The following is a 112,194-nucleotide window of genomic DNA, read 5'->3' as shown; positions in this document are numbered from 1 at the left end:
GTGCCCGCGGCGCATCCCCCGCTCTCTTGCAGCGGGTCGCCGGTTGCGCCACAACGGCGTCTCGGGGCCGCAGATCGCACGCGCCCAAAGCCAAGGGGTCGAACCACTGGTGGACTGGATCACATCCGACGGGCTGACCGATTATGACAGCGCCGTCGCCTTCATGGAGGCGCGCGCGGCCGCCATTGCGGCAGGCACGGAAGACGAGTGCATCTGGCTCATCGAGCATCCGCCGCTTTACACCGCGGGCACCTCGGCCCGGCCCGAGGATCTGACCGACCCGGACCGCTTTCCCGTGCATGCCAGCAAGCGCGGCGGCCAGTATACCTATCATGGGCCCGGCCAGCGCGTGGCCTATGTCATGCTGGATGTCGGCAATCGCGGACGCGACGTGCGCGGCTTTGTCCGCGATCTCGAGGCCTGGGTGATCGCCGCGCTGGCGGAATTCAACGTCACCGGCCACATCCGTGACGGCCGCGTCGGCGTCTGGGTGGAACGCCCAGACAAACCGCTGTCACCGCGCGGCACCGTGCAAGACGACAAGATCGCCGCCATCGGCATCCGCCTGCGCAAATGGGTCAGCTTTCACGGCATTTCGATCAACGTCGAACCGGATCTGGAGCATTTTTCGGGCATCGTGCCCTGTGGCATCACCGAACACGGCGTCACCAGCCTGGTCGACCTCGGCCTGCCGGTGACGATGGCGGATGTGGATGTGGCACTGCGGCGCGGCTTTGCGCAGGTCTTCGGCGACTGACCTGCGCCCCCCTCTTCTTCTTGGCAAAATACCTCCAGAGAGCACGAGAGACAGCGTCTCTCGTATCGCCCCGCGGGCGATCCGCCAACGCCCCCCGACCGCGTGCCCTCTACACGGTTCCTTGACTGTCACAAAACTCTTACCCTGCGGTCGCAGATTTGTTGCTGGCGCGGCCTAGCGAAGGCCCGACACGCTGTCATCTCGCCAGATATCACGGAGACCGAGCAATGAACGACAATGATACCCGCCACCTCAGCTGGGACGAATGGGACGAACTGAAAAGCCCGCGCCCCGAGGCCACCGATTTCGACGCGGTGGTCGACCGCGCCCTGTCGCGCCGCGGCTTTCTGAGCGGCGTGCTGGCCTTCGGGTCGGGTGCCGCCGTCATGGGCACCGCATCGCTGATGGGGGCGACCAGCGCCCGGGCGCAGACCGCCGCCAGCCGCATGGGCTTCACCCCGATCCCGGCCTTCACCGACGCAACCGTGCACGTGCCCGAGGGCTACGGCTGGGCGACGCTGGCGCGCTGGGGCGATCCGCTGTTTTCCGACGCGGCCCCGTTCGACCCCGCCACCGGCATCGATCTCGCCTCGTCCGACAAGGTCTTTGGCGAAAACACCGACGGGATGGAGCTTTTCACCGTCGGCGGCCGCCAGCTCATCGCGGTGAACCACGAATACGTCAATCCAGACATCAACCTGCCGCAGACCGGCGGTGACGTGACCTCGGCCGAGGATGCGCAGAAGCTGATGAACCTGCAGGGGGTCACGGTGATGGAAGTCGCCGAAGGCGACGACGGCTGGGCCATCGTCGTGGACAGCCCCATGAACCGCCGCATTCACCACAACACGCCGATGCGCCTGTCCGGGCCCGCCGCCGGGTCCGATCTGCTCAAGACCGAGGCCGATCCAACCGGCACGAAAAGCCTGGGCACCTTCAACAACTGCGGCGCGGGCAAGACGCCCTGGGGCACCTACCTGACCTGCGAGGAAAACTTCAACGGCTACTTCGGCTCCACCGACCCCGAGGCGACCCTGCCCGAGGGATACGCCCGCTACGGCATCGGGCACGATTCGCGCTACGATTACGAAAAATTCGATGCCCGTTTCGACGTCAGCAAGAACCCCAACGAACCCCACCGGGCCGGCTACGTGGTCGAAATCGATCCCGCCGATCCCGCGTCCACCCCGGTCAAGCGCACCGCCCTGGGCCGGTTCAAGCATGAAAACGCCGCCTGTGCCCTGGCCCCCGATGGCCGTGTCGTGGTCTACATGGGCGACGACGAACGCGGCGAGTTCCTTTATAAATTCGTCTCCACCGGCACCTACAGCGCAGGCGGCGACACCTCGACCCTGCTGGACGACGGCACGCTTTACGCGGCGATCTTCAACGACGACGGCACCGGCACCTGGGCCCCGCTGACCGAAGATGCCACGGGCATGAGCACGGCTGAAATCCACGTCTTCACCCGCATGGCCGCGTCCAAGGTCGGCGCCACCACCATGGACCGCCCCGAATGGGTCGCCGTGAACCCGGTGTCGGTCGAAGGCTACTGTGCCCTGACCAACAACAAGAACCGCGGACTCAAGCCCAATGCCGGTGGCGACGAAACGCCCGTGGGTGGCCCCAACCCGCGTGAGGCCAACAAATACGGCCAGATCGTGCGTTGGTACCCTGCCGGAGACAACCACGCCTCGGATGTCTTCGAATGGGACCTTTACGTGATGGCGGGCAACCCCGAGGTGCACGACGACGCCTATGCCGGATCGGAAAACGTGAACGCGGGCAACCTGTTCAATTCGCCCGACGGCATGATGTTCGACACCCGCGGCCTTCTGTGGATCCAGACCGACGGCGACGACAGCAACGAAGGCGACTTTGCCGGCATGGGCAACAACCAGATGCTGGTGGGCGACCCGGCCTCGGGCGTGATCGAACGCTTCATGACCGGGCCGAAAGGGTCCGAGGTCACAGGCATCACCTGGTCGTCGGACCTGCGTTCGCTCTTTGCCGGGATCCAGCACCCCGACGCGCCCTTCCCCGACGGCGAAGGCGTGCTGCCGCGGTCCTCGATCGTGGTGATCAAGCGCAGCGACAATGCGATGATCGGCTGACCGACAAGGATCAGGCGGCGCGCCCCGGGGGAGAGGCCGGGGCGCGCCGCGCACCACCCGCGGCCGCGTCGGCGGCAAGCGGGGGATGGACACTCCGGCACGGAACATCAGGACCGCGCCGGAAGACCCTGTTTCCAGACCATTTTTCAGCGCTGCCGACAGCCAAAGACGTGCAACGCGATTTCGTCCCGCGCAAGGCCGCGCTGCGCCAGTTCCGCATCGCTCAGGGCGCGTAGCGCGTCCAGCTGCCGGGCAATTTCGCGGCTCCGGCGATCAAAGGGGGTGTCGAACAGTCTGCGCAGAAATCGCAGGCCCGCGGCAGGCCCGGGTCTCCGGGCAGCAGCGTCGGACAGGTCGAAATAGGCCATGTCGCTTCTCCAAATACAAATATGCCTCCGTCCCCGCAGCGAGGAGGTCTTTTCAATACCCTCACCATACATCCGAAAACGGATGACGCGAAGTCCGGTTTTCCCGACTTCGACTCAAAGCCCCGGACCGCCGGGCGAATCGTCCGAATCGCAATGGACAGCCACGCAAGCCACCCGCATTGGGACCAAGGTCGCAGGCCGGCCCCGCAAACCGGCCCGCTGCGACAATTATGTTGGCTCTGCGTCAAAACCGATCATTGCCGCTGCGCGCACATCCCCCTAAAACCGGTATAGGGAACTTTATGGGCCCGCGGCATGCCTCGCGGTTCCACAAGACACACAACAGCTGGAGGCACATATGGCAGACGCCGCCATTCACGGCCACGAACACGAGGATCAGCGCGGTTTCTTCACCCGCTGGTTCATGTCCACCAACCACAAGGACATCGGGATCCTGTATCTCATTGTCTCGGCTTTCGTCGGCTTCGTGTCGGTGGCCTTTACAGTCTACATGCGGCTCGAACTGATGGAGCCGGGTGTGCAGTACATGTGCATGGAAGGCGCGCGCATGACCGCGGCAGCCGCCGGGGAATGCACGCCCAACGGCCATCTCTGGAACGTGCTGATCACCGGCCACGGCATCCTCATGATGTTCTTCGTGGTCATTCCGGCGCTCTTCGGCGGTTTCGGCAACTATTTCATGCCGCTGCAGATCGGCGCGCCCGACATGGCGTTCCCGCGGATGAACAACCTGTCGTTCTGGCTCTATGTCGCGGGCTCCACGCTCGCCATCTGTTCGGTCTTCTCGCCCGGCGGCAACGGCCAGTTGGGCTCCGGCGTGGGCTGGGTGCTTTACCCGCCGCTGTCGGTCCGCGAAGGCGGCATGTCGATGGACCTCGCGATCTTCGCGGTGCACGTCTCGGGCGCCTCGTCGATCCTGGGGGCGATCAACATGATCACCACCTTCCTCAACATGCGCGCACCGGGCATGACCCTCTTCAAGGTGCCGCTGTTCTCGTGGTCGATCTTCGTGACCTCGTGGCTCATCCTGCTGAGCCTGCCGGTTCTGGCGGGTGCCATCACCATGCTTCTGACCGACCGTAATTTCGGGACGACCTTCTTCGATCCCGCTGGCGGCGGCGATCCGGTGCTGTACCAGCACATCCTGTGGTTCTTCGGCCATCCGGAAGTGTACATCGTGATCCTGCCGGGCTTTGGCATCATCAGCCACGTCATCGCCACCTTCAGCCGCAAGCCGGTCTTCGGCTACCTGCCCATGGTCTGGGCGCTGATCGCCATCGGCGCGCTCGGCTTCGTCGTCTGGGCACACCACATGTACACCGTGGGCATGTCGCTGACGCAGCAGTCCTACTTCATGCTGGCGACAATGGTCATCGCGGTCCCGACGGGGGTGAAAATCTTCTCGTGGATCGCGACGATGTGGGGCGGCTCGATCGAGTTCAAGACGCCGATGCTCTGGGCCTTCGGCTTCCTGTTCCTCTTCACCGTGGGCGGCGTGACCGGCATCGTGCTCAGCCAGGCCGGCATCGACCGCGCCTACCATGACACCTACTATGTCGTGGCGCACTTCCACTACGTGATGAGCCTGGGGGCCGTGTTCGCGATCTTCGCGGGGATCTACTTCTACTTCCCCAAGATGACCGGCCGGATGTACCCGGAATGGGCGGGCAAGCTGCACTTCTGGGCCTTCTTCATCGGTGCCAACATCACCTTCTTCCCGCAGCACTTCCTGGGCCGCCAGGGCATGCCGCGCCGCTACATCGACTATCCGGAGGCCTTCGCCACCTGGAACTACGTGTCGAGCTGGGGCGCCTTCCTGTCCTTCGCGTCGTTCCTGTTCTTCTTCGGCGTGATGGTCTACGCGCTGCGCTCGGGCCCCCGGGTCACGCAGAACAACCCGTGGAACGAATATGCGGACACCCTGGAATGGACCCTGCCCTCGCCGCCGCCCGAGCACACGTTCGAGCAGCTGCCCAAGCGCGAGGACTGGGACAAGGGCCACGCGCACTAGGCGGGTGCTCCTGTAGAGAAATGCAAAAGACCCCGGCTTTGTCCGGGGTCTTTTTTTGGACGCACAGCGCCCGTCCGCGGGTGGGCGCAGCGACCATGGAACGGCGTACTTTATCCCCTCGTCCCCGAAGACCCTGCGAATGTTCATAGTACATCAGCAAAGCGCCCGCCCGGGGGGCGGACGGGCGCTGCGCGGCTGCGGCCGTTGGCCGCCTCTATTCCGCGCGGATCTGCTACAGAATCGTTTCGCTTCAGCCGTCAGATCGCCATGACAAATGGCGGGGTCATTTTTTTGCCGCGCAGCGCCCCCGCCAAGCCAGCGGGCCCAGGCGGCGGCCCGTCATCAGATCGCCACCACCAGAACCAGGATCGACAGGGTCAGGAACCCGATCCCCGCCAGTTCGCGCCGGGTAATGCGTTCACGGAAAAAAAATACGCTGGCCATCAGCGAAAAGATCAGCTCCACCTGCCCCAGCGCCTGCACATAGGCCGCGGTCTGCAGCGTGAAGGCGGTGAACCACGACAGGCTTCCCGCCATCGACGTCAGCCCCAGCCATACGGCCGTGCGCCTTGCCCCCCAGACCGCGCTCAGCTGCCCCGGCTCGCGCAGCCACAGCCACAGCGCCATGGCCAGCGTCTGGCTGGTCGTCACACAAACCAGCGTCACCCCCGCCCGCACCAGCGGGTCCGGATCGCCGATCTCAAGCGACGCGCCGCGATAGCCCACCGCCGAGATTGCGAAGAAAAAGCCCGAGGCCAGCCCCAGCGCAACCGCGCGGTTACCGATCCGCTGCCACCAGTGCCCGGTCAGGCCGGGTGTGTCGGACAGCAGCAACACCCCCACCAGCCCGATGGCAATCGCGCCCCAACCAGCGAGCGACACATGCTCGCCCAGCACCACAAGGCCCACCAGCGCGGTCTGGATGACCTCGGTCTTCTTGAAGGTGATGCCAACGGCAAAGTTGCGCTGCCGGAACAGCGCCACCACGCACAGCGTCGCCAGCACCTGCCCCAGCGCGCCGCTCCAGCCATAGGCCCAGAAGGCCCATGACAGCGACGGCACCGGCACATCGCCCAGCCACAGATAGCCGCCGATCAGCAGCCACGCGGCGGGCGCCGCATAGGCAAAGCGCGCAAAGGTCGACCCGGCGGTCGACAGCGTGCCCATGCTCAGCAGCTTGTGCAGCATGAACCGCAGCGTCTGAAAGAACGCCGCCGCGACCGAGACGATGATCCAAAGCTCCATCCGCCTCTAATGGCGCGCCGTCACGGCTTTGGCCAGAGCGGATGCGCCACCGGGTCCTTGGCCCGCCAGAAATGCCGTGCAAAGACCTGCGCATAGGACCGGTAGAGATAGCCGTCGTTGCGGCTCAGATACCGGTCGCGGTTGCCGAAATAGAGCGCCGGCAGACGATACCACGGCACCTTGGGATGCATGTGATGCACCACGTGCAGGTTGTTGTTGAGAAAGATCAGCGCCAGCGGGCCACGATCCTCGATCACCACGGTGCGGCCCCGGGCCCGCTCATGCGCCTGATGCTCCAGAAAGGTGCGGATCTTCAGGATCGACAGCGCCGCATAGACGCTCAAGCCCCAGGCCCAAAGCGGCATCTGCGCCACCGCCCCCATCCACCACAGCACCAGCGCCAACGCCGGGATGTGCCACAGCCATCCCGCCAGCACACGGTGATCGCCGCCCCGGATCCTCGCGAGATCGTCGCGCATGAAGGCCAGTTGCCCCAGCACCGGCCCGACCAGCAACCGCCCCGCAAGGCAGTTGTTGAAGCCCAGCACCCGCCGCTGCGAGCGCGGCAGGGCCGCCCAGTGTTTCGGGTCAAGATAGTTGCTTTCGGGGTCGTCATAGGGATCGGTCAGGATCGCATCGACGTGATGCGCCAGATGGGTGTCGCGGAACCGCAGGTAGGGCACCGTGACCGACAGCGCCGGAAACACCAGCGCCGCATTCAGCACCGGGTTCTGCGTCGGATGCCCGTGCAGCGCCTCGTGGCTCAGCGACGCGTGCAGTGCCGTGGCCAGCGTCACCGCGATCATGGCAAGCGGCAGTGACCAAGCGACCGCCCAGGTCGTGCCCAGCATCCATGTCGCATAGCAAAGCGTCAGCAGTCCCAGCGTCGGCCATTCCACCGCGCGCCACCGTTGCCAGCCAAGGCCAACCCGTTTCGTTCCCATCGCTGTCCCGTTTCTTGTGTCTTATGACATCGCTATAGCGGGGCTAGGACCCGGTCGGACATTCCGTATCTGATTAACAAATGTCAGCATCCGTGATAATAATCACCACATGATGGAAAATATCGACAAGCGCGCCCGCGCCACGCTCTTCCGCGACCGCCTTGCCCGCGCGATGGAGCAGACCGGCACCAGCCAAAGCGCCCTTGCGCGGCAGACGCAGGTGGATCGCTCCACCATCTCGCAACTGCTCAGCGGCGACGGCGCGCGACTGCCCAATGCGCATGTGGTGGGGGGCTGCGCCGCGGCGCTTGGCGTGTCGGCGGACTGGCTGCTGGGCCTGTCGGACCGGCCCGAAAGTGCGACCGATCTCTTGGCCAACTCCCTGTCGCTGACCGAAGCGCCCCGGGCGCTGGTCGACGAACAGATCTTCGCCTGGCACCGCGAGGCGGCGGGCTACAAGATCCGCCACGTGCCCGCGGGCCTGCCGGACATGCTCAAGACCCAAGAGATGCTGCGCTGGGAATACGCGCCGCATCTGGGGCGCACCGCCGAACAGGCGATCAACGCCTCTGCCGACCGGCTGGATTGGATGCGCCGTTCGACCTCGGACTATGAAATCGCCCTGCCGCTGTACGAGCTCAGCAGCTTTGTCGAGGCGACGGGATATTACGCCGATCTGCCCGCCGCGATCCGCGCGGGCCAGATCGACCACCTCTTGCGTCTCAACGACACGCTCTATCCCCGGCTGCGGTTCTATCTCTATGACGCGCGGCGGCTCTTTTCCGCGCCGGTCACGGTCTTCGGGCCGCTGCTCGCCGTGCTCTACCTGGGCCGCAACTACGTGGCCTTCCGCGATACCGTGCGGATCGCCGCCTTTACCGATCACTTCGATCACCTGGTGCGCGAGGCGGCGGTGTCGGCCCGCGACCTGCCCACGCATCTGCGCGCGCTGCGGCAGGCGCATATGCCGGGCTAGACCTTGCCGACCTCGATCACGCCCTCTTCGGTCACCACCATGTCCAGCGGCTGATCGGTCGGCTCCAGCGGCAGGTCCGGATCCTCCTGCGCGGCATAGGCAAAGCCGATGGCCAGCGTCGCGCGGCGCGCGCGCAGCTGCTCAAGCGTGCGGTCGTAAAACCCGCCGCCATAGCCCAGGCGCCCCCCCGCGCGGGAAAACGCCACCAGCGGCACGACCAGGATTTCAGGCTCCATCAGCGCCATCTCGGCGGGCACCTGCGCGCCGAAGGTGCCGTCGACCATCGCGCCGCCGGGCACCCAACGTGCGAAGGTCAGCGGCTGGCCCTTGCCGGTGATCACCGGCACGCCCACCGGGCCATGCGCCGCCGCCTCTTCCATCGCGGCCAGCGGGTCGATCTCGGTCCGCATCGCCATGTAGCCCGCCAGCGGCACCCCGCGATACCCGGCGAGGACGCCCGACAGGGCGGAAGAGCAGCATCCGTCGTCCAGCGCATGCGCGGCCTTGCGCCGCGCAAAGGCCGCCTGCCGCGCCTGCGCCTTGCGCGCCTCCAGGCTCACAAGAGCACCAGAACGGCCAGGCCCAGAAAGGCGAAAAAGCCCACCACATCCGTCACCGTCGTCACGAAGGCCCCCGACGCCAGCGCCGGATCGACGCCGATCTTTTCCAGTACCACCGGAATCGCCGTACCCGCCAGCCCCGCCACCACCAGGTTGATCACCATGGCCGCCGCGATCACGTAACCCAGGTAGGCCGATCCGAACCAGAGGATCCCGATGATCCCCATCACCAGCGCAAAGGCCAGCCCGTTGATCAGCCCCACCATCACCTCGCGCCGGATCACCCGCCAGACATTCGACCCGGTAAGGTCCTTGGTGGCCAGCGCCCGCACCGCCACGGTCAGGCTCTGCGTGCCCGCATTGCCGCCCATGGAGGCCACGATGGGCATCAGCACCGCCAGCGCCACGACCTGTGCGATCGCCGCCTCGAACTGTGAAATCACCAACGACGCCAGCACCGCCGTCACCAGGTTCACCGCGAGCCAGGGAAACCGCTGTTTCGTCGTCTCGAAGACCGAATCCGAGAGCGAGCTTTCCTCGCCCACCCCCGCCAGGCGCAGGATGTCCTCCTCATGCTCCTCGTCCAGCACTGCCATGGCGTCGTCGATGGTGATCACCCCCACCAGACGCTCGTTCTCGTCCACCACGGGGGCCGAGATCAGGTGGTACTGGTTGAAGGCATAGGCCACGTCGCCTTCGTAGCGCGTCACCGGGATGACGTGGAACGTGTCCGACACGATCGAGCTCAGCATCACCTCGCGCCGCGACGACATCAGCGTGCCCAGCGGCACGTTGCCGATGGGCCGCAGCCGCGGATCGACCAGCACGATGTGGTAGAACTGCTCCGGCAGATCGTCGGAATTACGCAGATAATCAATGGCTTCGCCCACGTTCCAGTGTTCGGGCGCCATCACCACCTCGCGCTGCATCAGGCGGCCGGCGGAATATTCCGGATAGGTCAGCGATTGCTGCACCGCGACACGGTCGCTGTCTTCCAGCACTTCGAGGATCGCATCCTGCCGGTCCTGCTCAAGGTCCTCGAGCAGGTCGACCACGTCGTCGCTGTCAAGCTCGCGCACAGCGTCGGCCAGCACCTCGGGGTTCAGAAGCCCGATGACCTCCTCTCGGATCGATTCGTCCAGCTCGGTCAGGATCTCGCCGTCGAATTCCTTGCCGTAAAGCTTGATCAGCCGCATCCGGTCAAAGGCGTTGATCTGTTCCAGAAGGTCGGCGATGTCGGCCGCGTGCAGCGGCTCCATCAGCTCGACGAGCTTTTCGCGATCCTCGATATCCACCGCATAGAGAATCGCCGCCACCGCCCGACGGTCGAGCGCATAGGCGTCGTCGTCTTCGCGTGTGTCTTCGGGGGCCAGCGTTTCGGTCTCTTCGGTCATGCCTGGCCCTCCATACGTCGCATCCTCGCGGACCATAGAAGAAGCCTGCGCCCGTGCAACCGCCTTCGCCCACAAAATCCCTTGATCCGCCGGGCCGGCAGGTGCATGCCTCCTTCGGCATCAGATGGGGACACCGCGCGGAATGACACACGCCACGCTGCTTTTGGGGCAGACCCTGCGCTTTGCCGCCTCGCCCTTCGCCGACGGGCCGGAAGCCGCAGTTCACGACAGCCGCGGCGGCGTGCTGATCCGCGACGGGATCATTGCCGAGGTGGGCCACGGCCCCGACCTGCGCGCCGCGCATCCGCAGGCCCGGGTGGTGGATTGCGGCAATGCCCTGCTCAGCGCCGGATTCGTCGATGCCCATGCGCATTACCCGCAGACCGCGATGATCGCGAGCTGGGGCAAGCGCCTGATCGACTGGCTCAACAGCTATACCTTCCCCGAGGAGATGCGCTTTGCCGATCCCGACTACGCCGCCCGCATCGCCGCGCGGTATTTCGATTTGGTCACCGCGCACGGCACCACCACCGTCTGCTCTTTCGCCACCATTCACCCCGCCAGCGTCGATGCCTTCTTTGCCGAGGCGCAGGCGCGCGGCCTGCGGATGCTGACCGGCAAGACCTGCATGGACCGCAACGCCCCGGACGGGCTGCGGGATACCGCGCAATCGGCCCATGACGACAGCCGCGCGCTGCTTGGCCGCTGGCACGGGGTCGACCGGCTGTCTTACGTGATCACGCCGCGATTCTCGCCCACCTCGACCCCCGAACAGCTCGAAGCGCTTGGCGCACTCTGGGCCGAACACCCCGACTGCCTGATGCAGACGCATCTGAGCGAACAGACCGACGAGATCGACTGGGTGAAATCGCTCTATCCCGGGGCGCGCGATTACCTCGACACTTACGAATCCCACGGCCTGCTGGGCGCGCGCGGTCTTTACGGCCACGCGATCCATCTGGAGCCGCGCGAAAAGGACCGCCTGGCCGAGGTCGGCGCCGCCCTGGTGCACTGCCCGACCTCGAACACCTTCATCGGCTCAGGTCTCTTTGACATGGCGGGGCTGATGGCCGCGGGGCAGCGGGTCGGGCTTGCCACCGACACCGGCGGCGGGTCGTCTTTTTCGATGCTGCGCACCATGGCCGCCGCCTACGAGATCGGCCAGCTGCGCGGCACCGCCCTGCATCCGGCGCAGTTGTGGTGGCTGGCCACGCAGGGGTCGGCCCGCGCGCTGCATCTGGGCGACCGGATCGGCAACCTGGCCCCGGGGATGGAGGCTGACATCATCGCGGTCGACCTCGCCTCCACTCCCGCCATCGCGCAGCGCCACGCCGAAGCCGAGGATATTTGGGAGTCGCTTTTTCCGACGATCATGATGGGGGATGACCGGGCGATCCGCGCGGTCTGGGTGGGCGGCGCTCCGAAGACCATGGTTAACGCCGCTTAACCCTTTGATCGTACGATCAGAAGTTTCGCGCGCGAAACCTCAGCACGACCGGCCCAGCACCATCACCCAGATATCGCCCGGCGCGCGTGCGAGGCCGAATTCCTTCACCCGGCGCAGCAGCATGTTGCGGCGGTGTCCCGTGGAACCGGCCCAGGCGTTCATCACCTCATCGACGCTGGTCTGCCCCATGGCGATGTTCTCGGCCAGCTTGCAATGCTTGTAGCCCACCCGCCGGGCACGCTGACGCAGGCCCGACCCGTCCTTGCCACGGTGCGAGAAATAGTTCTGCCGCGCCATATCGTCGGCATGGTTCTGCGCCATTTGCTGCAGCTTTGCCGACATCTGAAGCGCGGCGCGGCCCTGCCCCGCCCGGAACCCGTTCAGCATCTCGGTGGCGCCGGGAATCGGGTCTGCGCGCACCACCGACGCCAGCATCAGAATCACAATACACAACAACCGCATGGCAGGCTCCTGTCCTATCCGGGTCAGAAAATCTCGCGGTGACGGTACTCAATTTGCCAGACGATGCGCCAGCCTGTTTTGCGCGGATACGGTTTTGGGCAGATCGATGCTCAGGATCGCGCCGTCGCGGACGATCTGCCGCCCTTCGACCAGCAGGTGGCGCACCTTCATCGGACCCGCCAGCAGCATCGCCGCGGGGTCCCAGCTGCCTGCGCTGTCGATGCCGGTGACATCCCACAGCGCAAGGTCGGCGCGCTTTCCCACCGCCACCTGCCCGCAGTCGTCGCGGCCCAGCACCTGCGCCCCGCCGCGCGTCGCGATCCAAAGCGCCTCTCGCGCGCTCATGGCATCGGCCCCCCGGCTCACCCGTTGCAAGAGCATGGCCTGGCGCGCCTCGGCCACCAGGTTGCCGGTGTCGTTGCTGGCCGATCCGTCCACGCCCAGGCCCACCCGCACGCCCGCGTCGCGCATCGCGCGCACCGGGGCGATGCCCGACCCAAGGCGGCAGTTCGAACAGGGGCAATGCGCCACGCCGGTCCGGGTTCTGGCAAAAAGATCAATCTCTTGCGTGTCGAGCTTTACGCAATGCGCATGCCAGACATCGTCGCCGGTCCAGCCCAGATCCTCGGCATATTGTCCCGGGCGGCAGCCGAACTTTTCCAGGCTATAGGCGATATCCTCGTCGTTTTCGGCCAGATGGGTGTGCAGCATCACGCCCTTGTCGCGGGCCAGACGTGCCGCGTCGCGCATCAGCTCGCGGCTCACGGAAAACGGCGAACAGGGGGCAACCCCCACCCGCAGCATCGCGCCGTCCGAGGGGTCGTGGAAGGCGTCGATGACCCGGATGCAATCCTCGAGGATCGCGGCCTCTTTCTCGACCAGGCTGTCGGGCGGCAGGCCGCCGTCGCTTTCACCAATGCTCATCGCGCCGCGCGTCGGATGAAACCGCAGTCCGATGTCGCGCGCGGCGGCGATGCTGTCATCCAGCCGCGCGCCATTGGGATAAAGGTAAAGATGATCGGATGTCAGCGTGCAGCCCGACAGCGCCAGTTCCGCAAGGCCGGTCAGGGTCGAGGTATAGATTTCTTCGGGGCCGAAGCGCGCCCAGATCGGGTAGAGCGTCTGCAGCCAGCCGAAAAGCAGAGCGTCCTGCCCGCCCGGCACCGCGCGGGTCAGGCTTTGGTAAAGGTGGTGATGGGTGTTCACCAGCCCCGGCGTCACGACGCATCCCGACGCCTCGATCACCTCGGGCCCTGCGGGCAGGTCGCGGCCGATTTCGGCAATGACGCCGTCGCGGACGTGAATGTCCACATCGGTCAGTTCGCGGCTGTCGTCGTCCATGGTCAGGACGGTGCGCGCATTTCGGATCAGAAAGTCGGACATCGCAGTCTCCACACACCAGCTTGCGCCCTTTTCGGTGTGAAGTCTGCCGCCGGACGACAGAAAAGGGTCGAAGGACTCGTCCGGCGCGCCGTGTGTAGCGTGCTGGTGCCTGTTTGTCAGCCCCGAAGTCGCGCCAGTGCCGCCGCATGCAGCGCCGGGGTGGCGGCGGCAAGCGCGCGCCCGCCGTCATGCGCGGGCCCGCCCTGCCAGTCGGTGACGATGCCGCCTGCCGCCTCGATCACCGCGATGGGCGCCTGGATGTCGTAGGCGTTCAGCCCCGCCTCGATCACCAGATCGACCTGCCCCATCGCCAAGAGCGCATAGGCGTAACAATCCACGCCGTAACGAGTCAGCCGCACCTCGGCGGCCACCCGTTCAAAGGCGCGGCGGTCATCGGGGGTGCCAACCTCGGGGAAGGTGGTGAACAGCACCGCGTCCTCAAGGGTCTGCGTTTGACGGGTGCGCAGCGCGCCGCCACCCTGCGGCCCGGTCCAGGCCGCCTGCCCCACCCCGCCGACAAAGCGTTCACCGATATAGGGCTGGTCGACGATGCCCAGAAACGGCCCGTTCGCATCGGACAGCGCGATCAGCACGCCCCAGGTGGGCGTACCGCTGATGAAACCGCGCGTGCCGTCGATGGGGTCAAGCACCCAGGTCAGACCGCTGCTGCCGGGCTGGTGGCCGAATTCCTCGCCCAGGATACCATCGTCGGGGCGGTCGGCGGCAAGGATATCGCGCATCGCCTCTTCGGCGGCGCGGTCCGCGACCGTCACCGGATCAAAGCCATCGGCCAGCTTGTTGTCGGCGGAGAGCCCGATGGCACGGAAATGCGGCAGGATCGCCGCGCGTGCCGCATCGGCAAGGCGGTGCGCAGTGCGCAGCGCGTCGGCTGCATCGCTGTCCGAAAGGCGTGTCATCCCGGGCTCCTGCTGCTGGCACCTAAGGCCTGCTAGCGCGGACCGGGATCAGGCTCAAGCCACGTCCGACAGGACCCGGGCCAGTTCAAAGAGGCGGCGCCGCTGGTTTTCCGGAATGGCATAGTAGGACCGCACCAGATCCAGCGCTTCCTTGTCGCCCATGAGATCGGCGGGCACCGCCTCGTTCTGGGCCTCTTGCGCGACCTTTTCCTCGATCCCTTCGAAGAAGAAGCTGACCGGCACATCAAGCGCCTCGGCGATGTCCCAAAGCCGCGAGGCGCTGACGCGGTTCGCACCGGTTTCGTATTTCTGGATCTGCTGGAACTTGATGCCCACGCGTTCCGCCAGCTGCTGCTGGGTCATCGCAACCAGCCACCGGCGGTGGCGGATGCGCTTGCCGACGTGTACGTCTACATGGTGGGTCATCGCGTATATCCTTCAGATGCAACTGGTCATCGGGCACATCCACATTACCATAGCGACAACTTGCGTTGACCGGTCCCGTGCCCCGTGTGTGAGCGGAAGCTACATCGGATATGTCAAGGGACGCAAGAAAATACATACCCAGACGCTGAATCGGTCGCGACCGATTCCCCCATAAGGCGAGTTTTGCGGGCCGTTTGCACCAGCCCGGCTCGCGTCAAGGACGGCCTCTAACGATTTGACTCCATGTCGCTCTGCCGCCTTACTGCCGAAGTCCCAAGACGGAGAATGCCATGCGCGCCTTTCAGGTTTCCAACCACGACCAACCACCCGTTCTTGCTGACGTTCCGGTGCCTGAACCGGGCCCGGGACAGATTCGCGTGGCGATCAAGGCCTGCGGTCTGAACTTCGCCGACCTGCTGATGCAGTCGGGCACGTATCAGGACACGCCGCCCCTGCCCTTCACGCTTGGAATGGAGGTGGCGGGCACCGTCGATGCGCTTGGCGAGGGTGTCACAGATTATAGCAAAGGTGATCGGGTCGCGGTCTTTGGCGGCCAGGGCGGGCTGGCCGAGATGGGCTGTTTCGATGCGGTCCGCGCGGTGAAACTGCCCGACGGCATGGACATGACGGCCGCCGCAGCCTTTCAGATCGCCTATGGCACCAGCCACGTGGCGCTGGAGCATCGCGCGCGGCTGCAGCAGGGGGAAAACCTGCTGGTGCTGGGGGCCGCGGGCGGTGTCGGGCTGACGGCGGTCGAGATCGGCAAGCTGATGGGCGCCAAGGTCATCGCCTGCGCGCGCGGGATGGACAAGCTCGAGGCGGCCAAGGCGGCGGGGGCCGATCACCTGATCGACGCCCGTACCGAGGATATCCGCGAGGCGGTGCGCGCGCTTGGCGGCGCCGACGTGGTCTATGACCCGGTGGGGGGCGAACAGTTCACCGCCGCATTCCGCGCCTGCCGCCCCGAGGCACGCATCCTGCCCATCGGATTTGCCAGCGGCGAGGTGCCGCAGATCAAGGCCAATCACCTGCTGGTCAAGAACATCTCGGTCCTCGGTGTATACTGGGGCGGCTATCTGAGTTTCCGCCCCGAGGTGCTGACCGGCAGTCTGGCGACGCTGATGGACTGGCATCAGGCCGGACGGATCAAACCGCACGTGAGCCATGTGCTGCCGCTTGAGCAGGCGGCGGAGGGGATGGACCTGCTGCGGTCGCGCAAGTCCACCGGCAAGGTGGTGATCACGATCGACTGACCGCGGCCGCGTTAGAGCGCGGCGAACCCGCTGCGCACCATGTCGGCCAGCGCCCGCACCGGTTCGCCCTTGGCCTGATCTGCGTGCAGGTTGATCTTCATCGTGCCCAGATCGGGCAGCGCATCGCCGGTGTCGATGGCCACCAGCTGCGGCGGCGCGTGCCCTTCGAGCAGGGCCACGACGCCCAGATCGGCGCTCACCGTCGCCTCGATGCTGCGGTCGCTGTCGGAATCGATCACCTGGAACCACGGGATCGCCGCCGCATCCAGCCGCCGGATCACCGCCGGGCGGAAGGCGCAGATGCGGGCCTGCGCGTAGGGCAGCGGGCGCTGCTTCCAGGCGCTGCCGCCGGGTGCGCCATGCCAGCGCAGCGGCGTTTCATGCAGGGTCTCGCCGTGGCTTTCCTCTTCCGTCGTCAGGATGATGTCGACCTCGCCCCGGCCATAACGCTGGAGCAGTTGCAGCGTGTTCGACGTGGTCAGATGCACCTGCATGCGCGGAAAGCTGGCGTGAAAGGTCTGCAGGACCCGGGGCACGACGGGGTAAAGAATATCCTCGGGCACACCGAAGTGAATCTCTCCCTCAAAGGCCTGATCGGTCAGCCGGGCGTAGATTTCATCGTTGAGGCTGACCATCCGGCGGGCATAGGTCAACAGCTGCTCGCCCGCCGCGGTCAGCGCGACCCCACGGCCCGAGCGTTCCAGAAGTTGCAGGTCAAGCGCCTCTTCGAGCCGTTTGAGCTGCATCGACACCGCCGATTGGGTCAGATTCAGAAAGCCCGAGGCGCGGGTCACGCCGCCGGAATCGGCGACCGCGACGAAGGACCGCAGCGTGGTGACGTCGAGATTTCGCATTCATCACTCCCCGTGATGGCAGAGGTCAATAACATTCGTTTCACATATAGATCACAGGCAGCCATATTCATCAACAACGAAGATACCAAGCACTCTAAGCATCACGAAGCCTGAAGGAGATCATCCATGGCCTATATCCAGTCACATGCCCCCAGCCACAGCCCGCGCCGCCGTGGCGGTATTTTGGCGACCCTGCTGAACTTTGCCGCTCTGGCCCGCCAGCGGCGCCAGTTGGCAGCACTTGATCCACATCTGCGCCGCGACCTTGGCCTGAGCGATCACGACATCCGCCGCGAAACCGCGCGCGGCTTCTGGGATGCCCCGGCCACCTGGCACGACTGATCTCCGATACGCCTGCGCCACGCGGCGCCGGACAGCCCCGGCGTCGCGTGATTGGCAACAGTGTGTTCAGAGGCGGCGAAACACCGCAAAAAGCGTCGATTCCCGCGCAAATCCTGACGGAAAAGGTTGAAAATGCGCCCCCGTCTGCCAATATCTTGCCCATAGGTCGGTATTCCCGATACGCATGGTTATTTCGGAGGCTTCAATGGCTGAATACAATACGATCCGGACGGGTGCCGCAGGCGCGCGCACCGCCCAGATTGATGAGGGTCTGCGCACCCATATGAACAAGGTCTACAGCACCATGTCCATTGGCATGCTGCTGACATTCGCCGTGGCCTGGGCGGTGGGCACCAGCCCTGAACTGCTGTCCGTCTTCCGCGATCCCGCAACGCTGCAGCCCAACATCTTGGGCTGGATCGTCATGTTCGCACCGCTGATCATGGTTTTTGCCTTCGGCGCGATGATCAACAAGCTGTCCGCCGCCGGCGCGCAGACGTTCTTTTACGCCTTCGCCGCCGTCATGGGCCTGAGCCTGAGCTGGATCTTCGTGGCCTTCACCGGCTTCTCGATCGCGCAGGTGTTCCTGGTGACCTCGATCGCCTTCGCGGGCCTGTCGCTCTGGGGCTACACCACGAAAAAGGACATTTCCGGCTGGGGATCGTTCCTGATCATGGGCGTCATCGGCCTGATCGTGGCGTCGATCATCAACATCTTCCTCGGGTCGCCCGCGATTATGTTCGCGATCTCGATCCTCGGTGTGCTGATCTTTGCGGGCCTCACCGCCTATGACACGCAGAAGATCAAGAACACCTACCTGGAGCATGCCGCGCATGGTGACAGCGAATGGCTGGGCAAGGCCGCCATCATGGGCGCGCTGAACCTGTACCTCGACTTCATCAACATGTTCATGTTCCTGCTGCAATTGCTCGGCAACCGCGAATAAGCGGAACGCATGTTCAAAGCCAAAGGGCCGGTCCTCGTGACCGGCCCTTTTTCGTTGCGCAACGACGAACGCGCCCATAACGTCAGCAGGGCTGACCTTATGGAGGCACGAGATGGATGCCCTGGCTTTTGCCCGCGCTTGGGCGGCGGGATGGAACGCCCATGATCTGGACCGGATCATGGCCCACTACGCCGACGAGATCGTGTTCCGCTCCCGCAAGGCGGTGGCACTGACGGGGATGGGCGAAGTGATCGGAAAACCGGCGCTGCGCCGCTACTGGGCCGAGGCGCTGCGCCGCCAACCCGATCTGGCATTCGAGATCGAAGAGGTGTTCGAAGGCCACCGGATGCTGGTCATTCTTTACACCAACCAGCGCGGCGTGCGGACTACGGAAACACTGTGGTTCGATGCTGGCGGCCTTGTCACCCGCGCCGCCGCCTGCCACGGGGTCGCCGCGCCCTAGACGGCGCGCGCGGCGGGCAGGATCGCCTCTTCGATCAGCGCCATGATCTGGCCGAAATAACCGCCGCTTCGGGCCGGTTGCGTCGGGTTCGAGGTCAGCGCGATGGTCAGCCCCAGCCCGGGGACGATACAGATCACCTGCCCGCCATAGCCGCGGGCCAGCGCATATGCCTGGCCGCCACTGTCGCCCAGAAACCAGCCATAGCCATAGCTTAGGCCAGAGAACGGCGACCTTGTGCGCGGCTCGAGCGAGGCGGCCAGCCAGTCGGCACTCAGCACGCGGGTGCCGTCGATGGCCCCGCCCTGCCGGACCATTTCGCCAAACCGCACCATGGCGGGCAGGCTCAGCGCCATTTCATTGCCGCCCAGGTACCGGCCTTGCGGGTCGCGCGTCCAGGCGGGGATGTCGATGCCCAGGGGCGCGCCCAGGCGGCTGCGCGCCTGCTCCAGCAGGCTTTGCCCGGTGACCGACGCCAGCACCGCGCCCAGCACGTGAAACGACCCGGTGGAATAGAGCATGCGGCCCCCCGGCCGGGCCACCATGGGGCGCGACAGCGCATCGGCCACCCAGTTGGCGCTGCTGACCCAGGCGCCGTAGTTTCCCCCCGACGTGCGTTCCAGCCCGGCGCGCATGGTCACCAGATCCTCGACCGTGATCGCCGCCACGTCGTCCTCTGCATCCGCGGGGATCAGCCCGGGGGCCAGCGCGCCCAGCGTCGCCTGCACAGACGGGATTTCGCCGCGGTCGATGGCCACGCCCAGAAGCGACGCCACCAGCGTCTTGGAGACAGATTTGACCGGAACGGCACGGCCGAGGGCCGGGCCGCGAAACACCTCTTGCAGGACCGGCGCGCCCTGCTGATGCACCGCGAGCGCATGGCATTGCGGCAGCCCGCGGGCGCGGTCGGACACGGCGGTCCAGGGGGCTGTGGGCTGGGCAAGCGCCGGTGCGGCCAGAAGGGCCGTCGTTCCGGCCAGAAAGTCGCGGCGGGGCAGATGGGTCATGGAAACCTTCGTCGCTGGGAATATCTGCGAGGTCAGGTAGGCGGCGCCGCGCCGCGCGACAGTCAGAACTCCGTGATCAGAGTTGCGCCACCATGAAGACCGCCGGGAACCCGATGCCCCCGGGCAGCGCCACGGTGATGTCCCCGCGCACCGCGAATCCCATCGCGGTGTAGAACGGCACGGCGGTCAGGGTGCTTTGACAGTGCAGCTGCGCCATGCCGGATGCCTTGGCATGCATCATCACGTGGCGCATCAGCGCGCCGCCGATCCCCTGCCGGACCCGGGTGTGATCGGTGACCACGTGGCGCACGTGACCGACGCCGCGCTGACCTGCGCCGCCGCCCGGCGCCTCTTGCGTCCAGCCGCCGGCCCCCACGATGCCATACCGGTTCTCGGCCAGGAAAAAGCTGCCCGACCTCAGCAGCCCGGGCTGCGCCTTCGAGATCAGCGGCACGGCGGTGACCATGACGGACGGAGCATAATCCGCGGCCAGAAGGGCGGGATAGCTGCGGGCGAAAAGCGCATCCACCGCATCGAAATCCGCCATGCTGGCGGTGCGGACGATCAGGCTTTGGGCATCGCTCATGCAACGGGTCCTTTCCTGTGCCGCCGGGGCGGGCGACGGTCCGATAACGCAAAACGCCGTGCGGACCACTGGCACGCACGGCGTCTGCTGTCCCTCGACAGAAAGGCGATCTTACTTGATCTTGCCTTCCTTGTATTCGACATGCTTGCGCACGACGGGGTCGTATTTCTTGATCGACATTTTTTCCGTCATCGTGCGCGCATTTTTCTTGGTCACGTAGAAGTGGCCGGTGCCTGCGGTCGAATTCAGGCGGATCTTGATGGTGGTTGGCTTCGCCATGGGTCGTCTCCTGCACCGGGCGCGGATCGGCCCGTGAAATCACTGAACCCCGCCTTTTACGCATGCGCGAAGCTAAGTCAACCGGCTGGCAACGGGAATTTTGCGCGGAGGGCCTGTAAGCCGGATTCTGTTCCCCCCGAAAGGGGTGATGACCATTCCTCTGGGCGACACATCGCTGCGCCGCTCTAGCTGCCAACCCGGACCCCTCGGGCTGAAGCGGCCCTGCGGCGATATCCCCTGGGGGATCAGCCCCGCGCGGGGTCCCTATTTGGCATTGCTCCCGGTGGGGCTTGCCATGCGGGCGCTGTTGCCAGCCCCCCGGTGGGCTCTTACCCCACCGTTTCACCCTTACTCCGGCCAAAGCCGAAGCGGTCTCGTTCTCTGTGGCGCTGTCCGTCAGGTTGCCCTGCCCGGGCGTTACCCGGCACCGCTGCTTCAGGGAGTCCGGACTTTCCTCGACGTGGGCATACCCCCGCCGCGGCCATCCGGCCCTCCGCGCAGGCTGCGCATATGCCGACGGCGTGCCGCGGTCAATGCCCCGGCCTGCCGCGGCGCGTCACACCTGCCCCGTGCGCCCGAGGACGCAGGCCAAAGGTCAAGGACGAGACACCCCGTGCGCGCCCCTAGCGGGCGCGCCCCGCCGGATCAGCGCAGGACGTATGGCTGGCGCAGCCAGTCGCGCAGGGCGTCAGTGGTGGCCTCCGGTGCCTCGAGCGTGGGCAGGTGGCCCGCATCCTCGATCACCCGCAATTCGGCATGTGGGATGAGTTCGGCCATGAAGCTGTGGCGCTTGACCGGGTAAAGGCTGTCATGCGCGCCGCAGAGCACCAGCGCGGGCACCTTGCAGCGGCGCAAGGTGCCCTGCTGGTCGCGGCGCCGCTGCAGCGCGCGGCTTTGGTGGACAAAGCTCTCGGCCCCCAGGGCCCGGCCCATGTCGCCCACCAGATGCATGAGCGCGGCGCGCTGCGGCCCCGGCGCAAGGGCGGCAGAGGGCAGCGCCTCGCGCGCCACCTCGGCCAGGCGGCCCGCGCGCGCGCCGACGATCTGCGGTTCGCGGGCGCTGGCCTCCTGCGGGGTTTCGGCAAGCGGGCTGGTGTCCATCAGCGCGATCCGGGTGATGCGTTCAGGCGCGCGGCGCATCAGCTCCATCGCGACCATGCCACCCAGCCCGTGCCCGGCGAGCGCGCATTTCAGCGGCAGTTGCGGCAAAAGATTCGACGCGATCTCCTCCAGCCGTTCGCCGGGGGCCACGGGAGCGACCATGACGCCAATCTCACGCGACAGCGCCTCGACCTGCGGCGCGAAAAGGCGCGCGTCGCAAAGCAGCCCGGGCAGCAGCACCAGTGCCTCGGTCAGCCGGGCGGGCGCGCGGCGCGCGGGACCGGGGTGCGGAGTGTGGACGGTCGTCATTGCGTGTTCTGCCCCTCACGCGTGGCGGTTCTGGGCCGCCGTTTCGCACAGCCTACCAGATGGGGCCGGTTTGGAAAGACGCGATGGCCGGGGGCCGCGGTTTTTCGCGCGGCTCAGCGCGGCCGCCGCGCCAGCAGCAGCGAATGAAAGTGGCAGGTCGGATCCTCGGGCACGAAAGCCTCGACCGGGCTGCCTGCGCGGGCCAGCACGGCGCGATACTCGCGCGGGGCGAGCGAGGCGTGAAACACGGTCTGGCCGTCCACGGTGCCCGTCACCTTGCCCGCGTCGGGGCCGACCGTCAGCAGCAGCCGCCCGCCGGGGGCCAGATGGCCTGCGATCCGCGGCAGGGCGGCGCGCTGTTCCGCCTCGGTCAGGTGAAAGAACGAGTTCCAGCCGATGATCGCATCGAATCTGCGCCCCAGGTCGAGCGTCCGCATGTCCGCGAGCCGCCAGTCGGCGTCGGGAAAGCGGGCGCGGCAAAGGTCGAGCATCGCCGGTGCGAAATCCGCGCCGGTCACCGCAAAGCCGCGCCCGATCAGGTAGCGCGCCACCGGTTCACCCGCGCCGCAGCCCAGATCAAGCACGGCCCCGCCCGGCGGCACATCCGCCAGCGCCCGGTCGATCCAGCCCTGTTCAAAAAACGACCGGCCGCGCTGCCGGTCGAATCCCGCCGCGTGTCGGTCGTAGATGTCCTTCGTGCATTCTGAAAGCGGTCGGTCGTCCAACGCATTGCCCCCGGGCTCATCCCTGATGACGCAGGATCTGCATCCAGACGGCGGCTTCGTCAATCAGCGTCCATTCGCGGCGCACCCCGCCGGGGCCCAGTTCCGCATGGCTCATCCCCATCACATGTACCTCGGCCCCCGTGGGCGCGCCGAACGCGCCCCAGCCGTCGTGCCGCCCCTGCAGCGACCAGCGCAGCGCCGCGCGCGGCGGCATCAACGGCTCTTCCAGCCCCATGACGTGATGCACGCTGAAGCTGGCCGAGGGGAAGGCCGAGCGCAACCCCATCCAGAAGGTTTCCGCCGCGCCGTGCCCATGCCCGGTGACGCCACCGGGATAGGCCAGCTGGCAGGCGCGGTCGTATTGCCCGGCGATCACCGACACCTCTGCTGCGACGATGCGTTCGACGATGCCCGCAAAGGCATCGCCCCAGCGGCTGTCGTTGCCGCGCGCCGTGTAGGGCCCGGTGGCGTCGATCTCGGGGCGCAGCGGGCCGGTGTCGGGGTCGATATGCGCCAGCCGCGCGCGCGCCCAAACGGCGGGATCCTGCCCGGTCTGGCGCAGGATGGCCCCGGTGTCGCAGATCCGCCATTCGTCGCAGATGCGGTTGTCCTTGGCATAGCTGTCGACCATTTCGCGGAAAAGCACCGGCGCCTGCGACGGTGCACCGTAAAGGCCATGACCGCGGTGGCTGCCGCGCGACAGGATGCGCTGCGCGCCCAGGTATCCCGTTGCGGCGGTGCCGGTCCAGATCACATCCTCGGTCATCAGCATGCGGTCGGGGATCGCGGCGAGTTCCGCAAGGCCCGTGGCCGCCGCCTCGCCCGCGCCAAAGCCGATGCCGCCCGCGCGCCGCACGATCACGTCGGGATGGTAATACTCCGCCATCCGCGCGGTCAGCCCGCGCTGCTGCCAGACCTCGTCCGTGACTCCGTCCAGATAGTCGGGGAAATCGAGGAATTTCGGATCGAACCGTTTCATGCCGCACCCTGCCCTGCCGCGCCCCTGTCGCAGTTCGCGATAAACCGACCCGCCCAGCGCTGCCTGATCGCGTCGATTTCAACGCAGTGGGCGGCGCTGGATGTTTCAAGTTGATCGCGAAACGCCATGGGGTGATAGCGCGGACATGGTTAACAAGGTCTATAGCGTCATGCGATTGGCCTGAAACGGCCTTGAGCGGACGTAGGAGCCAAGTACCCGGCGCGGACTCAAGGCCGAAGGCCGCCGCGCCATCGCAGTCGCGCCCCCACGCGGCTGCGATGGCGCGGCTCCTCACCCGGTTGCGCAAGGTCCGCTTCAGCCCGGTCGCGCGCGTTTCAATCTGTCTGCATTCCGATCTCCGAACGGACCGTCACGGATGGAAGATGCCGCGAAAGGCCGGGAAATCGGCGTAGCGGTCCTGCCGCCGGGCCAGCGGTTCGGGCGGCGCGGCACCGGATTTCAGCAGCGTCCCCTTCGGCGCGATGTAGCTATCGATACGCCGCTGCGGCACCGGCCGCCAGCTGAGGTTGAAGGCGCAGAGCTTGGGAAAGAACCAGATCTCGGAATAGTCCAGGTGGTCGTGCAGCCACCAGGCCAGGTCGCGCCAGTCGCGCCCCGCGGCATGCCGGTCGGCGAACCACGGGATCACGATCGACGCGCCCGCCACCGGCACCTCGGGCAGGTCCCAGATGTGGCATTCCAGCGGATAATCGTTGCGCGCGCAGTTCAGGCGGTTGCGGTTGCCAAAGGCATTGAGCGCCGCAGACCTGTAGCCCGAGCGCACCGCGATCCGGCCGAAGGTCTCTTGCAGCGGGTCGAGCAGGATTTCGCAAAAGGCGCGGCCCCGGTCGATGGCCAGATCGGGCCGGTCGGGAATGTTCTGGTGCGCGTGGAAATTGCCGATCTCGGAATACAGGAACTCACGCATGAAGAAATGCCGCGACAGGCGGACGCGGCCCAGCGTCTCGAGGCTCCACATGCTGCGCGGGCGTTTCATCGTTCCCCTGCGGGGTCAGTCCGCGCCATAGCCGTTCCAGCGAAACGCCCCTTCGGCGGAGAGCGGCGCATGAGGATTCCAGGACAGTTCCCAGACATGCCCTTCGGGATCGGCGAAATAGGCGATGTGCCCGCCCCAGAACACGTCATGCGCGGGCTTGAGCACCCTGGCCCCCGCCGCCTCGGCCCGGGCCAGCACGGCGGCCACGTCGTCCTTGTCGCGCAGGTTGCAGGCATATGTGGCGGCACCCGTGCCAAGATCCGCCACATCCAACCCCATGTCCCGGGCGAGGTCCGCCAGCGGATAGAGGCCAAGGCTTTGCCCCAGCAGGTCGAAGACGGTCATGCCGTCGGGTGTCTCCACCTGCCGCCATCCCAGCGCTTCGTAAAACGCGGTGGCACGGTCCATGTCGCGCACCCCCAGCGTGATCAGGCTGACGCGTTGGTCAAGCGGCTTTCCGGTCATGGCAAGGTTCCTACCCAGTCGAGCACGCGCGCGGTCAGCGGTGCGGTGAGGCCGGGCGACAGGATGTCCCCGGCGATAACGTGATGCGCCGGATCGTTGCCGGGACCGACGGTGACGATGTGCTGCGTCGCCTCCGCCCGCCAGAGCGCCGCGACCTCGCGCGTGGTCCCTGGATCGACGACGGTATCCTCGGGCGAGAAGAGAAACAGCGCCGGGATCGTGTGCGCGGTGTGATCGAGCCCGCGCGCATGCGCCACCGCCGCCCCCATGGGAAAGAGCGCCCGCGTCGGATACCGCGTGGTCCAGTAACGCGCGTGCTGCGCGTTCTCGGGCTCGAAGCTGCGGGTCGCGCCGGCCACCAGCGGCCCCCACCATTCGACGGCGGGCCATGTCAGGATCGCCGCCGCCGGGTTCTGGATCCGGTAATTGGGCGAAAAGAACACCATGCCCGACACGCCGCGTGCCATGTCCGGATCCTGCGCCGCGATGGTGGCAAAGGTCGCGCCGGTCGAGGTGGCGATGACCAGCACCTTGTTCCCGATGGCGCGACCCACCGCCAGCGCCTCGGCCACGTCGGCCATCCAGTCTGCCACCTGCGGTTCGGCCATGGCCGCGCCGTCACGCCCGTGCCCGGCCATCCGGGTGAACATCAGGTTCGCCCCCAGCGCGCGCGCCACGTCATCGGGCAAGGGCCGGATTTCTTCGGACGTGGCCGAAAACCCGTGCAGATAGACCACGGCCCAATCGGTGCGCGCCCCGGCCGCGCCCGACCAGATCACGCGCTTTTCGGTGCCGGGGATGATGCCCGGCACCTGCGCCTCCTGCGCGGCGAGATAGGCATCGACCCCGCCCTCCAGCAGGCGTTCGTCAAAGGTGACGTCCACCATCACCGGCTCGCGCGGGCCAAAGGCCCAGAGCGCGCCAAAGGCCACCGCCAGCAGCACCAGCGCCCATAGCACGACCTTCACGCCGACACCTCGCGCACCGCCGCCTCGATCAGCGCAAGGCAGGCGGGATCGGAGAACCGGTGATCCGCGCCGCGCACCAGCGTCAGGCGCACATCCGGCCCGTCGATGTGATCCAGCAGCGCCAGCGCCGTGGCCCGCGTGACGGCGGTATCCGCTGTCCCCTGCAGCAAACGCACGGGGAACGGCATCGGCAGCGGGGCACGCAAGACCAGATGCGCGCGCCCGTCCTCGATCAGCCGTCGCGTGACGATATAGGGATCGCCGTAATCCGACGGCAGCGCGACGGATCCGTCGGCCATGATCTGCGCCCTTTGCGCGTCGTCGAACCCGGCCCAGAACCCGTCTTCGGTGAAATCCGGCGCCGCCGCGATACCGACAAAGCCCGCCACCCGCGCCCCCAGCCGCCGGGTCAGCAGGCAGGCGATCCAGCCGCCCATGGACGAGCCCACCAGCACCACCGGGCCATCGCTGACGGCGCGGATCACCGCCTCGGCATCCACCGCCCAGTCGCCGATGGCGCCGTCTTCAAAAACACCTTCGGACTGGCCGTGGCCGGAATAGTCCAGCCGCAGAAAGGCGCGGCCTTCCGCCCTGGCCCAGGCTTCCAGATGCACGGCCTTGGTGCCCTCCATGTCGGACTTGTAGCCCGACAGGAACACCACGACCGGCCCCGCCCCGGGCGTAAAGGCATAGGCCAGCCGCCGCCCGCCCGGCCCGTCGATATAAGCCACGTCTGCCATGCGTCTCTCCTTTTGGCACACTCTGCCAAGCCCGCGCGGCGCTGACCAGCCCCGCCGCGCCTTGGGCTTCTCCGGTTTTCAATACCCCTCGGGGGAGTCGCGGCACGCCGCGACGGGGGCAGAGCCCCCTGCCAACATCTGGCAAACAAAATATGTTACCCTATTGTCACGTGACTATAGAATAACATATAAGACCTCATGGATGCGATCTTCAAAGCCCTCAACGACCCTGCCCGCCGCGCCCTGCTGGACAGTCTTCGGCAGTCGGACGGGCAGACACTGACCGACCTGTCCGAGCAGTTGGAGATGACACGGTTCGGGGTGATGAAGCATCTCAAGGTGCTCGAGGACGCCCAGCTTATCGTCACGCGCAAGGCGGGACGGTTCAAACACCACTACCTCAACGCCCTGCCCCTGCAGGAGGTGATGGACCGCTGGATCCACCCCTTCCTGCAGCCACAGGCACAGGCGCTGAGCCGTCTCAAGGCAACCCTCGAAGGACAGACCATGACCAAACCCGATTTCATGATGGCCACATTCATCAACTGCTCGCACGACGCCCTGTGGGAGGCGCTGACCAAGGGCGACCTCATCGCGCAATACCACTTCGCCTGCGAAACCGTGACGGGCGACATGCAGAAAAACGGCGACACCGTCGCCTATCTCTTTCCCCACGGCGCGCCGATGCTGTCGAACCGGGTGATCTCGATCACCCCCAAGACCCGCATCGAAATGGCGTTCCTTCCCAGCTGGGGCGGGGACGAAACGCCATCGCGCTGCGTCTATCTGCTGGAACCGACCAGCACCGGCATGAAGCTCACCGTCGAACACTTCGACCTGCCCGCCGCCCAGACCGGCGTGGCCGAGGGTTGGGCGCGGTTCGCGTCGGGCCTCAAGACCTGGCTGGAAACCGGCCAGACCCACCGCTTTGCCCCGGAGAAAAGCGCATGACACCCGAACTCACCTGGCTGACCCTGACCGCGATCCTGGCCGCGTCGCTGTGGATTCCCTATATCGTGGGGGTCAACAAGTACCCCGCCGCGACCGATGCCTTCGCCCGACCAGCCCCGCTCAGCGACTTTCCCGCCTGGGTGCACCGGGCGCACCGCGCGCATCTCAACCTGATCGAACAGGCGGTGCCCTTTGCCATCGTGGTGATCGTGGCGCATCTGGCAGGCGTGTCGAACACCGTCACCGTCTGGGCCGCGGCGGCGTTCTTCTGGCTGCGCCTCGCCCATGCGGCGGGGATGATCACCGGGGTGGCGCGGATGCCCCTGCGCCCGCTGATCTTCACCGCCGGTTGGCTCTGCATCCTGGCCATCGCGGCCGCGGTCCTGATCGCCTGACACGACATGGGGGACGGTTCCGACACCGTCCCCCTTCTTCGGTTTCCATTAACCTCAGAGAGCGCGAGAGACTGGTCTCTCGCACCGCCCCGCGGGGGCGGTCACTCCGCCTCCACCTCGTCAAGCTTCAGGGCCATGACGCCGCCAAGCGCGCTCAGCGCCGCAAATCCCACGAGCGCGGCCACCGGCCCCACAAAGCTCAGCGCGCCGCCGATGAGCCCGGTCAGCAGCAGCAGCACGCCGATGGCGGTATTGGCAAGCGCGGCATAGGTCGACCGCGCATCCTCGGGCGCCATGTCGACAAGGTAGGTGGACCGGCCGCTGCGCACGCCCTGGTAGGCGATCATCAGCCCGAAAAGGATCACCGGGATTACCCCGAAGACGGAGGCCCAGCCCAGCAGCGCCGCCGCCACCGCCGCCAGCATCGCCGCCGCCCCGGCAAGGCCCGCCAGCATGAGCACCCGGCGCGATGACACGTCCGACAGCCGGCCCCAGACGTAGGAGCTGACGAACGCCGCCCCGGCAGAGGCCAGCACCAGCGCGCCCAGCCGCTGCAGCGCCCCGTCGCCGCCTTCAAGCAGCACCAGGTAGGGTGGCGCCAGCGCCGTCGCGGTCAGCGCGCCGCGCACCACGATGAACCAGCGAAACTGCGCATCCTCGCGCAGCGGCGTGAAATCCAGCCCCGACCCCGCCTCGGGCTCGGATGGCTCTTCCTCGAGCGTGGAGAACACCGCCGCCGCGACGAACCACAAGAGCGCAGCCAGAGCGATGGCCGCGATCACCGCGCCGGTGTTTTGCAAGAGCCCCGACAAAAGCAGCAGCGCAAAGACCAGCACCGCGACCGAGGCCACGGATCCCGCCACCCCGGTCACCGATCCGCGCCGGGTCTTGGGGATCGTCTTGCCCAGGATGTCCTTGTAGCTGACCGAGGCGCAGGCCCGTGACACCGCCAGCACCGCCAGCGCGCCGACGATGGCGAGCCCCGCCGCCCAGCCGCTGAGTGTCATGGCGAAGAAACAGATCGCCGCCGCTGCCAGCCCCTGCCCCAGGCACCCGACGATCCAGGCCCATTTGCGGTGGCGCATGCCCTCCACCCAGCCCGCCAGGAAAAGCTGCGGCAAAAGCGCGCCGGCTTCGCGCACCGGCACAAGCGCACCCACCAGCACCGCGGGCGCGCCCAAGCCGTTCATCAGCCAGCTCAGCACAAGTTTCGGGTCGATCAGCCCGTCGGCCACCTTGGTCATCGACAGCGACAGCATGTGCCGCGCGCCGTTGCGCGCCTCTGTCCGGGTCGCCTCGCCGTCCTCGTCGCCGGTCAGTCTGCCGTAAATCCCTGTCGTTCCGTCGGCCATCCGCGCCCATCCCTTTCGTCATCCGAAATATCCGAAGGCCAATGCCCTTGCTTGACAGCCGGTTCCGCTGTTGCGACATAGTGCCCGCAACATAACCCGCAACCGGGCGTTCCGTGGGCGCCAAACTGACGAGGAGGCCGATATGGCCCAGATCTCTCTTACTTTCCCCGATGGCAATGCGCGCGCATTCGATGCCGGTGTGACCCCCGCCGCGGTCGCCGAGTCGATTTCGAAGTCGCTCTCGAAAAAGGCCATTTCCGCCACGGTCGACGGCCAGCACTGGGATCTGCAGTGGCCCATCGACCGCGACGCCAGCATCGCCATCAACACCATGGCCGACCGTGCCCCGGCGCTGGAACTGGTGCGCCATGACCTTGCGCATATCATGGCCCGCGCGGTGCAGGAAATCTGGCCCGACGTGAAGGTGACCATCGGCCCGGTGATCGAAAACGGCTGGTATTACGATTTCGACCGCGCAGAGCCGTTCACGCCCGAAGATCTGGGCGCGATCGAGAAGAAGATGAAAGAGATCATCAACAAGCGCGATCCCGTCCGCACCGAGGTCTGGGAGCGCGACGTTGCGATCAAGTATTACGAGGACCGGGGCGAGCCCTACAAGGTCGAACTGATCGAGGCGATCCCGGGCGACGAGCCGCTGCGCATGTACTGGCACGGCGACTGGCAAGACCTCTGCCGCGGTCCGCATCTGCAGCACACCGGCCAGGTGCCGGGAGACGCGTTCAAGCTGATGTCGGTTGCCGGGGCCTACTGGCGCGGCGATTCAAAGCGCGCGATGTTGCAGCGCATCTACGGCGTGGCCTTTGCCAACCGCGACGAGCTCAAGGCGCATCTGCACATGCTGGAAGAGGCCGCCAAGCGCGACCACCGCAAGCTGGGCCGCGAGATGGATCTCTTCCACATGCAGGAGGAAGCGCCGGGCCAGGTCTTCTGGCACCCCAATGGCTGGACCGTCTACACCACGCTTCAGGACTACATGCGCCGCAAGCAGCGCGCCGGAGGCTACCGCGAGATCAACACGCCGCAGGTCGTGGACCGCAAGCTGTGGGAAAAGTCGGGCCACTGGGACAAGTACCAGCACCACATGTTCCTGGTCGAGGTCGACGAATCCCGCGACGGCGAGGAGGACGACGCCAGCGTCAAGAACAAGGCCGAGACCCGCATCAACGCATTGAAGCCGATGAACTGCCCATGCCATGTGCAGGTCTACAACCAGGGCCTCAAATCCTACCGCGACCTGCCGCTGCGGCTTGCGGAGTTCGGATCGTGCAACCGGTTCGAACCCTCGGGCGCGCTGCACGGCATCATGCGGGTACGCGGTTTTACGCAGGACGACGCGCATATCTTCTGCACCGAAGAGCAGATTCAGGAGGAATGCGCGCGGTTCATCGAATTCACCGCCGAGATCTACCGCGAACTTGGCTTCGACAATTTCGAGATCGCCTTTGCCACGCGGCCCGAAAAGCGCGTCGGGACCGAAGAAAGCTGGGACTATGTCGAAGGCGCTTTGGAAAACGCGATCAAGGCCGTGGGCCGCGACTACCGGCTGGAGCCGGGGGACGGCGCGTTTTACGGGCCCAAGCTCGATTTCTACCTGACCGATGCCATCGGGCGGGTCTGGCAGTGCGGCACCTTCCAGGTCGATCCCAACCTGCCCGAGCGGCTGGATGCCAGCTATATCGCCGCCGACGGGGCCAAGCATCGGCCCTTCATGCTGCACCGCGCGACGCTGGGCAGTTTCGAGCGCTTCATCGGCATCCTGATCGAGAACTGGGAAGGCAAGCTGCCGTTCTGGCTCGCCCCGCGTCAGGTCGTCGTGGCCTCCATCGTGTCCGAGGCGGATGACTATGTGCACGAGGTCGTGGCCGAGCTGCAAAAGGCCGGTGTGCGGGCCGAGGCGGACATTCGCAACGAAAAGATCAATTACAAGGTCCGCGAACATTCGGTGGGCAAGGTGCCGGTGATCCTGGCCGTGGGCGCGCGCGAGGTCGAGGAACGCAGCGTGACGCTGCGGCGCCTGGGAGAAAAGCAGACCTCTGTAACATCTCTGGCGGATGTCGTGAGCGCCCTGTCGAAAGAGGCGACGCCGCCCGATCTTTTGTAACATTCCAGCGCCGTAAGGTTAACGCGGGCAGGATCGCATGGTCCTGCCCGCCTGCGTTTCGCCAAATTTTTCAACGCCTTACCATACGGATCCCTCTCACGTCCGGCTGACAGCGGCTAACGCACCCGTGATGCACGGGGGCGTGAATAGCCGCATGAAATTGGCTGAGGCATTCTGTCGCTGTCACCGGGATCAGCCCGGATCAGACACCGCAATCAACACCTGAGAGGGAACCAACCATGTCCAACACCATGAAAACCGTCGCCATCGTCGGCGCTGTCGCTGCTTCGTTCGCCGCCACCGGCGTGTCCGCGCAGGATCAGGAAAAGTGCTACGGCGTCAGCCTGGCGGGCGAAAACGACTGCGCCGCGGGCCCCGGCACCACCTGCGCCGGCACCTCCAAGGTCGATTACCAAGGCAACGCCTGGACGCTGGTCGAGGCGGGCACTTGCACCGAAATCGACCTGCCCGAAATGGCCGACGGGTCGGACCGCATGGGCTCTCTCGAACCGCTGGATCGTGACCTGCCGCAGGGCTGAGCCACGGCGTTCGGGGATGCGCGCCACGGCGCGCGTCCCCTCCCCCGACCTGCGACCGCCCCACCTGACCCGGAGCCGCTCCATGTTCGACCAATCGCCCCCCGTCCGCCTGCCCGCCGCCCCCGGCGTCGGCTTCAAGGCCCAGCATTTCAGCGATATCGTCAACGACCCCGCCCCGGTGGCCTGGCTGGAAATCCATGCCGAGAACTACATGGGCGACGGTGGCCGACCGCTGGCGCAACTGCGGCACCTGGCGGACCGCTTTCCCATTTCCGTCCACGGCGTGGGCCTGTCGATCGGCGGCGAGGGCCGTCTCGATCCCGACCACCTGGCGCGTCTGAAACACCTCTGCGGCTGGCTGAACCCGGCCAGCTTTTCCGAACATCTGGCCTGGTCGACCCACGACAGCCATTTTTTCAACGACCTGCTGCCCCTGCCCTATACCCCAGCCACCCTGGCTCGCGTCGCCGATCACATAGACGAGGTACAAGAGGTGCTGGGTCGCCAGATGCTGCTGGAAAATCCGTCGAGCTACCTGGCCTTCGACGCATCGACCCTGAGCGAGACGGAGTTCCTCGCCGAACTGGCCCGCCGCACCGGCTGCGGGCTGCTGCTGGACGTCAACAACGTCTTCGTCTCGGCCACCAACCTGGACTATGCGCCGCAAGGCTATATCGATGCCTACCCGCTTGATCTGGTGGGGGAAATCCATCTGGGCGGCCACGACGAGGATGCGGATGACCACGGCGCGCCGCTGCTCATCGACAGCCACGGCCGCGAGGTTGTCGATCCGGTCTGGGCGCTGCTGGACTACACGCTGGCGAAGTCCGGCCCCAAACCGCTGCTGGTGGAATGGGACACCGACGTGCCCGCCTGGCCGGTTCTTGCCGAAGAAGCCCGCAGGGCCGAAGAGGCGCTGTCCCGCCTGAAGATCCCGGCATGACCGGCCAGACCGCCTTTCACGCCGCCCTTCTCGACGCCGACCTGCCGGTGCCCGAGGGGCTGAGCGACGGCGCGGGCCGCCCCGCCGGCCGGCGCTACGCGGTCTACCGCAACAACGTCGCCGTCTCCTTGCGCGATGCGCTCGAGACCGGCTTTCCGGTGATCTCGAAACTCCTGGGCCAAGAAAATTTTCATAAAATCGCGGGGCTTTATCTGCGCAGCGATCCGCCGCGCTCGCCGCTGATGATGCATTATGGCGCGGGCTTTCCCGCCTTCCTCGAAACCTTCGCGCCGCTGGCCAGGCTGGGATACCTGGGCGACGTGGCGCGGCTGGAACTGGCGCTGCGGCGGTCCTACCACGCCGCCGACTCCGGCCCGGTGGATGCGAGCGTGCTGCAGACCCTGGGCGAAGAGCAATTGCTGGCCGCGCGGCTGGACATCGCGCCAGCGGTGCAGATCGTGACATCGCGCTGGCCGGTCTTCAGCCTCTGGGCCTACAACATGCGCCCCGGCGCGCCCAAACCCGCCGCCCGGGCCGAGGATGCGGTGGTGCTGCGCCCGGACTACGACCCTGCCCCGCACCTTCTGCCCGCCGGGGGTGCCGCATTCGTTGCGGCGCTGCAGGCCGGACACCCCTTTGGCGCGGCGACGGACACCGCGGGCGCGGATTTCGACCTTGGCGCCACCCTGTCGCTGCTTCTGCACCACGGCGCGATCACTGGCATCCACCTCTGAAAGGCATTTCCATGGACCGTCTGATTTCTTTGCACGCCACCCTTTTCGACAGCCTCGAGCGTCACGCAAGCGGGCTGATCCCGCTTCTGGCCCGCTTCGTCTTTGCCGCGACGCTGCTGGTCTATTTCTGGAAATCCGCCATGACCAAGCTCGGCGACGGGGTATTCGGCTTTCTGTCGCCCTCGACCGGAGCCTATGCGCAGATCTTTCCCAAAGCGTTCGAGGCGGTGGGCTACAACGCCTCGGAACTCAGCGTCTTTCACTGGGCGGTGGTCGTGGCGGGGACCTGGGCGGAATTCCTGCTGCCACTGCTGATTGTTGTGGGCTTCCTCACCCGGCTAAGCGCGCTGGGGATGATCGGGTTCGTTGTGGTGCAAAGCCTCACCGACCTTTACGGCCACGGCGGCATCGCCCATGCGGAAACCCTGGGTGCCTGGTTCGACCGGGTGCCGGACGCGGTGATCCTGGACCAGCGGCTGTTCTGGATCTTCACGCTGAGCGTGCTGGTCATCAAGGGCGCGGGCGCGCTGTCGTTGGACCGGATGCTGGGGCGGCAGGTGCTTGGGTCAGCCCAGACCGTCTGAGGCGGCGATGCCTGCGGCATGCGAGAGGCGCTGCCTCTCGCGCTCTCCGAGGTATTTTTGAACCGAAGAAGGGGGGGCTTCAGAAATGCGCCTTGGGTTCGTCCGGTTTGCCCGCTGCGAGGGCCAGAAGGCCGCCCAGACCGGCAAAGGCGATGGGGAACATGGTGAAGACGTTGAAGCCGAAGGCCATGTACATGCCGACGGCCGACAGGATCAGCAGCAGGCCACCGACAAAGGCGCGCGACGGCGCCATGGCCCCGCCCGCGATGGCCAGAAGCGGCGAGACGACAGAGGCGATGCGCACCAGCTCCGGTTCGGCGAACATCCCGAACATCTCTTCCACCTCGGCGAAGTGCCGGGCCAGTTCGGTGTAGCCGAAGCCGAAAAACCCCACGATCATGCCGATGCAGCCCGCGATGATCCCCAGTGCCAGTGCCGCCGTCCGCATGTCAGACCCCCAGTTCCTGTTGCACGTCCTTGCCCCAGCCCAGGTACATCGTGTCGCCATCGACGATCAGCGGGCGTTTCATCAGTGTCGGATGATCGGCCAGAAGATCGAGTGGCGCACGTTCCTGCTCAGCGGGCGATAGCCCCCGCCAGGTGGTCGAGCGGGTGTTGAGCAGCGCCGCGCCAAAGCGGTCCTGCGCCGCGGCCAGCACATCTCCCGGCACGCCATCAGCGCGGACATCGATGAAGGTGGCCCCCGGCAGGGATTTCAGCGCCTTGCGGCAGGTGTCGCAGGTTTTCAGACCGTACAGGATCATCTCATTCCCCTGATTGCCCTGATCAAATAATTGCCAGCCCCGCCCATTGCGACCCTCTTTTTCTTGCTTTTTGCCCTTGGAGTGCGATCTTTTGTTGCAGGGATGTCATAAACCTTCCCCATTTGGTGCCATTGTCGCCCCTCGCCGGGCGGCACGGCGCAACGACACGTGACGACAAAGGAGAGCGGGGAACATGCCAACCGGCACCGTGAAATGGTTCAACACCACCAAAGGCTATGGCTTTATCGCGCCCGAGGGCGGCGGGAAGGACGTGTTCGTCCATATTTCCGCGGTGGAACGGTCGGGTCTGACCGGGCTCGCTGACGATCAGAAGGTCAGCTACGAGCTGCGCGAAGGCCGCGACGGACGCGAGATGGCCGCGGACCTGTCGCTGCTCTGACCCGTCAGCGCCGCCGCGCGCTGCGGCGGGGTCCCTTCAGACGGACTGCAGCTTGACCGCCTCGTCCCGGGCGAAGCGGATCAGATCCTGCACGTATTTCTTTTCCACGTCGTCGCTGCGGGTGGCGGCGTAAAGCCGCCGGGTGATGCCGTCCCTGGTCAGGGGGCGGGTCACGTAGTCGGAATTGTACTTCACCTCGCGCACCACCCAATCGGGCAGAACCGCAACGCCGCGGTTGCTGGCCACCAGCAGCAGGATCACCGCCGTCAGTTCGACCTGCCGGATCGCCGCCGGTTCGACCTTGGCCTTGGTCAGAAGCTGCGAAAAGACATCGAGGCGCGAGCGGTCCACCGGGTAGGTGATCAGGGTCTGGCCGCGAAAATCCTCGGCCTCCACATACGGCTTGTCGGTCAGCGGGTGCTGGGAGGACGCGACGAAGACCGGATTGTAGTCGAAAAGCTCGGTAAAGGTGACGCCCGCAATCTCTTCGGGGTCGGACGACACCACGAGGTCGACCTCTTCCTTCAGGAGGGCGGGCAGCGCGTCGAAGGCCAGGCCCGGGCGGATGTCGACATCGACATCGGGCCAGTTCTTGCGGAAGGATTCCAGTACCGGGAACAGCCATTCGAAACAGGCGTGGCATTCGATGGCGATGTGCATGCGGCCGGACGAACCCGCGCGCAGGCCGGAAAATTCGTCCTGCAGCGCCTCGACCTGCGGCAACACCTGTTCGGCCAGCCGCAGCAGGCGCTGGCCCGCGGGCGACAGTTTCATCGGCTTGGACCGGCGCACGAAAAGCTCGACGCCCGCCTGATCCTCTAGCCCCTTGATCTGATGGGACAATGCGCTTTGCGTGATGTTGAGCTGATCCGCCGCACGCGCCAGCCCGCCCGCCTGGTGGATCGCCTTGATCGTGCGCAGATGCCGGAACTCGATATGCACTTCGGCGTTCGCCTCATGTTGTTGATGAGATTTATGAGTTTGTCTCACAATGCTGCGCGTGCGACAAGAGGACAACTCCAACACAAGGTTTGGCAAAATGATCCGTCCCGAAATCTCTTTCGAATTCTTCCCGCCCAAGAACATCGAAGCCACCTTTCGGCTGTGGGACACCGTGCAGGTGCTGTCGCCGCTGAACCCGCGTTTTGTGTCCGTGACCTACGGTGCCGGCGGCACCACCCGCGACCTGACCCGCGACGTGGTGGCGACGCTGCACAAGCATTCCGGCCTGCGCACCGCCGCGCATCTGACCTGCGTCGAGGCCACGCGGGAGGAAACGCTCCAGATCGCCCGCGATTTCGCCGCAGCCGGTGTGACCGACATCGTGGCGCTGCGCGGTGATCCGCCCAAGGGTGCCGACGGCTTTGTCCCCCATCCTGAGGGCTTTGGATCCTCGGTCGAGCTGATCGAAGGGCTGAAGGAGGCCGGTGATTTCACCATCCGCGTCGGCGCCTATCCCGACGTGCACCCCGAGGCGCGCGATCAGGCGGCGGATATCGAATTCCTCAAGCGCAAGCTGGATGCCGGTGCGGACGAGGCGCTCACGCAGTTCTTCTTCGAGGCCGAGACGTTCTTCCGCTTCCGCGACGCCTGCGTGAAGGCCGGGATCGACAAGCCGATCGTGCCGGGCATCTTCCCGATCGAGAACTGGAAGGGCGCGCGCCGCTTTGCCGAAAACTGCGGCACCAAGATCCCCGCCTGGGTGATCGACGCGTTCGAAACCGCGACCCGCGACAACCGGCAGGACCTGCTGGCCACCGCCGTCTGCACCGAACTGTGCAGCGATCTGATCGAAGGCGGCGTGGACAAGCTGCATTTCTACACGCTGAACCGTCCCGAACTGACCCGCGATGTCTGCTTTGCCCTGGGTGTCACGCCCGAGGTCAAGTTGGAAAACGTCGCCTGAACCACAACCCGGGGCACCGCCCCGGATCAGCCGATGGACCGTCCCCCGATGCCGCGCGTGACCTCATGCGCGGCATCGATCACGTCCGACCCCATCTTTTCGATCGCCGCGTCCGGAATGCGGCTGGCCGGGCCCGAGACGGAGATGCCGGCCACCGCTTCGCCATGCACGTCGAAGATCGGCGAGGCGATGCAGCGCATGCCGATGTTCTTTTCCTCCATGTCGATGGCATAGCCACGCGCCCGCACCTGCGCCAGATCGGCCAGCAGCGCATCGGGGTCGGTCAGCGTATGGTCGGTGAACCGCGCCAGGCCGTGCCGCTCCACGATCCCGGCCACCTGCCCCGCCCCCATCTGCGCCAGAAGCGCCTTGCCGATGCCGCTGGCATGCATTGGCGACATGGTGCCGGGGGCAAAGAAGGCGCGGATCGTCGCCTGGGTTTCCACCTGGCTCAGGAACAGCACCAGCCCGTCCTGCGCGATGCCAAGGTTCGCAGTCTCGCCTGTGGCCTGCATCAGCCTGCGCAGCACGGGCCGCGCGCGGTCGACCAGAGAGGTCCGGCGCAGAAACCGCGATCCGATCAGGAAGGCCCCTGCACCAATGTGCCAAGTCTGCGCACCGGGGTCGAAATCGACGATGCCGCGCGCCTCGAGCGTATAGAGCACGCGGTAGACGCTGGCGGGCGCCTGGTCCAGATCGTCCGAAAGCTCTGACAGGGTGGCGCCGCTCATCTCGCTCAGCCGCTCCAGCACCGCCATGGCGCGGTCGAGCGACTTGATCGTGTTCTGGTCCGACTTGTCGTGCCAGGCCCGGGGCCGCCCGCGCCCGCGGGCCTGCGTTTCGACGGCCTTGCTGTCTGTCATGTTGCGTCCCCTAATTTTTTCGAAATGATTTTCCGCATTATGAAAAATTCAAGCCCTTGATACAATTCATTTTCCCGCAGCCTTCGCCAAATGAAAAACAATTTCAAAAAAATTGCCCGTAAAACCGGCAGCCCGTAATCTTGCTCCATCGCCCTGAAAGGACCCGTGTCATGAGCATGCAGAACCCGGTTTTCATCCCCGGCCCGACCAACATCCCCGAAGCCATCCGCAAGGCCTGCGACATGCCGACGATCGACCACCGGTCGCCGCTTTTCGCGACGATCCTGCACCCCGCAATCGACGGCTGCAAACAGGTGCTCAAAACCACCGCGGCCGAGCTGTTCATCTTTCCCGCCTCGGGCACCGGCGGGTGGGAGGCGGCGCTGTCCAACACGCTGAACCCCGGTGACGGCGTTCTGGCCGCGCGCAACGGCATGTTCAGCCACAAATGGATCGACATGTGCCAGCGCTTCGGGCTCGACGTGACCCAGGTCGATGTGCCGTGGGGCGAAGGTCTTCCCGTCGCCCGGTTCGAAGAGATCCTGCGCGCCGACACCGAAGGCCGGATCAAGGCCGTGCTGGCGACGCATAACGAGACCGCCACCGGCGTGGTGTCGGACGTGGCGGGCCTGCGCCGCGCCATGGATGCGGCGGGCCACGGCGCGCTTTTGCTGGTGGATGGGGTGAGCTCCATCGGGTCGATGGACTTCCGTTTCGACGACTGGGGCGTGGACGTGGCGGTGACCGGCAGCCAGAAGGGGTTCATGCTGCCCGCCGGGCTTGCCATCGTGGCCTTTTCGGAAAAAGCCGTCGCCGCCAGCAAGACCGCCAGCCTGCCCCGCACGTTCTGGAGCATCGATGACATGCGCAAGGGCTATGCCGCCAATGCCTATCCCTACACCCCCGCCGTCGGGTTGCTGAACGGGCTGAAGCTTGCCACCGAAATGCTGCTGGACGAAAGGCTGGACGCCGTCTTTGCCCGCCACACCCGCATCGCCGACGGGGTGCGCGCCGCGGTACAGGCCTGGGGCTTCTCGCCATGCGCGGTGTCGCCCGATCTTTATTCCGACACCGTGACGGCGATCCGCACACCCGAAGGCTTCAACGCCTCGGCCATCGTGGAGCACGCGGCGCAGGACTACGGCATGGCCTTCGGCACCGGGCTGGGCGATGTGGCGGGCAAGGTCTTCCGCATCGGGCATCTGGGACTGCTCACCGACGCAATGGCGCTGTCGGGCATCGCCACCGCCGAAATGGTCATGGTGGACCTGGGCCTGCCGATCACGCTGGGCGTGGGCGTGGGCGCGGCGCAGGCGGTCTATCGCCACGGCGCGCCTGCCACGGCAGAGGCGGCGGCGTGAAGGACATGGCGGACATCCTTCCCACCTATGCCGACATGCTGGCCGCGCATGAACGGATCAAGCCGCACATCCACCGCACCCCGGTGCTGACCTCGCGCTTCATGAACAACCTGACGGGTGCAGAGCTTTTCTTCAAATGCGAGAACTTCCAGAAGGCCGGGGCCTTCAAGGTCCGCGGCGCCTCGAACGCCGTCTTCGGGCTGAGCGACGCAGAGGCCGCCCGCGGCGTCGCCACCCACAGTTCCGGCAATCACGCCCTGTCGCTGAGCTACGCGGCCGGCCGACGCGGCATCCCCTGCCATGTGGTCATGCCCCGCACCGCTCCGCAGGCGAAAAAGGATGCCGTGCGCGGCTACGGTGGCATCATCACCGAATGCGACCCTTCGACCTCCAGCCGGGAGGAGACCTTTGCCAGGGTGCAGGAGGAGACCGGCGCCGAATTCGTGCACCCCTACAACGACCCGCGCGTGATCGCGGGCCAGGGCACCTGTTCGAAGGAGCTGATGGAGCAGATCGAGGCCGAACATGGTCACGGCCTTGACGCCGTGGTCGCGCCCATCGGCGGCGGCGGCATGATCTCGGGCACCTGTCTGACCCTCTCGACCCTCGCGCCGGATGTCGAAATCTACGCCGCCGAACCCGAACAGGCCGATGACGCCGCGCGGTCATTCAAGGCCGGGCACATCATCGCCGACGACGCGCCCGAGACCGTGGCTGACGGGCTCAAGGTGCCGCTCAAGGACAACACCTGGGCCTTCGTCAACCGCCATGTCACGGATATCCTCACCGCCTCCGAGCAAGAGATCATCGACGCGATGAAACTGACCTGGGCGCGGATGAAGATCGTGATCGAACCCAGCTGCGCGGTGCCGCTGGCGGTTATTCTGAAGAACCCCGAACCCTTCCGCGGCAAACGCGTGGGCGTCATCATCACCGGCGGCAATGTCGACCTCGACCGCCTGCCCTGGCTGACCTGACCCGCGCCGCGCGCGCCTTCACCGATCTCAACGGGAGATGAGACCATGAAAGACACCCCCGATTTTTCCGACCTCGAGGTGGGCTTTGACGTGCCAGCCGTCCCCGGCATGGACGCGGCCGATGTCCAGACGCCCTGCCTTGTGCTCGACCTCGACGCGCTGGAGCGCAACATCGTCAAGATGGGCGATTTCGCCAGATCCCACGGCATGCGCCACCGCGTGCACGGCAAGATGCACAAATCCGTCGATGTCGCGCTCTTGCAGGAACGGCTGGGCGGATCGGTCGGCGTCTGCTGCCAGAAGGTGTCCGAGGCCGAAGTCTTTGCCCGCGGCGGCATCAAGGATGTGCTGGTGTCGAACCAGGTCCGCGACCCGGCCAAGATCGACCGGCTGGCGCGGATGCCGAACCTCGGCGCGCGCACCCTCTGCTGCGTCGACGACATCGACAACGTGGCGGATCTGTCTGCCGCGGCGCAAAAGCATGGCACGCAGATCGAATGCCTGGTGGAAATCGACGTGGGCGCGGGCCGCTGCGGCGTACAGTACGGCCAGCCGGTCGTGGATCTGGCACGCGCCATCGACGCGGCACCCGGGCTGAAATACGCAGGGATTCAAGCCTACCAGGGCGCGATGCAGCACCTTGACAGCTACGCGGACCGCAAGGCCAAGACCGACATCGCCATCGGGCAGGTGGCCGAAACGCTGGAGATGCTCAGGGCCGAAGGCATCGAATCCGACATCGTCGGGGGCGGCGGCACCGGCTCCTACTACTTCGAAAGCGCCTCGGGCGTCTTCAACGAGCTGCAGTGCGGCTCATACGCCTTCATGGATGCCGATTACGGCCGCATCCTCGATCAGAACGGCAACCGGATCGACAATGGCGAATGGGAAAACGCGCTGTTCATCCTGACCAGCGTCATGAGCCATGCCAAGCCCGACAAGGCCATCGTCGACGCGGGCCTCAAGGCGCAGTCGGTGGATTCCGGCCTGCCGGTGATCTTTGGCCGCGACGACGTCAGTTACGTCAAATGTTCGGACGAACACGGCGTCGTCGCCGACCCCGGCGGTGTGCTCAAGGTCAACGACAGGCTGCGGCTGGTGCCCGGCCATTGCGACCCGACCTGCAACGTGCACGACTGGTACGTCGGCGTTCGGGGCGGCAAGGTCGAAACGCTCTGGCCCGTCTCGGCCCGCGGCAAGGCCTACTGACCGCCCCTTCTTCTTGGCAAAATACCTCCAGAGAGCACGAGAGACAGCGTCTCTCGTATGCCGCAGGCATCAAGGCCACAGCGCGATCCCCTGAAAGGACTCACATGTTCATCGTCCCCGAATCCGCCATCGCAGACCTCATCACGCCCGACGCCGCCTTTGACGCGGTCGAGTCCGTCTTTGCGGCCATGGCCGCGAAAGATGCCTATAACTTCCCCGTCGTACGCGAAGCGATCGGCCACGAGGATGCGCTTTACGGCTTCAAGGGAGGGTTCGACCGCGCGGGCGGCTCGCTCGGGCTCAAGGCCGGGGGCTACTGGCCGCACAACCTGGAAAAGCGTGGGCTGATCAACCACCAGTCCACCGTTTTCCTTTTCGATCCCGACACCGGCAAGGTGTCGGCGATGGTGGGGGGCAACCTGCTGACGGCTTTGCGCACCGCCGCCGCCTCGTCCGTGTCGATCAAGCATCTGGCGCGGCCCGACAGCGCGGTTCTGGGCATGATCGGCGCGGGCCACCAGTCGGTGTTCCAGATGCAGGCGGCGGTCAAGCACCGCGATTTCACCAGGGTCATCGGCTGGAACTACCACCCCGAGATGCTGTCGCGCCTCGCCGATTGCGCGGCTGGACTGGGCCTGCCCTTCGAAGCGGTCGATTTGTCGACCCTGGGCCGGGACGCGGATGTGATCATCTCGATCACCTCGAGCTTCGATGCCACGCTGCTGGACGCGCATGTGACCCCGGGCACCCATATCGCCTGCATGGGCACCGATACCAAGGGCAAGCAGGAGGTCGACCCGGCGCTGCTGGCCCGCGCAAAGATCTTCACCGACGAGGTGGCGCAAAGCACCTCGATCGGGGAGGCGCAGCATGCCGTCTCGCAAGGGCTGATTCAGCCCTCGGACATCGCTGAGATCGGCGCGGTGATCAACGGCACCCATCCGGGACGGACAAGCACCGAGGACATCACGCTGTTCGATGGCACGGGTGTCGGTCTGCAGGACCTTGCCACCGCCGCGAAAGTGGTAGAGCTTGCGCGCGCGGCGGGCACCGCCATCGAGGTCGATTTCTAACGCGGGATCAGGCATATGCGCATCGCGATCAACGGGTTCGGGCGGATCGGGCGGACCGTGCTGCGCCAGATTCTGCAGCATCACCCGGATATCGAGGTGGCGCTGATCAACGACATCGCGCCGCGCGACACCTGCGCCTATCTGTTTCAGTACGACAGCGTGTTCGGCCCCTACCCGGGACGCGTCACCGCCACCGAAGCGGCGCTGCGGATCGACGACCGCACCATCCCGTTCGGCGCGGGCCGCGACCTGGCGGACCTTGATCTGTGGGACATCGACGTGCTGATGGACTGCACCGGCACGATCCAAAGCCGCGCCCATGCGGCGCGCGGGCTGGCGGCGGGGGCGTCCAACGTGCTGATCTCGGGCCCCTGTGACGAGGCGCCGCGCACCATCGTTCTGGGCGCCAACGATCACCGGCTTGAGGATGCGCAGATCGTCTCGAACGCCTCGTGCACAACCAACGCGCTGGCGCCGCTCTTGCGGGCGCTGCACGACCGGTTCGGGGTGGTGCGCGGACACATGACGACCGTGCATTGTTACACCGGCAGCCAGCCGATGGTCGACGCGCCGCGCGGGCCGTTTGCGCGCAGCCGGGCGGGTGCCGTGTCGATGGTGCCCACGACCACCAGCGCCACGCATCTCATCGACCTTGTGTTGCCCGAGATCGCGGGCCGCGTCACCGGCGCGGCGGTGCGGGTGCCGGTGATCAGCGTGTCGGCCATCGACGTGACGTTGCAGCTCGACATCCTGCCCGAGGGCGATTTTTCGCGCCATCTCAAGACGCTGGCCGAGGAAAGTGATGTTTTGGGCTATACCGAGGACCCCTGCGTTTCGACGGATCTGCGCGGGAGGCCGGACTCGCTGGTCATTGCCCTGCCGGAAACCATCGTGACCGGCCGCCAGGTGCGGATCTTTGGCTGGTACGACAACGAATACGGCTTTTCGGCGCGCATGATCGACATGGCGCGGCGCATGGCGGCGCGGTAGAGCGGGATGCAGAAAGGTTGAAAAGCGCGCGAGCGGTCTGAAGTGGACGTTCGAGCCACGTACCCAGCGCGGAATCGAGGCCGTTTCAGGCCGATCGCATCACGCTCCAGGTCAGCCACGGGACGCAAAAAAGGCGGCCCGGTGTCTCCCGCCACCGGACCGCCGCATCCCGTTGCCGGGACGATCCCCCGGGTGGGGGGACCACAGCCGGGGAAATGTGTTTGTTTGGGTGCGCTTGCGATCAGGCGTCCTGCTGATCCAGCGTGCCGACGGTGACGGATTTGGTCACCTCTTCGCCCTTGCGCCAGATCACGACATCGGCGTTGGCATCGGGGTCGGTATCGGCCACGGCGCGGGTCAGATCGCGCAGATCACCGATTTCGATGCCGTTGAAGCTGAGGATGATGTCGCCTTTCTCAAGCCCTGCGCTCTGCGCCGGGCTGTCGGGCTGCACCATTTCCACCACCGCGCCACGCGGGGTGTCATAGCCCAGCACGTCGGCGATTTCGTCCGACATCGGCTTGATCTGCACGCCAAGCCAGCCGCGGGTGATCTCTCCGTCATCGCTCAGATCGGCCACGACATCCTGCACCAGATCCGACGGCACGGCAAAGCCGATCCCCACGGATCCCCCGCCGGGCGAGAAGATTGCCGTATTCACGCCAATGACTTCGCCGTCGTTGTTGAAGAGCGGCCCGCCCGAATTGCCCCGGTTGATCGCGGCATCGGTCTGGATGAAATCGTCGTAGGGACCCGAGTTGATGTTGCGCGACTTGGCCGAGATGATGCCGCTGGTGACGGTGCCGCCAAGGCCGAAGGGGTTGCCGACGGCCATGACCTCGTCACCGACGCGCATGGTTTCGGACGAGCCGAATTTCACCGCGGGCAGCGCCTCGCCGGCGTCAACCTTGATCACCGCGAGGTCGGTCAGCCGGTCGGTGCCCAGCACCTCGGCCTCGAAGCTGCGGTCGTCCGACAGCTTGACGGTCACGGTTTCGGCGCCGTCGACCACATGCGCGTTGGTCACGATCAGCCCGTCTTCGGAGATGATGAAGCCCGAGCCGAGGCCCTGACGCGCACGGTCGCCGCCCTGGCCGCCTTCGGGCATCATGTCCTCGAACCGCTTGCGCAGTTCTTCTGGGATGCCCTTCGGCATCTGGCCTTCAAAGTTCGCAGGCGACGCCTTGGCGGTGACTTCGATGAAGACAACGCTGGGCGACACCTGGTCGACCAGATCGGCGTAGCCGCCCTGCGGCACGGCCAGCGCGGTCGTGGGGGCGATGGCCACGGCCGATGTGGTGGCCAGTGCGGCGGCCAGCGCCAGCGAGGTCACGCGGGATTTTGTACCTGTAAGGGTCATTGTTGCTCCGTGAGTGGTGTTTCGATGCGGCCAATCTGTGCCCCCATCCTCACAATGGCGTGGCGGCGCCTATACAAAAATTCAATTTCAACACAGGTTCACAGCGCGCTGAAAAACCACCATATTCCGCGGGTTCCGTTCGCATCAGGTCCGCCCGCTCATGAAACTTCTCATTGTCGAAGACGACAGCACCACCGGCAGCTACATCGCCCGCGGCCTGCGCGAAGAAGGCCACACCGTCGATCTACTGACCGACGGGCGCGCGGCGCTGGTGCAGGCGACGGCGGGCGGCTATGACGTGATGGTGGTCGACCGGATGCTGCCCGAGGTGGACGGCATGACTCTGGTCAAGACGCTGCGCGCGGCGGGGAACCTGACGCCGGTGCTGTTCCTGACCTCGCTGGGCAGCGTGGATGACCGGATCGACGGGCTGAACGCGGGCGGCGACGACTACCTGACCAAGCCTTTCGCCTTTGGCGAGCTGTCGGCGCGGGTCAATGCGCTGGCCCGTCGGCCGCAGGCGCTGGAGCAGGAAACCGTGCTCCGGGCGGGCGATCTCGAGATGAACCTGATCACCCGCAAGGTCACCCGCGCGGGCCGGGACATCGATCTGCTGCCGCGCGAATTCGCCATCCTCGAACATCTGCTGCGCCGCAAGGGCCGGGTGCAGACCCGCACCATGCTGCTGGAATCGGTCTGGGACATCTCGTTCGATCCGATGACGAACGTGGTCGAAACGCATATCAGCCGTCTGCGCGCCAAGGTCGACAAGCCGTTCGACACCGAACTCATCAAGACCGTGCGCGGGGCCGGTTACCGGATCGACGGATGAGCAGGCTGGCGCAATCCACGCCCCTGCGGCTGGCGCTGGGGCTGGTGCTGCTGTTTTCCGTGGTCAGCCTGCTGAGCCTTGCGGCAAGCTATATCGTGACGCAGCGGTCGTTCGAACAGACGATCCGAGACGACCTGCGCCAGGACATGACCGGTTTTCGCGCCGCCCCCAGCGGCGCGGCGCTCGCGCAGCTGGTCGAGGCGGAGGCAGCGGAAACCGATCCCAACCGCCTGGTGCTGAGCTATTACGCCGCCAACCGTCAGCATTACGGCAACGCCTTCATCGCCCGCGATGACGAAGGCTATCACATCGTGTCGCTGGGGGCCGACCGCGCGGGTCTGCCAGGGCGCTACCTGGCGCTGACCACGCAGCTTTACGGCGGGCAGCTGACCATCGCGCGGTCGCGGGCCGAAATCGACGCGCTGCGCGGCGTGTTCCTGAACATCCTCGCGCTCAGCCTTCTGCCCACGGTGCTGATCGCGATATCGGGCGGGCTTTACTTCGCGCGCCGCAGCGCCCGGCAGGTCGCCGTGATCGGTCGCGATCTGGACCGGCTGACCAGCGGCACGCTTTCGGCGCGGATCGGTGACACGCCGGGCTGGGGCGCGGATCTGGCGCAGATCGCCCGCAAGATCGACCAGATGGCCCGCGCGCAAGAGGCGTCGGTGGAAACCCTGCGGCAGGTGTCGTCGGACATCGCGCATGATCTGAAAACCCCGATCCAGCGCGTGGCGCTGCATCTGGACGACCTGGCCAACCGGCACGCGGTGGATGCCCAGGGCCAGGACAAGGTGGCCGAGGCGCGGGCCGAGCTGGACCGCATCGTCGCGGTCTTTCACGCGCTGCTGCAGATCGCGCAGGTGGAATCGGGCACGCCGAAGTCGCGGTTCGTACCTGTCGATCTGCGCGATCTTTGCCGCACGTTTCACGAGGTCTATGAACCGGCCGCGGTGGAAAGCGGCCATCGGCTGCGGCTCGACCTGCCGGAAAAGGGCGACGCGATCGCGGTGCCGGGCGACCGGTCGCTGCTGGGCCAGGTGCTGGCCAACCTGATCGAAAACGCGCTGCGCCACACGCCCCCGGGTACGGTGATCACGGTGGGCGCGTCTGGTGGCGCGCACCCGCGACTTTGGGTCGCCGACACCGGCCCCGGCATCCCCGAGGCCGAGCGCGGGCTGGTGCTGCAGCGGCTTTACCGGCTGGATCACAGCCGCACCACCCCCGGCAGCGGCCTGGGGCTGAGCCTGGTCGAGGTCGTGGCCTCGGTCCATGACGCGACGCTCACGCTGGAGGACAACGCGCCAGGGCTGAAGGTCAGCCTGCGGTTCTGAGCGACAGGGCCAAAGGCCCCTGCGCAACCCCGCCCCAAGCGTTCCCTTTCCCGGCGATCCGCGCTACATCGGGGGCAAGCGACGCGAACGGAGATGACCATGCAGATTGCAGCCCTCGACGGCATTCGACTGAACTACCGCATCGACGGCAACCCCGCGGGCGCGCCGGTGGTGTTCGGCAATTCGCTGGGCACCGATCTGCGGCTTTGGGACAAGGTCCTGCCGCTACTGCCGAAGGGGCTGAAATACATCCGCTACGACAAGCGCGGGCACGGCCTGTCGGACGCGCCGCCGCCGCCCTACGGCATGGGCGCGCTGGTGACGGATGTGGAAAAGCTGATGGAGCATCTGGGCGTGCAAGGCGCTGTTTTCGTGGGCCTTTCCATCGGTGGAATGATCGCGCAGGGGCTGGCGGCCAAGCGCCTTGATCTGGTGCGGGCGATGGTGCTGTCGAACACCGGCGCCAAGATCGGCACCCGCGAGATGTGGCAGGACCGGATCGACGCGGTGAACGCGGGCGGGCTGGCCGCGGTGGTGGACCCGACGATGCAGCGCTGGTTTTCCAAACCCTTCCACGAGACGGACGAATTCCACGCCTGGCGCAACATGTTCCTGCGCTGCCCGGCGGATGGCTGGACCGGCTGCGGCGCGGCCATCGCGGGAACCGATTTCATGACCACCACGTCGGCGCTGCGCCTGCCCACGCTGGGCATCGCCGGGTCCGAGGATGGCTCCACCCCGCCCGATCTGGTGCGCGAGACCACGGCGCTGGTGCCGGGATCGGAGTTTCAGGTGATCCGGGGCGCGGGACACCTGCCCTGTGTCGAACGGCCCGAGGAATACGCCCGCATCCTGTCGGACTTCCTGACCCGGCAAGGCCTTGGGGCGTGATCCGCGCGAGGACGCCCATCCGGGCGGAGGAGCGGGGGCACCATGGCTGACATCCTGCTGGTCCACGGATCCTGCCACGGCGCCTGGTGCTGGCGCGATGTCCTTGGCCCGCTGACCGACCTTGGCCACCACGTGCGCGCCATCGACCTGCCGTCGCATGGGGAGGACCCCACGCCGCTCGGGGACGTGACTCTCGACCTCTACGCCCGCGCGATCCTGGACGCGCTCACAAGGCCCACGTTGGTCGTCGGCCATTCCATGGCCGGCTACCCGATCAGCCGCGCCGCCGATCTCGATCCGTCGCGGATCGCACGGCTGATCTATCTATGCGCCTATGTGCCCTGGCCCGATCACAGCCTTGTCGACATGCGCCTGCGCGCGCCGCGCCAGCCGATCCTCAAGGCACTCGAAAAATCCGCCGACGGACTCAGCTTTTCCATCCGGCCCGAGCACGCCAGGGAAGTGTTCTATCACGATTGCCCCGACGACGCGGTTCAATATGCGCTGGATCGCCTTTGTCCCCAGGCGATTCTGCCTCAGGCCACCAAGATCACTCTGGGCGCCAACTACGCCAGCGTCCCGCGCAGCTATATCCGCTGCACCGAGGATGGCGCCGTGCCGCCGGAATTCCAGGCCACCATGGCCGCCGATTTCGACCCTGACACGGTCGTGCATATGCAGACCTCGCATTCGCCGTTCCTGTCCGACCCCGCAGGGCTCGCCCGGACCATAGACGCACTGGCAACCCCATGACCGCATCGCTTTTCGACAGCGCGCTTTATGCCAAACTCCTGCCCACGGGCGAGGCTGCGCGGCTTTTTTCCGACACCGCCGAGGTTCGCGCCATGCTGCTGGTCGAAGGCGCACTGGCAAAGGCGCAAGGTGCCGCGGCAATTATCCCCGAGATCAGCGCCGCCGCGATCCACCGCGCCTCGCTCGAACTGCAGATTGACCCCGCCGGTCTGGCGGACGCGACGGGCCGGAACGGTGTCAGCGTGCCCGCGCTCGTCGCCGCGTTCCGGCAGCTCATGCAGGCGCCGGAACACGCCCAGTACATCCATTGGGGCGCCACCAGCCAGGACATCATCGACAGCGCGCTCATGCTGCGGCTGCGGCAGATGCTGGCGATCTACGACCAGGGGATGACCGCGACCGTGAAGGCGCTGGGTCAGCTGGCGGACAGACATGCCGACACGCCCATGGCCGCGCGCACCTACGGCCAGCACGCCACCCCCACCAGCTTTGGCGCGGCGGTGGCCGGCTGGGGTCAGCCGCTGCTGGCGGCCTTGCAGGATCTGCGCACGCTGCAGGCCGACGGGCTGCCGGTGTCGCTTTCGGGTGCGGCAGGCACGGCGACCGAGCTGGGCCCCGACCCCGCCGCCCTGCGGGCAGAGCTTGCCGCCGCACTCAACCTGCAGGATCCGGGCCGGTCCTGGCACAGCGACCGCACGCCGGTCCTGCGCATCGCGGCGGTGGTGACGCGCGCCTGCACGGCGCTGGGCAAGATGGGTGAGGATCTGCTGCTGGCCACACAGTCCGGCATCGCCGAACTGCGGCTCGATGCGGCGGGCGGGTCGTCGACCATGCCGCAAAAGCAGAACCCGGTGGCGCCGTCGGTGCTGGTGGCGCTGGCGCGGCAGGCGGTCGGGCTCAACGCCACGCTGCAGGGCACGGCGCTGCACCGTCAGCAACGCGACGGGGCGGGGTGGTTCACCGAATGGATGACGCTGCCACCGCTGTGCCTTTCGCTCGCCTCGGCCCTGATCCACGCGCAGCGCTTGGCCGAAACGCTGGCCCCTGACACCGAGGCGATGCGCGCCACGCTGGACAGCGCGCAGGGGCTGCTGGCCGCCGAGGCGCTGTCCTTCGCGCTGACCGGGCGTATGTCGCGGCCCGACGCGCAGGCGGCGGTCAAAACGCTTTGCCAGCAGGTCATCGCCGACGGCGGGCACCTGCGCGATGCGGCGCTGGCGCAATGGCCCGACATCGACCCCGGGCTCTTCGATCCGGCCCGCCAGCTTGGCACCGCGCCCGCAGAGGCGCGCGCCTTTGCCGCCGCCTGCCGACAGGTCTAGGCCGACGTGATGCCGCTGTCGGTGGTCTTCATCCTGATCACGGTGATGATCGACGCCATGGGCTTGGGCCTGATCATCCCGGTCATGCCCGCGCTCATTCAAGAGGTCACGGGCGGCCCGCTTGCCAATGCGGCGCTTTGGGGCGGGGTGCTGACCACGGTCTTTGCGGTGATGCAGTTTCTTTTCGGACCGCTGGTCGGCAACCTGTCAGATCGCTACGGCCGCCGCCCGGTGCTGCTGATCACCCTGGCGGTGATGGCTGCCGATTACCTGGTGATGGCGGTCGCGGGCAGCATCTGGCTGCTGCTGGCCGGGCGTGTGGTGGGTGGGATCACCGCCGCCACGCAAAGCACCGCGACCGCCTACATGGCCGATATCTCGAAACCCGGGGAAAAGGCGCAGAACTTCGGCCTGATTGGCGCGGCCTTCGGCCTTGGCTTTGTCATCGGGCCGCTGATTGGTGGCGCTTTGGGCGAATTCGGCACCCGTGCGCCGTTCTACGCGGCTGCGGCCCTGGCGGCGGCCAACGGCGTGCTGGGCTATGTCGTGCTGACGGAAACCGTGACCGACCGGATCCGCCGCCGCTTTGACTGGCGGCGCGCCAATCCGCTGGCGGCGTTCCGGGCGCTGAACCTTCTGCCCGGGATCGGGCGCGGGCTGCTGATCTATTTCCTCTACCAGGTGGCGTTCTTCGTCTATCCGGCGGTCTGGGCCTATTTCGGCGAGGCGCGGTTCGGCTGGGATCCCGGCATGATCGGCCTGTCGCTGGCACTTTTCGGGATCATGATGGCCATCGTGCAGGGCTGGCTGATCCGCCGCATCCTGCGCAGGCTGGGCGAACGCGGCACGGTGATCTACGGGCTGGTTTTCGACCTTTTCGCCTTTACCGCGCTGGCCTTTGTCACCTCGGGCACGCTGGCGCTGATCCTGACGCCGCTGGCGGCGCTGGGGGCGGTGATCACCCCCGCGCTGCAGGGTATCCTGAGCCAGGCGGTGCCCGACGACCGGCAGGGCGAGTTGCAGGGCGTCATGACCTCGGTCAGCGCCGTGGCGATGATCGTGTCGCCGATGCTGATGACGAGCGTCTTTGCCGCCGCGACCCATCCCGGGGCCACGCTCTCTTTCCCCGGCGCGCCCTTCCTGCTGTCCACGGCACTTATTGCCGTGGCGCTGGCGGTGTTTCTGCGCCGCGACCGGCCCGCCCCTGCGTAACCCGCGGTCAAACCGACATCCCGGGTCGCTTTCGCACTTGAGCCTGCCCGCCCGGCGGCGCACCTTGCCAGGAACCACTGCGAAAAGAGGTCCCATGCCCGCGATCAAAGCTGCCGTCTGCACCACCCATAACGCGCCCCTCGAGATCGAAACGCTGGAGCTGCGCGCGCCCGAAGCGGGCGAGGTCGAGGTGACGCTCGAGGCGGTGGCGATCTGCCATTCCGACATCCATTTCGCCGAAGGCGCCTGGGGCGGCGACCTTCCGGCGGTCTTCGGCCACGAGGCTGCGGGGCGGATCACCGCCGTCGGCGACGGCGTGACCGGGGTAATGCCGGGCAACCGCGTGGTTGTGACCCTGATCCGCGCCTGCGGCACCTGCCGCAACTGCGCCAGCGGCAGGCCCACGATCTGCGACACGCCCAACCCCGCACCGTCGCCGCTCCGGCGGTCCGACGGCACGCCGGTGGTGCAGGCGATGAACTGCGGCGCCTTTGCCCAACGGGTGGTCGTCGATCAAAGCCAGGTCGTGCCACTGCCCGACGACATGCCGGCGGAATCCGTGGCGCTGATGGCCTGCGGGGTGATCACCGGCATCGGCGCGGTGGTGAATGCCGCCAAACTGCGCGCGGGCGAGGATGTGGTGGTGATCGGCGCGGGCGGTGTCGGGCTCAACGCCATCCAGGGCGCGCGCATCGCCGGGGCCCGGCGCATCGTCGCCGTCGACATGTCCGAGGAAAAGCTGGAAATTGCCCGCGACTTCGGCGCTACGGACGGCGTGCTGGGCAGTGGAAAAGCCCCGTGGCGGCAGGCGCTCAAGGCGATGGGGCGCGGCGCGGATGCGGTGATCGTGACCGTGGGCGCGGTGCCCGCCTATAACGACGCGCCGCGCTATCTGGGCTGGGGCGGGCGCATGGTCATGGTCGGCATGCCGCATTCCGGCGCGATGGCGGAATACGAACCGGTGGTGCTGGCCTACATGGCGCAGGGCATGACCGGGTCCAAGATGGGCGACGTGGTGATCCGCCGCGACATCCCGTGGATGGCGGACCTCTACCGTCAGGGGCGGCTCAAGCTCGATGAGCTGGTGTCGGGGCGCTGGACGCTGGACCAGATCAACGAGGCCATCGCCGACACCAAGTCCGGCGGGGCCAAGCGCAACGTGATCCTGTTCTGATCCGCCTCGTCCTCAAGGAGCTGCCGCGATGAAACTGCAAGACCTCGACATCATCGTCACGGCGCCGCCAGCCCCGGGCTGGGGCGGGCGCTACTGGATCCTTGTGAAGCTGACCACCGACAGCGGCATCACCGGCTGGGGTGAATGTTACGCCGCCTCGGTGGGGCCGGAAGCGATGAAGGCGGTGATCACGGATGTTTTTGCCCGGCACATGGAGGGCGAGAGCCCCGAGAATATCGAGCGGATGTTCCGTCGCGCCTATTCGGCGGGCTTCACCCAGCGGCCCGATCTGACCGTCATGGGCGCGTTTTCGGGGCTCGAGATCGCCTGCTGGGACATCCTTGGCAAGGCCCGCGACCGGCCGGTCTGGGCGCTGCTGGGCGGGATGATGAACGAGCGGATCCGCGCCTATTCCTACCTCTACCCCCTGCCCCGGCACAAAATGTCCGAGTTCTGGACCAGCGCCGACATGGCAGCCGAGTCCGCGCTGGATCTGGTGGCGCGCGGCTACACGGCGGTGAAGTTCGACCCGGCTGGCCCCTACACGATGCGCGGCGGGCACAGCCCGGCGATGACGGATATCGACACCTCGGTCGCCTTCTGCCGCGCCATTCGCGAGGCGGTCGGCACCAAGGCCGATCTGCTTTTTGGCACGCACGGGCAGTTCACCACCTCGGGCGCGATCCGGCTGGGCCAGGCCATCGCCCCCTATCAGCCCTTGTGGTTCGAGGAGCCCGTGCCACCCGACTCGGTGGCGCAGATGGCAAAGGTCGCGGCCGCCCAGCCGGTGCCCGTCGCCACCGGCGAACGGCTGACCACCAAGGCCGAATTCGCGCCCATCCTGCGAGAAGGCGCCGCAAGCATCCTGCAGCCTGCGCTGGGGCGTGTCGGCGGCATCTGGGAGGCGAAGAAAATCGCCGCCATGGCCGAGGTCTACAACGCCCAGATGGCGCCGCATCTTTACGCAGGCCCCGTTGAATGGGCCGCAAATGTGCAGTTCGCGACGTCGATCCCGAACCTGCTGCTGGCCGAAACCATCGAGACGCCGTTCCACAGCGCCCTGATCCGCAACGGCATCCGGATCGAGGACGGCTTCATCCTGCCACCGCAGGCGCCCGGCCTGGGCATCGAGGTGGACGAGGCGCTGGCCCGTGCCCATCCCTACACCGGAACCGGCCTGCATCTGGAGATGCAGGAGGCGCCGTGCGACTATCGGAACGGCAACAGCTTTGCCGGGGGCGCGCCACCGCAGGACCCTTGATCTTGATCCCCTGCGCCGCCACTATGGCGTATCCGCAGAGGACCCGCGCCCGTGACCGAGCAGACCAAGATCGACACCCCCGGCCCCGACATGGCGCAGAATGCCGCCAGCGCCGCGGCCTATCTCAAGACCCTCGCACACGAGGGGCGGCTGATGATCCTGTGCCATCTGGGCGACGGCGAGAAATCGGTGGGCGAGCTTGAGGCGCTGCTGCAGATGCGCCAGGCCGCGGTCAGCCAGATGCTGGCCCGCCTGCGGGACGAGGATCTGGTGACCACCCGCCGCGATGGCAAGACGATCTATTACCGCCTTGCCGACGACGACACGCAGCGAGTCATCGGCCTGCTTTACGAGATGTTCTGCAGCCCCAAGACGGAGCGTTAGCCGCCGGGATGGCTGCGCCATACGAGAGACGCTGTCTCTCGTGCTCTCTGAGGTTATTTGAACCGGAGAATGAGGGGGGCGTGGCGCCGGCAGGGCGCTGGGCAGTCCTAGCTGGGTGGGTCGGGGGCGCGGCCCGTGACAGCCCCTTCACCTCGGGCGGCGGGCGGTATCGACCGGAGCGTGTCGCGGCCGCCGCTCGGGCCGCGACAGGGTTTCCCGGATCAGGCGGCGGTTTGCGCCGCCTCGGCCCATTCCCAGGGGCGGGTGAAACCGCCCAGAACCTTGGCCACCTGCGCCTCGGACGCGCCGTTGGGCTGCAGCTGTGCGACCAGCCCGCGCTTCTTGTCGTCGGTCACCGACACCACCCGCGCGGGCACGTCCGCTTCGGCCAGCGCGGCGTTGTAGACCCGCGTGATCGCATGCTTGCGCAGGTCGGGCTTGAACACCTTGCCGACGGCGGTCTTGGGCAATTCATCGAGGATCGTCAGGTGCTTGGGCTGGGCGGCGCGTTCGTGCACGTGCAGCTTGCAATGCTCCAGCAACTCGGTCTCGGTCACCGTCGCGCCATCCACCAGTTCGACGAAGGCGCAGGGCAGTTCGCCCGAATGCGCATCCGGCTGGCCGATGGCTCCGGCAAAGGCGACCTGCGGATGGCCCTGCAGCGCCTCTTCGATCTCGGCGGGGTCGATGTTATGGCCGCCGCGAATGATCAGGTCCTTCGCGCGGCCGGTGATCCAGAGGTATCCGTCTTCGTCCAGCCGCCCCAGATCGCCGGTACGCAGATGCGTGTTCCAGTGATAAAGATCGGCGTTCTTGTCATCCTCGGTATAGGTGTGGCCGGGATAGACGCCGGGGTTGGCGACACAGATCTCGCCGATCTCGTCGACGCCGCATTCCTCGGGGCCGTTGCCCACCACCTTGACGATCTTGACATCCGTATAGGGGAACGGCAGGCCGACCGATCCGACCTTCTTGGTGCCTTCGGGCGGGTTGATCGACACCAGGCATGTGGCCTCGGTCATGCCGTAGCCTTCCATGATCTCGAGCCCGCACGCCTCCTTGAACCGTTTGAAAAGCTCCATCGGCATGGGCGCAGAGCCGGAAATGGCATAGCGCACGGCCGAAATATCGGCATCAATCGGGCGCTGCATCAGGGCGGCGACGGCTGTGGGGACGGTGATGACGTAAGTGACCTTCCAACGCTCGCAGAGCTTCCAGAAATTGTCCATCACACCGTCGCCGCGATAACCCTGCGGCGTGGGAAAGACCACGTGGCTGCCAGAGGTCAGCGCCGACATCAAAAGCGCCTGCGTCGCCATCACGTGAAACAGCGGCAGCGGACAGATCATCGTGTCCTTTTCGGTGAACAGCGCAGTGTCACCCAGCCAGCCGTTGTACATCATCCCGGAGAACCGGTGCTGCACGACCTTGGGCATGCCCGTCGTGCCTCCGGTGTGGAAATAGGCGACGACCCGGTCGGCGGCGGGATCCTCGAACTGCAGCGTCTTGGGCTGCTTGTTCATCTCCTTGTTGAAATCCTTGACCTCGGCGTGGCGGGAGCCTTCGACCTTGGGCCGGATCAGCGGCACGATCCAGGATTTCGGCGGCGTGAGATAGCGGTTGAGGTCGACCTCGAGCACCGTGTTGACACCGGGCGCATGGCGGCAGGCCTCGGCCACCTTCTGTGCCAGATCGGTCTTGGGAAAGGGTTTCAGCGTGACCACCACCCTGGCGCCGGTTTCACGCAGGATCGCGGCGATCTGTTCCGGCTCGAGCAGCGGATTGATCGGATTGACGATGCCCGCCACAGCGCCGCCCAGCAGGGTCAGCACCGTTTCATTGCAGTTGGGCAGGACATAGGCCACCACATCCTTTTCCCCGACGCCGAGGCTGCGGAACAGGTTCGCGGACTGGGTGACCTTGTCGCGCAGCGCCGTCCAGCTGAGCGTTTCGGCCTTGTCGGTGGGACCCGAGGTCAGCTGGTAACTGACGGCGGGGCGCTGCGGATGGGCGTCGGCGGTACGGCCCAGCAGCCGGTGCAGGGTCTTGGGCAGGTCCCGCTCTTCCCAGGTCATCTGCGCCTCGATGTCGTTCCGGTCGGCGATCGATGCAAAGCTCATGCCGTATCCTCCCTAAGTCTCCCTCGCCGCCTTTTCCCGGCGGCTTCCCGCGGTACTGTGGAAAGGAAACGCAGATCACGCAAGGGTGGTGGACGCTGCGGCAGTTCGGCTCTGACGCAACGTCCGGGACAGGCGTACACGAAAACGGGCCCCCGTGGGGCCCGTTGACTGGTCTGACGCCGGCGAGACCTGCGTCAGAAGCTGAAGTCGTCCGCGCTCAGGTCCGCGATGCGCACATCCTCGATCAGGATGTCGTGATTGCCAAAGCTGATCGCCACCCCGTCGGCGGTGTTGCGCATGTCGACATCGGCAAAGGAATCAACTGCCCGCAGGCCCGAAAGCTCGATCACATCCTCACCGGGCGTAAAATCGACGATCCGGTCGGATCCGCCCGCCGTCAGGTTGTTGAAGACGAAGGTATCTGCCCCGGCACCGCCGCGCAGTTCGTCATCGCCCAACCCGCCGTTCAGCGTGTCGTTGCCGGCATCGCCGAAAAGCTGGTCGTCGCCTTCGCCGCCGCCGACAAAGTCGTTGCCGCGGCCGCCATGCACCGTGTCGTTGTGATGGCCCGCGCCGATCCGGTCATCGCCGTCGCCGCCGTCGATCTCGTCCCAGCCGTAGCCGCCACCGATGGTGTCGTTGCCCGCGCCGCCATGGACCGTGTCGATGCCGTAGCTGCCGGCCAGCCGGTCGTTGCCATCGTCGCCCGACAGCAGATCGTCGCCCGCACCGCCGCTGAAAAGGTCGTCACCATCGCCGCCGGTGATCGTGTCGTTGCCGTCACCACCGCCCCCGCGGTCGTTGCCGTCGCCGCCATCGAGCATGTCGTGCCCGCCGCCGCCGCCCAGCCGGTCGTTGCCGCTGCCGCCATAGACCTCGTCATTGCCCGCACCACCCGGCAGGCGGTCGTCGCCGCCCATACCGGCCAGCACATCCGCGCCCGAGGTGCCTTTCAGCCCCTCATCGGCAGCAGTGCCCAATTGCAGCCCCGGCGTCGACAGCGGCACCGGAGAGGATTCCTGCGGGGCCTGCGGCTGCGAGGGTTGGGGTTCGGGGTCGGGTTCCGGTGCCGGTTCGGGCGCCGGGGCGGACGGGACCGAACCGCCCGCCGCGTCCTCGAGCTGGGCAAAGCTGTAGGTGCCGTCCTGAAAGGTGAAGACCTCGACGTTGCGATAAAGATCCGTGCCTTCGGCCGAGGTGATGCGCACCCCGCCACCGACGTAGGTGACCTTTACATCGTCGATCGAGGCGTCGGTATAGGCGGTGTCGCGCCCCGCCCCGCCATCGACGGTGTCGTTGCCGCCTGCCCCTTCCAGCACATTGTTGCCGTCGTTGCCGGTCAGGGCGTTGTCGGCGGCGTTGCCGGTCAGATCGAGATCCGCCACACCCAGAAGCCGCGCGTTGATCGCGTCGCGCCCCAGCAGCGTCATGTCAGCCGAGGACAGCAGCGTGTCGCCATCCACGAGGTCGAGCTTGACGTTGCCCGCGGTCACCCGCAGGCGCGCCTCGTAGGTGGCACCGCCCGAAGTGACGGTGACGACCTGCAACCCGTTCGACGCCAGTTCGACGGCGTAGCCGCCGGCCTGCGCGGTCTGGGCGCTGTTGCCGCCAATCTCGAACCGGACGCCACGGACACCTTCGCCGATGGAATAGAAGTCATCGCCGTCGTCGTCATTGTAGGCCACGCCCGTCAGGAAGCTGCGCCCGCCGGTGGTGGCGAAATTCTGCGTCTCCATCGCGGTGTTGAAGCCCTGGTAGTCACCGGTGGCGATACCGACGCCGACCTCGCGAAAGGCGCCGTCGAGGATGTTTTCGCGGTGTCCGTCGCTGCGGAACAGCGTTTCGTGCATCTGCCCGACCGCGGCATCAAGGTCGAGCCGCCCGGAGGTGCCCTGATAGGCCAGGTTTTCGCCCCAGGCCCAGGACCCGGTGAAATTGTAGCCCGCATCGGTCATCCGCGCACCTGCATTGCTGCCGCCCGCGCCGGTGTGGCTGAACGTGTCGGTATCGAGCATCCAGTCGGAATGATCGAGCGCCGCCGTGTGCAGCGCGGCCACGGGGGCAAGCGGCGTCAGCGCCTGATCGGGCAGGTTCATCCCGTTGATCAGGGCCTGATCGGTGATGCCCAGCCGACCAGGTTCCCCCGCAGGATCCAGCCGGGTCCGGTTCAGCAGTTCGATGGCCAATTGCTCATGGCTTGTGACAGTCACACAGTCTCTCCTCGCACACAGTTGCCCCAACAAACGACCCTCTGTCGTCGATGCGGCCCCAGTAAGGACAGTTCCGGGCAGAAGCGTGGTGAATTATGACGCGACTGTGGTCACGTCCGAAAACGCACGCCTGAGTTGCGTTCTCTGCACAGGTTCCAAGGTGCCGTCAACCGCGTCCGCCAGCGGTTTGTCGCCGGTCGCGGAAGCCCGCCGGACACTACTCCGCCGCCAGACCTTCGGTGAATTGCAGCCGGGCCAGCCGGGCATAAAGCCCGCCTTCGGCCACCAGCGCATCATGCGCCCCGGTCGCGACAATCCGGCCCTGATCCATGACGACGATGCGGTCGGCCTTTTTGACCGTCGCCAGCCGGTGCGCGACGATGATCGTGGTGCGCGTTTCGGCCAGCCGGTCCACCGCCTGCTGCACCAATCGTTCGCTTTCGGCGTCAAGCGCGCTCGTGGCTTCGTCCAGCAGCAGCACCGGCGCATCGCGCAGAATCGCGCGAGCGATGGCGATACGCTGTTTCTGCCCGCCCGACAGCATCACGCCGCGTTCGCCCAGCCAGCTGTCAAAGCCCTCGGGCAGCCGTTCGATGAATTCATGCGCCGCCGCCGCGCGGGCGGCGGCCTCGATCTCGGCATCGGTGGCATCCGGCCTGCCGAAGCGGATGTTCTCGCGGGCGCTGGCGGCAAAGATGACCGGGTCCTGCGGCACCAGCGCGATATGGCGGCGGAAGGCGTCGCGCGCCATGCCGTCAAGCGGCACGCCGTCAAGCGTGATCTGCCCTTCGTCGGGATCATAAAAGCGCTGGATCAGCTGGATGATGGTGGTCTTGCCCGCCCCCGAGGGGCCGACCAGCGCCACGGTTTCGCCCGGCGCGACGGTCAGGCTCACATGGTCCAGCGCCGCAGTGTCGGGCCGCGCGGGATAGGCAAAGCTCACGTCGTCAAAGGCGATGGCGCCGCGCACCGGGGCGGGCGGCGGTTGCGGCGTTTCCGGATCGCGCACCTCGTCCTCAGTCTGCAAGAGCTCGACCAGCCGTTCGGTGGCGCCCGCGGCGCGCTGCAACTCTCCGATCACCTCGGACAGGGCCGCGACGGATCCCGCGACCATCACCGCGTAGATCACGAACTGCACCAGCGCGCCCGGCGTCATGGCCCCCGCCCGCACGTCCCATGCGCCGATCCAGAGCACGCCGACGATGCCGGAGAACACCAGCAGGATCACGATGGCGGTCATCGCCGCACGGGTCCAGATGCGGCGGCGCGCCGCGTCAAAGCTCTTTTCCGTCACCTCCGCGAAGGCCCGGCGCGAGATCAGCTCGTGGGTAAAGGACTGTACGGTCTGCACCGCCCCCAGCGCCTCGGAGGCATTGCCCGACGACGCCGCGATCCAATCCTGATTTTCGCGGCTGAGCTTGCGCAGGCGGCGGCCCAAGGTCAGGATCGGCACGATCACAGCGGGCACGATCAGAAGCACCATCAGCGTCAGCTTCCACGAGGTGAAGAGCATCAGCACCAGCCCGCCCACGAAGATCAGCACGTTGCGCAGCGCGATCGAGATGCTCGACCCGATGACGCTGAGGATCAGGGTAGTGTCGGTGGTGATCCGGCTCAGCACCTCGCCGGTCATGATCTTTTCGTAGAACACCGGCGACAGGCCGATGACCCGGTCGAAGACCGACATGCGGATATCGGCCACGACCCGTTCGCCCAGCCGCGTCACCAGCGCATAGCGCAGCGCCGTGCCCACGGCCAGAAGCGCGGCGATCACGAAGGCGGCGGCGAAATACTGGTTGAGCAGCGCGCCCGACCCGTCCTCGAAATTGTCCACCACGCGGCGCACCGCAAGGGGCAGGATCAGTGACACGCAGGCGGTCAGCACCAGCGCCACCAGTGCGGCCATCAGCAGACCGCGATAGGGCAACATGAACGGCCAGAGCGCGCCCAGCGATCCGATCCGTTTCGATTTCGCGCGCTCGTCCTTGCCGCTGTCGGGTGCCGTTTCCCGGGCCATGCGCCCTCCTCATGAAAAACTGTCAGGATGTTTTGACACGCTCGTCCCGGGGGTCAAGCGCCCCGTCGCCGCAGTCGGGCGGAAATCCCGGGGAATCGCGGGCGCGGAGCCTGCGCGGCGCTACGAAAACAAAGGGGGAGCGTGGAGCGGGCGACGGGAATCGAACCCGTATCATCAGCTTGGAAGGCTGAGGTCTTACCATTACACAACGCCCGCACGACGTTGGAAGCGTGGTAAGTCATCCCTTCGAAAGCGTCAAGTAATCTGCCGGGGGAGTTTGCGCATCGCTCCCTGCGCTGGAACAGGAACGCCAGACGCGACGGACGCGACAGCAAGACCAGCGTGGCACTTCCCTGAGCCGGACGCTTTTCGCTGGCGCGCGTGTCAGCCCCGGTCAACCGGCGGCTGATCCTCCCATTTGTAGAAGAAAACGATCCCGGCCCAAAGGCCCAGGCCGCCAAAGACCGCCGCCCAGCCGGTGTTGCCCTGGCTGAATTCCACCAGCGCCCAGCCCGCGCAGACCGCGACCGTCAGAACCCGCCGCCAGAGCGGGTTGAAAAACGGGTGCCGCAGGTCAAACATGTGCGCCCCCGGCCGGCGTGCAACCGCTGCCCATTGTCCGTGTCGCTGTCACATGTCTCATGCCCTGCCCCCTGCCCCGTTTATCGCATTTCCGCCGCGACGTCGCGGGCGATCTGGCGCGCGCGGTCGTCGACGCCCAGCACCGCGTCGAGCGTTGTGTCCATCGCGGCGATGCCTTCGGGCACCATGCGGGTCAGCACCTCTTCGACCACCTCGGCCATGGCCAGGAACCCGATCTCGCCTGCGATGAAACCGTCCAGCGCCTGTTCCTTGGCGGCGGTGAAGGCCGCGCCGTTGAGCCCGCCCGCCTGCATGACCTCGCGCGCCAGTCGCAGCGCCGGATGCCGGGTCTCGTCGGGGTCGCGAAAGCTCAGCGTGCCGGTGCGCAGTAGATCGACGCGCTCGACCGGCAGCGCGCGGCGGTCGGGCCAGTTCAGCGCGTAGCCGATGGCGTGACGCATGTCGGGCGCGCCCACATGCGCCATCAGCGCGCCATCGTGGAAGCCGACCAGCGCGTGGATCAGGGATTCGGGGTGGATCACCACCTCGATCCGGTCTGGCGAGATGCCAAAGAATTCCTTGGTCTCAATGACTTCCATTGCCTTGTTGAAGAGGCTGGCGCTGTCGATGGTGATCCGTTGGCCCATCGCCCAGTTGGGATGCGACGATGCTTCGGCCAGCGTCGCCTTTTTCAGCTTGTCCAGCGGCCAGTCGCGAAAGGCCCCGCCCGACGCGGTGATGACGATGCGTTCGACGGCCGCCATATCCTCGCCCACCAGCGCCTGGAAGATGGCGGAATGTTCACTGTCCACAGGCAGGACCGTGGTGCCGTGGCGCTGCGCCTCGGCCAGCAGCAGCGGCCCGGCACAGACGAGGCTTTCCTTGTTGGCGAGCGCCAGTGTTCTGCCGTGGCGCAGGGCCTGCAATCCCGGCTCCAGCCCCGCAGACCCGACGATGCCCGACATCACCCAATCGGCCGGTCGCGCCGCAGCCTCGAGCAACGCGTGGCGCCCCGCCGCGGCCTCTATCCCCGACCCGTCGAGCAGGGCACGCAGATCATCGAGCGCGTCCTCGTCGGCGATCACCGCAACCTCGGCCCGCAGGCGGCGGGCATCCGAGGCCAGTTGCGCGACGTTGCGCCCGCCGGTCAGGGCGACGACACGATACGCCTGGGGGGCACGCGCGATAAGGTCGATGGTGTTCTGCCCGATTGAGCCGGTCGCGCCCAGAATGGATACGGTCTTCATGCTTTATCCCTGTGCCCGTGGTTTGTCCCGGACAGGGCAGGTTTCCCCGAAATTCGCCCGGGCATCAAGCCATGACGCCGGTGCCAGCCGCGATCCGCCTTGCCAAGACCTTGAAAACCATGGAACGGCGCAGGCAAAAGGACTAGACCCCGGTGTGGGGAATGCAGGGGGTCAGCATGCCGGAGACATCGCAGCCGAAAGCGCGCCACAGCGTGGGCGTGGTGCTGGTCGCCGCCGGGCGCGGACGCAGGCTGGGCGGCGAGACGCCAAAGCAATACCTGGCGCTGGGGCGGCACTGCGCGCTGCGGCGGTCGGCCGGGCTGTTTCTGAGCATCGAAGCGGTGTCCTGCGTGGTGCCGGTGATCCACCCGGACGACAGCGCGCTTTACGATGCGGCGATGGCGGGGCTGACCGACGCGCGGCTGCACGCGCCGGTGCATGGTGGCGACACCCGCGCCGCATCGGTCCGTCGGGGGCTTGAGGCGTTGCGCAGCGCCTCGCCCGATCTGGTGCTGATCCACGATGCCGCGCGGCCTTTCGTGCCGCCTCAGGTGATCGCGGATGTCATCGCTGCGCTTGAGATCAGCGTCGGCGCCTGCGCCGCGCTGCCGGTCGTGGATGCGCTCTGGCGGGCGGATGGCAATCGCGCGGATACACCTGTGCCCCGCGACGGGCTTTGGCGCGCGCAGACGCCGCAAGGCTTTGATTTCGCAAGAATTCTGGCGGCGCATGAACAGCATGACGGCACCGGCGCGGATGACGTGGCCGTCGCGCGGGACGCAGGGATCGAGGTGACCTTCGTGCAGGGCTCCGAGCAAAGCTACAAGATCACCACCGCCGACGACCTGGCGCGCGCCCGGGCAGATGCCGCCCGGATCGACGCAAAGGCCGACGAAACACCTTAAAGCACTGGAAACGCCGCCCGGATCGCGGCGTCCTGCGCCGCAGTCAGATAGTCTGGCCGGTGCGTGGCCAACACCGCGCGCGCCTTGGCCCGCGCCCGGGTCCAGGCATCCTGCGCGCCGTTTTCCGCCCAGGTGCGCGGCGGGCTGCGGTCCGCCAGCGCGGGATAGAAATAATCCCGCTCCATCGCCCGCATGGTATGCGCGCCGCCCAGGAAATGCCCTTCGCCCAGCACCGCCTCGACGATGGCATCGAAGGCGAGGTTCTCGTCGCTGACCTCGATCCCGCGCAGCGCGCGGTAGGTGTGCGAATGCATCTCGTCGTCCAGCACGAAAGCCTCGAAGCTCGCGCCCAGCAACGAGGCCGTCATGCCCGAGCTTTCGTAGATCAGGTTGCCCCCCGCCAGCGCCGCCGCCATCGAGGTGAGCCCCTTTTCCATGCCGTATTGCGCATCCAGCGTCTTGGCGTCGGTCATCGAACAGGCCACCCCGGACGGCAGGCCCAGCCAGTTCGACAGCTGCGCCGACGCGGCGTTGAGCACGGCGGTTTCGCCGCTGCCGCCCGCAAAGGCGCCGGTGCGCAGGTCCACCACGAGCGGCCAGTTGGAAAAGATCATGGGGTGGCCGGGTTTGATGGCGTGCACCATCACAAGGCTGGCCAGCGTTTCGGCCAGCGACTGCGCCAGGAAACCGGCCAGTGTCGCAGGGGCCGTCGCCCCGGCCTGCGCGGCGGTGATGCAGGATACGGGGATGTTGTGGCGGATGCAGGCGTAAAGCACGTCGACCGCGTCCTCTCCATACCGCATGGGCGAGATCACCGGGCTGATATGCGCCTTCATGAAGGGCCTGCGTGAAAACGCCCCTTCGCCGCCCGCCACGATGTCCAGCATCTGCACGACGGGGGCGACGTGTTCGGCCAGGCTAAAGGCGGTGGCCGTGGGTTTGGTGGTGTTGCGGATCAGCGCGTAGGCGGTGTTGACGTCAAGATCGAACACCCCCGGCACATCCGTCGCGATGCAGCAGCGGGTGAACCAGCTGACATTGGCCAGCGTGTCCTGCAACCGGGTGAAATCGTGCAGGTCTTGCAAGGTGGAAGGGCGATAAAGCCCGGTGTCGATGTCGAGCGTCTGCACGGCCGCGCCGCCAGTGCCGAAATGCACCCGGTCACCGCCCACGGTGATCGACCGGTCTTCGTCCCGCCCGTGCAGCACGAAGGATCGCGCCGCACCCGCGATGGCCTCTTCGACCAGCGTCTGGGGGAAAAGCACCCGGCCCGTGCCGCTGTCTTGCGCGCCTGCCGCCAGCAGATCGGCCCGCAGGCGCGCGGGCACCGTGCCCAGCCCCAGCCGCGCCAGAAGATCGAGCGCGGTGCGGTAGATGCGCCGCAGATCGTCGTCGGAAAGCGGGCGGTAGCGGCCACCGGCCTGCCCCGGCGCGCACGGATCAAATGCCGGTTTCGCCGCGCGCCGTGCCAGCCTTGCCTCGCGGCCCGATCGTTTCACTTGGCCCCCCTGCGCCAGCCCCTTGCGCCAGTCGTAGCGCGTTCGTGGCGGTTTGAGCGAAAAAAGATGACGCGATCCGCTTTGCGCGCGTAGCCTGCCCCATAACGGAACTGGGGGGCCAACATGAAATCGCGCACGAAGGTGGTGGTGATCGGCGGCGGCATCGCGGGGTGTTCAACGCTCTATCACCTCACGCAGGAAGGCTGGACCGACGTCGTGCTGGTCGAACGGGACGAACTGACCAGCGGCACCACCTGGCATTCGGCGGCACAGGTTACCAACTTCGGCATGACCCAGACGATGGTGGGGCTCAAGACCCATTCCATCAACCTTTACAAGGAACTTGCCGAAGATCCCGACTATCCGATCAACTACCACCACGGCGACGGTGGCATCCGGCTGGCCAATACCGAGGCGCAGATGCAGGGCTACCGGCACTTCGCGTCGATGGCGCGCGGCATGGGCGTGCATTTCGAGGTGATCGACGCCGCGGAATGCGCCCGACGGCATCCGCTCATCTCCACCGACAACCTGCTGGGCGGGCTTTGGGACCCGTTGGATGGCGACATCGACCCGGCGCAGCTGTGTCAGGCGCTCGCCCGTCGTGCCCGCGCCGCCGGGGCCGAGGTCTACCGCCACACGCCGGTCACGGACCTGACCCAGCATCGCGACGACACCTGGACCGTGCAGACCGAAAAGGGCGATATCGATTGCGACATCGTGGTGAACGCCTGCGGCTACCGCGTGAACGAGGTGGGCGCGATGATGGGTGTGCAGCATCCCGTCGCGTCGATGGAGCATCAGTATTTCGTCACCGAAGAGATCGCCGCCATCCGCGACGCGGGACACCGGATGCCGCTCTTGCGCTGCCCGATCAGCGACTACTACTGCCGCCAGGAAAGGAACGGCCTGCTGCTGGGGTTCTATGAACAGGGGTGCAAGACCTGGGGGATGGACGGGATCGACCCCAAGTTCAGCAACGCGCTTTGCCCCGACGACCTGCACCGGGTGACCGACGTGCTGGAAGGCGCATTCGCCCGCATGCCCGCGCTGATGGAGGCGGGAATCCATACCATCGTCAACGGCCCGATCACCTATACCATCGACGGCGCGCCGCTGGTTGGGCCGATCCCGGGCAAGCGGAATTCCTTTTGCATCATCGGGCTGCGCGCCGGTCTGGGCGAAGGCGGCGGGCACGGCTGGCTGCTGGCCCAGCAGATCGTGCAGGGCGAGGCCTGTTACGACACCTGGGTGATCGACCCGCGCCGGTTCACCGGCCATGCCAATGTGGAATTGACGGCGCTCAAGGCCATCGAGGATTACCAGAACGAATTCCGCTTTCATTTCCCACACGAACATCGCCCCGCCGGGCGGCCCGCCAAGACCACGCCGCTGACCCCGGTGCTGGCGGCGGAAGGCGCGGAATTTACCGTCGTCAACGGTTGGGAGCGGGTGGATTACATCCGGCCCACACCGGATTTCCACCACGCGCCCGGCTATGCCTTCGACGGGGTGTTCGACCTTGTCGCCTCTGACGTCGCGCATCTGCAGGACCACGTGGGGCTGTGCGAGGTCAGCGGCTTCAACCGGATCGAGATCACCGGCGCGGACCGCCACCGCTTTCTAAACCGGATGGCCTGCGGGCGGGTGCAGACCCGGCCTGGGCGCGTGGGTCTGAGCTATCTTCTGAACCATCAGGGCGGGATCAAGGCCGAGGCGACCATCGCCAACCTGCCTGCCAGCCACTGCGGTGCCGACCGGGTCTGGTACGGTTCAGCCGCCGCATCCGAATATCACGACATGGACTGGCTGGCGCAGCATCTGGACCCGGGCGAGGATGTGCAGTTGCGCAGTCTGACCAACGACCAGACGATCCTGGTGCTGGCAGGGCCCGGGGCGCGCGATGTGCTGTCGGCCTGCGCGCGCGGCGACTGGTCGGCGCAGGCCTTCCCCTGGCTCAGCCTGCGCGAATGCCACGTGGGCATCGCCCCAGCCACGGTAATGGGCGTCAGCTTCTCGGGCGAACTGGCCTATGAAATCCATGTGCCCAACGCAGCGCTTTATGCGGCCTATCTGGCGCTGCGCGAGGCAGGCAGGGCGTTCGGCCTGCGTCTGTTCGGTGCGCGCGCGGTTGACTCGATGCGGATGGAGAAAGGGTTTCTGCACTGGAAAGCCGATCTTCTGACCGAATTCGATCCGTTCGAAACAGGGCTGGAGCGGTTTGTGGCCTTGGACAAGGGCGATTTCATCGGCAAGGCGGCGTTGCTGCGGCGGCATGCAGAGGGCCCCCGCGCGCGGTTGGTGAGCCTGCGGATCGACGCGGACCATGCCCCCGCTTGGCCCGGCGGATCGCTGATGCTGGGCGACGCGGTGGTGGGCACCGTGACGTCGGGCGACTGGGGGCATCGGGTGGGCATGAACCTGGCTTACGCCTTTGTGCGCCCCGATCTGGCGCAGCCCGGCACCACGATGCAGCTTGATCTCTGCGGCACGCGGGTCGGGGCCAAGGTGATCCCTCCCTGCCCCTATGATCCCTTGGGCGCGCGGATGCGAGGCTGACCCCCCGCGCGGCAGCCCTGCGCACCAGGCTAGACCGCCCGCAGCGATCCGCGCAGTTTCAGCGACACCCGCAGCTGTTCCGAGCCGCCGGTGCCACGCTCTTCGACCATGCGCACCAGCGCGCTGGCGGCACGGCGGCCCATGTCCCGGTGGGGCACGTGAACGGTGGTCAGTTGCGGCGTCACGATGCGGGCCAGTTCGATGTCGTCGAATCCGGTGACCGATATATCGTCGGGCACCCGCAGCCCCATCGCCCGCGCGCCCTGCATCGCCCCCACGGCCAGAACGTCGTTGCCGCACATCACCACCGTGGGCGGCTCGGCCCGCGCCATCAACCGGGCGAAGGCCGTCGCGCCGTTTTCGATCTCGTAGGGTGTTTCGATCACCGGCAGGGTCTCTGCATCCAAGCCACGCGCGGCCACGGCGTCACGGATGCCCCGCACCCTGTCCGCCGCGCGGTCGTTGCCCGCCACCACCCCCGAAATGACGGCGATGCGCCTGTGCCCCAGGTCCAGCACATGATCGGCCAGCGCCCGCATCGAGGCGCGATTGTCGAAGCCGACGCAGGGCTGCGGCGTGTCGGGCGCATAGGCCCAGGCCAGAAGCACCGGCACGGTCTGGCGCGCGAGGTAGTCGTAGACCGCCGGATCGCGGTCATAACCGATCAACAAAAGCCCGTCGGCCCCGCGCGCCACGAGCGACCGGATCTGTTCGGCCTCGGCCTCGGGGCGGTAGGCGGTGCTGGACACCAGCAGCGTGTATCCGGCTTCATGCAACGCTTCCTGAAAGGCCTGCAAGCCACGGGCGAATATGGCATTTTCCATCGTAGGAATGATCGCACCGATAGTGAAGGTGCGGCGCGCCGCCATCACCCGCGCGCCGAAATTCGGGGTATATCCCAGCCGGTCCACCGCCTGCAGAACCCGGTCGCGGGTGCCCTGCTGCACCCGCTGTGGCGTGTTCAAGCAGCGCGACACCGTGGCCGTCGACACACCTGCGGCGCGGGCGACATCGTCAAGGGTCGGGGCGGGTTGCTTGGTCAGCATGACGGGTTCTTGCGACACGGTCCGAAGGGGTGAGTTCAGCTTTCAGGACACCCTAATTCCGAAATTCGAAAACTGCACGGCGAAAATGTAAGCGCTTGCAAGAATCGAATGCAAGCGCTTACACTCTTATTAGAACCGCAACCTCTGCAGGACCCGCCGCATGTTTCTTGCCGCCTCTGCCATCGTCTTTGTCGTGTTTTTCGTCAATGTCGCGCTGGGGGCTTTCGCGGGTGCCGCCTTTCTGGGGGACGTGGGCGAGATGCTGGTGCTTTTTGCGGCCTCCATCCTGTTCGTCGTCGCGATTCTGAAACGAGAGGCCGACCGAAAAAACAAGAACGGCGGCTGACGCGTCAACGGGAGGAAACCAGATGGACCAAGACCGCAAGGAACTCGCTTCGGCAGAGCGCCGGAATTTCATGAAACTGGCCGCCACAGGCGGATTCACCGCCGCGATGGTGGCAGGGGCCGGGGGGCTATTGTGGTCGTCCGAAGCGGTGGCCCAGACCGCCAACGAAGAGCGGGACCGCGAAAAGGCCGCCGATCACGTGATGACCATCGCCACCGCCTATGTACTGGGGGCGACGCGCAGCTATCCGATCATGCAGCTGGATTTCAAGGAGAACATCCAGAACGCCACCAACGGCAAGGTCTATGTCAAGCTGGCCCCCGGCGGGCAGCTTGGGTCGGGCGGCAACCTGGTGCAGAAGGTGCAGGGCGGGACCATCCAGGCGGCACAGCATTCGCTGTCGAACTTCGCGCCGTTCGCCTCGACCGTCGATCTGATCAACATGCCCTATCTCTGCGGGTCGAACCAGCGGTTCACCAACCTCGTCACCTCGGACTTCTGGAACAGCGAAGTGCACCCCAAGGTCGAGGAAGCGGGGTTCAAGGCGCTCTTTTACGTCAACATCGACCCGCGCGTCGTCGCGGTGCGCAAGGGCGGTGCCGGTGCGGTCCTGTCGCCGTCGGACCTGTCGGGCGTCAAGTTCCGGGTGCCGGGATCGAAGATGTTGCAGCAGTATTACCGCATGGTGGGTGCCAACCCGACACCGGTGGCCTGGGGCGAAACCCCGTCGGCGATCAAACAGGGCGTGGCCGATGCGCTCGACCCCTCTGTGGGCGCGCTTTATGTCTTTGGGTTCAAGGACATCCTGAGCCACGTGACCTTTACCCAGGCGGTGCCGGACAGCCAGGTCTATTCGTGCAATCTCGAATGGTTCAACTCCATGCCCGCCGATGTGCAGGACGGGATCATGTGGGCGTCCGAGATGACGGCACACCAGAACCTGGCCAAGGTGCCGTCGGCACGCGCCTATGCGATGGCAGAGCTGTCCAAGGCCGGGGTCGAATTCCACAGCCTGAGCGACGACCAGCTGGGCGAATGGAAAGAGGCTGGCGGCTACCAGCGGCCCGAATGGGACGAGTTCAAGACCGAGCTTGCCGGATCCATGGACGCCTTCGCCCGGATGGAAGAGGCCGCCGGCACGCAAGGCAAATACTACGTCCACGACGCCTGACCCAAAGGCGGGGCGCGCCTGTTTCGGGCCCCGCACCCCTGCCCCGCCGCAGTGACGCGCCCCGGCGCGCCGGTGGCGGGTGGCCAACCCAAAGAGGCACGCGATGGACCTTTTGCGCAGCATCGACCGCAACGCCGAACGCTGGCTGTTGTTGACCTTCTACGTGATGCTGGTCATCACCATGGCGATCGAGGTGCTGCGGCGCGAGGTCTTTGCCTTTTCGTCGATCTGGGGCGAAGAGATCGTGCGCTATTCCTTCATCTACCTCGCTTGGATCGGGGCCGCGGCGGCGGTGAAGGAACGCGGGCACATCCGCATCGACGTGCTGATGCACTACCTCGGGCCACGGGCCAAGGCGCTGCTGTATATCTTTGGCGACCTGGTGATGTTCGTGGTCGCGGTGATCGCGCTTTACTGGTCGTTCGAGGCGGTGCACGTGTCGGCCAAGTTCGGATCGGTGACCGACGGGCTGCGGATTTCCAAGGTCTGGTTCCTGATGGCCGTCCCGATCGGCTTTTCCCTGATCATCCTGCGGCTGGTGCAGTCCTTCCTGCGCGATGTCCACGCCTTGCGGACGGGCAAACCCGTCTACGAGGGCGACAAGCTCTTCGATTGAGGACCCGGCGATGCTTTGGCAACAACTCAATCAGACGGTCGAACTGGGCTGGGATTTCTACCTGCCGGTGATCATCTTCGTGGGCCTCATCGCGCTGGCGGTGCCGGTCTGGGCGGCCATCGGCGCCTCGGCGATCCTGATGCTGGTGATGTCGGGCGACCTGCCGCTGAGCCTGGTCGGCGAAAGCCTGTTTTCCGGCATCGACGCCTTTGCGCTGACGGCGGTGCCGCTTTTCATCCTGACCGGTGACGTGCTGGTGCGCACCGGCCTTAGCCGCAAGTTCCTGGACGTGGCCGAGGCGCTGACCTGTTTCACCAAGGGCGGCTTCGGGTCGGCCACGGTGCTGGTCTGCGGCATGTTCGCGGCGATCTCGGGCTCGGACGCGGCGGGGGCTGCGGCAGTGGGCCGGATGACCATCGCGCGGCTGGTGGAATCGGGCTATCCGCGGCCCTATGCCTGCGCGCTGGTGGCCGCGGGCGCCTGCACCGGCATCCTGATCCCGCCGTCGATCGCGTATATCATCATTGGCCTGGTGCTGGGGATTTCCGCCTCCACCCTGTTTCTGGCAGCACTCATCCCGGGCCTCGCGATCCTCATCTCGATCCTGATCACCAACCTGATCGTGAACCGCATCTACGCCTACGAAGGCGGCGGCCAGATGACCATGTCGGAATGGCTGGGCAACCTTGGCCGGTCGCTGAAATCCGGCTGGTACGCCTTCATCGTGCCGGGCATCATCTTTTACGGCATCTTCTCTGGTCGCCTCACCCCGACCGAGGCGGGGGCCACGGCGGTGGTGGTGACGATCATCATGGGGTTCATCCTGCGCACGCTCAGCCTGGCCGATTTCCCGGCGATGCTGCTGAGTTCGGCCAAGGTCAACGGCGTCATCCTCCCGATCATCGCCTTTTCCGCCCCCCTGGCCGAGGCGCTGGCGATCATGGGCGTGCCGCAGGGTTTCGTCACCTCGGTCACTGGCCTCACGGACGAGCCATGGCTGCTGATCCTGCTGATGATCGGCATCCTGATCGCCGCGGGCTGCGTGATGGAGACGACGCCCAACATCGTCATCCTCGCCCCGATTCTGAAACCCCTGGCCGACAACATCGGCATGAACGAAATCCAGTTCTGCATCATGATGATCACCGCGCTTGGCGTGGGCTTCATCACGCCGCCGCTGGGGCTCAACCTTTTCGTGGTCTCTGGCATCACCGGCGAATCCATCCTCAAGATCGCGGCGCGCGCGGTGCCGTTTGTCTTGTGCATGTTCGTCGTCGTGCTGATGATCGCCTATATCCCGGCGCTGTCGACCACGCTGCTGCCCGATATCTACAAGTAGGACACTGTACCGATGGCCCTCGAATACCTGAAGAAAGCCACCCTGACCGCGAAATCCGACGCGTCCGAGGTGCATGAAACCGTCGTCGCGATTCTCGACGACATCGAAAAGGGCGGCGATGCGACGGCGCTGGACTACGCCGCCCGGTTCGACCAGTACGAGGGCAACGTGCTGCTCAGTGCCGAGGACATCGCCGCCGCCGCCGCATTGGTGCCCGAAAAGCTCAAGGCCGATATCCGGTTCAGCCACGACAACGTCCGCCGCTTTGCCGAGGCGCAGAAAGCCACCGTGTCGGATGTCGAGGTCGAGATCGTGCCGGGCATGATCGCCGGGCAAAAGGCGATCCCGGTGGATGCTGCGGGTTGTTATGTGCCGGGGGGTCGCTACAGCCATATCGCCAGCGCCATCATGACCGTAACCACCGCCAAGGTCGCGGGATGCCGCCATATCACCGCGTGTTCGCCGCCGCGTCCCGGCATCGGGGTCAACCCGGCCATCATCTATGCCGCGCATTACTGCGGCGCCGACAAGATCCTGGCCATGGGCGGCGTGCAGGGGGTCGCGGCGATGACCTTCGGCCTCTTCGGTCTGCCCAAGGCCAACATCCTTGTCGGACCCGGCAACCAGTTCGTGGCCGAGGCCAAGCGCATCCTTTTCGGCCGCGTGGGCATCGACATGATCGCAGGCCCCACCGACAGCCTGATCCTGGCCGACGGCACCGCGGATGCGCATATCGTCGCCACAGACCTCGTGAGCCAGGCCGAACACGGCTACAACTCTCCGGTCTGGCTGGTGACCGACGACCGCGCGCTGGCCGAAGAGGTCATGCAGATGGTGCCGGGTCTGATCGACGACCTGCCCGAGGTCAACCGCGACAACGCCTTTGCCGCCTGGCGCGACTATGCCGAGGTGATCCTCTGCACCGACCGCGAGGAAATGGCCGCCTGTTCCGACGGCTATGCCCCTGAACACCTGACCGTGCAGGCCGAGGATTTGGATTGGTGGCTGAACCGGCTGACCTGCTACGGGTCGCTCTTTCTGGGCGAGGAAACCACCGTGTCCTACGGCGACAAGGCCACGGGCACCAACCACGTCCTGCCCACCAGCGGGGCGGCCAGCTATACCGGCGGGCTGTCGGTGCACAAGTACATGAAGATCGTGACCTGGCAGCGCGCCACCCGCGAAGGATCCCGTCCGGTGGCCGAGGCGACGGCGCGGATCGCCCGGCTCGAAGGGATGGAAGGGCACGCCCGCGCCGCCGACGTGCGGCTGGCCAAATATTTCCCCGGGGAAAACTTTGATCTCTCGGCAGATGGCTGACCCGCGCACCCTTTTCGACCTGACGGGCCGGGTGGCCTGCGTCACCGGGGCAAGTTCCGGCCTGGGACAACGTGCGGCCACGGTGCTGGCCGCGGCAGGCGCGCGGGTCGTGGGGGTGGCGCGCCGGGCCGATGCGCTGGCCGACTGGCAGGCCGAGGTCGGCGACGCGGCGGCGACGGTCGCGGCGGATGTGGCCGACCGCGCCGCCCTGCCCGATCTTTGCGCCGCCATCACCGCCCCCTTCGGCGCGCCCGACATCGTGGTGCATGCCGCAGGGCTGAACCCGCGCCAGCCCGCACAGGACGTGACGGAGGAGGCCTGGGACGCCACGCTGGCGCTGAACCTTTCGGCACCGTTCTTTCTGTCGCGCGCGCTGTTGCCTGCGATGCAGGAAAAGGGCTGGGGCCGGATCGTGAACTTCGCCTCTCTTCAATCCAGCCGCGCCTTTCCGGCGGGCATAGCCTATGGCGCCAGCAAGGGCGGCATCAGTCAACTGACCCGTGCCATGGCCGAAGCGTGGTCGCCACACGGCATCACCGCCAACGCGATTGGGCCGGGGTTCTTCCCGACCGAACTCACGGCGGCGGTCTTTGCCGACGCCGACCGGGCCGCGCGCAACGCGGCGCAAACCTGCCTGCGCCGCAACGGCCGGCTTGAGGATATCGACGGGCCGCTCCTGTTTCTGTGTTCGGACGCCTCGGCCTACGTCACGGGGCAGATCCTGATGGTCGACGGGGGGTTCACCGCGAAATGAAGGCGCTGGTTTACGAAGGGGTCGAAACCCTGGCCCTGCGAGAGGTCGCGGATCCGGTGCCGCATGCGGGCGAGCATCTGATCCGGCTGGCGGCATCGGGCATCTGCGGGTCGGACATGCACGCCTATCTTGGCCATGACGTGCGCCGGCCCGCGCCGCTGATCCTGGGGCACGAGGCGGCGGGCACCGTCACAGGCGGGCCGCGCGACGGCGAACGGGTGACGATCAACCCGCTGGTGACCTGCGGCACCTGCCCGGCCTGCACCGGGGGGCGCGAAAACCTGTGCCCAGAGCGTCAGATCATCTCGATGCCGCCGCGCGAAGGCGCGTTCGCGCAGTTCGTCGCAATGCCTGAGCGCAACCTTGTCACGGTGCCCGAAGACGTGCCGCTGGCCAAGGCGGCACTGGCCGAGCCGCTTGCCGTCAGCTGGCACGCGGCGCGGCTGGCTCTGGCAGCTTTGCCCGGCGGCTCGGACCGTGCGGTGGTTCTGGGCGGCGGGGCGATCGGGCTCGCGGCGGCGCTGGCCTTGCGGGCGATGGGGGTGAAGGACGTGACCATCGCGGAGCCAAATGCCGCGCGGCGCGCGCATCTGGCTGATGTCTGCGGTCAGACCGTCACCGACACCGCAACCCAGAACGCGCCGCTGGTGATCGACGCGGTCGGCTATGGCGCGACGCGCGCCGCGGCCTCGGCCCTTGCCACCCCCGGTGGGGTCATCGCGCATGTGGGGCTGGGCGAGGATGCGGGCGGCCTTGATATCCGGCGCATGACGCTACAGGAAATCACCTTCATCGGCACCTATACCTACACGGCCAAGGACTTTCGCGACACAGCGGCGGCGATCTTCGACGGGCGGTTGGGGCCGCTCGACTGGACCGAAGCGCGTCCGCTGTCTGGGGCAGCCGAAGCCTTTGCCGATCTGCGCGCAGGCCGGGTGGCGGCGCCGAAAATCATGCTCGACCCGTGGTCCTAGCCCCGCGGTCACTGGATAGAAAGAGGACAGGATGTACGCAAAGGTACTTGTTCCCATGGCGCTGGATCACGGCGTGTCGCCGCACACCCTTGGCATCGCGCGGGCGCTGCTGACCCAGGGCGGAGAGATCGTGGCGCTGCATGTCTATGAGGCCCCGCAAGGATCGGTCAGCGCCTATCTGGACGAAGAGACGGTGAAGGCCGGCTATGAGCGCGCCAAGGCCGAGATGGCCGCCAAGCTGCAGGACCACCCCGAGGTCACGCCCGCCATGGTCAAGGGCCATTCCGCGCGCGCCATCATCGACTACGCCCACGCCAACGGCATCGACTGCATCGTCATCGGATCGCATAAACCCGGGCTGTCGGATTTCTTCCTCGGCTCCACCGCCGCGCGGGTCGTGCGCCACGCGGGCTGCGCCGTGCACGTGCACCGCAGCCCCGGCTGACCCTGATCCATCGCCATTTCCAACCAACGAAAGACCCCGCCCTGATGAACATCGACAAGAAAATCGCGGACGACCTGGTGGCCAATGACGTCACCTTCGTCACCACCGTCCCTTGCAAGCAACTCGCCGGGGTGATCGCAGAGATCGACCAGCGCGACGACATCTTCCACATCCCCTCCAACAAGGAGGATGAAGGCATGGGCCTGTGCGCCGGCGCCTTCATGGGCGGAAAGCGCCCGGCGATCATCATGCAGAACACCGCCATCGGCGTCACGATCAACACGCTGGCGACACTGATCCAGTTCTACCGGATGCCGCTGCCGATGATCATTTCCTACCGTGGCGAACTGCGCGAACCGGTGGCCTGCCAGGTGGAAATGGCCGTGCATACCAAGGCGCTGCTGGCGCAGCTCAACATCCCCACCTACCACTTTCACTGGCAAAGGGATGTCGAGGAATTCGACAACATCCTGAAATACACCTTCATGTGCAACAAACCCGTGGCGATCCTGACCGACGCCAATTTCTGGGGAGGCTACGGCGACCAATGATCCGTTCCGAAATCCTGCGCGAGATCGCGCCCATCCTTCGTGACCAACTGGTGATCTGCAACATCGGCATCCCCAGCCAGGAACTGCACGCCATCGACGACCAGCCCAGCAATTTCTACATGCTGGGAACCATGGGTCTTGCGTCCTCGATCGGGCTGGGGCTGGCGCTGGCGCAGCCCAAGCCTGTGGTGGTGATCGACGGCGACGGGTCGGTGCTGACCAACCTCGGCACGCTGCCCACCATCGGCAACAATTGCCCCGACAACTACATCCTGATGATCATCGACAACGGGTCCTATGGCTCCACGGGCGATCAACCGACCTATACCGGCATGAAGACCGATCTGGCGGGCATGGCCCGTGCGGCGGGCTGCGACAACGTGGTCGAGGTGCAGGACAAGGACACCGGCGAGGCGTTGCAGGCCGCGCTCGATTCCGGGCGCGGCACGGTGATGGTGGTGAAATGCGACAGCGGCAACGCCAAGATGCCGGTCATCACCATGGACCCGGTGGTGATCCGCGACCGGTTCATGAAAGCGGTCAAGGCCTGAGGGCATGGGCCGCGCGGCGCGCATCCACTCGGCCCAGGACGCGCGCCGCCTGGCCCGCCGCCGCCTGCCCTGGATGGTCTTTGACTATATCGACGGGGCGGCGGGCGGCGAAGCCGGCGCGCGGCGCAACCGCGCGGCGCTTGATGCGCTGACGCTGCGCCCGCGCATCCTGCGGGATGTGCACGACCGGTCGCTGTCGGTGCCGGTCTTCGGGCAGGACATGGGGCGGCCCTTCGGCATCGCCCCCATGGGCATGTGCAACCTGTCTGGACCCGGGGCGGATCTGATGCTGGCGCGGCTGGCCGCGCGGGAGACGATCCCGCTGGGGGTGTCCACTGTCGCCTCCACCCCGATGGAGCAGCTGATCGACACGGCGGAGGGACACGCCTGGTTCCAGCTTTATTTCAGCGGCGACGGCACCGGAACGTTCAAACTGGTCGAGCGCGCCCGCACCGCCGGGTACGAGGTGCTGATCCTGACCGCCGACGTGCCCGAGGTGGGCCGCCGCCCGCGCGAATTACGCCACGGATTCACCATGCCCTTTCGCATCGGACCCCGCCAGTTTCTGGATTTTGCCCTGCATCCGCAGTGGTCCTTGTCGACGCTGGCCCGGGGCCGTCCGCAGATGGCGAATTTTCTCAAAGATGGCTATGCCTTCGACCGCACCGAAAGCCGCGCCCGCGCCGACTGGGACACGCTGGCGCGCCTGCGCGACGCCTGGCCCGGAAAACTGGTCGTGAAGGGGGTACTGGATGCCGAGGACGCGGCGCGACTGGCGCAGTGCGGCGTGGATGCGATCCAGGTATCGAGCCACGGCGCGCGACAGTTGGAGGGCGCGCCGGCCCCCATCGCTGCCCTGCCCGACATCGCCGCCGCCGTGGCGGGCCGCGTGCCGCTTTTTTTCGACAGCGGACTGTGCAGTGGCGAGGATGTACTGAAGGCGCTGACGCAGGGCGCAGGCTTTACCTTTCTGGGCCGGGTCTGGCAATTCGCCATCGCCGCAGCGGGCGAGGAAGGATTGCAGCGGCTTTTCGAGGTGCTCAGTTCCGAGCTGAGCATCGCGATGGCGCAGACCGGGTTGAGCGATCTGCGCGGGATCGACGGCCCGGACGGCCAAGCCTGAGCGGACGTACGAGCCAACCACCCGGCGCGGACTCAAGGCCGAAGGCCGCCGCGCCATCGCAGTCGCGCCCCAACGCGGCTGCGATTTGGCTGAGCTTGGTGCATCGCGGGGCTGGCGTGCGGACTTGGCTTGCATAAAGCGCGGAGCGGGAGGACCTGATCGCAGCCGCGCGCGACTGCAATGGCGCGGCTCCTCAACTCAATGCCCAAGCTCCGCTTCAGGCTGCTCGCGCGCGCTTCACTCGGTCTGCATCCGGTTCTACGCCGCCTCAGGCTGCAACCGCGCATCCTCTGCGTCGAAATAGAACGCATCGGTGGCCTTGTACCCCAGTGTCACGCGCGCGCCCACGGGCGTCATGTCCTGCCCGAAAAGCCGCACGGTCAGGGTCTCATCCTCATCCGTGCGCACCAGAAGGTTGGTGTCGCCGCCCAGCCGTTCCACATGCGTGACCTCGCCCTTGATCGGGCCGTCCTCGGCCAAATGAAGGTGTTCGGGCCGGATGCCGAGGGTCTGGCCCGCAGGCAGGCCCGGCACGGACCGTTCGAGGAAGTTCATCGAGGGAGAGCCCAGAAAGCTCGCCACGAAGCGGTTAGCGGGGTTGTTGTAAAGCTCCATCGGGCTGCCCACCTGCTCGATCCGCCCGTCGCGCAGCACGACGATCTTGTCGGCCAGCGTCATCGCCTCGATCTGGTCGTGGGTCACATAGATCATTGACGCCGACAGCGTGCGGTGCAGCGCCGCTATTTCGACCCGGGTGTTCATCCGCAGCGCCGCGTCGAGGTTCGACAGCGGTTCGTCAAAGAGAAAAAGCTTCGGGTCGCGGACGATGGCGCGGCCGATGGCGACGCGCTGGCGCTGGCCGCCGCTGAGTTCCGCCGGTCGACGGGTCAGATACCTGTCGAGGTCCAGCATCGCGCTGGCCTTGGCCACGCGTTCCTCGACCACCGATTTGTCGCGGCCCTCCTGCCTGAGACCGAGGCCCATGTTGTCCTTGACCGTGAGGTGCGGATAAAGCGCGTAGGACTGGAACACCATCGCGATCCCGCGCTTGGCGGGAGGCACGGTGTTCACCTCTTCACCGCCGATGGCGATGGTGCCGGAACTGGCGTCCTCAAGCCCCGCGATGACCCGCAGGAGCGTGGACTTGCCACAGCCCGAGGGGCCGACAAAGACGACGAATTCGCCCTCTTCCACGGTCAGGTTGATGTCCTTCAGGACATGCACCGGCCCGAAGGATTTGTTCACGTTTTCAAGCTTCAGCGCGGTCATGTCATCTCTCCCAATGTGATGGATCGGCCGGTCCGGATGCTTTCATCCGCGGCAAGGCAGATCGCCAGCGATTGCAGGGCGTCCCGCATGTGACGGGCAAGGTCGGCGTCGGTGCGGATCGCGTCGACGATCCAGGTCTGTTCGGCTTCGCACAGCTGCTGATGGCCGGGTTCATCCGGCAGGTCGATCAGCGTGTCGCCGTCCGGGCGGTGCACCAGCAGCCCGCCGACACGGGTATGGCCGTCCACATCGTCCGACGATCCCTTGTCGGCATCGGTGATGCTGACCGCGCCGTTCGGGCTGACCACATCCTTCACGAAGAACGCGGTTTCCGACATCATCGGGCCCCAGCCGGCCTCGTACCAGCCGACCGAACCGTCATCGAAGCTGACCTGGAACTGGCCGTAGTTGTACATGTCTGGCGCGATCTCGTCCGACAGGCGCAGCCCCATGCCGTTGACGCGCACCGGGGCGGCATCGGTGATCTGGCACATGACATCGACGTAGTGCACGCCGCAATCGACCAGCGGCGATGTGGTCTGCATCAGTTGCTTGTGCGTCTCCCACGTCACCCCGCTGGACTGCTGGTTGAGGTTGAGCCGGAACACATACGGCCCGCCCAGCCCGCGCGCCTCGGCAATAAGGCGCTGCCAGCTGGGGTGATGCCGCAGGATATATCCCACGCCCAGCTTGCGGTTCAGCCGTTTGGCCGTCTCGATGACGCGCCGCGCATCGGCCACTGTGCCCGCCAATGGCTTTTCGACGAAGACATGCGCCCCCGCCTCCATCGCCGCGACCGCAAAATCGGCGTGGGTGTCGGTGTACGTTGCGATGACCACTAGATCGGGCTGCGTATCCGCCAGCGCAGCGTGGAAATCGGTAAAGACCGGATAGGCCGCCAGATCGGCGTGATCGACGCGGCCCGACCGGTTGACCAGCCCGACGATGGCGGTGCCCGGGTGATGGTGGTGGGCCAGCGCGTGGGACAGACCCATGTTGCCAAGCCCGGCGATGAGAATCTTGATCATTTCACCGCCCCGCTGGTGATGCCGCGAATGAGCTGACGCGAGAAGATCACGTACAGGATCATCACCGGCAGGATCGCCATCGACAGCGCCGACAGCACCGCGTTCCAGTCGGTCACGAACTGCCCGATGAAGACCTGGCTGCCGAGCGTGAGGGTCTTCACCTCTTCGGCCGGGGCCAGGATCAACGGAAACCACAGGTCGTTCCAGATCGGGATCATGTTGAAGACCGCCACCGTCGCCATAGCCGGGCGCACCAGCGGCAGCACCAGCCGGAAGAAGATCTTGTATTCCGACAGCCCGTCGATCCGGCCCGCGTTCTTCAGATCGTCGCTGACGCCCTTCATGAATTCCGACAGGATGAACACCGCCAGCGGCAGGCCCTGCGCGGTATAAACGAGGATCAGCGCGGTCAGCGTGTTCACCAGCCCGGTCGACACCATCATTTCCAGGATCGCCACCGTGCCGATGCGGATCGGGATCATGATTCCTAGCGCCAGGTACAGCCCCATCAGCGTGTTGCCCTTGAACCGGTATTCCGCCAGCGCAAAGGCCGCCATGGCCCCAAAAAGCAGGATCAGCGTCAGCGAGACGACGGTGACGATCATCGAGTTCTGGAAATAGAGGAAGAAATCCCCCTGCTTGAGCACCGTCTCGTAGCCGATGAGCGAGAATGTCTCGGCATCCGGGAGGCCCAGCGGGTCGCGAAAGATCGCGCGGCGGGATTTGAAGCTGTTGATCAGGATGACGAAAACCGGGAACAGCGCGATCAGCGTGTAAAGGATCAGAACACCATGCGCGGCGATCGTCGTTCCGGGTGTGCGGCGTGCCTTGTTCATCGTTCCCACTCCTCAGAACTGGTAGCTGCGCAAACGGCGCTGGATACCGAAAAGGTAGATGCAGACCCCCACCAGGATGATCGCGAACATGGCACTCGCGATGGTCGACCCCATGTGCGGATCGCCCAGCTGCAACTGGAAGCCGAAGAACGTGCGGTACATGAAGGTGCCCAGGATATCGGTGCTGAAATCCGGCCCCGCGAGCGCACCCTGCGCGGCATAGATCAGGTCAAAAGCGTTGAAATTCGCCACAAACGTCAGGATCGAGATGATGCCGATGCTGGGCAGAATGAGCGGCAGCTTGATTTTCCAGAAGGCGCTCATGCCGGTGATGCCGTCGCATTCCCCGGCCTCAAGGATTTCGTCCGGGATCGACAGCAGTGCCGCATAGATCAGCATCATCGGGATGCCGACGTATTGCCAGACCGACACGAGGCTGAGCGTGGTCAGCGCGTATTCCTCTTTCCCGAGCCAGGGCGCGTAGAGGAACTTGAGCCCGATGGCGTCGAGCATCCCCGGCGCGATGCCCCAGATCGGCGACAGGATCAGTTTCCAGGCAAAGCCCACGATGACGAAGCTCAGGATCGTCGGGATGAAGATGGCCGAGCGGTAGAAGGCCGAAAAGCGCAGGCGGGGCGAGGACAGGATCGCCGCCAGTGCCACGCCGATGGGGTTCTGCACCAGCATATGGATCACGAAGAACCAGGTGTTGTTGGCGAGCGCGTTCCAGAACTGGTCCGACCAGATGGCATCCCCGAAAAGCCTGCGGAAATTGTCGAGCCCGACCCAGACACGTTCCTGATCCACCCGCGAATAGAGCGACAACCGCAGGGTGTTGAACAGCGGATAGATCATCACCGCGGTGTAGACGAACACGGCAGGCGCCAGGAACACGGCGATGTGCCACCGGAACGGTTTTCGGGAAGGCAAAGCCATCTGAAGTCTCCTTGGTGATGTGGGGATCGGATCGGCGGGATCGGGGGGCATCGGGCCGCAGCTGGGCCGCCCGATGCGTCAGGGCCGGTGCCTACTGCTGGGGTTCGTACCAGCTGGCCAGGCCGTTCTGCAGACGCTGGGCCGCCTCCTCGGGCGCCTCGTCGCCCTTGATCACCGCGACGCTGGCGTTCCAGGTGTCGTTTTCCAGGTTCGGCGTGCCGCGCGACAGGATCTGGTAGGTCGACCGGATCGAGCTTTCGCAGTCATCGCGCCAGGAAATGAACTCCTGCGCCAGCGGATCCTCGAGCGTCACCTCGGCATTGGACAGCGGGAAGAACCCCGGCAGCGCGTTGGCGAAGATGTTCGAGAATTCCGACGACGCCACCCAGTTGAGGAAGGTCCGCGCCGCCTCGGGATGCTCGGTCGCGGCGTTCATGCCGATGCCGATGTCGGTGTGATCCGAGATATAGCAGGTGTCGCCCGCGGCGGGCACCGGCGGGGGGAAGGCCCCCATGTCGAACAGCGCCTGCGCGTTGAAGCCCGAGATTTCCCAGCGGCCCGCCGGATAGATCGCCGCGCGACCGAGGGTAAAGATGTTCTGGCTGTCGGGATAGGTCTGCGCCTCAAAGCCGTCGCCCAGATAGTCGCCCCATTTGGCCAGTTGCCGGAACGGCGCGACCCAGGGCTCATCCGTCAGCTTCTGGTCGCCCGCGATCAGCGCGTTGCGCCCCTCTTCGCCCTTCCAGTAGTTCGGCCCGATGTTGTTGTACCCCATGGTGGCCGCTTCCCACTGATCGTTGGTGCCCATGGCCATCGGGATATAGCTGCCGTCTTCCTTGAATTTCTCGAGAACGGCAAAGAATTCCTCTCCGGTTTCCGGCACTTCGACGCCGACCTCTTCGAACGCTTCCTTGTTGTAGATGAAGCCGTGAATCACGCTGGCCATCGGCACACAGTAGGTTGCGCTGCCGTCGTCGGTGGACCAGCCGGATTTCGCCACATCCGAAAAGTTCGACATGCCTTCAAGATCGCTCAGATCGGTCAGGTGCCCCGCCTCGTACAGCGCCAGAGACGCGTCGAAGGGGCGGCAGGTGATGATGTCGCCCGCCGATCCGGCATCGAGCTTGGAGTTCAGCACGGCGTTGTATTCCGCCGGGGCCGAGGGGGTGAATTTCAGCGTGATGCCGGGATGTTCGGCCTCGAACGCGGGAATGATCTTGTCCTGCCAGATGGCCAGGTCGTCATTGCGCCAGCTTTCGATGACCAGTTCGGCATCCTGCGCACTGGCGGCGGTCGCGCCCAGCAGCGTCGTGGCCAGCAAGGTGCCTTTCAGTGTGATGTGTCTCATGGTTGGTTCCCTCTCTGTTATGGTGGTCGGTGTTATCGTCATGGCGTGGCCGCGGCATCCAGACAGTCGGGCAGCCGCCCGTTGTGTAGGGTCAGCAACTGCCGCGCCCGGTCGGGTGCAAGCCCCGTGGCAACAAGCGTGGCCAGCTTGGTGTCATGCCCGGTGCCCTCCAGGATATCCGCCGCGCGGTCGCGTGACACCCCCGCTATGCGCGCCACGATATCGGCGGCGCGGCGGCGCAGCTTCAGGTTTTCCGGCTTGAGGTTGACCATCAGCCCCGCGTGCACATGCCCCAGCAGAATGCCCGCCCGGGTCGAGATCAAGTTGAGCACGACCTTCTGCGCCGTGCCCGCGCCCAGCCGGGTGGAGCCGGCGACGACCTCTGCCCCCGTGGGCAGGCTGATCGCGACATCGGCGAGGTCCCCCAGCGGGGCCGTCGCCACGTTGAAAACGCTGACGATCCCCGCGCCGCCCGCGCGGGCGGCATGCGCAAAGGCCAGAGCATAAGGTGTGGTGCCGCTGGCGCTGACTAGGATCACGACATCGCCCGCCTGAACAGGGGCGGCATCGCGCAGCGCATGCCCTTCGTCATCTTCGGTATCGCCGGGCATGTGCCCATCGGCCGGAACGCCCCCCGCCATGCTGATGCGGATCTGTCCCTGCGCCACGCCGAAGGTGCCGGGGATTTCGCAGCCATCCGACAGCGCCATCAGGCCGGAACTGCCCGCCGCGGCGTAGTGCAGCACCGCGCCTTGCGACAGCGCCTTGGCCACCAGCTGCGCGGCACGTTCGATCGCGGGCAAGGCCTCCTCTACCGCCAGCAAGGCCGCCTTATGCGATGCGAGCATCGCGGACAGCGCATCCGACGCGGAAAGCGCGTCGATGGGCTGGCCCTGGCCGTCTGGTATATGCGGTTGCGTCACGTCGAATCCCCCTCGGTTCGACACCACAATACCGAAACAATACCTATTGTCTACCAATTTCTTTGAGACGCTAAATTGGCCGGTAAATAGCTGCGATTTCCGTGTTTTTGGCCTCAAATTGGGGCTTTCAACAGCCGTATTGGTATGATATAGGTATTTCATGAACATGATCGCAGCACACCTTATCCTGGGCATTGATGGCGGCGGCACCGGTTGCCGCGCGGCGCTGTGCGACCTTGCGGGCACGCCCCTGGGGCAGGCCAAAGGGGGCGCTGCGAACTATACCTCCGACCCCGCGGCCACCCTGACGCATGTCCGGCTCGCCGCGATGGAGGCGGCGGCGGATGCGGGCCTGACCAGTGACGTGCTGACGCGCTGCACCGCGCATGTGGGGCTGGCCGGGGTGATGACCGCCGCGGATCAGGCCGCCGTTGCCGCCGCCCTGCCCTTTGGCGCGATCACCGTGTCCGACGACCGGCTGACCACGGCCGTCGGCGCGTTGGGGCCGCGCGATGGCGCGCTGGCCGCTGTGGGCACCGGGTCCTTCGTCGCAGTGCGGCGCGGAGAGTCGATTCGCTACTTTGGCGGCTGGGGCCTGCGCGTCGGCGATCAGGCCTCGGGCGCATGGCTGGGACGCGGCGCGCTGGAGACCTGCCTGCTGGTGCACGACGGGCTGGCCCCGGGGAGCGACCTCATCCGCGATCTCATGGCGCATTTCGACAATGACCCGGTGCAGATCGTCAACTTTGCCCGCACCGCGCAGCCCCGCGATCACGCAGGGTTTGCCCGCCAGATCATCGACGCCGCCGCCGCAGGCGATGCGCACGGCCTGGCGCTGATGCAGGCCGGTGCTGCATATCTTGCCGACTGCTTCGCACAGGCCGATCTGCGCGACGGCGATGTCATCACGCTCAGCGGCGGCATCGGGCCGCATTACGCCAGCTACCTCGGCCCGGACCTCGGGCACCGGATCGCGCCGCCGCAGGGCACTGCTCTGGATGGCGCGGTGCGGCTGGCCCGTGACCTTGCAGCCCAACAAGGGAAAGATGCAGAATGACCGTCACCGAATTTCTGGCACCGCAGGACTGGTTCCGCCCCGACGGCGGTCCGCGCTATATCCAGCTGCGCCAGCGCATCAGCGATGGCGTGGCGCGCGGCATCCTGCCCCCGGGCAGCCCCCTGCCCCCCGAACGCGAAATCGCGTCGATCACCGAATTTTCCCGCGTCACCGTGCGCAAGGCGATCCAGGCCCTGGCCGAGGAAGGCACCATCGTGCAGAAACAGGGCTCCGGCTCGTTCATCTCATCGAAGCCCGAGCAGATCGAACAGAAACTGTCGCGCCTGACCTCGTTTTCCGAGGATATGGCGCGGCGCGGCAAATCCTCGACCTCGCGCTGGCTCGAACGCGGGCTTTTCATGCCCTCCCCGGATGAGATGACCTCCCTCGGTCTGTCGTCCGAGGATTCGGTGGCGCGGATCGTGCGGCTGCGGCTGGCGGATGGCGAACCCATCGCCATCGAACGCGCGTCGCTGCCAACCGACATCCTGCCCAATCCGCTCGCGGTCGAAACCTCGCTTTACGAAGTGCTGGAACGCGACGGGCACCGCCCCGTGCGGGCCTTGCAGAAAATCTCGGCCATCAACGTCGCCCCTGCCGACGCCGATCTGCTGATGATCGCGCCCGGTGACGCGGGCCTCAGGATCGAGCGGACGTCCTACCTCGCCTCGGGCCGGGTCGCGGAGTTTACCCAATCGCTCTATCGCGGCGACGCCTACAACTTTGTCGCCGAACTCAGACTGTCAAAGGAATAGCCATGTCAGACCAGACCCACATGCGCCGCGAAATCCTCGAAATTCCGTCGGCGGTCGACAATCTGCTGTCCCAGGGCGCGGATGCGATCAAGGCCGCCGCCGCAGCCCTGGCCAAGCGGGACCCGCTTTTCATGATCTCGGTCGCGCGCGGATCGTCCGACCACGCCGCCACCTATTTCAAATACGCCAGCGAACTGCTGACCGGCGTGCCGGTAGCATCGGTCGGCCCGTCCGTCGCGTCGATCTATGGCCGCACGCTGCGGCTGGAGCAAAGCGCCTGCCTGGCCGTGTCGCAATCGGGCAAAAGCCCCGATATCGTGCGCATGGCGCAGATGGCGGCAGAGCAAGGCGCGCTGAGCCTTGCGCTGACCAACCACACCGACAGCGATCTGGCGCGGGTCAGCACCCACACGCTGCACCTGCACGCGGGCGAGGAACGCAGCGTCGCCGCCACCAAGACCTTTGTCACCTCGGTCGTGTCGGCGATCTGGCTGCTGGCCGAATGGCAGCAGGATGCAGAGCTTCTCGCCGCGATCCACGCCCTGCCGCAAGTGTTGGACACCGCCGCCCGGCAGGACTGGGGTGCGCTGGTGGGTGAGGTCACGGCGAGCCCGTCGCTTTTCTGCCTGGGGCGCGGTCCGGCGCTTGCGATTTCGAACGAGGCGGCGCTCAAGTTCAAGGAAACCTGCCAGCTGCACGCAGAATCCTATTCCTCGGCCGAGGTGCTGCACGGGCCTGTGTCGATCGTCGCGCGCGGTTTTCCGGTGATCGCGCTGACGGCGGCGGATGCGGCAGAGGCGCCGCTGGTCGATGTGGCGGACCAGATGGCCGAAAAAGGGGCGAAGGTGTTTGTCACCTCGGACGCGGCGCGGCAGGCGACAGCCCTGCCGGTGGCGCGCAGCGCGCATCCGCTGACCGATCCGATCTCGCTCATCGTGTCGTTCTACGCCATGGTCGAAACCGTGGCGCGGGCGCGCGGGATCAACCCCGACACCCCGCGGCACCTGCGCAAAGTGACCGAAACCGTATGACCCGGCGCGCACTGACAGGGGCCGCGATCTTTGACGGCGACAGCCTGCGGCAGAGCCATGCCCTGCTGCTTGAGGGCGACATCTGTGCCGGGATCGTCGCGGCGAGCGACATCCCCGACGGATTTGAGGCCCAGGACATGCAGGGCGTCACGCTGCTGCCCGGCTTTGTCGATCTGCAGGTCAACGGCGGCGGCGGCGTCATGTTCAACGACGACACCAGCGCAGACGGCCTTGCCGCCATCGCCGCGGCACATGCCACCACCGGAACGCGGGCGCTGCTGCCCACGCTGATCACCGACACACCCGACCGCACCCGCGCGGCCATCGACGCCGCCGAAGCGGCCATTGAAAGGCGCGTGCCCGGCATCATCGGTTTGCACCTCGAAGGGCCGCACCTGTCGGTGGCGCGAAAGGGCGCGCATGACCCCGACCTGATCCGCCCGATGACGGTCGCGGACGAGGCGCTGCTGGCGGAAGCGGCGCAGCGCCTGCCCAACCTCATGGTGACGGTCGCACCCGAGAACGTGACCGCCGACCAAATCGCCCGACTCGCAGAGGCTGGGGTGATCGTGTCGCTGGGCCATACCGATTGCGGCATCGACGTCGCGCGCGCGGCCTTTGCGGCGGGGGCGGCCTGTGTCACGCATCTGTTCAACGCAATGAGCCAGCTGGGCAGCCGCGAACCCGGGCTGGTGGGCGCGGCGCTGACCACGCCCGGCGTATCCGCCGGTCTGATCGCTGACGGCATCCACGTGCACGCCGCGACGATCCGCGCCGCGCTCGACGCGAAACATGCCGAGGGGCGGATCTTTCTGGTGACCGACGCCATGTCGACTGTCGGCTCCGACATCACCGAATTCACGCTCAACGGTCGCCGCGTGCTGCGCCGGGACGGGCGGCTCACGCTGGAGAACGGCACGCTGGCGGGCGCGGATCTGGAGTTCTGCACCGCGCTGCGGGTGCTGACCGAGGATGTGGGCGTGCCGCAGGCCACCGCGTTCGCCATGGCCACGGACTGGCCCGCGCGGCTGTTGCGCCATCGAGGCGGCACCGGCCGGTTTCAGCCCGGGGAGGCTGCGCATGCGATCCGCCTCGACCCCGCGGGCCGCTATCTGGGCGCGGCCTGACCGGCCGCCATCGCGACGCTTGCGCCGATCCCGGGGCTGACCGAAGATCGGCCCCGGGGCGCCCCGCCCCGACCGATCGCCCGGCCAAGGAGACACCCATGCCCAAGACACCCCAAGACCTGCGCTCTGCCCGCTGGTTCGCGCCGGACGACCTGCGCTCCATGGGGCACCGGTCGCGGGCGATGCAGATGGGGCTGGACGGCGAGGACTGGGAAGGCAAGCCGGTCATCGCCATCATCAACACCTGGTCGGACCTGTCGCCCTGCCATCACCATCTGCGCGACCGCGCGGACTTCGTGAAAAAAGGCGTCTGGCAGGCGGGCGGCCTGCCGGTCGAACTGCCGGTGCATTCCTTCTCTGAGCAGTTCCTGAAACCGACCTCGATGCTCTACCGCAACATGGGCGCGCTCGAGGTCGAAGAGACGCTGCGCGCCCATCCTGTCGACGGCGCGGTGCTGCTGGGCGGGTGCGACAAATCCACCCCGGCGCTGGTCATGGGCGCGGTCAGCATGGGCCTGCCGTTCCTCTTCATGCCGGCAGGTGCGATGCTGCGCGGGCATTACGCGGGGCAAAAGCTGGGCTCGGGCACCGATGTCTGGAAATACTGGGACGAGCGCCGCGCGGGCACGATCGGCAAGGAAGAATGGATGGGCGTGCAGGGCGGGATCGCGCGCAGCTATGGCACCTGCATGACCATGGGCACCGCCAGCACGATGATGAGCATCGCCGACGGCTGGGGCCTGACCCTGCCCGGCGCATCGTCGATCCCCGCGCCGGATGCGGGGCACAAGCGCATGGCGGCCGCCTGCGGCCGCCGCGTGGTCGATATGGTGTGGGAAGACCTGACGCCGGACAAGATCATGACACCCGCCAGTACCCGCAACGCGGTCACGGTGGCGATGGCGACGGGCTGTTCCACCAATGCCATCATCCACCTCATCGCCATGGCCCGCCGCGCCGGGGTGAACCTGGGGCTGGACGATCTTGATGCCATCGGCCGCACGACCCCTGTGCTGGCCAACCTGCGCCCCTCGGGCAGCGAATACCTGATGGAAGATTTCTTTTACGCCGGCGGCCTGCCCGCCCTGATGAAAGAACTTGGCGACAAGCTCGACCTTTCCGTGCTGACGGTGAACGGGCATACCCTGGGCGACAACATCGCGGGGGCCGTGAATTACAATGACGACGTGATCCGCCCGCTGTCGAACCCGGTCTATCACGAAGGCTCCCTTGCGGTGCTGCGCGGCAACCTGGCCCCCGATGGCGCGGTGATCAAACCGGCGGCGATGGCACCGCGGTTTCAGCGGCATGTCGGCCCCGCCATCGTCGCCGACAGCTATGACGCGCTGAAAACCATCATCGACGACGAGGATTACCCGATGACGCCCGACCACGTCCTTGTCCTGCGCAATGCCGGGCCGCAGGGCGGTCCGGGGATGCCGGAATGGGGGATGATCCCGATGCCCCGTGCGCTGCTGAAACAGGGCCACCGCGACATGCTGCGGATGTCGGATGCACGGATGTCGGGCACCTCTTACGGCGCCTGCATCCTGCACATCGCGCCAGAGGCCTTTGTCGGCGGGCCGCTGGCTCTGCTGCAAACCGGCGACATGGTCGAGCTTGATGTCCCGGCACGCAGTCTCAACATGCGGGTCTCGGACGAAGAGCTGGCCGCCCGCCGCGCGGCATGGACGGCGCCCGCGCCGCGTTACGAACGCGGCTGGGGCTATGCCTTCAGCAAACACGTGGAACAGGCCGACAAGGGCTGCGATTTCGACTTTCTGCGCTCCGATTTCGGCGGCCCCGTGCCCGAGCCCGAAATCAACTGAACACGCACCCCGCCTTTACAGGCCCGCCCGCCATGGTCATAGAGTCCAGCGGAACACCGGGGGGGATTGAGCATGAAACGGTCAAGAATCAACGCGATCATGGCAGAGGCGCATGATCTCATCCGCACACACGGCTTTGTCCTGCCGCCTTTTGCCAACTGGTCGCCCGACACCTTTGCCGCCCGCAAGGACGCGGCCCGGCATGTGATCGACGCGCGCTGCGGCTGGGACATCACCGATTACGGCGCGGGCGCGTTCGACACGCTGGGCCTTTTCCTCTTTACCCTGCGCAACGGCCGGCTTGCGGATCTGCAGCGCGGCGGCGGCATGTGCTATGCCGAAAAGCTGCTGATTTCACGGCAGGACCAGCTCAGCCCGATGCACACCCATGTGATCAAGGCCGAGGACATCATCAACCGTGGCGGCGCGACGCTGGTGATCGAGCTTTACGGCTCGGACGATCAGGGCGGCTTTGCCGAGGACAAGGGCGGCACCGTGTACTGCGACGGCATCCGCGTCGACTATGCCCCGGGCGAGAAACTGAAGCTTGCGCCCGGCGAAAGCGTGACACTGATGCCCGGCGACTGGCATGCCTTCTGGGGCGAAGGCGGCGACGTGCTGATCGGCGAGGTGTCGACCGTCAACGACGACGAGACCGACAACATCTTTCGCGAACCCATCGGCCGTTTTTCCACCATCGAAGAAGACGTGCCCCCGACGCACCTGCTGGTCAGCGACTACGCCACATGGCTCGCGTAAGCAACGCCAATCGGCGAGGGCTATGAAGATCAGTAAAAGCAGGTGGTTGGCTGGGGTGGTAGGATTCGAACCTACGATACACGGTACCAAAAACCGATGCCTTACCGCTTGGCTACACCCCAACTGACCGGCTACTTACGCTGACAATTCGGGCGGATCAAGACCCGGATTTGCAAAAAAGGACGGGTTATTCCGATAGGGCCTTGTCGGTCAGAAGATCCTTGCGGGTGTTCTTGCGTTCGCCCTCGACCAACTCTTCCAACTGGTTCTCCATGTCGGCTGCCACGCTTTGCGCCGTCGTCGGCTGGACCGCGACGGGCGGCTTGTCCGCAGGCCGGTCCGAAGCAGGCTCTGCGCCGCCGGGGCCGAGGATGCGAAAGGTGGGTTCGGGCATTTCCACGCCCGCGTTCGTCAGCGCCGCCATGACCACGCGGATCGCCTCGCCCCGCGCGGCGACGTAGCTGCTTTCGTGCTGGGCGATCCAGGCGGTGCAGCGCAGCGTCACCGAACTGTCCTCCAGCGCTTCGATCCAGACGTTGGCCTTGGGCCGATCCAGCACGAAGGGCAGCGATTCGAGCGTGTCCTGCGCGATCTTCTGCGCCGCCATGAGGTCGGTGCCGTAAGCCACGCCAAAGTCGATGAGGAACCGGCGTTCGTCATTGCGGGTGTAATTCACGATCCGGCTCTTGAACACGGTGGCGTTGGGGATGCGGATGTGATTGCCGTCAAAGCTCAGCAGGATGGTCGCGCGGCTGGTCAGGCGGATGACATTGCCGATGTCGCCGCCGATCTCGATCGTGTCGTTGGGACGGAACGGCTGGCGGATCGACAGCATGATAGAGGCAATGAAATTTTCGACCGTGTCACGCACCGCGAAACCGATGGCCAGGCCGATGATCCCCGCCGCTCCCAGGATGGTCGACAGAAGCGCCGTGGCGTTGAGGATATCAAGCGCGACGACGATGCCCGCCACGAAGAACGTCAGCCGGATGATCTGCCGGTAGATGTCGGCGATAAAGGCGTTGGGGGCGAGCCGGTTCCACGGCCGCTTGAGCCGCGCCAGAAAGAAGCCCAACAGCACCACCGCCAGAAACGCCCCCAGCGCCACGCCCGCCAGCGGCAGGTAGGCCACAAGCTGCTGCATGCGCTTGCTGAACCGCTGCATCGCTGGGTTCAGCCGCTTGGCCACGTCGGTGGTTTCGCTCACCTCGTTTTCGATGGCGACGACGCCCTCGACCCGGCCCACCAGTTCGCTCAGCCGGGTGGCGGCGGGACCGTCAAGCGTGGTGCCGCGCAGGGTGACGATGCCGGAGCTGACGGTCACGGTCACGTCGTCGTAGCCGTCGAGCTGCGCGAGGATTTCGCGGATGCGGGTGGCGATGGCGGCGTCGCGTTCGGCGCTGTCCTCGATCCCGATGGTGCCGGTGGGTTGGCTGGTGTCCTGTGCCAGCGCCGGGCGGGCCACGGCGAATGCAATCAGGAGCAATGGAATCAACAGCAATAACCGGCGCATACGGGCCCTCGTTCATGGCACTGACGGCAGAATGAAAGCTGCCCGCGCCGGTCACAAGGAAAAACCGCGTGCAGCGGCGTGGTTCAACCGGGCCGCGTGCCCGGGGGCTCCGTGACGCCGGGTGCCTGGCGCGGCCCCGAAGACGAGGCCGGATCGCCCGGGTCCATCGCCATGCCCGGTTCAAAAAAGGTGTGGCGCCCCCGCCCTGCCCGCTTGGAGGTGTAAAGCGCCGCATCCGCCGCGGCCATCAGAGCCTCGGGCGTGGCGGCGGTGCCCGGCGCGCAGGCGATGCCGATGCTGCCCGAAATGCGGCAGGGCTGACCGCCGAAGTCCAGGGGCCGTTCCAGCCCGATGATGATTCGCGCCGCGATATCCGCCAGCGTCCGCCGGTCCTGCGCGCCATCGACGATCACCACGAATTCGTCGCCCCCCAGCCGCGCCGCGATGTCGTTCTGCCGGGTTTCGCCGGTCAGGATCTGCGCCACATTCTGCAGCACGAAATCGCCCGCGGCATGGCCCAGCCGGTCGTTCACCGCCTTGAAATAATCCAGATCGACATGCATCAGCGCAAAGGGGCGGCCCGCATCCGTCAGCCGCGCCAGCACGTGATCCAACGCCCGGCGGTTGCGCAGACCGGTCAGCGTGTCGGTAAAGGCCTGCTCTTCCGCCGCGATGCGCGCGCCCTGCAGCCGCAGGTTCAGCTTGCGCGATTCGGTCATCGCGGCATTCTGCGCCTCGACCAGGTACAGCATCTCGACCGCGAGGTCGGTGGGCGCGAAATCGGAACTGGTGAGGTCGAAACTGCGCACCGCATCGACCACGGCAAAGCCAAAGGACAGGTCCACGATCGCCCCGCCCGACGGATCTGGCACCAGCACGCCCTTGAGCTGCGTGCGCGGCGCATCGCGCAGCCGCAGGTGCAGCTTGCGGCCCGCGAGCGCCAACAACCCCGCCATGTCGGTGACGCCGCGCGGGCGCTGCACCTCGAACACCTCGAGAAACCGGCGGCCGTTAAGCTCCAGACCCGGCCGCAGCTTGCGCAGGGTCGGGCCGGTGTGCCGGATATGCCCGGTCGGCGACAAAAGCGCGTGCATCGGGCAGAGCTGCGCCAGCAGATCGGGCAGCGCCACGGTCATGTCGGCACCCCGCGCCGGTCGCGCGCGCTATCGCGCCCGGAATCGCCTAGCGCAAAGCTGCGCCCCTCGGCAAAGGCGGTGTCGATCACGGTGATCAGGATCAATTCGCCCGCGGCGCTGCGGCCCGCATGCTCCAGCATCACCAGGGTGCCGTAATCGTCGGCCATGGCGCGCAGGCCCCCCACCAGCACATGGCCAAAGCCGTCGACCGGGCCACGGCACAGCAGGCCGAATTCCTGTCCGGTGTGGTCCTGCAGTTCCAGGTCGGGCAGATGCAGATCGGGCACGGCCAGCCGCGCGCGGTCGGGCAGATCGTCGAGCGAATGCAGGAATTCGATGAAGTCCACCCCGCCAAACCGTAAGAGCCGCCGCAGCGCCTCGGTATTTGGGTGCGACACCAAGTAGGTGCCCGCATCCTCGAGCACCGTGGCGCGGGGTTTGTCCAGCACCGTCTCTGCCGCGGCAACCACGTCTTCGGTGATGGCCACATCGTAGTGCAGCATCGCCTCGAATTCCGCATGGGCCAGGCCCGCGCGCTGTGCCACCTGCCGCCAGCAGGCCGCGCCATAGGTGTCTGTCAGAAACCCCTGCAGCGTCTTGTTGACCAGTCCCAGCATACACGGCCCATCCCCAGTTACCGGGCGCAGACTGACATCGGCGGTCTTAACAGCCGACAAACATCTCTAATTTTCGGGATAAAAGCCGTGCGGGCCGACCTGCAGGACGGACACGCCCGCCGGTGCAATGCGGCCTTCGCCCCGGTGCAGCGCGCCGAGCACATCGGGGGTGAGGTTACTGGTCGTGCCGCCCAGCAGGTCCACCACAAAGCCGTCAACGCGCATCAGCCCGCCGCTTTGCACCAGCCCGCGCGTCTCGACCCAGCCGGCCCCGGTGTTCAGGATCAGCACCCCGCGCAGATCGGCGGCATCGTCCCCAAACCGCGCCAGCGCAAGAAAGCAGCCCGGCCCGTCGGGGACCGTGCGGCGGCAGGCGCGCAGCCAGTCCTGCAGATCGCGGTCCGGCAGTTCGGCCAGCATCTGCGGCGTCAGCGCCCCGCCGGACACCGGCAGCGCCTCGATCAGCGCGTCGCGCAGGGCGTCGCCGGTCAGCACCACATCGTCCGTCGGCGTGCCGACGCCGGTTTCCGCAATCCGCGCCGCCACCTCGGGCGTGTCGCGCAGGGCCTCGAGCACGTCGCGACCCGGGCGGCCCCAGTCCTCTCCCAGTTCGCGCAGCGGCAGGTCGGCCACCGGCAGCACCCCGTCGGCGAAGCGGGCCATCTGATCGCGCGCGGCGATGCGTTCAGGCACCAGAACCGGGCTGAGCCACAGCACGCTCAGCGCCACGATCAGCAGGGCCATGCCCACATTGGCGGCCCGGATGCGCCGTGCCCAAGGCCCACCGCGCAGGATCGCGATGCCATAGGCCAGCCCATAAGCGAGCTCCACCAGCGCCACGCTGAGGGCGATCAACCGCTGCGGTGTCCAGCCATACTGTCCCACCCGAATCGCGATGGCATAAAGCGCCAGCGCCGCCAGCAGCGGGATCACCAGCGCCAGCGCCTGCACCGACCGGCGCAGCCAGCCATCGTGCACCTCTTCGACCGGATCGCGGTCGATGGCGACGGTCACCAGCACGATGGCGGCGAGCCCAACGCTCAGCAACGTGCCGGCGGCCGAGAGCGAGCCGACGATATCGGACAGCCCGCTGAAGGGCAGCGCCAGCAGGAAGACCGCCACCACGCCCAAAACCACCGGCACGAACAGCCGCAGAAGCCGCAGCACAAGGTAGGGCGACAGGTAGTCGCGCATCTCGTGCACCACCGCGAGCGCCAGGCCGAAAACCGCGCCGGTCAGCAGCCAGGGCACCGCGTCGTGGCGCTGCAGCATGGCCAGAAGCCCGACCCGGACCAGTTGCAACAGCGCGTCCGACAGCAGGATCAGCCCCCAGAAGAGCGCGGTGAAGATCACCGCAGAGGCATAGCGGACAAGGATGCGCCAACTGAGCTCGAAGAGCGTGGGGTAATGCCGCCAGTCCGCCCGCGACCGCAGCGCGGCGGCGGCAAAGGGAGTTGCGACCAGCAGGATCAGCCCGGCGGCGGCCACGGGATAGCCCAGCCGTAGAAAGGCCGCGACATCGCTGTGCCGGTACGAGGCCCACCAGACCAGCAGCGCCACCCCCAGCGACACCGCCCCCGCGAAGGGCAGCGCCGGAGTGGCGCGCGCGGGGCCGACCAGTGCCAGAAGCATCGCGAAAAAGCCGAAGGCGAAGGTGGACAGGAGCAGATAGACATGCGGATCGGGCACCCATTCGCGGACCGGTTCGGGAAAAAGCCAGATCGCGAGACCGGCCAGCGCGCCAATGAGCGCGAGCACCGGACGCAGGGCGCGGTCGTGGGGCGTGGCTCGGGCTGCGGGCATTGCGGGCTCTCACTTCTGTCCGCCGCAGGATGACCCGGCAGCGCGATGGGGGCAAGCGGGCTTGCCCTGGCGGCACGCGGTCCGGCCCTGCGGCAAATTCCCCTTCGACACCCCCGGTGCGAATGCTAGAACAGGGGTCACGATGCCGTATAACTGGACCTATCCGACCTCTGCCCCATCGCAGGAATTGCAGCTTTGGCCCCACCAGTCATTGCCGCCGCGCGGCTTTGCGGCCTTTATCCTGGCAACCTTCACGCTGGCGACGATCCCGCTGTATGCGCTGCTGGGCACCGCCCTGTTGTGGGGGCTGCTGCCCTTTGTCCTGCTGGCGCTGTCGGGTGTCTACTACGCCTTGCGCCGCAATGACCGAGACCGGCAGATCCTCGAGGTGCTGACGCTGACACCCGAGGACGTGCGCCTGGTGCGTCACAACCCGCGCGGCGGGAACCAGGAATGGCAGTGCAACACCTACTGGACCAAGCTTGCCATGCACGAAGACGGCGGCCCGGTGCCGCATTACGTGACCCTGTCCGGCGCGGGCCGCGAGGTCGAGATCGGCGCCTTTCTGTCCGAGGAGGAACGCAAGGCGCTTTACAGCGATCTGTCCGACCGGCTGCGCATGGCCACAGCCCGCCTGCAGCCGCAGGGCTGATGGTGCAAGCCCCCGCCTCGTCCAAGCTGAAACGCGCGGCGCTGCTGGCGGCAACAGCGGTTGTCGGTCCCCGCATCGCACGCCGGGGAGAGGCGTTGGTCGCCTCCGAACGGGCCGCCCTTGACCTGCGCGCCGCCCTCCCCGCATCCCGGCCACGGGCCGAAACCGTGACCTTTCTGATCCCGCTGGTCGGCCCCGACGATGTCGGCGACTGGGACGTTGTGACCGCGCGGCTGGGCCAGACACTGCAAAGCCTGCTGGATCAGGACGACCCGCGCTGGCGGGCTGTCATCGCGTGCCAGCACACCCCGCCCCTGCCCGACAATCCGCGCATCACCCACCTGCCCTTTGACGACCCCACCCCCGGCAACGACAAATGGCGCAAGCTCGCAGCGCTTTGTGATCACCTGCCCCGGCTGGACCTGCCGCCGGGCTATGTCATGAGCTTTGATGCCGACGATCTGCTGCGCCAGGGCACGGTGGCGGAAATGCTGAACCGTCAGGCCAAGGGCGGATACCTGGTGCAGGCCGGGTTCGTGATGGACCACGCAACGGGTGCCGTGGCACTGGCCGATGCGCCGGGGCTGGCCGCGCCGCTGCGCAAACCGTTCTGGAAGCTCTGCGGATCCTGTGCCGCGCTCTTTCACGACCCCGCCCTGCCCGAAAGCGCCGCTTTCCTGCGCGCGATGACCGCGCATGAGCACCGGATGTTTCCCTATCTCGCCAGGCTCGCCGGGCTGCGGCTGAGCGCCCTGCACAGGCCATCGGTGCTTTACGTGCTGAACCATGGCGAGAATTTCGGCGCGCGGCGCGGCCGGGTCGGGTTCAAGACGCGGTTCGTGGAGCGGTTCCGGATCAGCGATCCGGCTACCCTGTCGGCCATTGCGGCGGAGTTTCCGGCCCCCTGAACGCGGGGGGCCAGAACCCGCGCCAGACGACCGACCAGGCATAAAAAGGGCGGCGGTCCCTCCCAAAACCGCCGCCCGGGGGCACCGAACAGGCCACAGGCTCAGCCGTTAGACAGGCGATCCTTGACCATCGGCCCGACACTGCCGAAGTCCATTTGTCCGGTGTATTTCGCCTTGAGCACGCCCATCACGCGGCCCATGTCGCGGATCGACTCTGCGCCGACCTCGGCCACGGCGCTGTCCACGGCCTTGGCGACCTCGTCGTCGGACAGCCGTTTGGGCAGAAACTCCTCGATCACATCGATCTCGGCCAGTTCGCGTTCGGCCAGGTCAAGCCTGCCGCCCTCTTCGTAGGTGCGCGCGCTCTCGCGCCGCTGCTTGACCATTTTTCCAAGGATCGCAAGCACTTCGTCGTCGCTGACCCCGTCGTCGTTGCCATCGGCACGGGCCGCGATATCGCGGTCCTTGATGGCGGCGTTGATCAGACGCACGGTCGACAGCCGATCGGACGCCTTGTCCCGCATCGCCTGCTTCATCGCCGTATTGATCCGCGTTCGCAATTCCATTCGATCCCCATTCATGGTGTGCGCGAACCCGGACACTACTCAAAAGCGCGGGCCTGTGCAACTGCGCCGCATCTAGGGCAAGTCATTGATTTGAAAAGATATCGCAAAACGGGACTCCCCTTGACCCTGCATCGCTGCGGCCTTACGTTCCGGCAGATTTTGCCCCAGAAAGGACTCGCCCCATGCCCGGTCAGGACAGCCCCAAGCCCACCGCCTGCCTCGCCCTTGCCGACGGGACGATCTTTTACGGCCAGGGGTTCGGCGCCACCGGCGACACGGTGGCAGAGCTTTGTTTCAACACCGCCATGTCCGGCTACCAGGAGATCATGACCGATCCGTCCTATGCCGGGCAGATCGTGACCTTTACCTTTCCCCATATCGGCAATGTCGGCGTGAACCCGGACGACGACGAAACCGGCGATCCGGTGGCCGAGGGCATGGTCGTCAAATGGATGCCGACGCAATCGTCGAACTGGCGCGCGGTTCAGGAACTGGGCGACTGGTTGGCGGCGCGCGGGCGGATCGCCATCGGCGGCATCGACACGCGGCGGCTGACCCGCGCGATTCGCCAGCAGGGCGCGCCGCATGTGGCGCTCAGCCATGATCCCGACGGCAATTTCGACATCGACGCGCTGGTAAAGAAGGCGCGCGCCTTTCCGGGCCTCACCGGCCTGGACCTCGCGCGCGGCGTGACCTGCGCGCAAAGCTACAGCTGGGATGAAATGCGGTGGGCCTGGCCCGAAGGCTACACCCGCCAGACCGCCGCCAAACACAAGGTTGTCGCCATCGACTACGGCGCCAAGCGCAATATCCTGCGCTGCCTCGCCTCGGCCGGGTGCGACGTGACCGTGATGCCCGCCACCGCGACCGCCGAAGAGGTGCTGGCCCGCAACCCCGACGGCGTGTTCCTATCCAACGGCCCGGGCGACCCGGCGGCCACCGGCGCATATGCCGTACCGATGATCCGCGATCTGCTCGACCGGACCAGCCTGCCGATCTTCGGCATCTGCCTGGGGCATCAGATGCTGGCGCTGGCGCTTGGCGCGCGCACGATCAAAATGAACCACGGCCATCACGGCGCCAACCACCCGGTCAAGGAGGTCGAGACCGGCAAGGTCGAAATCACCTCGATGAACCACGGCTTCGCCGTCGACAGCCAGACCCTGCCGACCGGCGTGCTGGAAACCCATGTGTCGCTTTTCGATGGGTCGAACTGTGGGATTCGCATGGCCGACCGGCCGGTTTTCTCGGTTCAGCACCACCCTGAGGCGAGCCCGGGACCGCAGGACAGCTTCTATCTTTTCGAACGATTCGCGAACACAATGGCAACAGCCTGAGTATTCACGCCTGACGGGCCGGAATTAAGCAAATCTTAACCTCGCGCACGCCGAATCCTCCTGTCATTCAGGGGGAACGGCGATGCGGGCACCGCGTCTTGATCGGAAAAACATGCACCTGGCGCAGGCCGCGTCGCCCCGCGTTCAGCCGCTGGGCCGGGTGCTGATGTCGCAAGGCGCGCTGGCCCCGGGGGCGCTGGTGTCGGCACTGGCCGCGGCCCGGACGGCGGAAGCGCCACTCGACCGCGTCGTTCTGGCCGAAGATCTGGCCTCACCCGCCGATGTCCTCAGGGCGCAGGCCTTGCACTGGGGCGCCATGGCGCTGGACCGTGGCGCGACCCCGCCGGACCCTGCGCTTGCGGATCTGCTGCCGCCCGATCTGTGCCTGGCACATGCGATCCTGCCCTGGACGCGCCTTGGCGACACGCTGGTCATCGCCACCGCCCGGCCCGAGCTTTTCGACGATCTGCGTCAGACGCTGCCGAACCATCTTGGCCCGGTGATCATGGCGCTGGCGACAGAGGCGGACATTCACGCGGAAATCGCGGCCCGGCATGCCCCCGCGCTGTGCCATTCGGCGGAAAACTGGGTCCGCTCGGATGAAAGCTGCCGCGACATCAACGCGCTGACACCGGGGCGGATGGCTTTGGGCCTGGCCTTTGCGCTTCTGTGCCTGGGCCTGTTGGCGCTTGCCCCCACGATGTTCTTCGCCGCGGTCGTGGCGCTCGCCACGCTGTCGCTTGTCTGCGCGCAGACGCTCAAGATCGCGGCGCTTTTCGCCAGCCGCACGCCGTCGCCGACGCCCCCGCCCCTGACCGACCTGCCCCGGCCAACCGTGTCGCTGCTGGTGCCTTTGTTCCGCGAGGAAAACATCGCAGGCGCCTTGGTCAAGCGCCTGGAACGGCTGCATTATCCGCGCGCGCGGCTGGATGTGGTGCTGATCCTCGAGGCGGCGGACCAGCAGACCCGCGCGGCGCTGCAGCACGCGCAGCTGCCACCCTGGATGCGGGTGGTCGAAGTGCCCGCCGGGCAGGTCACCACCAAACCGCGGGCGCTGAACTACGCCCTGAAATTCTGTCGCGGCGAGGTGATCGGTATCTACGACGCCGAAGACGCTCCTGCCCCTGACCAGATCGAACGGATCGTGACGCATTTCAGCCGCGCGCCGCCGCAGGTCGCCTGCCTGCAAGGGATTCTCGACTTCTACAACCCGCGCGCCAACTGGCTGTCGCGGTGTTTTGCCATTGAGTACGCAACCTGGTTCCGCATCCTGCTGCCCGGTCTGGTCCGGCTGGGCTTTGCCATCCCGCTGGGCGGCACCACGGTGTTCTTCCGCCGCACGGCGTTGGAGCATGTGCGCGGCTGGGATGCGCACAACGTGACCGAAGACGCCGACCTGGGCATGCGGCTGGCGCGCTACGGCTACCGGACCGAGGTTGTCGCCACCGTCACCCGCGAAGAGGCGAACAACCGCGCGTGGCCCTGGATCCGGCAGCGCTCGCGCTGGCTGAAGGGCTACATGATGACCTACCTCGTGCAGATGCGCCGCCCCGGGCGGCTGTGGCGCGACCTTGGGGCCCGGCAGTTCCTGGGCTTTCAGATCCTGTTCCTGACGACCATCCTGCAATTCACCCTCGCCCCCGCGCTCTGGTCCTTCTGGCTGGTGCTGTTCGGGGTCTGGCATCCGCTGAGCGATCTCTGGGGCCCCGCAACACTTGCGGCGGTCCTGGCGCTTTTCCTGATGTCGGAGGCGGTGTCGGTCCTGCTCTCCATCGCTGCCGTGGCCCGCAGCCCGCATCAAGGCCTGCTGATCTGGGTGCCGACGCTGCTGCTCTATTTCCCGCTGGGGATCGTCGCCGCCTACAAGGCGCTGATCGAGATGGTTCTGAAACCCTTCTACTGGGACAAGACCAGCCACGGCCGGTCAGAGCCCGATACGCCCGGCGCGGAAACGCCAGAGGCTGAATAGCGCCTCAACCAAAACCTGAGGACTGCCGCCTACCCCACTGCTTTCGCGTGAGAATCAAGCTTCAATCGCGTCACGAAGGCGACCGAGATATGATCGCGCAGCGCGCTGTAGGCCGCATCCTCGTCGCGCTTGGAAATCGCATCGACAATCGCCTGATGTTCGGCCAGCGCGATCTCTCCACGCCCCTGCGCGGCCAGCGACGTGGTCGCCATCAGCGCCATGGACCGGTGCACGAGGTCCAGCTGCTGCACCAGATAGCGGTTGTGCGACGCCAGATGAATCTGCTTGTGGAACCGCCGGTTGGCGCGGGCCAGCGCCGACGGATCGCCCAGCAATGCGCGGTCTTCCTCGACCATGTCCTGCAGCACCTGCGCCTCTTCCTCTGTGGCGTGGCGCGCGGCCAAGCGCGCCGCCAAACCCTCAAGCTCGGTCCGGACCACGTAAAGCTCGGCCATCTGGTTGTGGTCGAGCGACGCCACGATCAGCGACCGCCCGTCGCGGGTCAGCAGGGATTGGGTTTCGAGCCGCTGCAACGCCTCGCGGATGGGGGTGCGTGACACGCCGAACCGGTCGGCCAGGTCGCTTTCCACCAGCCGGTCGCCGGGGCGAAAGGTGCCGACGTCGATCGCATCAAGGATCAGCGTATAGGCATCCTTTTGCTGTGGCTTGATCTGGTTCATGCAGCACTCCCCCCGCTTTGCCGCAGGATAGACGCAGCGCGCGCCCGCAAGCAAGCGGCGCCATTGCCGCGACGGGCGCGCTGCTCTAGCTAGGGCGCATGGTAAAAGCGGCTTTCGATCACGTCCGGCACTGGGTCTTCGACCTCGACAACACTCTGTACCCGCCCGCTGTGCGGCTTTTCGACCAGATCGAGGTGCGGATGACCCGGTTCGTCATGCAGGCGCTCGGGGTGGATCACGACCGCGCCGATCATCTGCGCACCCACTACTGGCAGACCTACGGCACGACGCTGGCGGGGCTGATGCGCGAACACGGTGTCGATCCCGGGCCCTATCTGCACGACGTGCACGACATATCGTTCGACGCGCTGCAGCCCGATCCGCATCTGGCGGAGCTGATCCGGGGCCTGCCGGGGCGCAAGATCGTCTATACCAACGGCACAGCACCTTACGCGGCGCAGGTGCTGCGGGCGCGCGGTCTGGAGGCCGCGTTCGACGCGATCTATGGCGTCGAACACGCGGATTTCGCGCCCAAACCCGAACGCGCGGCGTTCGAGGCGGTGTTCGCCCGCGACGGCACCGACACACGCCGCGCCGCGATGTTCGAGGATGACATGCGCAACCTCGCCGCGCCCCATGCAATGGGCATGCGCACGGTGCACGTGGCACCGCAGGCGCAGGCCGCCCCACATATCCATCACCACACCGACGACCTGGCGGCGTTCCTGGCCCGGCTGACCTGACCTGCGGCGCTTGGCCCCGGTGCAGTCGGCGGTAGGCGAATTAAGTTGACCGCCAAGGAGAGCGATCATGGATTTCGACATCGTCATTTCGGGCGGCGGCATCGCCGGGCTTGCGGCTGCGGCGGCCTTTGGCAGCGATGGCAAGCGGGTGCTTTGCGTCGATCCCGCGCCACCGGTTACCGACCGCGATGCCGACGGCGCAGATCCGCGCAGCACCGCCTTTCTGCAGCCCGCGCAGGCGCTTCTGGCCGAGGCCGGATTGTGGGACCGTCTGGCGAAACACGCGATGCCGCTTCAGGTCATGCGGATCGTCGATGCGGGCGGCGATCTGCCGGAGCCGCGTGTCACCAAATCCTTTGATGCCGCCGATATCTCGGACCTGCCGTTCGGGTGGAACCTGCCCAACTGGCTGCTGCGGCGGGAATTTTCCGCCTATCTGTCCAAGCTTCCGACCGTGGATTACCGACCCGGTACCGCCACCAAGACGCTGTTTACCCGGCAGGCGGAGGCGCGCGTGGGGCTGTGCGACGGCAGCCGGGTGCGCACGTCGCTGGTCATTGCCGCCGACGGGCGCGGATCGCCGATGCGGCAGGCCGCCGGCATCGGCGTGACCACCAAGCGCTATGGCCAGAAAGCGTTGGCCTTTGCCGTGACCCATCCGATCCCGCACGAGAATGTCTCGACCGAGATCCACCGCACCGGCGGGCCCTTCACGCTTGTGCCGCTGCCCGATTACGACGGGCGGCCCAGTTCCGCCATCGTCTGGATGGAGGAAGGCCCGAAGGCGCAGGCGCTGATGGATCTGGAGGTGCCCGCGTTCGAGGCGGCGATGTCCGAACGGTCCTGCCACCTCTTCGGTCCGCTGACGCTGGCATCAAAGCGCACGATTTGGCCGATCATCGCGCAGCATGCCGACCGGATGAGCGGTGAGCGCGTGGCGCTGATGGCCGAAGCCGCGCATGTGCTGCCGCCCATCGGGGCGCAGGGGCTGAACATGAGCCTCGCGGATTTGCGGGTGCTGCGCGATCTTGTCCGCGACAGGCCCGATCAGATCGGCGATGCCGATATGCTCGAGGCCTATCACCGCGCGCGGTTTGCCGACATCCGCACCCGGATTGCCGGGATCGACCTGCTGAACCGCACGTCGATGCAGTCGAACCCGCTTTTGCGCGATGCGCGAGCGGCAGGGTTGAACGCGCTTTATGGCGTCAAACCACTGCGCAAGACGCTAATGCAATTGGGTTTGGGGACGACACGCTCTTGAAAGCGCAAAGCTGCGGAGGCTGGCTTGGACTCAAGCCGCGCCCTGCGCGGCGCCAAGCCAGAGCCTCTCAGCCACCTCGCGCCGCCCAGAGCGCGCCGCGGCGGATGATCTCGGTCACTTGCGGGACCTTGAGGTCATCCAGTTCGTGCCCGATGGAGCAATAGAACACCCGACCCTTGTCCCAGCGGCGCTTCCAGACCACCGGGATCACCGTGCCTTCGATCCACCACAGATGATCGCCCGAGAATGTCGTGGTCGCCAGCACCTCGTTCGACGGGTCGACCAGCATGTAATACTGTTCTGATTTGAGGCGGAAACTGCGGATCCCCTCCACGATCGGATCGTCGGGGCGGCAGATTGTGACATCGTAGTCGATGTAATCCTCGGCCGGTTGCAGGTTGTCGGGCCAGCCTGGCGGGTGCGCCACGAACTGCCCACCGATCAGGAAATGATAGGTCGGGCGGTCGCGGAACGCGTCGCCCATATGCCCGTGCCAACCGGCGAGGCCGCAGCCTTCGCCGATCAGCTGCAAGAGGCCATCCTCCTGCGGTTTCGTCATGTTGCCGAACTCTGCCTGGTGGCCGGACCGGGCCGAGGACCAGATCGGCGTGATCAAGTCGATATCGGCCAGATCGGCGGGCCGCTCCAGCGGCTCGAGCGTGTCGTGGACCACGACCTCGAACCCGTTGTCCTGCAAGAGATCGCGGTACCAATCGGCAAAGGCGGTGGGGGTGTGGCCTTCCCAGCCACCGACAAAAAGCGCTGCTTTCATCGCTCTTCCTTTCGTGCAAAAGCCAGCATCGACGCCATGTCGCGCGTGGCATACCCTGCGGTTTCCGCCTTGCGCAGCTGGTCGAGGGTCGTCAGTCCCTGCGGCATGGCCGTGCCCAGACGCGCCGCCAGATCGGCGGTCACCTCCATATCCTTTCGCGCCAGCGCAACGGTGAAGGTCACGTCATGCGCGGCCTCATCAAGGTAAAGCGGACGGCGGTAGCGCAGCATCGGCGCGCAGGCCGCCGATGCCTCGATCACGTCAAACGCCGCGTCGGACGCGATGCCCGCCGCCTCGGCCAGGGTCATCGCCTCGGCCAGGGTCTGGTTGATGCCGTGGATCAGCGAATTGACCGCCAGCTTCATCACCGTGCCGGCCCCTTGTGTGCCAAGGCAGATGGTCTGCGATCCCAGCGCCTCCAGCACCCTGCTGACCGGGGCCGCGTCATCGGGGGTGCAACCCGCCATGATCAAAAGCTGCGCATCCGCCGCCGCCTGCGTGGCGCCCGACACCGGCGCGTCGATCACCGTGACGCCCGCGGGGGCCTTTTCGGCCAGCGCCGCAATATGATCCGGGCTCATCGTGCCCATTTCCAGATAGATCGGGGCGGATCCGGCAAAAAGCCCGTCCGCCCCGACATGCACAGCCCACGAGGAGGAATCGTCGGCCAGCATCGTCACCACCACATCCGCCGCATCCGACAGCGCGCGCGGGCTGTCGGCCACGGCGCAGCCCAGATCCTCCGCCAGAGCCCGCGCCTTGTCGGCGGAGCGGTTCCACAAGGTCAGGTCAAACCCGGCCGGTGCCAGATTTCGGGCCATCGGCACACCCATGCGCCCCAGCCCTGCAAAACCGACGTGCATCTCAGGCCGCCTTGTCGCCGCCCAGACCCGAGATTGCCTGAATCAGATTGTCCTCGGTCACCTCTTCCGAGGTGAAGGTGCGCATGATGCGGCCCGAATACATCGCGACGATCCGGTCCGACACGTGCAGCACCTCGGGCATTTCCGAGCTGATGACGATGACCGCATAGCCCTGCGCGGCCAGTTCCCGGATCAGGTTGTGGATCTCGGATTTCGATCCGACGTCGATGCCGCGGGTCGGTTCGTCCACGATCAGCACGCTGGGATGCATCGACAGCCATTTGCCGATGACGATCTTCTGCTGGTTGCCACCCGACAGGTTGCCGACAAGCTGCTTCCAGCCCGGGGTGCGGATGTCCAGCCGGTCGCGATACTGATCGAAGATCGACACCTCGGCCCCTTCGGCCACGAATGGCCCGGCCTTGAGGTCATCGACTTGCGGCAGGGTCATGTTGTCCCGGCAGTTCATGCCCAGCACCAGCCCCTGGCCCTTGCGGTCCTCTGGCACCAGCGAAATGCCCCGCGCGATGGCGTCGACCGGCGAATGGATGCGCACCTCTTCGCCCTCAAGCAGGATCTTGCCCGCAGACGGGTCGCGCAGGCCAAAGATGGTTTCGGCAATCTCGGTCCGGCCCGCGCCCACGAGGCCGTAAAAGCCCAGCACCTCGCCCGAGCGCACCTCGAAACTGATGTCGTGGAAAAGATCGCCGCAGGACAGGCCGCGCACCTCGAGCGCGACCTTGCCCATCTCGTGGGTGCTGGGGCTGCGGCTGAGGTCGAGCGACCGGCCGATCATCAGCTGCGTCACCTCTTCCTCGTTGGTGTCGCGCGTCGTCAGGGTGCCGCGATAGCTGCCGTCGCGGAGAACGCTGATCCGGTCGGTGATCTTGAAGATCTCTTCCATCCGGTGCGAAATGTAGATGATCCCTACGCCCCGCTCCTGCAGGCCCGCGATCACCTCGAACAGCACGACCTTTTCCGCGTCGGTGAGCGAGGCGGTCGGCTCGTCGAAGATCACCGCCTTGGCATCGACGGTCAGCGCGCGGGCGATCTCGACCATCTGCTGGTTGGCGATGGACAGATCCCCCACCCGGGTGCGGGCATTGAACCCGACCTTCAGCCGCTCGAGGATCGCATTGGTCTGCGCCTCCAGCTTGGTCCAGTCGACCAGGCCGAAGCGCTTGCGCGGCAGTTCGCCCAGATAGATGTTCTCGGCCACCGTCAGTTCCTCGGCCAGGCTCAGTTCCTGATGGATGAAGACGATGCCCTTGGCCTTGGCCTCGAGCGGGGAGCGCATGACAACCGGCTCTTCGCTGACGATGATCTTGCCTTCGTCGGGCTGGTGAATGCCGCCCAGCACCTTCATCAGGGTGGATTTGCCCGCGCCGTTTTCGCCCATCAGGGCGTGCACCTCGCCGGGCATGACCTCGAGCGACACGCCGTCGAGCGCGCGCACACCCGGGAAGGTCTTGACGATGTTTTCCAGTCTCAGCGCCGGGGTGGTCATACCTTCAACTCCTCTTTGCCTTTGACGTTCAGCTGTCGATCCAGGAACAGCACCGCGATCAGGATCAGACCGATGACAAGGTTCACGGTCGAGGTGTCGGCGCCGATATGCGCCAGCCCCTTGCGCAAGAGCTGGATCGCCAGCACCCCGCCGAAGGTCGAGATGATGGAGCCCGCGCCACCGGTCAGCTTGGTGCCGCCCAGCACGACCGCGGTGATCACCCACAGCTCGTAAAGTTCACCGTCGTTGGGATTGACCGACCCGCTTTCGGAATAGAAGACCACCGCAGAAAGCGCCGCCAGAAAGCCGATGATCATGAAGTTGATCATCATGTGCGGCCCGACGCGAATGCCCGCGTTTACCGCCGCCTCTCGGTTGTCGCCGATGGCATAGGCGTTGCGGCCATGCACGGTCTTGTTCATCAGGAACCAGATCGCCACGGTCACCGCCAGCAGGAACCAGGTCGCCGTGTGCAGGCCCAGAAACTGCGCCTCTGCGAAATCGACCAGTGTCCAGTTCAGCTCGCTCGTGGGCTGTTCGCCGTTGTACATGAAGACCAGGCCGCGATAGCCCAGCATCGACCCCAGCGTGACGATGAAGGCATCGACGCCGGTCTTCCAGACGATCAGCCCGTTGAGCGCGCCAAGCGCCGTGCCCGCCGCCAGCGCCAGCAGCCAGGACACCGGGATCACCCAGTCGCCCAGCCCCGCGAAGACCGGCCAGGACATGCTGTCGAGCAGAACGATGGCACAAAGCGCATAGATGGCCCCGACGCTCAGGTCGATGTTGCCGTTGACCATGACGATGGTCATGCCCATGGCGATGATGCCGATCGGCGCCGACTGCTTGAAAAGCAGCAGCATGTTGTCGACGTCCATGAAGGCCTTTTCACTCAGGCTGAGGAATTCCCCCGCCACGGTGAAAAAGATCAGCTCCAGCACGATAAAGCCCCAGATGGCCCCGCGCTTGAGAAAGGTGGAAAGCGTGCCCGGTTTCATGTCTTTCTCTCCTTACGCGATTGGGGACCAGAGCTTGCCGCGCTTGGCCGCGATATCGAGCCAGACAGCAAGGATGATGATGACCCAGGTGACGACGTACTGGACGTAGAACTGCAGCCCGACGAGCAGCAGACCATTCTGGATAAAGCCCAGGATCAGCACGCCGATGACGGTCTTGAAGATCGTGCCCGACCCGCCCAGCAGGGACGCCCCGCCCAGGATGACGGCGGCCAGCACCTCAAGCTCCAGCCCCTGCCCGACGGTGTTTTGCGAACCGAGGCTGCGGCTGGCCTGGATCAGCCCCGCGGTGGCCACGCAGAAGGACGACATGAGATAGCACATGAAGACCACGCGCGCCCGGCGGATGCCCGAGAACGTCGCCGCCGTGCCGTTGCCGCCCACCGCATAGACCTTGCGCCCGAATGGCGTCTTTGCCAGCAGCAGGCCAAGGATCGCCGCGAGGGCCACGAAGATCAGGATCGGCACAGGGATACCAAGGGCAGCGCCCTGGCCGAAGACCGAAAACCAGGTGCCTTCCTTGTCGGCGATGTCCATGTTCTGCCCGCCCGAATAGGTCAGCGTCAGCCCGTGGATCGCCGACAGCATGCCCAGCGTGACGATCAGCGAATTGAGCTTGAGATAGCCCACAAGGAACCCGATGAAGGCGCCAAGGCACAGCGTCATGGCGAACATCGCCGGGATCGCCAGCGCGGGGCCGATCTGATCGTGCAGGTCCAGCACCACGATGGTCGAGAACGACATCATCGACCCCACCGACAGGTCGAGGTTGCCACTGATCACCACGAAGGTCACGCCAAGCGCCATGACGCCCAGAATGGCCGATGACCGGATCACGCCCATGATGTTGTCGGGATCGACAAACCGCTGGTTGGCCAGCGTGAAGCCGATCATGAAGACCGCAAAGGCCACCAGAATGCCCTGCTTGGCCATGAACCGGCCAATCTGTTCCTTTTGTAGCGCCGCCATTCGTTCCTCCCTGCCCGCCTTGCGGGTGCGCGCGCCGCCCCTCCCCGGGCGGTGCGATGTCAGACCAAAGTCATGCCGCCGTCGATCATCACGATCTGGCCGGTCATGTAGTCGCTGTCTTTCGAAGCCAGGAACGTCGTCGTTCCCGTGATATCTTCGGGCTTGGCCACGCGCCCCTTGAGGATTTCCGACGAAAACTCCTCCATCGCCTGGCCGGGCCGTTCGGCCGCCCCGATCTGCATCAGGTCGCGGTCGACCTCTTCCCACATCTCGGTGGCCACGACGCCGGGGGCAAAGCCTGTGACGGTGATGTCATGCTTGGCCAGGTCGCGCGCGCCCGATTGCGTCAAGGACACCACGCCCCACTTGCTTGCGCAATAGGGGGCGACATTGTCGAACCCTTGGCGACTGGCGATGGAGGCGGTGTTGACGATCTTGCCGGGCGTGCCCTGGCGAATGAATTGCCGGGCCGCTTCCTGCATGCCGATCAGGCAGCCCAGCCCGTTGATCCGCATGATGAAATTCCAGTTCTCCTCGGTCACGTCGAGAAAGTTCATCGGCTTGTTCACGCCGGCATTGTTGAACTTGACGTCCAGCTTGCCGAAAGCATCAACCGCCTTGTCGATCATCTCGCGGACCTGGCTGCGCTCCGCCACGTCCACCGCGGCCCAGGCGACCTGTCCGCCGCCCGCCTCGGCCCGTCCGGCATTGGCCTCTGCGACCTCTTGCACCAGCGCCCCGTTGATATCGGCGAAACAGACGTCAGCGCCTTCATCCAGCAGCGCCTCGCCTATCGCGCGCCCGATTCCACGCGCTGCACCGGTCACGATGCAGGAACGGCCAGCAACCCGTGCCATGGCCCCCTCCCGTGTAGTTCTTGAGATGGAATTCGGGCGCGACGGTGAGGCCGCGCCCGCTGTCACTGCCGTCTTAGAAGACCGGCTTGGTGTAGTCGCCCATGTTGTCCTGGGTGATCTTCGGCGTGTCGAAGTAATTCAGGAACGGCACCTCTTCGCCGTTGAGCACGTCGATGGCCGTCTGCAGAGCCGCTTCGGCGTCATCGACCGGCGACTGATAGATCGAGCCCCAGTATTCACCGCGCTCCATCGCCTCGTAGCCGACGGCGAAGTTGGTGGCGCCGACAAAGATGATGCCGTCGCGTCCGGCGGCCTTGGCCGCGTTCAGGGCGCCCACGCCCATGTTGTCATCCCCGGCATAGACGCCGTCGATGTCGTCGTACTTGACCAGGAACGCTTCCATGACCTTCTGGCTTTTCTCGCGGTTCCAGTCACCCGGCTGCGTATCGACCACGGTCACGTCGGGGCAGACCTCGGGCAGACGATCCTCGAAACCCTTGGCGCGCTCGATGGCGGTGGTGTAGCCCGGCTGGCCGGTGATGTGCACGACCTGCGCTTCGCTTTCGATGCCCATGTCCTTGAACTTGTCACACATGATCTCGGCCGAACGGGCGCCCTGGGTGATGTTGTCAGGGCCCGAGAAGGAGCTGACGAAGTCGAAACCCGCCTCGGCGATGTTGGAGTTGGTGACGATGACCGGAATGTCGGCCTGATGCGCCTTGCGCACGGCGGGAATGACCGCCTCGCCGTTGGTCGGCCAGATGATGATCGCGTCGACTTCCTGCTGGATCAGATCCTCCATCTGGGCGATCTGGCGTGCCACGTCACCACCTGCGTCCAGAACGACGGTTTCAACCGCGTCATTGGCTTCGGCGGCGGCGATGAACGCCTGCTCATAGGTGGTCTGATAGCTGTCGACGCCCACGTTGTTCTGGGTAATGCCGATCTTCATGGTCTCGTGACCGGCGGCAAATGCCGTTCCGGCCAGCGCGACGGTTGCGGTGGTCGCAGCAAGAATATTGCGCATTTTCATAGGTGGTTTCCTCCCGGGTATCCCGTTTCATCCTTGGTGTCCCCGCATCCTCCTGCAGGGAATCAGTGCCCGTTGTAGCGGGCGACTGGGCCAAGTCTGACGGGTTCGTCGCCACGCTTGCGGCGCTGATTTGTCCACTTTGGATAATTTATTGTCCAATATGGACGATTTCCCGATACGCTCCCTCCATCAATTTGAACATTTTGAAGGAGGCCAACGCAATGACCGGCCAAGATTCGTCCAAACCGGACAAAGCGAGGCGCAGACCGGCGCGCCGAAAGACAAAGAAACCGCAAAACCCGATGAATGCCATGACAGGACATACCGAAGCACGACCGGTTTCGCCACAGGCGAAGACCGATATGCTTCAGATTTTGTCCTTTCTGGATGATTTCGGAAACGAGCTTGAGGACACGATCGAGCTTTTCGCGCCCAACCCCTATTTCCGCATGGCGCTGCACCTTATCCGTGGCCACCTGGATGGTCGGATCGTGACGCCCACCTCGCTCATTGGGGCCAGCCGCGTGCCCTATGCCACAGGTACCCGCCGCCTGCGCGACATGATCGAGGCGGAGCTGATCGAACAGCGCCCCCGCACCGCCAGCGGCAAGAGCTTTTCGCTGCACCCCAGCGAAAAGCTGATGGAGCAGTGGATGCAGCTGTCGGGCCGCGTGCGGCGCCTGTCAGAGGCCCAGTTCGGCGGGGCCGAGACCGGGCGCGACACGCAGGACTATTATTTCTCGGCGTCCTATATGGCGGCGCAGTCGATCCCGCCGTTGCAGGTGCTGGCCGAGCCGATCAAGGTGGCGGGCGGCGTGCGGGTGCTGGTGCACGGTGATCCGACCTTCATGGTCATGGACAATCTCAAGCGGCAGTTCGAACAGGTCATCGGCACCGACATTCACCAGCGCGCCTTTTCCATCGACCGCCTGCGGGACGAAGCGCGGCGCAATGCCCTGCGCAAGACCAGCCGCTATGACATCATCGCGGTCGATCT

At 66.2% G+C, this 112,194-nt stretch carries 110 protein-coding genes, 2 tRNA genes and 1 other RNA gene (1 of these 113 running past the window's edge); 58 read left to right on the top strand and 55 right to left on the bottom strand.

From position 1 onward, the window contains the following. Positions 1-73: 73 nt before the first annotated feature. Both lipB and ACOXXX_RS08240 read left to right on the top strand, forming a co-directional pair. Positions 74-757, top strand: a complete 684-nt coding sequence (lipB, locus tag ACOXXX_RS08245; RefSeq protein WP_422826172.1) for a lipoyl(octanoyl) transferase LipB — start codon at positions 74-76, stop codon at positions 755-757. A 227-nt stretch (positions 758-984) separates the two neighbouring features. Continuing rightward, positions 985-2,871: a PhoX family protein gene (locus ACOXXX_RS08240; RefSeq protein WP_422826084.1), complete on the top strand. Its 1,887-nt coding sequence runs from the start codon at positions 985-987 to the stop codon at positions 2,869-2,871. Positions 2,872-3,017: 146 nt separating this feature from the next. Here the strand turns inward: ACOXXX_RS08240 and ACOXXX_RS08235 are convergent, their stop codons facing one another. After that, a complete protein-coding gene (locus tag ACOXXX_RS08235) occupies positions 3,018-3,239 on the bottom strand; it encodes a hypothetical protein (RefSeq protein WP_422826083.1) in 222 nt (73 codons plus the stop codon). A gap of 358 nt (positions 3,240-3,597) precedes the next feature. Here ACOXXX_RS08235 and ctaD point away from each other — a divergent pair, with 358 nt between their 5' ends. After that, complete coding sequence (gene ctaD, locus ACOXXX_RS08230) at positions 3,598-5,271, top strand: cytochrome c oxidase subunit I (protein ID WP_422826082.1); 1,674 nt, start codon at positions 3,598-3,600, stop codon at positions 5,269-5,271. 342 nt (positions 5,272-5,613) lie between these two features. Here ctaD and ACOXXX_RS08225 read toward each other — a convergent pair whose 3' ends face one another. After that, entirely contained in the window at positions 5,614-6,516 is a 903-nt protein-coding gene (locus ACOXXX_RS08225) for an EamA family transporter (RefSeq protein ID WP_422826081.1), read from the bottom strand. 20 nt (positions 6,517-6,536) lie between these two features. Next, positions 6,537-7,460: a fatty acid desaturase gene (locus ACOXXX_RS08220; RefSeq protein ID WP_422826080.1), complete on the bottom strand. Its 924-nt coding sequence runs from the start codon at positions 7,458-7,460 to the stop codon at positions 6,537-6,539. Positions 7,461-7,569: 109 nt separating this feature from the next. Between ACOXXX_RS08220 and ACOXXX_RS08215 the strand changes: the two genes are divergently transcribed. Next, positions 7,570-8,436 (top strand): helix-turn-helix domain-containing protein, encoded by an 867-nt coding sequence (locus tag ACOXXX_RS08215; RefSeq protein WP_422826079.1) that lies wholly within the window; start codon positions 7,570-7,572, stop codon positions 8,434-8,436. On the opposite strand, the gene ACOXXX_RS08210 is transcribed toward ACOXXX_RS08215, so the two are convergent. Together ACOXXX_RS08210 and mgtE are read right to left on the bottom strand one after the other, a co-directional pair. Then, on the bottom strand, positions 8,433-8,996 hold the full coding sequence (locus tag ACOXXX_RS08210) for a 5-formyltetrahydrofolate cyclo-ligase (RefSeq protein ID WP_422826078.1): 564 nt from the start codon (positions 8,994-8,996) through the stop codon (positions 8,433-8,435). The two genes, ACOXXX_RS08215 and ACOXXX_RS08210, sit on opposite strands and share 4 nt — an antisense overlap. Then, complete coding sequence (mgtE, locus tag ACOXXX_RS08205; RefSeq protein WP_422826077.1) at positions 8,993-10,390, bottom strand: magnesium transporter; 1,398 nt, start codon at positions 10,388-10,390, stop codon at positions 8,993-8,995. The genes ACOXXX_RS08210 and mgtE overlap by 4 nt, the downstream gene beginning before the upstream one ends. Before the next feature lie 142 nt (positions 10,391-10,532). Here mgtE and guaD point away from each other — a divergent pair, with 142 nt between their 5' ends. Then, positions 10,533-11,837 (top strand): guanine deaminase, encoded by a 1,305-nt coding sequence (gene guaD / locus ACOXXX_RS08200; protein WP_422826076.1) that lies wholly within the window; start codon positions 10,533-10,535, stop codon positions 11,835-11,837. Positions 11,838-11,876: 39 nt separating this feature from the next. Here the strand turns inward: guaD and ACOXXX_RS08195 are convergent, their stop codons facing one another. From ACOXXX_RS08195 to ACOXXX_RS08180, 4 genes are all read right to left on the bottom strand, one after another. Beyond that, positions 11,877-12,299, bottom strand: coding sequence for a CAP domain-containing protein (locus ACOXXX_RS08195; RefSeq protein WP_422826075.1), 423 nt, complete (start codon positions 12,297-12,299; stop codon positions 11,877-11,879). A gap of 48 nt (positions 12,300-12,347) precedes the next feature. After that, positions 12,348-13,682, bottom strand: coding sequence for an 8-oxoguanine deaminase (locus tag ACOXXX_RS08190; RefSeq protein ID WP_422826074.1), 1,335 nt, complete (start codon positions 13,680-13,682; stop codon positions 12,348-12,350). A 116-nt stretch (positions 13,683-13,798) separates the two neighbouring features. Further along, entirely contained in the window at positions 13,799-14,599 is an 801-nt protein-coding gene (gene hisN / locus ACOXXX_RS08185) for a histidinol-phosphatase (protein ID WP_422826073.1), read from the bottom strand. A 54-nt stretch (positions 14,600-14,653) separates the two neighbouring features. Continuing rightward, positions 14,654-15,025 (bottom strand): helix-turn-helix domain-containing protein, encoded by a 372-nt coding sequence (locus ACOXXX_RS08180; RefSeq protein ID WP_422826072.1) that lies wholly within the window; start codon positions 15,023-15,025, stop codon positions 14,654-14,656. Between the two features lie 290 nt (positions 15,026-15,315). Here ACOXXX_RS08180 and ACOXXX_RS08175 point away from each other — a divergent pair, with 290 nt between their 5' ends. Then, positions 15,316-16,278 carry an NADPH:quinone oxidoreductase family protein gene (locus ACOXXX_RS08175; RefSeq protein ID WP_422826071.1) on the top strand — a complete coding sequence of 321 codons (963 nt, stop codon included), beginning with the start codon at positions 15,316-15,318 and terminating at the stop codon, positions 16,276-16,278. Between the two features lie 11 nt (positions 16,279-16,289). On the opposite strand, the gene ACOXXX_RS08170 is transcribed toward ACOXXX_RS08175, so the two are convergent. Then, positions 16,290-17,132 carry a LysR family transcriptional regulator gene (locus ACOXXX_RS08170; protein ID WP_422826070.1) on the bottom strand — a complete coding sequence of 281 codons (843 nt, stop codon included), beginning with the start codon at positions 17,130-17,132 and terminating at the stop codon, positions 16,290-16,292. 126 nt (positions 17,133-17,258) lie between these two features. On the opposite strand from ACOXXX_RS08170, the gene ACOXXX_RS08165 reads away from it, so the two are divergent. From ACOXXX_RS08165 to ACOXXX_RS08155, 3 genes are all read left to right on the top strand, one after another. Then, on the top strand, positions 17,259-17,474 hold the full coding sequence (locus ACOXXX_RS08165; RefSeq protein WP_422826069.1) for a DUF1127 domain-containing protein: 216 nt from the start codon (positions 17,259-17,261) through the stop codon (positions 17,472-17,474). A gap of 205 nt (positions 17,475-17,679) precedes the next feature. Continuing rightward, positions 17,680-18,420 (top strand): Bax inhibitor-1/YccA family protein, encoded by a 741-nt coding sequence (locus ACOXXX_RS08160; RefSeq protein WP_422826068.1) that lies wholly within the window; start codon positions 17,680-17,682, stop codon positions 18,418-18,420. Positions 18,421-18,532: 112 nt separating this feature from the next. Then, positions 18,533-18,883 carry a nuclear transport factor 2 family protein gene (locus tag ACOXXX_RS08155; RefSeq protein ID WP_422826067.1) on the top strand — a complete coding sequence of 117 codons (351 nt, stop codon included), beginning with the start codon at positions 18,533-18,535 and terminating at the stop codon, positions 18,881-18,883. Here the strand turns inward: ACOXXX_RS08155 and ACOXXX_RS08150 are convergent. The 11 genes from ACOXXX_RS08150 to ACOXXX_RS08100 form a co-directional block, all read right to left on the bottom strand. Further along, positions 18,880-19,887, bottom strand: a complete 1,008-nt coding sequence (locus ACOXXX_RS08150) for a serine hydrolase domain-containing protein (protein WP_422826066.1) — start codon at positions 19,885-19,887, stop codon at positions 18,880-18,882. The two genes, ACOXXX_RS08155 and ACOXXX_RS08150, sit on opposite strands and share 4 nt — an antisense overlap. A gap of 76 nt (positions 19,888-19,963) precedes the next feature. Continuing rightward, complete coding sequence (locus ACOXXX_RS08145) at positions 19,964-20,473, bottom strand: GNAT family N-acetyltransferase (protein ID WP_422826065.1); 510 nt, start codon at positions 20,471-20,473, stop codon at positions 19,964-19,966. A gap of 111 nt (positions 20,474-20,584) precedes the next feature. Then, complete coding sequence (gene rpmG, locus ACOXXX_RS08140; protein ID WP_089276079.1) at positions 20,585-20,752, bottom strand: 50S ribosomal protein L33; 168 nt, start codon at positions 20,750-20,752, stop codon at positions 20,585-20,587. Between the two features lie 100 nt (positions 20,753-20,852). After that, positions 20,853-21,249: RNase P RNA component class A (rnpB, locus tag ACOXXX_RS08135), an RNA gene on the bottom strand. A 148-nt stretch (positions 21,250-21,397) separates the two neighbouring features. Beyond that, positions 21,398-22,162 carry an alpha/beta fold hydrolase gene (locus ACOXXX_RS08130; RefSeq protein WP_422826064.1) on the bottom strand — a complete coding sequence of 255 codons (765 nt, stop codon included), beginning with the start codon at positions 22,160-22,162 and terminating at the stop codon, positions 21,398-21,400. A gap of 113 nt (positions 22,163-22,275) precedes the next feature. Continuing rightward, positions 22,276-22,887, bottom strand: coding sequence for a class I SAM-dependent methyltransferase (locus tag ACOXXX_RS08125; RefSeq protein ID WP_422826063.1), 612 nt, complete (start codon positions 22,885-22,887; stop codon positions 22,276-22,278). Between the two features lie 16 nt (positions 22,888-22,903). After that, the gene (locus ACOXXX_RS08120; protein ID WP_422826062.1) at positions 22,904-23,866 is read right to left on the bottom strand and encodes an ester cyclase; all 963 of its coding nucleotides are present in this window, start codon (positions 23,864-23,866) and stop codon (positions 22,904-22,906) included. Between the two features lie 370 nt (positions 23,867-24,236). Beyond that, positions 24,237-24,845: a hypothetical protein gene (locus ACOXXX_RS08115; protein WP_422826171.1), complete on the bottom strand. Its 609-nt coding sequence runs from the start codon at positions 24,843-24,845 to the stop codon at positions 24,237-24,239. Between the two features lie 33 nt (positions 24,846-24,878). Further along, on the bottom strand, positions 24,879-25,328 hold the full coding sequence (locus tag ACOXXX_RS08110) for a VOC family protein (protein ID WP_422826061.1): 450 nt from the start codon (positions 25,326-25,328) through the stop codon (positions 24,879-24,881). Beyond that, positions 25,325-26,296, bottom strand: a complete 972-nt coding sequence (locus ACOXXX_RS08105; RefSeq protein WP_422826060.1) for an alpha/beta hydrolase — start codon at positions 26,294-26,296, stop codon at positions 25,325-25,327. The genes ACOXXX_RS08110 and ACOXXX_RS08105 overlap by 4 nt, the downstream gene beginning before the upstream one ends. Further along, the gene (locus ACOXXX_RS08100) at positions 26,293-27,036 is read right to left on the bottom strand and encodes an alpha/beta fold hydrolase (RefSeq protein WP_422826059.1); all 744 of its coding nucleotides are present in this window, start codon (positions 27,034-27,036) and stop codon (positions 26,293-26,295) included. The genes ACOXXX_RS08105 and ACOXXX_RS08100 overlap by 4 nt, the downstream gene beginning before the upstream one ends. Positions 27,037-27,234: 198 nt before the next feature. Here ACOXXX_RS08100 and ACOXXX_RS08095 point away from each other — a divergent pair, with 198 nt between their 5' ends. Together ACOXXX_RS08095 and ACOXXX_RS08090 are read left to right on the top strand one after the other, a co-directional pair. Next, positions 27,235-27,987 carry an ArsR/SmtB family transcription factor gene (locus tag ACOXXX_RS08095; protein WP_422826058.1) on the top strand — a complete coding sequence of 251 codons (753 nt, stop codon included), beginning with the start codon at positions 27,235-27,237 and terminating at the stop codon, positions 27,985-27,987. Continuing rightward, positions 27,984-28,382, top strand: coding sequence for an MAPEG family protein (locus ACOXXX_RS08090; protein WP_422826057.1), 399 nt, complete (start codon positions 27,984-27,986; stop codon positions 28,380-28,382). The genes ACOXXX_RS08095 and ACOXXX_RS08090 overlap by 4 nt, the downstream gene beginning before the upstream one ends. Before the next feature lie 101 nt (positions 28,383-28,483). Here the strand turns inward: ACOXXX_RS08090 and ACOXXX_RS08085 are convergent, their stop codons facing one another. Then, the gene (locus ACOXXX_RS08085; protein WP_422826056.1) at positions 28,484-29,734 is read right to left on the bottom strand and encodes an MFS transporter; all 1,251 of its coding nucleotides are present in this window, start codon (positions 29,732-29,734) and stop codon (positions 28,484-28,486) included. Positions 29,735-29,876: 142 nt separating this feature from the next. On the opposite strand from ACOXXX_RS08085, the gene thrS reads away from it, so the two are divergent. The 5 genes from thrS (at position 29,877) to ACOXXX_RS08060 (ending at position 34,656) form a co-directional block, all read left to right on the top strand. Then, complete coding sequence (gene thrS / locus ACOXXX_RS08080) at positions 29,877-31,856, top strand: threonine--tRNA ligase (RefSeq protein ID WP_422826055.1); 1,980 nt, start codon at positions 29,877-29,879, stop codon at positions 31,854-31,856. Between the two features lie 239 nt (positions 31,857-32,095). Next, positions 32,096-32,395, top strand: coding sequence for a DUF2282 domain-containing protein (locus tag ACOXXX_RS08075; protein ID WP_422826054.1), 300 nt, complete (start codon positions 32,096-32,098; stop codon positions 32,393-32,395). 82 nt (positions 32,396-32,477) lie between these two features. Continuing rightward, on the top strand, positions 32,478-33,338 hold the full coding sequence (locus tag ACOXXX_RS08070) for a DUF692 domain-containing protein (RefSeq protein ID WP_422826053.1): 861 nt from the start codon (positions 32,478-32,480) through the stop codon (positions 33,336-33,338). Beyond that, the gene (locus ACOXXX_RS08065; protein ID WP_422826052.1) at positions 33,335-34,072 is read left to right on the top strand and encodes a putative DNA-binding domain-containing protein; all 738 of its coding nucleotides are present in this window, start codon (positions 33,335-33,337) and stop codon (positions 34,070-34,072) included. The genes ACOXXX_RS08070 and ACOXXX_RS08065 overlap by 4 nt, the downstream gene beginning before the upstream one ends. An 11-nt stretch (positions 34,073-34,083) precedes the next feature. Next, positions 34,084-34,656 carry a DoxX family protein gene (locus ACOXXX_RS08060; protein WP_422826051.1) on the top strand — a complete coding sequence of 191 codons (573 nt, stop codon included), beginning with the start codon at positions 34,084-34,086 and terminating at the stop codon, positions 34,654-34,656. A 79-nt stretch (positions 34,657-34,735) separates the two neighbouring features. On the opposite strand, the gene ACOXXX_RS08055 is transcribed toward ACOXXX_RS08060, so the two are convergent. Then, positions 34,736-35,104, bottom strand: coding sequence for a hypothetical protein (locus ACOXXX_RS08055; RefSeq protein ID WP_422826050.1), 369 nt, complete (start codon positions 35,102-35,104; stop codon positions 34,736-34,738). Between the two features lies 1 nt (position 35,105). Continuing rightward, positions 35,106-35,420, bottom strand: coding sequence for an arsenate reductase family protein (locus ACOXXX_RS08050; protein ID WP_422826049.1), 315 nt, complete (start codon positions 35,418-35,420; stop codon positions 35,106-35,108). Positions 35,421-35,613: 193 nt separating this feature from the next. Here ACOXXX_RS08050 and ACOXXX_RS08045 point away from each other — a divergent pair, with 193 nt between their 5' ends. Beyond that, positions 35,614-35,820 (top strand): cold-shock protein, encoded by a 207-nt coding sequence (locus ACOXXX_RS08045; RefSeq protein WP_422826048.1) that lies wholly within the window; start codon positions 35,614-35,616, stop codon positions 35,818-35,820. 36 nt (positions 35,821-35,856) lie between these two features. Here ACOXXX_RS08045 and ACOXXX_RS08040 read toward each other — a convergent pair whose 3' ends face one another. Beyond that, positions 35,857-36,762, bottom strand: coding sequence for a LysR family transcriptional regulator (locus tag ACOXXX_RS08040; RefSeq protein ID WP_422826047.1), 906 nt, complete (start codon positions 36,760-36,762; stop codon positions 35,857-35,859). Positions 36,763-36,859: 97 nt separating this feature from the next. On the opposite strand from ACOXXX_RS08040, the gene metF reads away from it, so the two are divergent. After that, on the top strand, positions 36,860-37,726 hold the full coding sequence (metF, locus tag ACOXXX_RS08035; RefSeq protein WP_422826046.1) for a methylenetetrahydrofolate reductase [NAD(P)H]: 867 nt from the start codon (positions 36,860-36,862) through the stop codon (positions 37,724-37,726). Between the two features lie 26 nt (positions 37,727-37,752). Here the strand turns inward: metF and bhcR are convergent, their stop codons facing one another. Next, positions 37,753-38,589, bottom strand: coding sequence for an HTH-type transcriptional regulator BhcR (gene bhcR / locus ACOXXX_RS08030; RefSeq protein ID WP_422826045.1), 837 nt, complete (start codon positions 38,587-38,589; stop codon positions 37,753-37,755). A 170-nt stretch (positions 38,590-38,759) separates the two neighbouring features. On the opposite strand from bhcR, the gene bhcA reads away from it, so the two are divergent. The 5 genes from bhcA to ACOXXX_RS08005 all read left to right on the top strand — a co-directional run bounded on the left by bhcA (position 38,760) and on the right by ACOXXX_RS08005 (position 44,199). Beyond that, the gene (gene bhcA, locus ACOXXX_RS08025; RefSeq protein ID WP_422826044.1) at positions 38,760-39,950 is read left to right on the top strand and encodes an L-aspartate--glyoxylate aminotransferase BhcA; all 1,191 of its coding nucleotides are present in this window, start codon (positions 38,760-38,762) and stop codon (positions 39,948-39,950) included. Between the two features lie 5 nt (positions 39,951-39,955). Further along, positions 39,956-40,927, top strand: a complete 972-nt coding sequence (bhcB, locus tag ACOXXX_RS08020; RefSeq protein WP_422826043.1) for a beta-hydroxyaspartate dehydratase BhcB — start codon at positions 39,956-39,958, stop codon at positions 40,925-40,927. Between the two features lie 45 nt (positions 40,928-40,972). Further along, a complete protein-coding gene (gene bhcC / locus ACOXXX_RS08015) occupies positions 40,973-42,136 on the top strand; it encodes a 3-hydroxy-D-aspartate aldolase BhcC (RefSeq protein WP_422826042.1) in 1,164 nt (387 codons plus the stop codon). A gap of 104 nt (positions 42,137-42,240) precedes the next feature. Beyond that, positions 42,241-43,209, top strand: a complete 969-nt coding sequence (gene bhcD, locus ACOXXX_RS08010) for an iminosuccinate reductase BhcD (protein ID WP_422826041.1) — start codon at positions 42,241-42,243, stop codon at positions 43,207-43,209. A 15-nt stretch (positions 43,210-43,224) separates the two neighbouring features. Continuing rightward, positions 43,225-44,199, top strand: coding sequence for a type I glyceraldehyde-3-phosphate dehydrogenase (locus ACOXXX_RS08005; RefSeq protein WP_422826040.1), 975 nt, complete (start codon positions 43,225-43,227; stop codon positions 44,197-44,199). Positions 44,200-44,440: 241 nt separating this feature from the next. Here ACOXXX_RS08005 and ACOXXX_RS08000 read toward each other — a convergent pair whose 3' ends face one another. Further along, positions 44,441-45,559, bottom strand: coding sequence for a Do family serine endopeptidase (locus ACOXXX_RS08000; protein WP_422826039.1), 1,119 nt, complete (start codon positions 45,557-45,559; stop codon positions 44,441-44,443). 160 nt (positions 45,560-45,719) lie between these two features. On the opposite strand from ACOXXX_RS08000, the gene ACOXXX_RS07995 reads away from it, so the two are divergent. The 9 genes from ACOXXX_RS07995 to ACOXXX_RS07955 all read left to right on the top strand — a co-directional run bounded on the left by ACOXXX_RS07995 (position 45,720) and on the right by ACOXXX_RS07955 (position 54,719). Continuing rightward, entirely contained in the window at positions 45,720-46,391 is a 672-nt protein-coding gene (locus ACOXXX_RS07995) for a winged helix-turn-helix domain-containing protein (protein ID WP_422826038.1), read from the top strand. After that, the gene (locus ACOXXX_RS07990; RefSeq protein WP_422826037.1) at positions 46,388-47,722 is read left to right on the top strand and encodes an ATP-binding protein; all 1,335 of its coding nucleotides are present in this window, start codon (positions 46,388-46,390) and stop codon (positions 47,720-47,722) included. The genes ACOXXX_RS07995 and ACOXXX_RS07990 overlap by 4 nt, the downstream gene beginning before the upstream one ends. A gap of 99 nt (positions 47,723-47,821) precedes the next feature. Next, complete coding sequence (gene pcaD, locus ACOXXX_RS07985; protein WP_422826036.1) at positions 47,822-48,613, top strand: 3-oxoadipate enol-lactonase; 792 nt, start codon at positions 47,822-47,824, stop codon at positions 48,611-48,613. 42 nt (positions 48,614-48,655) lie between these two features. Further along, positions 48,656-49,366 (top strand): alpha/beta fold hydrolase, encoded by a 711-nt coding sequence (locus ACOXXX_RS07980; protein ID WP_422826035.1) that lies wholly within the window; start codon positions 48,656-48,658, stop codon positions 49,364-49,366. After that, positions 49,363-50,688 (top strand): lyase family protein, encoded by a 1,326-nt coding sequence (locus ACOXXX_RS07975; protein ID WP_422826034.1) that lies wholly within the window; start codon positions 49,363-49,365, stop codon positions 50,686-50,688. Before ACOXXX_RS07980 ends, ACOXXX_RS07975 begins: the two co-directional genes overlap by 4 nt. Positions 50,689-50,697: 9 nt before the next feature. Continuing rightward, a complete protein-coding gene (locus ACOXXX_RS07970; protein ID WP_422826033.1) occupies positions 50,698-51,900 on the top strand; it encodes a TCR/Tet family MFS transporter in 1,203 nt (400 codons plus the stop codon). A 94-nt stretch (positions 51,901-51,994) separates the two neighbouring features. Next, positions 51,995-53,074, top strand: coding sequence for a Zn-dependent alcohol dehydrogenase (locus tag ACOXXX_RS07965; protein WP_422826032.1), 1,080 nt, complete (start codon positions 51,995-51,997; stop codon positions 53,072-53,074). A 28-nt stretch (positions 53,075-53,102) separates the two neighbouring features. Beyond that, entirely contained in the window at positions 53,103-54,335 is a 1,233-nt protein-coding gene (locus tag ACOXXX_RS07960; RefSeq protein WP_422826031.1) for a mandelate racemase/muconate lactonizing enzyme family protein, read from the top strand. Between the two features lie 90 nt (positions 54,336-54,425). Then, a complete protein-coding gene (locus tag ACOXXX_RS07955; protein WP_422826170.1) occupies positions 54,426-54,719 on the top strand; it encodes a metalloregulator ArsR/SmtB family transcription factor in 294 nt (97 codons plus the stop codon). Between the two features lie 221 nt (positions 54,720-54,940). On the opposite strand, the gene ACOXXX_RS07950 is transcribed toward ACOXXX_RS07955, so the two are convergent. The 6 genes from ACOXXX_RS07950 to dxr form a co-directional block, all read right to left on the bottom strand. Then, the gene (locus ACOXXX_RS07950) at positions 54,941-56,839 is read right to left on the bottom strand and encodes an acyl-CoA synthetase (RefSeq protein WP_422826030.1); all 1,899 of its coding nucleotides are present in this window, start codon (positions 56,837-56,839) and stop codon (positions 54,941-54,943) included. Between the two features lie 194 nt (positions 56,840-57,033). Beyond that, entirely contained in the window at positions 57,034-59,049 is a 2,016-nt protein-coding gene (locus ACOXXX_RS07945; protein ID WP_422826029.1) for a CAP domain-containing protein, read from the bottom strand. 217 nt (positions 59,050-59,266) lie between these two features. Continuing rightward, positions 59,267-61,066, bottom strand: a complete 1,800-nt coding sequence (locus tag ACOXXX_RS07940) for an ABC transporter transmembrane domain-containing protein (RefSeq protein WP_422826028.1) — start codon at positions 61,064-61,066, stop codon at positions 59,267-59,269. A gap of 142 nt (positions 61,067-61,208) precedes the next feature. After that, positions 61,209-61,282 (bottom strand) — tRNA-Gly (locus ACOXXX_RS07935). A 168-nt stretch (positions 61,283-61,450) separates the two neighbouring features. Next, positions 61,451-61,648, bottom strand: coding sequence for a hypothetical protein (locus tag ACOXXX_RS07930; protein WP_422826027.1), 198 nt, complete (start codon positions 61,646-61,648; stop codon positions 61,451-61,453). Between the two features lie 80 nt (positions 61,649-61,728). Continuing rightward, positions 61,729-62,895, bottom strand: coding sequence for a 1-deoxy-D-xylulose-5-phosphate reductoisomerase (gene dxr / locus ACOXXX_RS07925; RefSeq protein WP_422826026.1), 1,167 nt, complete (start codon positions 62,893-62,895; stop codon positions 61,729-61,731). Between the two features lie 176 nt (positions 62,896-63,071). On the opposite strand from dxr, the gene ispD reads away from it, so the two are divergent. Continuing rightward, positions 63,072-63,800 carry a 2-C-methyl-D-erythritol 4-phosphate cytidylyltransferase gene (gene ispD / locus ACOXXX_RS07920; RefSeq protein WP_422826025.1) on the top strand — a complete coding sequence of 243 codons (729 nt, stop codon included), beginning with the start codon at positions 63,072-63,074 and terminating at the stop codon, positions 63,798-63,800. On the opposite strand, the gene ACOXXX_RS07915 is transcribed toward ispD, so the two are convergent. Continuing rightward, a complete protein-coding gene (locus tag ACOXXX_RS07915; protein ID WP_422826024.1) occupies positions 63,797-65,299 on the bottom strand; it encodes a trimethylamine methyltransferase family protein in 1,503 nt (500 codons plus the stop codon). The genes ispD and ACOXXX_RS07915 overlap by 4 nt on opposite strands. A 123-nt stretch (positions 65,300-65,422) precedes the next feature. Here ACOXXX_RS07915 and ACOXXX_RS07910 point away from each other — a divergent pair, with 123 nt between their 5' ends. Next, positions 65,423-67,858: a GcvT family protein gene (locus ACOXXX_RS07910; protein ID WP_422826023.1), complete on the top strand. Its 2,436-nt coding sequence runs from the start codon at positions 65,423-65,425 to the stop codon at positions 67,856-67,858. 29 nt (positions 67,859-67,887) lie between these two features. Here ACOXXX_RS07910 and ACOXXX_RS07905 read toward each other — a convergent pair whose 3' ends face one another. Next, positions 67,888-68,904: a LacI family DNA-binding transcriptional regulator gene (locus tag ACOXXX_RS07905; protein WP_422826022.1), complete on the bottom strand. Its 1,017-nt coding sequence runs from the start codon at positions 68,902-68,904 to the stop codon at positions 67,888-67,890. A 160-nt stretch (positions 68,905-69,064) separates the two neighbouring features. Between ACOXXX_RS07905 and ACOXXX_RS07900 the strand changes: the two genes are divergently transcribed. The 11 genes from ACOXXX_RS07900 to ACOXXX_RS07850 all read left to right on the top strand — a co-directional run bounded on the left by ACOXXX_RS07900 (position 69,065) and on the right by ACOXXX_RS07850 (position 78,094). After that, complete coding sequence (locus ACOXXX_RS07900; RefSeq protein ID WP_422826021.1) at positions 69,065-69,250, top strand: hypothetical protein; 186 nt, start codon at positions 69,065-69,067, stop codon at positions 69,248-69,250. A 22-nt stretch (positions 69,251-69,272) separates the two neighbouring features. Further along, positions 69,273-70,421: a TRAP transporter substrate-binding protein gene (locus ACOXXX_RS07895; protein ID WP_422826020.1), complete on the top strand. Its 1,149-nt coding sequence runs from the start codon at positions 69,273-69,275 to the stop codon at positions 70,419-70,421. A gap of 103 nt (positions 70,422-70,524) precedes the next feature. Continuing rightward, on the top strand, positions 70,525-71,037 hold the full coding sequence (locus ACOXXX_RS07890) for a TRAP transporter small permease (protein WP_422826019.1): 513 nt from the start codon (positions 70,525-70,527) through the stop codon (positions 71,035-71,037). Positions 71,038-71,047: 10 nt separating this feature from the next. Next, positions 71,048-72,376 carry a TRAP transporter large permease gene (locus ACOXXX_RS07885; protein WP_422826018.1) on the top strand — a complete coding sequence of 443 codons (1,329 nt, stop codon included), beginning with the start codon at positions 71,048-71,050 and terminating at the stop codon, positions 72,374-72,376. A 12-nt stretch (positions 72,377-72,388) separates the two neighbouring features. Beyond that, positions 72,389-73,696, top strand: a complete 1,308-nt coding sequence (hisD, locus tag ACOXXX_RS07880) for a histidinol dehydrogenase (protein WP_422826017.1) — start codon at positions 72,389-72,391, stop codon at positions 73,694-73,696. Next, positions 73,689-74,450: an SDR family NAD(P)-dependent oxidoreductase gene (locus ACOXXX_RS07875; RefSeq protein ID WP_422826016.1), complete on the top strand. Its 762-nt coding sequence runs from the start codon at positions 73,689-73,691 to the stop codon at positions 74,448-74,450. Before hisD ends, ACOXXX_RS07875 begins: the two co-directional genes overlap by 8 nt. Then, positions 74,447-75,424, top strand: a complete 978-nt coding sequence (locus tag ACOXXX_RS07870; protein WP_422826015.1) for a zinc-dependent alcohol dehydrogenase — start codon at positions 74,447-74,449, stop codon at positions 75,422-75,424. Before ACOXXX_RS07875 ends, ACOXXX_RS07870 begins: the two co-directional genes overlap by 4 nt. A gap of 31 nt (positions 75,425-75,455) precedes the next feature. Further along, complete coding sequence (locus tag ACOXXX_RS07865) at positions 75,456-75,869, top strand: universal stress protein (RefSeq protein ID WP_422826014.1); 414 nt, start codon at positions 75,456-75,458, stop codon at positions 75,867-75,869. Positions 75,870-75,913: 44 nt separating this feature from the next. Then, positions 75,914-76,420, top strand: a complete 507-nt coding sequence (locus tag ACOXXX_RS07860; protein WP_422826013.1) for a sulfopyruvate decarboxylase subunit alpha — start codon at positions 75,914-75,916, stop codon at positions 76,418-76,420. Then, positions 76,417-76,971, top strand: coding sequence for a sulfopyruvate decarboxylase subunit beta (gene comE / locus ACOXXX_RS07855; RefSeq protein ID WP_422826012.1), 555 nt, complete (start codon positions 76,417-76,419; stop codon positions 76,969-76,971). Before ACOXXX_RS07860 ends, comE begins: the two co-directional genes overlap by 4 nt. Before the next feature lie 4 nt (positions 76,972-76,975). Next, positions 76,976-78,094 carry an alpha-hydroxy acid oxidase gene (locus ACOXXX_RS07850; protein ID WP_422826011.1) on the top strand — a complete coding sequence of 373 codons (1,119 nt, stop codon included), beginning with the start codon at positions 76,976-76,978 and terminating at the stop codon, positions 78,092-78,094. A 258-nt stretch (positions 78,095-78,352) separates the two neighbouring features. On the opposite strand, the gene ACOXXX_RS07845 is transcribed toward ACOXXX_RS07850, so the two are convergent. From ACOXXX_RS07845 to ACOXXX_RS07820, 6 genes are all read right to left on the bottom strand, one after another. Next, the gene (locus ACOXXX_RS07845; RefSeq protein WP_422826010.1) at positions 78,353-79,363 is read right to left on the bottom strand and encodes an ABC transporter ATP-binding protein; all 1,011 of its coding nucleotides are present in this window, start codon (positions 79,361-79,363) and stop codon (positions 78,353-78,355) included. Then, entirely contained in the window at positions 79,360-80,391 is a 1,032-nt protein-coding gene (locus tag ACOXXX_RS07840; RefSeq protein ID WP_422826009.1) for a Gfo/Idh/MocA family protein, read from the bottom strand. Before ACOXXX_RS07840 ends, ACOXXX_RS07845 begins: the two co-directional genes overlap by 4 nt. Next, positions 80,388-81,227, bottom strand: a complete 840-nt coding sequence (locus ACOXXX_RS07835) for a carbohydrate ABC transporter permease (protein WP_422826008.1) — start codon at positions 81,225-81,227, stop codon at positions 80,388-80,390. The genes ACOXXX_RS07840 and ACOXXX_RS07835 overlap by 4 nt, the downstream gene beginning before the upstream one ends. 12 nt (positions 81,228-81,239) lie before the next feature. Beyond that, positions 81,240-82,163, bottom strand: a complete 924-nt coding sequence (locus ACOXXX_RS07830; protein WP_422826007.1) for a carbohydrate ABC transporter permease — start codon at positions 82,161-82,163, stop codon at positions 81,240-81,242. Between the two features lie 91 nt (positions 82,164-82,254). Next, positions 82,255-83,511, bottom strand: coding sequence for an ABC transporter substrate-binding protein (locus ACOXXX_RS07825; RefSeq protein ID WP_422826006.1), 1,257 nt, complete (start codon positions 83,509-83,511; stop codon positions 82,255-82,257). Positions 83,512-83,549: 38 nt separating this feature from the next. Beyond that, a complete protein-coding gene (locus ACOXXX_RS07820; protein WP_422826005.1) occupies positions 83,550-84,434 on the bottom strand; it encodes an N-acetylmuramic acid 6-phosphate etherase in 885 nt (294 codons plus the stop codon). Positions 84,435-84,594: 160 nt separating this feature from the next. Between ACOXXX_RS07820 and ACOXXX_RS07815 the strand changes: the two genes are divergently transcribed. The 6 genes from ACOXXX_RS07815 (at position 84,595) to ACOXXX_RS07790 (ending at position 90,992) form a co-directional block, all read left to right on the top strand. After that, positions 84,595-85,491 (top strand): BadF/BadG/BcrA/BcrD ATPase family protein, encoded by an 897-nt coding sequence (locus ACOXXX_RS07815; protein ID WP_422826004.1) that lies wholly within the window; start codon positions 84,595-84,597, stop codon positions 85,489-85,491. Then, positions 85,488-86,246, top strand: coding sequence for a GntR family transcriptional regulator (locus ACOXXX_RS07810; RefSeq protein ID WP_422826003.1), 759 nt, complete (start codon positions 85,488-85,490; stop codon positions 86,244-86,246). The genes ACOXXX_RS07815 and ACOXXX_RS07810 overlap by 4 nt, the downstream gene beginning before the upstream one ends. Before the next feature lie 2 nt (positions 86,247-86,248). Then, the gene (locus ACOXXX_RS07805; RefSeq protein WP_422826002.1) at positions 86,249-87,277 is read left to right on the top strand and encodes an SIS domain-containing protein; all 1,029 of its coding nucleotides are present in this window, start codon (positions 86,249-86,251) and stop codon (positions 87,275-87,277) included. Then, positions 87,274-88,404 carry an N-acetylglucosamine-6-phosphate deacetylase gene (nagA, locus tag ACOXXX_RS07800; protein ID WP_422826001.1) on the top strand — a complete coding sequence of 377 codons (1,131 nt, stop codon included), beginning with the start codon at positions 87,274-87,276 and terminating at the stop codon, positions 88,402-88,404. Before ACOXXX_RS07805 ends, nagA begins: the two co-directional genes overlap by 4 nt. 98 nt (positions 88,405-88,502) lie before the next feature. After that, complete coding sequence (gene araD, locus ACOXXX_RS07795; RefSeq protein WP_422826000.1) at positions 88,503-90,233, top strand: L-arabinonate dehydratase; 1,731 nt, start codon at positions 88,503-88,505, stop codon at positions 90,231-90,233. 72 nt (positions 90,234-90,305) lie between these two features. After that, entirely contained in the window at positions 90,306-90,992 is a 687-nt protein-coding gene (locus ACOXXX_RS07790) for a D-lyxose/D-mannose family sugar isomerase (protein ID WP_422825999.1), read from the top strand. A 47-nt stretch (positions 90,993-91,039) separates the two neighbouring features. Here the strand turns inward: ACOXXX_RS07790 and ACOXXX_RS07785 are convergent. From ACOXXX_RS07785 to ACOXXX_RS07765, 5 genes are all read right to left on the bottom strand, one after another. Further along, positions 91,040-91,114 (bottom strand) — tRNA-Gln (locus ACOXXX_RS07785). A 65-nt stretch (positions 91,115-91,179) separates the two neighbouring features. After that, positions 91,180-92,478, bottom strand: coding sequence for a mechanosensitive ion channel domain-containing protein (locus ACOXXX_RS07780; protein WP_422825998.1), 1,299 nt, complete (start codon positions 92,476-92,478; stop codon positions 91,180-91,182). 110 nt (positions 92,479-92,588) lie between these two features. Further along, the gene (locus ACOXXX_RS07775; RefSeq protein WP_422825997.1) at positions 92,589-93,641 is read right to left on the bottom strand and encodes a diguanylate cyclase domain-containing protein; all 1,053 of its coding nucleotides are present in this window, start codon (positions 93,639-93,641) and stop codon (positions 92,589-92,591) included. Next, positions 93,638-94,258 carry a heme NO-binding domain-containing protein gene (locus ACOXXX_RS07770; protein ID WP_422825996.1) on the bottom strand — a complete coding sequence of 207 codons (621 nt, stop codon included), beginning with the start codon at positions 94,256-94,258 and terminating at the stop codon, positions 93,638-93,640. The genes ACOXXX_RS07775 and ACOXXX_RS07770 overlap by 4 nt, the downstream gene beginning before the upstream one ends. 66 nt (positions 94,259-94,324) lie before the next feature. After that, positions 94,325-96,061, bottom strand: a complete 1,737-nt coding sequence (locus ACOXXX_RS07765; protein ID WP_422825995.1) for a DUF4153 domain-containing protein — start codon at positions 96,059-96,061, stop codon at positions 94,325-94,327. 142 nt (positions 96,062-96,203) lie between these two features. Between ACOXXX_RS07765 and ACOXXX_RS07760 the strand changes: the two genes are divergently transcribed. Continuing rightward, positions 96,204-96,713, top strand: coding sequence for a DUF2244 domain-containing protein (locus ACOXXX_RS07760; protein WP_422825994.1), 510 nt, complete (start codon positions 96,204-96,206; stop codon positions 96,711-96,713). Further along, positions 96,713-97,621 carry a hypothetical protein gene (locus ACOXXX_RS07755; RefSeq protein ID WP_422825993.1) on the top strand — a complete coding sequence of 303 codons (909 nt, stop codon included), beginning with the start codon at positions 96,713-96,715 and terminating at the stop codon, positions 97,619-97,621. The genes ACOXXX_RS07760 and ACOXXX_RS07755 overlap by 1 nt, the downstream gene beginning before the upstream one ends. Positions 97,622-97,722: 101 nt before the next feature. On the opposite strand, the gene ACOXXX_RS07750 is transcribed toward ACOXXX_RS07755, so the two are convergent. Next, the gene (locus tag ACOXXX_RS07750) at positions 97,723-98,187 is read right to left on the bottom strand and encodes a GatB/YqeY domain-containing protein (protein ID WP_422825992.1); all 465 of its coding nucleotides are present in this window, start codon (positions 98,185-98,187) and stop codon (positions 97,723-97,725) included. A gap of 182 nt (positions 98,188-98,369) precedes the next feature. On the opposite strand from ACOXXX_RS07750, the gene carA reads away from it, so the two are divergent. Further along, complete coding sequence (gene carA / locus ACOXXX_RS07745) at positions 98,370-99,524, top strand: glutamine-hydrolyzing carbamoyl-phosphate synthase small subunit (RefSeq protein WP_422825991.1); 1,155 nt, start codon at positions 98,370-98,372, stop codon at positions 99,522-99,524. An 82-nt stretch (positions 99,525-99,606) separates the two neighbouring features. Next, positions 99,607-101,493, top strand: a complete 1,887-nt coding sequence (locus tag ACOXXX_RS07740; protein ID WP_422825990.1) for a glycosyltransferase — start codon at positions 99,607-99,609, stop codon at positions 101,491-101,493. A 29-nt stretch (positions 101,494-101,522) separates the two neighbouring features. On the opposite strand, the gene ACOXXX_RS07735 is transcribed toward ACOXXX_RS07740, so the two are convergent. After that, entirely contained in the window at positions 101,523-102,173 is a 651-nt protein-coding gene (locus tag ACOXXX_RS07735; protein ID WP_422825989.1) for a GntR family transcriptional regulator, read from the bottom strand. A 98-nt stretch (positions 102,174-102,271) separates the two neighbouring features. Here ACOXXX_RS07735 and ACOXXX_RS07730 point away from each other — a divergent pair, with 98 nt between their 5' ends. Together ACOXXX_RS07730 and ACOXXX_RS07725 are read left to right on the top strand one after the other, a co-directional pair. Then, the gene (locus ACOXXX_RS07730) at positions 102,272-102,916 is read left to right on the top strand and encodes a pyrimidine 5'-nucleotidase (RefSeq protein ID WP_422825988.1); all 645 of its coding nucleotides are present in this window, start codon (positions 102,272-102,274) and stop codon (positions 102,914-102,916) included. Between the two features lie 67 nt (positions 102,917-102,983). Next, on the top strand, positions 102,984-104,180 hold the full coding sequence (locus ACOXXX_RS07725; protein ID WP_422825987.1) for a UbiH/UbiF family hydroxylase: 1,197 nt from the start codon (positions 102,984-102,986) through the stop codon (positions 104,178-104,180). A gap of 67 nt (positions 104,181-104,247) precedes the next feature. Here ACOXXX_RS07725 and ACOXXX_RS07720 read toward each other — a convergent pair whose 3' ends face one another. The 7 genes from ACOXXX_RS07720 to ACOXXX_RS07690 all read right to left on the bottom strand — a co-directional run bounded on the left by ACOXXX_RS07720 (position 104,248) and on the right by ACOXXX_RS07690 (position 111,197). After that, positions 104,248-104,952, bottom strand: coding sequence for a ThuA domain-containing protein (locus ACOXXX_RS07720; RefSeq protein ID WP_422825986.1), 705 nt, complete (start codon positions 104,950-104,952; stop codon positions 104,248-104,250). Next, complete coding sequence (locus ACOXXX_RS07715; RefSeq protein ID WP_422825985.1) at positions 104,949-105,815, bottom strand: NAD(P)-dependent oxidoreductase; 867 nt, start codon at positions 105,813-105,815, stop codon at positions 104,949-104,951. The genes ACOXXX_RS07720 and ACOXXX_RS07715 overlap by 4 nt, the downstream gene beginning before the upstream one ends. Before the next feature lies 1 nt (position 105,816). Then, positions 105,817-107,322, bottom strand: a complete 1,506-nt coding sequence (locus ACOXXX_RS07710) for a sugar ABC transporter ATP-binding protein (protein ID WP_422825984.1) — start codon at positions 107,320-107,322, stop codon at positions 105,817-105,819. Further along, on the bottom strand, positions 107,319-108,320 hold the full coding sequence (locus tag ACOXXX_RS07705; RefSeq protein WP_422825983.1) for an ABC transporter permease: 1,002 nt from the start codon (positions 108,318-108,320) through the stop codon (positions 107,319-107,321). Before ACOXXX_RS07705 ends, ACOXXX_RS07710 begins: the two co-directional genes overlap by 4 nt. A gap of 12 nt (positions 108,321-108,332) precedes the next feature. Then, positions 108,333-109,307, bottom strand: coding sequence for an ABC transporter permease (locus tag ACOXXX_RS07700; RefSeq protein ID WP_422825982.1), 975 nt, complete (start codon positions 109,305-109,307; stop codon positions 108,333-108,335). Positions 109,308-109,366: 59 nt separating this feature from the next. Beyond that, positions 109,367-110,164: an SDR family oxidoreductase gene (locus tag ACOXXX_RS07695; RefSeq protein ID WP_422825981.1), complete on the bottom strand. Its 798-nt coding sequence runs from the start codon at positions 110,162-110,164 to the stop codon at positions 109,367-109,369. Between the two features lie 73 nt (positions 110,165-110,237). After that, positions 110,238-111,197 (bottom strand): sugar ABC transporter substrate-binding protein, encoded by a 960-nt coding sequence (locus ACOXXX_RS07690; protein ID WP_422825980.1) that lies wholly within the window; start codon positions 111,195-111,197, stop codon positions 110,238-110,240. Between the two features lie 362 nt (positions 111,198-111,559). On the opposite strand from ACOXXX_RS07690, the gene ACOXXX_RS07685 reads away from it, so the two are divergent. Beyond that, on the top strand, positions 111,560-112,194 hold the beginning of the coding sequence (locus tag ACOXXX_RS07685; protein ID WP_422825979.1) for an ABC transporter substrate-binding protein. It continues 1,054 nt past the right edge of the window; only the first 635 of its 1,689 coding nucleotides appear in the window; it begins with the start codon at positions 111,560-111,562; its stop codon lies off the right edge, out of view.

The organism is Thalassococcus sp. BH17M4-6 (assembly GCF_049323015.1).
Classification (GTDB): domain Bacteria; phylum Pseudomonadota; class Alphaproteobacteria; order Rhodobacterales; family Rhodobacteraceae; genus Puniceibacterium.
Note: the sequence above shows the minus strand (reverse complement) of the source record. Positions and strands in the feature narration are given on the sequence as shown.

Coding starts and splice junctions, on each gene's coding strand:
- ACOXXX_RS08240 (WP_422826084.1), top strand. CDS start 985: ATGAACGACAATGATACCCGCCACCTCAGCTGGGACGAATGGGACGAA.
- ACOXXX_RS08235 (WP_422826083.1), bottom strand. CDS start 3,239: ATGGCCTATTTCGACCTGTCCGACGCTGCTGCCCGGAGACCCGGGCCT.
- ctaD (WP_422826082.1), top strand. CDS start 3,598: ATGGCAGACGCCGCCATTCACGGCCACGAACACGAGGATCAGCGCGGT.
- ACOXXX_RS08225 (WP_422826081.1), bottom strand. CDS start 6,516: ATGGAGCTTTGGATCATCGTCTCGGTCGCGGCGGCGTTCTTTCAGACG.
- ACOXXX_RS08220 (WP_422826080.1), bottom strand. CDS start 7,460: ATGGGAACGAAACGGGTTGGCCTTGGCTGGCAACGGTGGCGCGCGGTG.
- ACOXXX_RS08215 (WP_422826079.1), top strand. CDS start 7,570: ATGATGGAAAATATCGACAAGCGCGCCCGCGCCACGCTCTTCCGCGAC.
- mgtE (WP_422826077.1), bottom strand. CDS start 10,390: ATGACCGAAGAGACCGAAACGCTGGCCCCCGAAGACACACGCGAAGAC.
- guaD (WP_422826076.1), top strand. CDS start 10,533: ATGACACACGCCACGCTGCTTTTGGGGCAGACCCTGCGCTTTGCCGCC.
- ACOXXX_RS08195 (WP_422826075.1), bottom strand. CDS start 12,299: ATGCGGTTGTTGTGTATTGTGATTCTGATGCTGGCGTCGGTGGTGCGC.
- ACOXXX_RS08190 (WP_422826074.1), bottom strand. CDS start 13,682: ATGTCCGACTTTCTGATCCGAAATGCGCGCACCGTCCTGACCATGGAC.
- hisN (WP_422826073.1), bottom strand. CDS start 14,599: ATGACACGCCTTTCGGACAGCGATGCAGCCGACGCGCTGCGCACTGCG.
- ACOXXX_RS08180 (WP_422826072.1), bottom strand. CDS start 15,025: ATGACCCACCATGTAGACGTACACGTCGGCAAGCGCATCCGCCACCGC.
- ACOXXX_RS08175 (WP_422826071.1), top strand. CDS start 15,316: ATGCGCGCCTTTCAGGTTTCCAACCACGACCAACCACCCGTTCTTGCT.
- ACOXXX_RS08170 (WP_422826070.1), bottom strand. CDS start 17,132: ATGCGAAATCTCGACGTCACCACGCTGCGGTCCTTCGTCGCGGTCGCC.
- ACOXXX_RS08165 (WP_422826069.1), top strand. CDS start 17,259: ATGGCCTATATCCAGTCACATGCCCCCAGCCACAGCCCGCGCCGCCGT.
- ACOXXX_RS08160 (WP_422826068.1), top strand. CDS start 17,680: ATGGCTGAATACAATACGATCCGGACGGGTGCCGCAGGCGCGCGCACC.
- ACOXXX_RS08155 (WP_422826067.1), top strand. CDS start 18,533: ATGGATGCCCTGGCTTTTGCCCGCGCTTGGGCGGCGGGATGGAACGCC.
- ACOXXX_RS08150 (WP_422826066.1), bottom strand. CDS start 19,887: ATGACCCATCTGCCCCGCCGCGACTTTCTGGCCGGAACGACGGCCCTT.
- ACOXXX_RS08145 (WP_422826065.1), bottom strand. CDS start 20,473: ATGAGCGATGCCCAAAGCCTGATCGTCCGCACCGCCAGCATGGCGGAT.
- rpmG (WP_089276079.1), bottom strand. CDS start 20,752: ATGGCGAAGCCAACCACCATCAAGATCCGCCTGAATTCGACCGCAGGC.
- ACOXXX_RS08130 (WP_422826064.1), bottom strand. CDS start 22,162: ATGACGACCGTCCACACTCCGCACCCCGGTCCCGCGCGCCGCGCGCCC.
- ACOXXX_RS08120 (WP_422826062.1), bottom strand. CDS start 23,866: ATGAAACGGTTCGATCCGAAATTCCTCGATTTCCCCGACTATCTGGAC.
- ACOXXX_RS08115 (WP_422826171.1), bottom strand. CDS start 24,845: ATGTGGAGCCTCGAGACGCTGGGCCGCGTCCGCCTGTCGCGGCATTTC.
- ACOXXX_RS08110 (WP_422826061.1), bottom strand. CDS start 25,328: ATGACCGGAAAGCCGCTTGACCAACGCGTCAGCCTGATCACGCTGGGG.
- ACOXXX_RS08100 (WP_422826059.1), bottom strand. CDS start 27,036: ATGGCAGACGTGGCTTATATCGACGGGCCGGGCGGGCGGCGGCTGGCC.
- ACOXXX_RS08095 (WP_422826058.1), top strand. CDS start 27,235: ATGGATGCGATCTTCAAAGCCCTCAACGACCCTGCCCGCCGCGCCCTG.
- ACOXXX_RS08090 (WP_422826057.1), top strand. CDS start 27,984: ATGACACCCGAACTCACCTGGCTGACCCTGACCGCGATCCTGGCCGCG.
- ACOXXX_RS08085 (WP_422826056.1), bottom strand. CDS start 29,734: ATGGCCGACGGAACGACAGGGATTTACGGCAGACTGACCGGCGACGAG.
- thrS (WP_422826055.1), top strand. CDS start 29,877: ATGGCCCAGATCTCTCTTACTTTCCCCGATGGCAATGCGCGCGCATTC.
- ACOXXX_RS08075 (WP_422826054.1), top strand. CDS start 32,096: ATGTCCAACACCATGAAAACCGTCGCCATCGTCGGCGCTGTCGCTGCT.
- ACOXXX_RS08070 (WP_422826053.1), top strand. CDS start 32,478: ATGTTCGACCAATCGCCCCCCGTCCGCCTGCCCGCCGCCCCCGGCGTC.
- ACOXXX_RS08065 (WP_422826052.1), top strand. CDS start 33,335: ATGACCGGCCAGACCGCCTTTCACGCCGCCCTTCTCGACGCCGACCTG.
- ACOXXX_RS08060 (WP_422826051.1), top strand. CDS start 34,084: ATGGACCGTCTGATTTCTTTGCACGCCACCCTTTTCGACAGCCTCGAG.
- ACOXXX_RS08055 (WP_422826050.1), bottom strand. CDS start 35,104: ATGCGGACGGCGGCACTGGCACTGGGGATCATCGCGGGCTGCATCGGC.
- ACOXXX_RS08050 (WP_422826049.1), bottom strand. CDS start 35,420: ATGATCCTGTACGGTCTGAAAACCTGCGACACCTGCCGCAAGGCGCTG.
- ACOXXX_RS08045 (WP_422826048.1), top strand. CDS start 35,614: ATGCCAACCGGCACCGTGAAATGGTTCAACACCACCAAAGGCTATGGC.
- metF (WP_422826046.1), top strand. CDS start 36,860: ATGATCCGTCCCGAAATCTCTTTCGAATTCTTCCCGCCCAAGAACATC.
- bhcR (WP_422826045.1), bottom strand. CDS start 38,589: ATGACAGACAGCAAGGCCGTCGAAACGCAGGCCCGCGGGCGCGGGCGG.
- bhcA (WP_422826044.1), top strand. CDS start 38,760: ATGAGCATGCAGAACCCGGTTTTCATCCCCGGCCCGACCAACATCCCC.
- bhcB (WP_422826043.1), top strand. CDS start 39,956: ATGGCGGACATCCTTCCCACCTATGCCGACATGCTGGCCGCGCATGAA.
- bhcC (WP_422826042.1), top strand. CDS start 40,973: ATGAAAGACACCCCCGATTTTTCCGACCTCGAGGTGGGCTTTGACGTG.
- bhcD (WP_422826041.1), top strand. CDS start 42,241: ATGTTCATCGTCCCCGAATCCGCCATCGCAGACCTCATCACGCCCGAC.
- ACOXXX_RS08005 (WP_422826040.1), top strand. CDS start 43,225: ATGCGCATCGCGATCAACGGGTTCGGGCGGATCGGGCGGACCGTGCTG.
- ACOXXX_RS08000 (WP_422826039.1), bottom strand. CDS start 45,559: ATGACCCTTACAGGTACAAAATCCCGCGTGACCTCGCTGGCGCTGGCC.
- ACOXXX_RS07995 (WP_422826038.1), top strand. CDS start 45,720: ATGAAACTTCTCATTGTCGAAGACGACAGCACCACCGGCAGCTACATC.
- ACOXXX_RS07990 (WP_422826037.1), top strand. CDS start 46,388: ATGAGCAGGCTGGCGCAATCCACGCCCCTGCGGCTGGCGCTGGGGCTG.
- pcaD (WP_422826036.1), top strand. CDS start 47,822: ATGCAGATTGCAGCCCTCGACGGCATTCGACTGAACTACCGCATCGAC.
- ACOXXX_RS07980 (WP_422826035.1), top strand. CDS start 48,656: ATGGCTGACATCCTGCTGGTCCACGGATCCTGCCACGGCGCCTGGTGC.
- ACOXXX_RS07975 (WP_422826034.1), top strand. CDS start 49,363: ATGACCGCATCGCTTTTCGACAGCGCGCTTTATGCCAAACTCCTGCCC.
- ACOXXX_RS07970 (WP_422826033.1), top strand. CDS start 50,698: ATGCCGCTGTCGGTGGTCTTCATCCTGATCACGGTGATGATCGACGCC.
- ACOXXX_RS07965 (WP_422826032.1), top strand. CDS start 51,995: ATGCCCGCGATCAAAGCTGCCGTCTGCACCACCCATAACGCGCCCCTC.
- ACOXXX_RS07960 (WP_422826031.1), top strand. CDS start 53,103: ATGAAACTGCAAGACCTCGACATCATCGTCACGGCGCCGCCAGCCCCG.
- ACOXXX_RS07955 (WP_422826170.1), top strand. CDS start 54,426: ATGGCGCAGAATGCCGCCAGCGCCGCGGCCTATCTCAAGACCCTCGCA.
- ACOXXX_RS07950 (WP_422826030.1), bottom strand. CDS start 56,839: ATGAGCTTTGCATCGATCGCCGACCGGAACGACATCGAGGCGCAGATG.
- ACOXXX_RS07940 (WP_422826028.1), bottom strand. CDS start 61,066: ATGGCCCGGGAAACGGCACCCGACAGCGGCAAGGACGAGCGCGCGAAA.
- ACOXXX_RS07930 (WP_422826027.1), bottom strand. CDS start 61,648: ATGTTTGACCTGCGGCACCCGTTTTTCAACCCGCTCTGGCGGCGGGTT.
- dxr (WP_422826026.1), bottom strand. CDS start 62,895: ATGAAGACCGTATCCATTCTGGGCGCGACCGGCTCAATCGGGCAGAAC.
- ispD (WP_422826025.1), top strand. CDS start 63,072: ATGCCGGAGACATCGCAGCCGAAAGCGCGCCACAGCGTGGGCGTGGTG.
- ACOXXX_RS07910 (WP_422826023.1), top strand. CDS start 65,423: ATGAAATCGCGCACGAAGGTGGTGGTGATCGGCGGCGGCATCGCGGGG.
- ACOXXX_RS07905 (WP_422826022.1), bottom strand. CDS start 68,904: ATGCTGACCAAGCAACCCGCCCCGACCCTTGACGATGTCGCCCGCGCC.
- ACOXXX_RS07900 (WP_422826021.1), top strand. CDS start 69,065: ATGTTTCTTGCCGCCTCTGCCATCGTCTTTGTCGTGTTTTTCGTCAAT.
- ACOXXX_RS07895 (WP_422826020.1), top strand. CDS start 69,273: ATGGACCAAGACCGCAAGGAACTCGCTTCGGCAGAGCGCCGGAATTTC.
- ACOXXX_RS07890 (WP_422826019.1), top strand. CDS start 70,525: ATGGACCTTTTGCGCAGCATCGACCGCAACGCCGAACGCTGGCTGTTG.
- ACOXXX_RS07885 (WP_422826018.1), top strand. CDS start 71,048: ATGCTTTGGCAACAACTCAATCAGACGGTCGAACTGGGCTGGGATTTC.
- hisD (WP_422826017.1), top strand. CDS start 72,389: ATGGCCCTCGAATACCTGAAGAAAGCCACCCTGACCGCGAAATCCGAC.
- ACOXXX_RS07875 (WP_422826016.1), top strand. CDS start 73,689: ATGGCTGACCCGCGCACCCTTTTCGACCTGACGGGCCGGGTGGCCTGC.
- ACOXXX_RS07870 (WP_422826015.1), top strand. CDS start 74,447: ATGAAGGCGCTGGTTTACGAAGGGGTCGAAACCCTGGCCCTGCGAGAG.
- ACOXXX_RS07865 (WP_422826014.1), top strand. CDS start 75,456: ATGTACGCAAAGGTACTTGTTCCCATGGCGCTGGATCACGGCGTGTCG.
- ACOXXX_RS07860 (WP_422826013.1), top strand. CDS start 75,914: ATGAACATCGACAAGAAAATCGCGGACGACCTGGTGGCCAATGACGTC.
- comE (WP_422826012.1), top strand. CDS start 76,417: ATGATCCGTTCCGAAATCCTGCGCGAGATCGCGCCCATCCTTCGTGAC.
- ACOXXX_RS07850 (WP_422826011.1), top strand. CDS start 76,976: ATGGGCCGCGCGGCGCGCATCCACTCGGCCCAGGACGCGCGCCGCCTG.
- ACOXXX_RS07845 (WP_422826010.1), bottom strand. CDS start 79,363: ATGACCGCGCTGAAGCTTGAAAACGTGAACAAATCCTTCGGGCCGGTG.
- ACOXXX_RS07840 (WP_422826009.1), bottom strand. CDS start 80,391: ATGATCAAGATTCTCATCGCCGGGCTTGGCAACATGGGTCTGTCCCAC.
- ACOXXX_RS07835 (WP_422826008.1), bottom strand. CDS start 81,227: ATGAACAAGGCACGCCGCACACCCGGAACGACGATCGCCGCGCATGGT.
- ACOXXX_RS07830 (WP_422826007.1), bottom strand. CDS start 82,163: ATGGCTTTGCCTTCCCGAAAACCGTTCCGGTGGCACATCGCCGTGTTC.
- ACOXXX_RS07825 (WP_422826006.1), bottom strand. CDS start 83,511: ATGAGACACATCACACTGAAAGGCACCTTGCTGGCCACGACGCTGCTG.
- ACOXXX_RS07815 (WP_422826004.1), top strand. CDS start 84,595: ATGAACATGATCGCAGCACACCTTATCCTGGGCATTGATGGCGGCGGC.
- ACOXXX_RS07810 (WP_422826003.1), top strand. CDS start 85,488: ATGACCGTCACCGAATTTCTGGCACCGCAGGACTGGTTCCGCCCCGAC.
- ACOXXX_RS07805 (WP_422826002.1), top strand. CDS start 86,249: ATGTCAGACCAGACCCACATGCGCCGCGAAATCCTCGAAATTCCGTCG.
- nagA (WP_422826001.1), top strand. CDS start 87,274: ATGACCCGGCGCGCACTGACAGGGGCCGCGATCTTTGACGGCGACAGC.
- araD (WP_422826000.1), top strand. CDS start 88,503: ATGCCCAAGACACCCCAAGACCTGCGCTCTGCCCGCTGGTTCGCGCCG.
- ACOXXX_RS07790 (WP_422825999.1), top strand. CDS start 90,306: ATGAAACGGTCAAGAATCAACGCGATCATGGCAGAGGCGCATGATCTC.
- ACOXXX_RS07775 (WP_422825997.1), bottom strand. CDS start 93,641: ATGACCGTGGCGCTGCCCGATCTGCTGGCGCAGCTCTGCCCGATGCAC.
- ACOXXX_RS07770 (WP_422825996.1), bottom strand. CDS start 94,258: ATGCTGGGACTGGTCAACAAGACGCTGCAGGGGTTTCTGACAGACACC.
- ACOXXX_RS07765 (WP_422825995.1), bottom strand. CDS start 96,061: ATGCCCGCAGCCCGAGCCACGCCCCACGACCGCGCCCTGCGTCCGGTG.
- ACOXXX_RS07760 (WP_422825994.1), top strand. CDS start 96,204: ATGCCGTATAACTGGACCTATCCGACCTCTGCCCCATCGCAGGAATTG.
- ACOXXX_RS07755 (WP_422825993.1), top strand. CDS start 96,713: ATGGTGCAAGCCCCCGCCTCGTCCAAGCTGAAACGCGCGGCGCTGCTG.
- ACOXXX_RS07750 (WP_422825992.1), bottom strand. CDS start 98,187: ATGGAATTGCGAACGCGGATCAATACGGCGATGAAGCAGGCGATGCGG.
- carA (WP_422825991.1), top strand. CDS start 98,370: ATGCCCGGTCAGGACAGCCCCAAGCCCACCGCCTGCCTCGCCCTTGCC.
- ACOXXX_RS07740 (WP_422825990.1), top strand. CDS start 99,607: ATGCGGGCACCGCGTCTTGATCGGAAAAACATGCACCTGGCGCAGGCC.
- ACOXXX_RS07735 (WP_422825989.1), bottom strand. CDS start 102,173: ATGAACCAGATCAAGCCACAGCAAAAGGATGCCTATACGCTGATCCTT.
- ACOXXX_RS07730 (WP_422825988.1), top strand. CDS start 102,272: ATGGTAAAAGCGGCTTTCGATCACGTCCGGCACTGGGTCTTCGACCTC.
- ACOXXX_RS07725 (WP_422825987.1), top strand. CDS start 102,984: ATGGATTTCGACATCGTCATTTCGGGCGGCGGCATCGCCGGGCTTGCG.
- ACOXXX_RS07720 (WP_422825986.1), bottom strand. CDS start 104,952: ATGAAAGCAGCGCTTTTTGTCGGTGGCTGGGAAGGCCACACCCCCACC.
- ACOXXX_RS07715 (WP_422825985.1), bottom strand. CDS start 105,815: ATGCACGTCGGTTTTGCAGGGCTGGGGCGCATGGGTGTGCCGATGGCC.
- ACOXXX_RS07710 (WP_422825984.1), bottom strand. CDS start 107,322: ATGACCACCCCGGCGCTGAGACTGGAAAACATCGTCAAGACCTTCCCG.
- ACOXXX_RS07705 (WP_422825983.1), bottom strand. CDS start 108,320: ATGAAACCGGGCACGCTTTCCACCTTTCTCAAGCGCGGGGCCATCTGG.
- ACOXXX_RS07700 (WP_422825982.1), bottom strand. CDS start 109,307: ATGGCGGCGCTACAAAAGGAACAGATTGGCCGGTTCATGGCCAAGCAG.
- ACOXXX_RS07695 (WP_422825981.1), bottom strand. CDS start 110,164: ATGGCACGGGTTGCTGGCCGTTCCTGCATCGTGACCGGTGCAGCGCGT.
- ACOXXX_RS07690 (WP_422825980.1), bottom strand. CDS start 111,197: ATGAAAATGCGCAATATTCTTGCTGCGACCACCGCAACCGTCGCGCTG.